The sequence below is a fragment of the Actinomadura harenae genome (assembly GCF_003696215.1).
GTDB classification, from domain to species: Bacteria; Actinomycetota; Actinomycetes; order Streptosporangiales; family Streptosporangiaceae; genus Spirillospora; species Spirillospora harenae.
Genome location: NZ_RFFG01000030.1, coordinates 1 through 93894, shown reverse-complemented (window position 1 = coordinate 93894; position 93894 = coordinate 1). Strand labels below are relative to the sequence as shown.

Annotated in this window: 59 protein-coding genes and 1 pseudogene; 35 read left to right on the top strand and 25 right to left on the bottom strand. The window is 73.2% G+C overall.

Going from position 1 to position 93894, the window contains the following annotated elements; genetic code table 11:
- The coding region (locus EBO15_RS18525; protein WP_122195656.1) for an FtsX-like permease family protein at positions 1-938 on the top strand (938 nt) is incomplete at its 5' end.
- A gap of 137 nt (positions 939-1075) precedes the next feature.
- On the opposite strand, the gene EBO15_RS18520 is transcribed toward EBO15_RS18525, so the two are convergent.
- Positions 1076-4351, bottom strand: a complete 3276-nt coding sequence (locus EBO15_RS18520; protein ID WP_122195655.1) for an AfsR/SARP family transcriptional regulator — start codon at positions 4349-4351, stop codon at positions 1076-1078.
- 831 nt (positions 4352-5182) lie between these two features.
- Here EBO15_RS18520 and EBO15_RS18515 point away from each other — a divergent pair.
- The 9 genes from EBO15_RS18515 to EBO15_RS18475 all read left to right on the top strand — a co-directional run bounded on the left by EBO15_RS18515 (position 5183) and on the right by EBO15_RS18475 (position 44379).
- Positions 5183-6076, top strand: a complete 894-nt coding sequence (locus EBO15_RS18515) for an SAM-dependent methyltransferase (protein ID WP_122195654.1) — start codon at positions 5183-5185, stop codon at positions 6074-6076.
- A 381-nt stretch (positions 6077-6457) separates the two neighbouring features.
- On the top strand, positions 6458-18895 hold the full coding sequence (locus tag EBO15_RS18510) for a type I polyketide synthase (protein ID WP_122195653.1): 12438 nt from the start codon (positions 6458-6460) through the stop codon (positions 18893-18895).
- Between the two features lie 54 nt (positions 18896-18949).
- The gene (locus EBO15_RS18505; protein ID WP_122195652.1) at positions 18950-23722 is read left to right on the top strand and encodes a type I polyketide synthase; all 4773 of its coding nucleotides are present in this window, start codon (positions 18950-18952) and stop codon (positions 23720-23722) included.
- A gap of 31 nt (positions 23723-23753) precedes the next feature.
- Positions 23754-33863, top strand: a complete 10110-nt coding sequence (locus tag EBO15_RS18500; protein ID WP_122195651.1) for an SDR family NAD(P)-dependent oxidoreductase — start codon at positions 23754-23756, stop codon at positions 33861-33863.
- A gap of 34 nt (positions 33864-33897) precedes the next feature.
- Positions 33898-40140 (top strand): type I polyketide synthase, encoded by a 6243-nt coding sequence (locus tag EBO15_RS18495; RefSeq protein ID WP_122195650.1) that lies wholly within the window; start codon positions 33898-33900, stop codon positions 40138-40140.
- A gap of 28 nt (positions 40141-40168) precedes the next feature.
- On the top strand, positions 40169-40903 hold the full coding sequence (locus EBO15_RS18490; RefSeq protein ID WP_122195649.1) for a sugar phosphate nucleotidyltransferase: 735 nt from the start codon (positions 40169-40171) through the stop codon (positions 40901-40903).
- Positions 40890-42299 (top strand): protoporphyrinogen/coproporphyrinogen oxidase, encoded by a 1410-nt coding sequence (locus tag EBO15_RS18485; RefSeq protein ID WP_122195648.1) that lies wholly within the window; start codon positions 40890-40892, stop codon positions 42297-42299. Before EBO15_RS18490 ends, EBO15_RS18485 begins: the two co-directional genes overlap by 14 nt.
- Positions 42300-42327: 28 nt before the next feature.
- Positions 42328-43587 carry an activator-dependent family glycosyltransferase gene (locus tag EBO15_RS18480; protein WP_122195647.1) on the top strand — a complete coding sequence of 420 codons (1260 nt, stop codon included), beginning with the start codon at positions 42328-42330 and terminating at the stop codon, positions 43585-43587.
- A 36-nt stretch (positions 43588-43623) separates the two neighbouring features.
- Entirely contained in the window at positions 43624-44379 is a 756-nt protein-coding gene (locus tag EBO15_RS18475; protein WP_122195646.1) for a TylF/MycF family methyltransferase, read from the top strand.
- Positions 44380-44469: 90 nt separating this feature from the next.
- On the opposite strand, the gene EBO15_RS18470 is transcribed toward EBO15_RS18475, so the two are convergent.
- From EBO15_RS18470 to EBO15_RS44250, 7 genes are all read right to left on the bottom strand, one after another.
- Positions 44470-47277: an ATP-binding protein gene (locus EBO15_RS18470; protein WP_122195645.1), complete on the bottom strand. Its 2808-nt coding sequence runs from the start codon at positions 47275-47277 to the stop codon at positions 44470-44472.
- A 142-nt stretch (positions 47278-47419) separates the two neighbouring features.
- On the bottom strand, positions 47420-48025 hold the full coding sequence (rfbC, locus tag EBO15_RS18465) for a dTDP-4-dehydrorhamnose 3,5-epimerase (RefSeq protein WP_199744639.1): 606 nt from the start codon (positions 48023-48025) through the stop codon (positions 47420-47422).
- Positions 48026-48200: 175 nt separating this feature from the next.
- Entirely contained in the window at positions 48201-48965 is a 765-nt protein-coding gene (locus tag EBO15_RS18460; RefSeq protein ID WP_122195643.1) for an ABC transporter permease, read from the bottom strand.
- The gene (locus EBO15_RS18455) at positions 48962-49891 is read right to left on the bottom strand and encodes an ABC transporter ATP-binding protein (protein ID WP_122195642.1); all 930 of its coding nucleotides are present in this window, start codon (positions 49889-49891) and stop codon (positions 48962-48964) included. Before EBO15_RS18455 ends, EBO15_RS18460 begins: the two co-directional genes overlap by 4 nt.
- Positions 49875-50942, bottom strand: a complete 1068-nt coding sequence (gene rfbB, locus EBO15_RS18450) for a dTDP-glucose 4,6-dehydratase (RefSeq protein ID WP_122195641.1) — start codon at positions 50940-50942, stop codon at positions 49875-49877. The genes EBO15_RS18455 and rfbB overlap by 17 nt, the downstream gene beginning before the upstream one ends.
- Positions 50939-51811, bottom strand: coding sequence for a glucose-1-phosphate thymidylyltransferase RfbA (gene rfbA, locus EBO15_RS18445; RefSeq protein ID WP_122195640.1), 873 nt, complete (start codon positions 51809-51811; stop codon positions 50939-50941). The genes rfbB and rfbA overlap by 4 nt, the downstream gene beginning before the upstream one ends.
- A 162-nt stretch (positions 51812-51973) precedes the next feature.
- The gene (locus EBO15_RS44250; RefSeq protein ID WP_158628270.1) at positions 51974-53056 is read right to left on the bottom strand and encodes a hypothetical protein; all 1083 of its coding nucleotides are present in this window, start codon (positions 53054-53056) and stop codon (positions 51974-51976) included.
- 179 nt (positions 53057-53235) lie between these two features.
- On the opposite strand from EBO15_RS44250, the gene EBO15_RS18435 reads away from it, so the two are divergent.
- Positions 53236-53874, top strand: a complete 639-nt coding sequence (locus EBO15_RS18435; protein ID WP_122195639.1) for a TetR/AcrR family transcriptional regulator — start codon at positions 53236-53238, stop codon at positions 53872-53874.
- A gap of 243 nt (positions 53875-54117) precedes the next feature.
- Entirely contained in the window at positions 54118-54555 is a 438-nt protein-coding gene (locus tag EBO15_RS18430; protein WP_122195638.1) for an Lrp/AsnC family transcriptional regulator, read from the top strand.
- An 18-nt stretch (positions 54556-54573) separates the two neighbouring features.
- Here the strand turns inward: EBO15_RS18430 and EBO15_RS18425 are convergent, their stop codons facing one another.
- The 3 genes from EBO15_RS18425 to EBO15_RS18415 form a co-directional block, all read right to left on the bottom strand.
- A complete protein-coding gene (locus tag EBO15_RS18425; RefSeq protein WP_233616280.1) occupies positions 54574-55512 on the bottom strand; it encodes an MBL fold metallo-hydrolase in 939 nt (312 codons plus the stop codon).
- Positions 55513-55593: 81 nt separating this feature from the next.
- Positions 55594-56253: an ABC transporter ATP-binding protein gene (locus EBO15_RS18420; protein ID WP_122195637.1), complete on the bottom strand. Its 660-nt coding sequence runs from the start codon at positions 56251-56253 to the stop codon at positions 55594-55596.
- Between the two features lie 19 nt (positions 56254-56272).
- The gene (locus tag EBO15_RS18415) at positions 56273-57400 is read right to left on the bottom strand and encodes an ABC transporter permease (protein WP_233616279.1); all 1128 of its coding nucleotides are present in this window, start codon (positions 57398-57400) and stop codon (positions 56273-56275) included.
- 72 nt (positions 57401-57472) lie between these two features.
- Here EBO15_RS18415 and EBO15_RS18410 point away from each other — a divergent pair, with 72 nt between their 5' ends.
- The 3 genes from EBO15_RS18410 (at position 57473) to EBO15_RS44245 (ending at position 59070) form a co-directional block, all read left to right on the top strand.
- Entirely contained in the window at positions 57473-58063 is a 591-nt protein-coding gene (locus EBO15_RS18410) for a TetR/AcrR family transcriptional regulator (protein WP_122195664.1), read from the top strand.
- 162 nt (positions 58064-58225) lie between these two features.
- Complete coding sequence (locus tag EBO15_RS18405) at positions 58226-58576, top strand: hypothetical protein (RefSeq protein WP_122195635.1); 351 nt, start codon at positions 58226-58228, stop codon at positions 58574-58576.
- Positions 58492-59070, top strand: coding sequence for an MmyB family transcriptional regulator (locus EBO15_RS44245; protein ID WP_158628269.1), 579 nt, complete (start codon positions 58492-58494; stop codon positions 59068-59070). The genes EBO15_RS18405 and EBO15_RS44245 overlap by 85 nt, the downstream gene beginning before the upstream one ends.
- Positions 59071-59437: 367 nt before the next feature.
- On the opposite strand, the gene EBO15_RS18395 is transcribed toward EBO15_RS44245, so the two are convergent.
- Together EBO15_RS18395 and EBO15_RS18390 are read right to left on the bottom strand one after the other, a co-directional pair.
- Entirely contained in the window at positions 59438-59839 is a 402-nt protein-coding gene (locus EBO15_RS18395) for a hypothetical protein (protein WP_122195634.1), read from the bottom strand.
- 296 nt (positions 59840-60135) lie between these two features.
- Positions 60136-61299 (bottom strand): low temperature requirement protein A, encoded by a 1164-nt coding sequence (locus EBO15_RS18390; RefSeq protein ID WP_122195633.1) that lies wholly within the window; start codon positions 61297-61299, stop codon positions 60136-60138.
- Between the two features lie 251 nt (positions 61300-61550).
- On the opposite strand from EBO15_RS18390, the gene EBO15_RS18385 reads away from it, so the two are divergent.
- The 3 genes from EBO15_RS18385 to EBO15_RS18375 all read left to right on the top strand — a co-directional run bounded on the left by EBO15_RS18385 (position 61551) and on the right by EBO15_RS18375 (position 64152).
- On the top strand, positions 61551-62042 hold the full coding sequence (locus EBO15_RS18385; protein ID WP_122195632.1) for a VOC family protein: 492 nt from the start codon (positions 61551-61553) through the stop codon (positions 62040-62042).
- Between the two features lie 69 nt (positions 62043-62111).
- The gene (locus EBO15_RS18380) at positions 62112-63182 is read left to right on the top strand and encodes an Acg family FMN-binding oxidoreductase (protein ID WP_122195631.1); all 1071 of its coding nucleotides are present in this window, start codon (positions 62112-62114) and stop codon (positions 63180-63182) included.
- A 106-nt stretch (positions 63183-63288) separates the two neighbouring features.
- Positions 63289-64152 (top strand): universal stress protein, encoded by an 864-nt coding sequence (locus tag EBO15_RS18375; RefSeq protein ID WP_122195663.1) that lies wholly within the window; start codon positions 63289-63291, stop codon positions 64150-64152.
- Positions 64153-64176: 24 nt separating this feature from the next.
- On the opposite strand, the gene EBO15_RS18370 is transcribed toward EBO15_RS18375, so the two are convergent.
- On the bottom strand, positions 64177-66522 hold the full coding sequence (locus EBO15_RS18370) for a heavy metal translocating P-type ATPase (protein ID WP_122195630.1): 2346 nt from the start codon (positions 66520-66522) through the stop codon (positions 64177-64179).
- A 254-nt stretch (positions 66523-66776) separates the two neighbouring features.
- Between EBO15_RS18370 and EBO15_RS18365 the strand changes: the two genes are divergently transcribed.
- Positions 66777-68366, top strand: coding sequence for a S53 family peptidase (locus EBO15_RS18365; protein ID WP_122195629.1), 1590 nt, complete (start codon positions 66777-66779; stop codon positions 68364-68366).
- 66 nt (positions 68367-68432) lie between these two features.
- Here the strand turns inward: EBO15_RS18365 and EBO15_RS18360 are convergent, their stop codons facing one another.
- Complete coding sequence (locus EBO15_RS18360; protein ID WP_122195662.1) at positions 68433-69443, bottom strand: aldo/keto reductase family protein; 1011 nt, start codon at positions 69441-69443, stop codon at positions 68433-68435.
- Positions 69444-69492: 49 nt separating this feature from the next.
- A complete protein-coding gene (locus EBO15_RS18355; protein ID WP_122195628.1) occupies positions 69493-69972 on the bottom strand; it encodes an SAM-dependent methyltransferase in 480 nt (159 codons plus the stop codon).
- A gap of 171 nt (positions 69973-70143) precedes the next feature.
- On the opposite strand from EBO15_RS18355, the gene EBO15_RS18350 reads away from it, so the two are divergent.
- The 5 genes from EBO15_RS18350 (at position 70144) to EBO15_RS18330 (ending at position 73729) form a co-directional block, all read left to right on the top strand.
- A complete protein-coding gene (locus EBO15_RS18350; RefSeq protein WP_158628268.1) occupies positions 70144-70656 on the top strand; it encodes an RICIN domain-containing protein in 513 nt (170 codons plus the stop codon).
- Between the two features lie 448 nt (positions 70657-71104).
- Complete coding sequence (locus EBO15_RS18345; protein ID WP_122195626.1) at positions 71105-71209, top strand: lasso RiPP family leader peptide-containing protein; 105 nt, start codon at positions 71105-71107, stop codon at positions 71207-71209.
- A gap of 48 nt (positions 71210-71257) precedes the next feature.
- Positions 71258-73072, top strand: a complete 1815-nt coding sequence (locus EBO15_RS18340; protein ID WP_158628267.1) for an asparagine synthase-related protein — start codon at positions 71258-71260, stop codon at positions 73070-73072.
- Complete coding sequence (locus EBO15_RS18335; RefSeq protein WP_199744638.1) at positions 73059-73310, top strand: lasso peptide biosynthesis PqqD family chaperone; 252 nt, start codon at positions 73059-73061, stop codon at positions 73308-73310. Before EBO15_RS18340 ends, EBO15_RS18335 begins: the two co-directional genes overlap by 14 nt.
- Entirely contained in the window at positions 73307-73729 is a 423-nt protein-coding gene (locus EBO15_RS18330; protein WP_122195624.1) for a lasso peptide biosynthesis B2 protein, read from the top strand. The genes EBO15_RS18335 and EBO15_RS18330 overlap by 4 nt, the downstream gene beginning before the upstream one ends.
- Here the strand turns inward: EBO15_RS18330 and EBO15_RS44240 are convergent.
- Positions 73701-73859: a hypothetical protein gene (locus EBO15_RS44240; RefSeq protein WP_158628266.1), complete on the bottom strand. Its 159-nt coding sequence runs from the start codon at positions 73857-73859 to the stop codon at positions 73701-73703. The genes EBO15_RS18330 and EBO15_RS44240 overlap by 29 nt on opposite strands.
- 117 nt (positions 73860-73976) lie before the next feature.
- Between EBO15_RS44240 and EBO15_RS18325 the strand changes: the two genes are divergently transcribed.
- The gene (locus tag EBO15_RS18325) at positions 73977-76058 is read left to right on the top strand and encodes an ABC transporter ATP-binding protein (RefSeq protein ID WP_233616278.1); all 2082 of its coding nucleotides are present in this window, start codon (positions 73977-73979) and stop codon (positions 76056-76058) included.
- 99 nt (positions 76059-76157) lie between these two features.
- Here EBO15_RS18325 and EBO15_RS18320 read toward each other — a convergent pair whose 3' ends face one another.
- Complete coding sequence (locus tag EBO15_RS18320; RefSeq protein WP_122195623.1) at positions 76158-76793, bottom strand: hypothetical protein; 636 nt, start codon at positions 76791-76793, stop codon at positions 76158-76160.
- Positions 76794-76899: 106 nt separating this feature from the next.
- On the opposite strand from EBO15_RS18320, the gene EBO15_RS18315 reads away from it, so the two are divergent.
- Positions 76900-77931 (top strand): alcohol dehydrogenase catalytic domain-containing protein, encoded by a 1032-nt coding sequence (locus EBO15_RS18315; RefSeq protein ID WP_233616277.1) that lies wholly within the window; start codon positions 76900-76902, stop codon positions 77929-77931.
- Between the two features lie 38 nt (positions 77932-77969).
- Here the strand turns inward: EBO15_RS18315 and EBO15_RS18310 are convergent, their stop codons facing one another.
- Positions 77970-78986 carry a phosphotransferase gene (locus EBO15_RS18310; RefSeq protein ID WP_122195622.1) on the bottom strand — a complete coding sequence of 339 codons (1017 nt, stop codon included), beginning with the start codon at positions 78984-78986 and terminating at the stop codon, positions 77970-77972.
- A 126-nt stretch (positions 78987-79112) separates the two neighbouring features.
- On the opposite strand from EBO15_RS18310, the gene EBO15_RS18305 reads away from it, so the two are divergent.
- The 5 genes from EBO15_RS18305 to EBO15_RS18285 all read left to right on the top strand — a co-directional run bounded on the left by EBO15_RS18305 (position 79113) and on the right by EBO15_RS18285 (position 87374).
- Positions 79113-80816 carry an NB-ARC domain-containing protein gene (locus EBO15_RS18305; protein ID WP_147481541.1) on the top strand — a complete coding sequence of 568 codons (1704 nt, stop codon included), beginning with the start codon at positions 79113-79115 and terminating at the stop codon, positions 80814-80816.
- Between the two features lie 60 nt (positions 80817-80876).
- Positions 80877-82094 (top strand): tyrosine-type recombinase/integrase, encoded by a 1218-nt coding sequence (locus EBO15_RS18300; protein WP_199744637.1) that lies wholly within the window; start codon positions 80877-80879, stop codon positions 82092-82094.
- Between the two features lie 148 nt (positions 82095-82242).
- The gene (locus EBO15_RS18295; protein ID WP_199744636.1) at positions 82243-84150 is read left to right on the top strand and encodes a site-specific integrase; all 1908 of its coding nucleotides are present in this window, start codon (positions 82243-82245) and stop codon (positions 84148-84150) included.
- A gap of 669 nt (positions 84151-84819) precedes the next feature.
- Positions 84820-85032: a hypothetical protein gene (locus tag EBO15_RS43645; protein WP_147481540.1), complete on the top strand. Its 213-nt coding sequence runs from the start codon at positions 84820-84822 to the stop codon at positions 85030-85032.
- A gap of 260 nt (positions 85033-85292) precedes the next feature.
- Positions 85293-87374 (top strand): helix-turn-helix domain-containing protein, encoded by a 2082-nt coding sequence (locus EBO15_RS18285; protein WP_147481539.1) that lies wholly within the window; start codon positions 85293-85295, stop codon positions 87372-87374.
- A 61-nt stretch (positions 87375-87435) separates the two neighbouring features.
- Here the strand turns inward: EBO15_RS18285 and EBO15_RS18280 are convergent, their stop codons facing one another.
- Genes EBO15_RS18280 through EBO15_RS18270 form a run of 3 tightly spaced genes read right to left on the bottom strand, consistent with a single transcriptional unit; the run spans position 87436 to position 89348 of the window.
- Positions 87436-87924, bottom strand: coding sequence for a hypothetical protein (locus EBO15_RS18280; RefSeq protein ID WP_147481538.1), 489 nt, complete (start codon positions 87922-87924; stop codon positions 87436-87438).
- Positions 87921-88223 (bottom strand): hypothetical protein, encoded by a 303-nt coding sequence (locus EBO15_RS18275; RefSeq protein ID WP_199744635.1) that lies wholly within the window; start codon positions 88221-88223, stop codon positions 87921-87923. The genes EBO15_RS18280 and EBO15_RS18275 overlap by 4 nt, the downstream gene beginning before the upstream one ends.
- A gap of 27 nt (positions 88224-88250) precedes the next feature.
- Positions 88251-89348: an epoxide hydrolase family protein gene (locus EBO15_RS18270; protein ID WP_122195617.1), complete on the bottom strand. Its 1098-nt coding sequence runs from the start codon at positions 89346-89348 to the stop codon at positions 88251-88253.
- Between the two features lie 128 nt (positions 89349-89476).
- Here EBO15_RS18270 and EBO15_RS18265 point away from each other — a divergent pair, with 128 nt between their 5' ends.
- The 4 genes from EBO15_RS18265 (at position 89477) to EBO15_RS18250 (ending at position 91791) form a co-directional block, all read left to right on the top strand.
- The gene (locus EBO15_RS18265; RefSeq protein ID WP_122195616.1) at positions 89477-89944 is read left to right on the top strand and encodes a cupin domain-containing protein; all 468 of its coding nucleotides are present in this window, start codon (positions 89477-89479) and stop codon (positions 89942-89944) included.
- Positions 89945-90045: 101 nt separating this feature from the next.
- Entirely contained in the window at positions 90046-90282 is a 237-nt protein-coding gene (locus tag EBO15_RS18260) for a hypothetical protein (protein WP_147481537.1), read from the top strand.
- A 56-nt stretch (positions 90283-90338) separates the two neighbouring features.
- Entirely contained in the window at positions 90339-91268 is a 930-nt protein-coding gene (locus EBO15_RS18255; protein WP_122195614.1) for a UTP--glucose-1-phosphate uridylyltransferase, read from the top strand.
- 133 nt (positions 91269-91401) lie between these two features.
- Complete coding sequence (locus tag EBO15_RS18250) at positions 91402-91791, top strand: DUF3592 domain-containing protein (RefSeq protein WP_122195613.1); 390 nt, start codon at positions 91402-91404, stop codon at positions 91789-91791.
- 99 nt (positions 91792-91890) lie between these two features.
- Here the strand turns inward: EBO15_RS18250 and EBO15_RS18245 are convergent, their stop codons facing one another.
- The 3 genes and pseudogenes from EBO15_RS18245 to EBO15_RS18235 all read right to left on the bottom strand — a co-directional run.
- Positions 91891-93201, bottom strand: a complete 1311-nt coding sequence (locus tag EBO15_RS18245) for an FAD-binding oxidoreductase (protein ID WP_122195612.1) — start codon at positions 93199-93201, stop codon at positions 91891-91893.
- Between the two features lie 40 nt (positions 93202-93241).
- Positions 93242-93667: a DUF4267 domain-containing protein gene (locus tag EBO15_RS18240; RefSeq protein ID WP_122195611.1), complete on the bottom strand. Its 426-nt coding sequence runs from the start codon at positions 93665-93667 to the stop codon at positions 93242-93244.
- Between the two features lie 38 nt (positions 93668-93705).
- A pseudogene (locus EBO15_RS18235) lies at positions 93706-93894 on the bottom strand (hemerythrin domain-containing protein); the annotation flags it as partial.

The following is a 93894-nucleotide window of genomic DNA, read 5'->3' as shown; positions in this document are numbered from 1 at the left end:
ACCAGGCGCGCAGCGGCACCGTCGGCGGCCTCGTGGTGACCGGGCCGCTCGGCGTGCCCGCCGACGCGACCGCCGCGCTCCGCGGCGCGCCGGGCGTCCAGGTCGCCACCGAGGTCGTCCACAGCACCGTCTACCTGGGCCGGGACCGGTACCGCGCGGCGGGCGTCACGCCCGAGCAGCTCACCCGGACGCTCGACCCGGGCGTGCGCGGCGGCTCGCTGTCCGCGCTCGCGCCCGGCACCGCGGGCGTCAGCCGCAACTCGGCCGGGGCGCTGCACGCCAGGCTCGGCGGCACCCTCGACCTGCGGCTCGGCGACGGCACCCCGGCGAAGGTCCGCGTCGTCGCCCTCTACGACCGGGGCCTCGGCTTCGGGGACGTCCTGCTCCCGCACGACCAGGTCGCCGCGCACATCGACGACCCGCGCGCGTCCGAGGTCGTCGTCAGCGGCGGTTCACGCGCCGCCGTCGACGCCGCGCTGCGCGCCTTCCCCGGACTGAAGGCGGGGCCGCCGAGCGCCCCGCCCGCGGCCGGCCCGGACGGCGGAAGCTCGACCGTCAACCTGGTCATCATGGCCCTGGTCGTCGCGTTCACCGGCATCGCCGTCGTGAACACCCTCGCCATGGCGACCAGCGGCCGCCGCCGCGAGCTGGCGCTGCTCCGCCTCGTCGGCACCGAGCGGAGCCAGGTGCGGGCCATGCTCCGCTGGGAGACCCTCGCGGTGACCGTCATCGCGGTCGCCGTCGGCTCCCTGATCGCCCTGGCCACCCTGGCCGCGTTCAGCGTCGGCATCGCCGGGACGCCGCTCCCGCACGTCCAGCCGCTCGGCTACGTCCTGATCGTCCTCGCCGCCGCCGGCCTGGCCTGGGGCGCCACCGCCGTCCCGGGACGCAACGTCCTCCGCACCCCGCCCGTGGAAGGCATAGCCCTCCGCGAGTGACCCCGGGCCCTCCACGAGTGCCCCCGCCACGGCCCTGAAGGACGGCCGTGCGCCCCACCACACAGGCGGTGCCCCCGCCAGGGCCCTGACGGCGGGCGGGGGGCCCGACCCCACTGGGGGGCGCACGGCCGTCGCGTTCAGTCGGCGTGCCCGCTCACCATCGGGAAGCACGAGCACACCGCACCGCCTGATGCGCCGGTGGACGGAGCGTTCCAAGGGGCCGCCTGGTCCGGCGCTAATCCGGAGACGGGATCCAGGCGGGAGCGGGCCTCGCTCTCCTCGGGATAGCCGTGGTCGGCGCAGCGGGCCAGGGCCTCCCGCCACGAACCCTCCGCGTTCCCGCGCGCACCCGAGGCGTCCTGGGCGTCGCCGAGCGCGAGCAGGGTGCGGGCCTCCCAGAGGGGCATGGCCAGGGCGCGCCAGATCTGCACGGCGTGCTCCAGCAGCACCACGGCGGCGGCCGGGTCGCCCTGGGAAAGGAGCACCTCGCCCAGGCCGCGCAGCGCGACCGCGTGACCGAAACCGCCCGCCAGGCCCAGCTCCGTGAACTGCCCGATCGCCTGCCGGTACAGCGAGCGGGCGCGTTCGGGCTGGTCCCAGAGCCGGTAGAGGTCACCGAGGCTGTTCAGCGCGTACGCCACGCCGATCCGGTCGCCCAGCACGGTCAGCCGCGACCGGCACTCCTCCAGGTGCGCGGCGGCCTCGGCGAACCGGCCGGTGTCGCGCTCGATGATGCCGATGTTGCGCAGCATGAGCGTCGCGTACCGGGGACGTCCGAGGGCCGTCCAGATGACCTCGCCGCCACGGAACAGCTCGGCCGCCGACTCCGGCTCGCCCAGCTCGAGCCGGATCTCGCCCAGCCCGGCGAGGCACTGCGCCTCGCCGACGCGGTGGCCGATCCGGCGGGCCGTGTCCAGCGCCGCGGTCAGCGCCGCGACGGCGCGCTCGTGCTCCCCGGCCTGCCGGTACCCGTCCGCGCAGTGCACCAGCGCGTCCACCTCGCCCACCCGCTCGCCGAGCCCGGCGAACAGGGCGCGCGCCGCCTCCGCGTGGCCGTGGTGGGCGTCCGCGTCCTTGAAGAACGCGGCGAGCTCGGTGAGGCCCCGGTGCGCGACGGCCTCGGCGAGCCGGTCGCCGTGCTCGCGGCCGGCGGCGAGCAGCGCCTCGTGCGTGGACGTCCACTCGTCGAACCGGTGCCGCATGTCGAAGTAGTTGGTGAGCGCCTGCGCCAGCTGCCAGGCCGCGGTCGTGCGGCCCGTCCGGCACGCCTGGTGGATCAGCGCCACCAGCGTGGACAGCTCCGCGTCGAACCAGGAGAACGGCTCGGCGACCAGCGTGTCCCTCAGGTCCGGGCAGGCCACGGGGAACGGCACCTCGGCGCGGAGCACCCCGAAGCACTGGCTGGGCAGCCGCCGGTCGCCCGCCACGGCCAGCGACAGCCACGCGGCGAACGCCCGGTCCAGGACGGTGTCCCGCTCGGCGGGCGGGTCCTCCTCGGCGGCGACCTCGCGGGCGAACAACCGGACCAGGTCGTGGAACCGGTACCGGTCGAACAGGGGTTCCGGCCCGGCCGCGACGGTGTCCAGCAGCCGGGCGTCGACGAGCCGCTCGGCGATCCGCGCGGCGCGGGCCTGCGGCAGGCCGAGCACCGCGCCGACCGCCCACCCGGGGAAGGACGGGACGCCCAGCGAGCCCAGCGCGCGGAACGCGCGGCGGTCGACGTCGCGCAGCCCCTCGTAGCTGAACCGCAGGCTCGCCCGCACGTCCAGGTCGCCGAGCTGGAGCTCGTCGAGCCGGTCCTGCTCGTCCTCCAGGGACGCCACCAGCCGCGCCAGCCTCCAGTGCGGACGGCTCGCGCCCCGCGCGCAGGCGACGCGCAGCGCGATCGGCAGCCCCCCGCACAGCTCCACCAGGCGGCGCGCGGCCTCCGGCTCGTCCGCCGCGCAGCCGGGACGGCCCGCGACCGTCGCGACGAACGCGAGCCCGTCGGCCAGGTCCAGCGGGGCGAGCGGCAGGTGCGCCGAGCCCTCGATCGCGCCGAGCGGCTGCCCGCTGGTGACGATCACGCCGCACCGGCCGCCGCCGGGCAGCAGCGGCCGCACCTGCCGCACGTCGGCGGCGTTGTCGAGGACGACCAGCACCCGCCGGTCGGTGAGCCGGCTCCGGTAGAGCTGCCGCCGCTCCTCCAGCGTGGACGGCAGCACGATGTCGCCGCCGAGCGCGCGCAGGAACCAGGCCAGCACCTCGGCCGGATCGAGCCGCCGCCCCTCCGCGCCGCGCAGGTCCACGTAGAGCTGCCCGTCCGGGAAGTCGCCCGCGAGCAGGTGCGCGGCGCGCACCGCCAGGGCCGTCTTGCCGACCCCCGGCATCCCGGAGATCACGGTCACGACCCCCGCCGCGCCGCCGCCCGGCGCCCCGGCGGGCTCCACGTCCCACCGGGCCGAAGGAACACCGTCCGTGTCGGGCCGCGTGTCGGGCTGGGGCAGGGGAGCGGAGCCGCGGACGAGGGACAGGAGGCGGTCGAGGTCGCCGGCGCGGCCCGTGAAGTCGGCGATGTCGTGCGGCAGCATCGCGGGACGGACGCCGTGCCAGGCGCTCACCGGGCGCCGGGGCTCCGGCTCGTCCGGGAACGGGGAGCCGGGCCGGTCGAGGTCCGCGCGGACGCGCGCCGGAACCGACAGCGGCTCCTGGTTCAGGATGGACAGGTGCGCGGCGCGCAGCTCCTCGCTCGGGTCGACGCCGAGCTCGTCCCGGAGCGTCCGCCGCGCCGTGTCGTACACGGCGAGCGCGTCGGCCTGCCGCCCGCTGCGGTAGAGCGCGGTCATGAGCTGCTCGTGCAGCTTCTCCCGGTAGGGGTGGTCGGTGACGAGGCGGGTCAGCTCGGCGATGACCTCCTGGTGGCGGCCGAGCGCCAGGTCGAGGGACATCCCGGTCTCGACCGCCGCCATGTACTCCTCCTCCAGGCGGGGGAGCTCGGCCGCGACGAACGGGTCGGCGACGTCCGCGAGCGGCGCGGGGCCGCGCCAGAGCGCCAGCGCCCGCGTGATCTCCGCCGCCGCGTCCGCGTGGTGCCCGGCGGCCGTCAGCTCGCGGCCGCGCTGGACCAGGTCGTGGAACTCGTCGTAGTCCAGCCACGCCGAGCCGAGCCGCAGCAGGTAGCCGGGCTGCTGCCGGACGATGACGACGTCCGGCCCGAGGAGCTTCCGGAGCCGGGAGACGTAGGTGTAGAGCTGCGCCGTCGAGGTGGACGGCGGCGCGTCGCCCCAGAGCATCTCGCTGAGGGTCTGGTAGGGCACCGCCTGGTCGTGCCGGAGCAGCAGCGCCTTGAGAACGGTCCGGGGTTTGCTTCCCTTAACTGCGAGAGGGCGATCGGGTGAACGGATGTCCAGCGGGCCGAGGATGCGGAATTCCATGGGCGTCTTTGGACCTCGCGGCGCGCGCCGGCCGACCGCCGTGTGGGTGGCGCGCGTTCCGTCTGGTGTGGTGGGGAGACTAGTGGGAGGGCGGGATGTCGGCGGTGAACAATCATCGAGTCAGTGTCACTGTCCGGTGATTATCATCGTTGTTCTAGCATGCGGCGGCCAGGCTCCTCGAAAGGTGACCGGAAATGGTCACCCAAAGTGACTGCGGGGCGTGGTGAGGGGATTACGAAGAGGTTCTCGTGTGACACCGTGATGCCGCGCGGAAGAGCGGAAACGCCTCCGTGTGACCTCCGGGGATGGGGTGCTCCCTCCCTCTGTGGACCATGCTGAGAATCTCACGGTGTCGGCCCTCGGTGGCGCCGCATCGCGCCGTGGCGGCCGTGCGGATCCGCAATGTCATCGCCTCGCAGAGTGACGACGGCATCCGTCGCGCCAAAACCTGGAATCCGGCCTCCGGACGTCCCTGGTATCGGATGTTTGCACGACGTCTTATATGTGGAACTCATGGGATTTGGCTGTGCATCTTTTCAGGGTGAGTCGATTTCGGATAGGCACCGGGTAATCATTGGGCATCGCCTCTCGTTGGTTCGGGGAAGTCGTGAGGTCCCGGGCCTGGACGGGGAGGTTCGCGCGCGGCCGTCGCCGCCGCGTCCGGGGCGGAGAGCCGGTGGTTTCGGTGGTGTTCCGGTGGACACCGGCGGGTGGCTCCGGGATGATCTGCAGTGCTTTGCACCCCACATGACGACCCTTTTCGTTCGAGTCAAGGAGTGCGATGCGGACCCTCAGCCTCCTTGCCGACATCCGGACCCCATGGGAGGGCTGATGGAGCACGACGGACGGTCTCCGGACGGGAGCGACGGCGAGCGGCGGACGGATGACGCCGAGCGGCGGGTGGGTGACGCCGAGAGGCGGCCGGGCGCCGCCCGCTCCGCTCATCCGTCCATTGATCCGGAGGTGCCGCACTCGGCGCGGATCTGGAACCACTGGCTCGGCGGCAAGGACAACTACGCCGCCGACCGGGCGGCCGGGGACAAGGTGCGCGCGGTGTACCCGGCGATCGTGGACGTCGCCCGGCAGTCGCGGCTGTTCCTCGGCCGCGCCGTGCGCCACCTGGTCGCCGAGGAGGGCGTCACCCAGTTCCTGGACGTCGGGACCGGCCTGCCGACCGCCGACAACACCCACGAGGTCGCCCAGCGGCTCGCGCCGCGGTCGCGGATCGTGTACGTCGACAACGACCCGCTCGTCCTCGTCCACGCCCGCGCCCTGCTCACCTCCACGCCCGAGGGGGCGTGCGCCTACATCGACGCCGACGCCCGCGACCCGGAGCGGATCCTCGCGCGGGCCGCCGACACCCTCGATTTCACCCGCCCCGTCGCGCTGATGATGCTGGGGATCCTCGGCAGCATCTGGGACGACGGGGAGGCGATGGCCGTCCGCGACCACCTGGTGGACGCCCTTCCCCCGGGCAGCCACCTGGTGCTGGAGGACGGCACCGGCGCGGTGGACCCCGACGCCGCCGCCGACGCGGAGCACGTCCGCGCCGAGGCCGGAGACCCTTACAAGCTGCGTTCGCCCGAGGGGCTCGCCGAGTTCTTCCACGGCCTGAAGCTGCTGGACCCCGGGGTGGTCGCGGTGTCGCGGTGGCGTCCCGACCCGAACCCGTGGGGGACGCCGCCGGAGGTCACCGCCTACGGAGGCGTCGCCGCCAAGCCGTGACCGCCGCGCCCGCCTTCGGGTGGGCGACGCCTCCCGGGGGACCCCGAGCCGGTCCGCGACCCACGTGGCGAGGCCGTGCCGCCCGAACCCGCAGGCGCTGGTGTTTTCGCAGCTCAAACGCATGAAGGCCCGAGCGTTCCGGTGAGCGGACGCCGGGACGTCGCGGTGATCCGGGACGTCCCGGCGTGGTCGGGCGGTGACCGTCCGTCGTAGGGGGTTAGGGGGGGCTGGGGCGCGTTAGGGGCTGGTCTGGCCGAGTCGGCTCGTGTGAGCGTGGGGCGTGGCTTTGGGCGGAGATGTCTTTTTGGGGCGGGATGTCCTCCGTTGGGACCGGAACTCGGTGCCCATTCGCGTCGTCGGCGAGCGAAGGAGAACAACAGCATGCGCGGGGACGGCCTCGTTCGTGAACCGGTCGCGGTGGTCGGCGCCGCGTGCCGGCTGCCCATGGCGCCGACCCCCGAGCGGTTCTGGGAGAACCTCCGGGACGGCGTGGACGCCGTCCGCGCCCTTCCCGAGGGCCGCGCCGAGGCGGCCGAACTCGCGGGCGGCGACGGCGACGACGCCCTCCGCGCGCGCCTGACGGCGCGGACCGGCGGCTTCCTGGACGACGTCGCGGGATTCGACGCCGCGTTCTTCGGCGTCTCCCCGCGCGAGGCCGCGGCCATGGACCCGCAGCAGCGCCTCGTCCTCGAACTGAGCTGGGAGGCGCTGGAGAACGCCCGGCTGGTCCCCGCGTCCCTCGCGGGCACCCGGACCGGCGTGTTCGTCGGCGCCGTCTGGGACGACTACGCCGCGCTGCTCGGCCACCGCGGCGCCGCCGCCGTCACGCCGCACTCGCTCACCGGGACGAGCCGGGGCCTCATCGCGAACCGGACGTCCTACGCGCTGCGGCTCGCGGGACCGAGCCTCACCGTGGACTCCGCGCAGTCGTCCTCGCTGGTCGCCGTCCACCTCGCATGCCAGAGCCTGCTGTCGGGCGAGAGCGACGTGGCGCTCGCCGGAGGCGTGAACCTCCACCTCGCCGGGGAGAGCACGGTCCGCTCCGCCGAGTTCGGCGGCCTGTCCCCGGACGGCCGGTGCTTCACCTTCGACGCCCGCGCGAACGGCTACGTCCGGGGCGAGGGCGGAGTGGTCGTCGTCCTCAAGCCGCTCTCACGGGCCCTCGCCGACGGCGATCCCGTGCTGGGCGTGATCCGCGGCAGCGCCCTCAACAACGACGGGGGAGGGGACGGCCTGACCGTGCCCGACGCGCAGGCGCAGCGCGACGTCCTGCTCGCCGCCTGCCGGAACGCGGGCGTCGACCCGGCCGAGATCCGGTACGTCGAACTGCACGGGACCGGGACCAAGGCGGGCGACCCGGTCGAGGCGCGCGCGCTGGGCGAGGCCATCGGGACGGCGCGTCCCGGCCGTCCGCCGCTCCGCGTGGGATCGGTCAAGACCAACATCGGGCACCTGGAGGGCGCGGCGGGCGTCGCCGGGCTGCTGAAGGTGCTGCTGGCCGTCCGGAACCGGGAGATCCCGCCGAGCCTGAACCACCTCACGCCGTCGCCGCGCATCCCGATGGACGAACTGAACCTGCGGATGCCGACAGAGCCCGAACCCTGGCCGGACGGACCGGGCCCGATCGTGGCCGGCGTCAGCTCGTTCGGCATGGGCGGCACCAACTGCCACGTCGTCGTGACCGAAGCCCCGCCCCGCCCCGACACGGACACGGACGCGGAGGCTGAGGCGGAGGCGGAGAAGCGCGCGGTCGTCTCGGACGCCGCGACGCCGCCCTGGGTGCTGTCCGCCCGAAGCGGCCCCGCGCTGCGCGCCCAGGCGGACCGGCTCCGGACCCACGTCGCGGACCACCCCGCGTTCACCCCCGACGACATCGGGCTGTCCCTCGCGACCACCCGCACCGCCTTCGACCACCGCGCCGTCGTCCTCGCGGGCGACCGGCCGTCCGCGCTCACCCGGCTGCGCGACGGCGCGCCCCACCCGGACGTCGTGACCGGAGCCGCCGGGGAACCCGGCCGGGTCGTGTTCGTCTTCCCGGGGCAGGGCGGTCAGTGGCCGGGAATGGGCGCGGCCCTCTGGGACGCCTCGCCCGTCTTCCGGGACCGGCTCCAAGAGTGCGCGGACGCCCTCGCCCCGCACCTCGACTGGTCCGTCCTCGACGTCGTCCGCGGCGCCGGGACGGCCGAACTCCTCGAACGCGCCGACGTGGTCCAGCCCGCGCTCTTCGCGACGATGGTCGCGCTCGCCGGACTGTGGCGGGCGGCCGGAGTGCGTCCGGACGCCGTCGTCGGCCACTCCCAGGGCGAGATCGCCGCAGCCTGCGTGGCGGGCGCCCTGTCCCTGGACGACGCGGCGCGGATCGCCGCCCTCCGCAGCCGGGTCATCGCGGCGCGCGCCCGCCGCGGCGGCATGGCGTCCCTCGCCCTGTCCGAACGGGACGCCGCGGCGCGCCTCGCCCGCTGGGAAGGACGGCTCACCATCGCGGCCGTCAACGGCCCCACCGCCACGGTCGTGTCCGGCGACGCCAAGGCCGTCGCGGAGATCGTCGCCGCCTGCGAGCGTGACGGCGTGCGGGCCCGGCGCGTCCCGGTCGACTACGCCTCCCACTCCCCGCACGTCGAGGATCTGCGCGCCGACCTCGAAGCCGCCCTCACCGGCATCGAGGGCGGGGACGGCGAGGTCGCGTTCTACTCGACGGTGACCGGCGGACGCCTCGCCGGAACCGAGCTGAACGCCGCCTACTGGTACCGCAACCTCCGCGAACCCGTCCGCTTCGAGCACACGGTCCGGACCCTGCTGCGCGACGGGCACGGCGCGTTCGTCGAGTGCAGCCCCCACCCCGTCCTCACCCCCGGCGTCGAGGCGACCGCCGAGGACGCCGGAACCGCCGCCCTGGACGTCGCCGTCACCGGCTCCCTCCGCAAGGACGACGGAGGCTGGGACCGCTTCCAGCGCTCCGCCGCCGAACTCCACGTCCGAGGCGTCGACGTCGACTGGGGCGCGCTGTACGCGGGCCGCCGCGCCCGGCTCGTGGACCTGCCCGCCTACGCGTTCCAGCGACGCCGCCACTGGCTGGACGCCCCCGTCCTCCAACACGCGGTGGGAACACCCGCCGACGCGAGCACCCCCGAACCGTCCGGCGACGAGACCGACTCGGTGCTTCAGACGCGGCTGGCGGCGCTGCCCGAAGCGGAACGGGCCGACGCCATCCTGGAACTGGTGCGCGCCGAGACGGCGACCGTCCTCGGGCACTCCGACCCGCGAGCCGTCGGGGTTCGGCAGGTCTTCAGGGACATGGGCTTCGACTCGTCCCTCCTCATGGAACTGCGTGCGCGGCTCGCCGCCATGAGCGGCCTGCACCTGCCCAGCGGAACGCTGTTCAGCCACCCGTCCCCGGCCGCCGTCGCCGAATACCTGCGAGCCGAACTCTTCGGCACGCCCACCGAAACGACCCCACGGGCCACCCCGGCCAGGACGGACGAGCCGATCGCGATCGTCGGCATGGCCTGCCGGTATCCCGGCGGCGTCCGATCGCCGGAGGACCTGTGGCGGCTGGTCTCCGACGGCGTGGACGCGATCTCGGAGTTCCCCTCCGATCGCGGCTGGGACATCGCGCGACTGTTCGACCCCGACACGGAGCGCCCCGGCACCACCTACGCGCGTTCCGGCGGTTTCCTGCACGACGCGGCGGAGTTCGACGCGGGGTTCTTCGGGATCTCGCCTCGTGAGGCCCTCGCGATGGACCCGCAGCAGCGGCTGCTGCTCGAAGTGTCCTGGGAGACGCTCGAACGCGCGGGCATCGACCCGTCCACAGTGCGCGGCAGCCGGACCGGCGTCTACGTCGGCGCGATGCAACAGGACTACGGGCCGCGACTCCACGAAGGATCCGACGAGACCGCCGGATTCCTCCTGACCGGCGCCACCGGCAGCGTCGCGTCCGGCCGGATCGCCTACACGCTCGGCCTGGAAGGCCCCGCCGTCACCCTGGACACGGCCTGCTCGTCGTCCCTCGTCGCGGTGCACACGGCGGTCGAGGCGCTCCGGCGCGACGAGTGCTCCCTGGCCCTCGCAGGCGGCGCGACCGTCCTGGCGAACCCCGGGCTCTTCGTCGAGTTCAGCCGCCAGCGCGGCCTGTCGCCGGACGGTCGCTGCCGCGCGTTCTCGGCGGACGCCGACGGCACCGGCTGGGCCGAAGGCGTGGGCGTCCTGCTCCTGGAACGCCTGTCGGACGCGCGGCGCAACGGCCACCAGATCCTCGCGGTGGTGCGGGGGAGTGCGATCAACCAGGACGGTGCGAGCAACGGCCTGACCGCTCCGAATGGTTTGGCGCAGGAGCGTGTGATCGGCCGGGCGCTGGCGAATGCCGGTGTGGCGGCGTCCGAGGTGGACGCGGTGGAGGCGCATGGCACCGGGACGACGTTGGGCGACCCGATCGAGGCGCAGGCGCTGATCGCGACCTACGGCCAGGACCGTTCTGCCGACCGTCCACTGTGGCTGGGATCGGTGAAGTCGAACTTCGGGCACGCGCAGGCGGCGTCGGGCGTCGCCGGTGTCATCAAGATGATCATGTCCCTGCGGAAGGACACCCTGCCGCGCACCCTGCACGCGGACGAACCGACCCCCCACGTGGACTGGTCGGCGGGACACGTCCGGCTCCTGACCGAGCCCGTGCCCTGGCCACGCGGCGAACGCCCCCGGCGAGCGTCCGTCTCGTCCTTCGGCATCAGCGGGACGAACGCACACGTCGTCCTGGAAGAAGCGCCCCAGGACGAGCCGTCACCGGTGGAACAGGTCGCTGCGCCTCCGGTGATCCCGCTGGTGGTGTCGGCCCGCTCGGAGGACGCCCTGCGCGCCCAGGCCGCCCGCCTCCGCACGTTCCTGACGGACACTCCGGACGCTGACGCGGGTGCTGTCGCGCGGTCGCTGCTCGCCTCGCGCACGCTGTTCGACCACCGCGCGGTGATCCTCGGCGCGACGCGCGAGGAACTGTCCGGGGGCCTGTCCGCGCTCGCCACCGGGGGGACGGCGCCCGGCACGGTCTCCGGATCGGCCCTGCCCGACGTGGGACGCCGCGTGCTGGTGTTCCCCGGACAAGGGTCCCAATGGACCGGAATGGCCTTCGCCCTCTGGGCACAGTCCCCGCCCTTCCGCACCCGCCTCCAGGACTGCGCTGAGGCCCTGCGGCCCCACATCGACTGGTCGCTGATCGACGTGGTGACCGGCGCGGGCGATGCGACGCTGCTGGAGCGCGTGGACGTGGTTCAGCCTGCGTTGTTCGCGGTGATGGTGTCGTTGGCCGAGGTGTGGCGTTCGCTGGGCGTGGTCCCGGACGCTGTCGTCGGCCACTCGCAAGGCGAGATCGCTGCGGCATGTGTTGCCGGTGCTCTGTCACTGGGGGACGCGGCGAAGGTCGTCGCGCTGCGCAGCCAGGCGATCGCGCGGTTCGCCGGCGAAGGTGGCATGGCTTCGGTCGGATTGTCGGCTGACGCGACCGCTGAACTGGTCGAACGCTGGGACGGGCGGTTGTCGGTCGCCGCGATGAACGGCCCGTCGGCGACGGTCGTCTCCGGTGACGCCGAGGCGATCGACGAGCTGGTGGCGCACTGCGAGGCCGAGGGCAAGCGGGCACGGAAGGTGCCGGTGGACTACGCCTCGCACTCGCCGCACATGGACGTCCTCAAGGACGACCTGGCCGCGGTTCTTGCGGGCGTGACAATGAAGGCGTCGGAGGTGCCGTTCTACTCGGCACTGACGGGCGGTCGTATGGAGACCGCCGGTATCGGGCCCGGGTACTGGTTCGAGAACTTGCGTAACCCCGTTCGCTTCGACACCGCGATCCGGGCTCTGCTGGACGACGGTCACCGCGTCTTCGTGGAGTCCAGCGCTCATCCGGTCCTGACGATGGCGATCGAGGAGACCCTCGAAGTCGCTGAGATCCCCGATGCCGTCGTGGCCGGGACGTTGCGGCGCGGTGAGGGGGACACCCGGCGCCTGCTGACGTCCGCCGCCGAGCTGCACGTTCGTGGAGTCCGTGTCGACTGGGCGGGGCTGCTGGGCGGCCTGCCTGCCCGGCCGGTCGATCTGCCGACCTACGCGTTCGACCGGCAGCGCTACTGGTTGGAGGCACCGCGGCCCGAGGCCGTGGAGAACCCGGCGTCGGACGATCGGATCTGGGGGGCGGTCGAGCGAGGGGACGTGGACGGCCTGGCCGCCGAGCTGGGCGTGGACGCCGACACGCTGACGCCGGTCGTCTCCGCGATGTCCGACTGGCGGCGGCGCAACGACGAGCGGTCGGTCATCGACGGCTGGCGCTACCGCGTCGTCTGGCGGCCCGCCGGGATCGCGTCGGTGGCCGTGCTCACCGGCCGCTGGGTGGTGCTGACGCCGTCCGGCGCCGCGGCGGACGGGCTGGACGCGGCGCTGGTGTCCGCCGGTGCGCAGGTCGTCGTCATCGACGCCAAGGCCGGGTCGGACCGGGCCGCGCTGGTGGAACGGCTGCGGGCGGTGTCCGCCGACGGGCCGGTCGCGGGAGTGCTGTCGCTGCTGGCGTCCGGCGGAACGCGGACGTCCGGCAGCCTGGAGCCCGGCCGGGAGCTGTCCGCGACGCTCGCGCTCGCTCAAGCGTTGGGAGATCTCGACTTTACCGGCCGGTTGTGGATGGTTACCCGTGGCGCGGTCGCGGTCTCCGAGTCGGACGGGTCTCCCGATCCCGAGCGGGCGTCGGTCTGGGGGCTGGGCCGGGTCGTCGCTCTGGAGCATCCCGAGTTCTGGGGCGGCCTGGTCGATCTGCCCGCCGACGGACCCGGCGCGGACGAGCGGCTGGTGGCGGTGCTGGCGGGCGGCGCGGGCGCCGAGGACCAGATCGCCCTGCGCGCGTCCGGCGCGTACGCGAACCGGCTGGTGAGCGCGTCCGTCGCCGGAACCGCGCCCGTCCGCCGCTGGCGTCCCCGGGGCACCGCGCTGATCACCGGCGGTACCGGAGGGCTCGGCGCGCACGTGGCGCGGTGGCTGGCGCGCGAAGGCTGCACGCACCTGGTCCTGGTGTCCCGGCGCGGCGGCGACGCGCCCGGCGCGGACGACCTGGCCGGCGAGCTGACCGCTCTCGGCGCGCGGGTCACGTTCGCCGCGTGCGACGTCTCCGACCGCGAGGCCCTGGCCGCTCTCCTGGACGACGTCACCACCGACCAGACCGCCCCCCTCACCGTCGTTCACGCGGCGGGCCTGAACCGGCTGCGTCCCCTCGCCGAGACGTCCGACGAGGAACTCACCGAGGTCGTCCGGGCCAAGGCGGACGGCGCGCGGCACCTCGTCGGCCTCCTCGACCCCGCCAAGGTGGACGCCGTCGTGCTGTTCTCGTCCATCGCGGGCGTGTGGGGGGTCGGGGACCACGGCGCGTACGCGGCGGCCAACGCCTACCTCGACGCCCTCGCGGTGCTGGCGCGCGCGGAGGGGCTGCCCGTGCTGTCGGTGGCGTGGGGGCCGTGGGCCGGGGACGGGATGATCGCCGCCGAGCTGCACGACGTCCTGCGTCGGCGCGGTGTCCCGGTGATCGACCCCGGGCCCGCGATCGCGGCGCTCGGCCAGGCGCTCGACCACGACGAGACGTTCGTCGCCGTCGCCGACGTGGACTGGGAGCGGTTCGTCCCGGTTTTCGCCGGAGCGCGCGAGCGGCCGCTGCTCCGGGACCTGCCGGAGGCCCGGCGCGTCCTGGCCGCGAGCACGCCCGCCGACGACGCGGCGGACCTGCGGGACCGGCTGGCGGCCCTGGACGAACGGGACCGCCCGCGTTACCTCCTCGACGTCGTCCGGACGGAGGCGGCGGCCGTGCTCGGGTTCGACGACACCCGGGGCCTCGCCCCCGACCGGGCGTTCCGCGACATGGGCTTCGACTCGCTGACGGCCGTCGAACTGCGCAACCGTCTCGTCGCGGCCACCGGACTCCGGCTCGCGAGCACCCTCGTCTTCGAACACCCCTCTCCCTCGGAGATGGCCGCCCACCTGCTGGACGAGTTGCTCGGCGCGTCCGACGAGTCGGCGGCGGAGGAGGGGGCCGTGCCCGCGCCGCGCGCCCAAGCGGACGAGCCGATCGCGATCGTCGGCATGGCGTGCCGGTTCCCGGGCGGCGCGGCGTCCCCGGAGGACCTGTGGCGGCTGGTCGCGGACGGCGTGGACGCGATCTCGGAGTTCCCCGCCGACCGCGGCTGGGACGTCGAGCGGATCTTCGACCCCGATCCCGACCGTCCCGGTACGACCTACACCCGATCCGGCGGCTTCCTCCATGACGCGGCGGAGTTCGACGCGGGGTTCTTCGGGATCTCGCCTCGTGAGGCCCTCGCGATGGACCCGCAGCAGCGGCTGCTGCTCGAAGTGTCCTGGGAGACGCTCGAACGTGCGGGCATCGCACCCGCGGCCCTCAGGGGCAGCGCCACCGGCGTCTACGTCGGCCTCGCCGACCAGTCGTACGAGTCCCGCCTGGCCCGGGTCTCCCGGGAGGCCGAGGGGTACCTCATGACCGGTGGCGCGGCCAGCGTCGCGTCCGGCCGGATCGCCTACACGTTCGGCCTGGAGGGGCCCGCCGTCACCGTGGACACGGCCTGCTCGTCGTCCCTGGTGGCGCTGCACCTGGCGATCGAGGCGCTGCGGCGCGGCGAGTGCGAACTCGCGCTCGCCGGAGGCGTCATGGTGATGTCCTCACCGCGCCCGTTCGTCGGGTTCAGCCGCCAGCGCGGCCTCGCCCCCGACGGCCGGTGCAAGCCCTTCGCCGCTGCGGCGGACGGCTTCTCCCTCTCCGAAGGCGCCGGGGTCCTCCTGGTCGAACGGCTGTCGGACGCGCGGCGCAACGGCCACCAGATCCTCGCGGTGGTGCGGGGGAGTGCGATCAACCAGGACGGTGCGAGCAACGGCCTGACCGCTCCGAACGGTCCGTCGCAGCAGCGGGTGATTCGGCAGGCGCTGGCGAACTCCGGTGTGGCGGCGTCCGAGGTGGACGTGGTGGAGGCGCATGGCACGGGCACGACGTTGGGCGACCCGATCGAGGCGCAGGCACTGATCGCGACCTACGGCCAGGAGCGGCCCGCTGATCGTCCGCTGTGGCTCGGGTCGGTGAAGTCGAACATCGGCCACACCCAGGTCGCCGCCGGAATGGCCGGCGTCATCAAGATGGTGATGGCGCTGCGCGAGGGGATACTGCCGCGCACGCTCCACGTCGACGAGCCGACCCCGCATGTCGATTGGTCCGCCGGAGCCGTCCGGCTGCTGGACGAGCTGGTTTTGTGGCCGAGGGGTGAGCGCCCGCGTCTGGCAGGAGTATCCGGGTTCGGCATCAGCGGGACGAACGCGCACGTCATCCTGGAAGAGGCCCCCTCCGAGGACCCGTCGCCGACGGAACCGAAGACCCCGTTCCCCGTCGTCCCGCTGGTGGTGTCCGCGCGTTCGGAGGATGCGATTTGGGCCCAGGCGGCGCGCCTGCGCGGCTTCCTCGCAGACCGCCCGGACCTGGAGTTGGGCGAGGTCGCGCGGTCCCTGATGGCCTCGCGATCGCTGTTCGCCCACCGCGCCGTGATCCTCGGCGCGACGCCCGACGACGCCTCCGACCGGCTGCGAGCCCTCGCCGACGGCGAAGAGTCCCAGGGAGTGGTCACCGGATACGTCGCCCCTGACGCCGACCGCCGGGTGCTGGTCTTCCCGGGCCAGGGCTCGCAGTGGCTCGGGATGGGCGCGGGCCTGTGGCGCGAGTCGGAGGCGTTCCGCCGCCGCCTGAGCGAATGCGCGGAGGCCCTGGCCCCCCACACCGACTGGTCCCTGATCGACGTCGTGACCGAGGAGGACGCGGGCGGGCTCCTGGAGCGCGTGGACGTGGTGCAGCCCGCGTTGTTCGCGGTGATGGTGTCGTTGGCCGAGGTGTGGCGTTCGCTGGGCGTCGTCCCGGACGCTGTCGTCGGCCACTCACAAGGCGAGATCGCTGCGGCATGTGTTGCCGGTGCTCTGTCACTGGGGGACGCGGCGAAGGTCGTCGCACTGCGAAGCCAGGCGATCGCGCGGTTCGCCGGGCATGGCGGGATGGCTTCGGTCGGATTGTCGGCTGACGCGACCGCTGAACTGGTCGAACGCTGGGATGGCCGGTTGTCGGTCGCCGCGATGAACGGCCCGTCGGCGACGGTCGTCTCCGGTGATGCCGAGGCGATCGACGAGCTGGTCGGAGTCTGCGAGGAGGGGGGAGTCCGGGCGCGGAAGGTGCCGGTGGACTACGCCTCGCATTCGCCGCACATGGACGTCCTGAAGGACGATCTGGCCGCGGTTCTTGCGGGCGTGACGATGACGGCGTCCGAGGTGCCGTTCTACTCCGCGATGACGGGTGGTCGTCTGGAGACCGCCGGTGTCGGGGCCGAGTACTGGTTCGAGAACCTGCGGCGGCCCGTGCGGTTCGAGGACGCCGTGCGTGCGCTGCTGGACGACGGTCATCGGGTGTTCGTGGAGTCCAGCGCTCATCCGGTGCTGACGATGGCGATCGAGGAGACCCTCGAAGCCGCCGAGATCCCCGATGCCGTCGTGGCCGGGACGCTGCGCCGGGAGCAGGGCGATGCCCGCCGCCTGCTGACCTCGGCGGCCGAACTTCATGTGCGTGGCGTCCAGGTCGACTGGGAAGCGGTGGCCGGTGGCCGTCCCGCGCGGCCGGTCGACCTGCCGACCTACGCCTTCGACCGCAGGCGCTACTGGCTGGAGGCGCCCGAGGAGACCGAGGCCAAGACGTCCGCCGAGGACGGCCGGTTCTGGGACGCCGTCGAGCACGACGACGGCGAGCGGCTGGCCGCCGAACTCGGCGTGGACGCCGACGCGCTGACGCCGGTGCTTCCCGCCCTGGCCGCCTGGCGGCGCGGAAGCCAGGAGCGGTCGGTCATCGACGGCTGGCGCTACCGCGTCGCCTGGCGGCCGGTCGAGATCGCGCGGGCCGCCGCGCCGTCCGGCCGCTGGCTGATCGTGACCGGCGACCGGGACGACGTCCTCGCCGCCGGCGTGGCCGAGGCACTGGACCGCGCGGGAGCCGAACCGGTGATCGTCGAACCCGGTCAGGTCGAACCGGAAGCGGCCACGCCAGCGACGGGCGTGGTGTCCCTGCTGGGGGTTCCGGGGACGATGCGGCTGGTCCGGGCGTTGGCCGATGTCGACTTCTCCGGCCGGTTGTGGCTGGTCACCCGCGGCGCCATCGCCGTGTCGGACTCGGACGGGGCTCCGGATCCGTGGGCTGCGGCCGTGTGGGGGCTGGGCCGGGTCGTGTCCCTCGAACTGCCCGACCTCTGGGGCGGGCTGATCGACCTCCCCGCAGGTGAGGCCGGGGCGTTCGACCAGTTGACGGCACTGCTGGCCGAAGGCGGCGGAACCGAGGATCAACTGGCGGTGCGTCCGTCCGGGGTGTTCGCGAGCCGCCTGGTGCCCGCCCCGCTGGCCGGTCGCGAGCCCACGCGCACGTGGACGCCGAGTCACGGGACGGCGCTCATCACCGGTGGTACCGGTGGGCTGGGCGCGCATGTGGCGCGGTGGCTGGCGCGCGAAGGCTGCCCGCACCTCGTCCTGGTCTCGCGGCGTGGTCCGGACGCGCCCGGTGCGTCCGACCTGCGAGAAGAGTTGGTCGGGCTTGGCGCGCGCGTCACGATCGCCGCCTGCGACGTCGCCGACCGCGACGACCTCGAACGCCTCCTCGACGGCCTGGACGGCGGGGCCACGGCGCTCACGACGGTGATCCACGCGGCGGGCGTCGTCGGGGCGGAGGTCCCCGTGGCCGAGAGCGACCCGGCGGACGCCGAGGAGATCATGACGGCGAAGGTCGCCGGGGCCGCGAACCTCGACGCGCTGCTCGGCGCCGGGACCGTGGACGCCTTCGTCCTGTTCTCCTCCGGCGCCGGGGTCTGGGGCAACGGCGGTCAGGGACCGTACGCCGCCGCCAACGCCCACCTCGACGCGCTCGCCCGCGCCCGCCGGGCGCGCGGCCTGCCCGCGACGTCCGTCGCCTGGGGCGCCTGGGCGGGCGGCGGCATGGTGGACGAGGCCGTCGGCGACCGGCTCCGGCGCAGGGGAGTGCCTGCGATGGCCCCCGAACGGGCCGTCGCCGCGCTGCGGCAGGTGCTCGACCACGACGAGACCTGCGTCGTCGTCGCGGACATCGACCACGAGCGGTTCGTCGAGAGCTACACGATCGCCCGGCCCCGCCCGCTCCTCGCCGAACTGCCGCGCCCGCACGCGTCCGCCCCGTCCGGTGCGGATGCGGAAGCGGCGGAAGGCCCGGCATCGGAGTCCTCGGCGTTCCGGGCCCGGATGGCGGCGCTTCCGCCGGACGAACGCGACGAGCTCCTGCTGGACCTGGTGCGGACCCGGGCCGCCGCGGTCCTCGGCCACGCGGGGGCCGGAGGGCTCCCGGCGTCCTCGGCGTTCCGCGAGGCCGGGTTCGACTCGCTCACCGCCGTCGAGCTGCGGGACCGGTTGAACGCCGCCACCGGCCTCCGGCTCCCGGCGACGATGGTCTTCGACCATCCCACCCCGCGCGCGCTCGCGGCGTTCCTCGGAACGCTCGCGCCGTCCGCCGGGAACGACCGCGAACCGTCCGCCCTCGCCGGACTGAACCGGCTCGAGGAGGCGATCGTCGCCGGCCCGGTCGAACCGATCGCGCGGCGCGAGATCGCCACCCGCCTCCGGGGCCTGCTGCGCCGCCTGGACGACGCCGCCGACACCGCCCCGGGCCCGGACGACGCCGGGCCCGCCGACCTCGACACGGTCACCGACCAGGAGATGTTCGACCTGATCGACCGTGAGCTCGGACTGTCCTGATCCCCGCCCACCCCGCCCTCCCCACGTCTACTGCTCCCCGAGGGGTTGAACTCGATGGACAACGAAGCCCGCCTGCGGGATTACCTCAAGCGCGTCATGTCCGATCTCCGGCAGACCCGGAACCGGCTGGAGGAGGCCGAGGGCAGGAACCGGGAACCGGTCGCGATCGTGGGCATGGCCTGCCGGTATCCCGGTGGTGTCCGGTCGCCGGAGGACCTGTGGCGGCTCGTGGACGGCGGCGTGGACGCGGTCGCCGGACTCCCGGGCGACCGCGGCTGGGACGTCGAGGGCCTCTTCGACCCCGACCCGGAGACCCAGGGCGCCTACTACGCGCGCGGCGGCGGCTTCCTGTACGACGCGGCGGAGTTCGACGCGGGCTTCTTCGGGATCTCACCGCGTGAGGCCCTCGCCATGGACCCGCAGCAGCGGCTCCTGCTGGAGGTGTCCTGGGAGGCCCTCGAACGCGCGGGCATCGACCCGTCCTCACTCCACGGAACCCGGTCGGGCGTCTACGTCGGGTCGAGCAACCAGGGCTACGGGACCGAGCTGACGTCGGCCCCCGCCGGGCTCGAAGGACACATGCTGACCGGCGGGTCCAGCGCCGTCCTGTCCGGCCGTATCGCCTACACGCTCGGCCTCGAGGGCCCCGCCCTGACGACCGACACGATGTGCTCGTCCTCCCTGGTGGCGCTGCACCTGGCGGTCGAGGGCCTCCGGCGCGACGAGTGCACGATGGCACTGGTCGGCGGCGCGACCGTCATGGCGACGCTCCGCTCCTTCGTCGAGTTCAGCCGTCAGCGCGGGCTGTCGCCGGACGGTCGCTGCCGGGCGTTCTCGGCGGACGCCGATGGCACCGGCTGGGCCGAAGGCGTGGGTGTTCTGCTCCTGGAACGCCTGTCGGACGCGCAGCGCAACGGCCACCAGATCCTCGCCGTGATCCGGGGCAGCGCGATCAACCAGGACGGCGCGAGCAACGGCCTGACCGCCCCGAACGGCCCCTCCCAACAGCGGGTCATTCGGCAGGCGTTGCTGAACTCCGGTGTGGCGGCGTCCGAGGTCGACGCGGTCGAGGCGCACGGCACCGGGACGACGCTGGGCGACCCGATCGAGGCGCAGGCGCTGATCGCGACCTACGGTCAGGAGCGACCCGCAGATCGTCCGCTGTGGCTCGGATCGGTGAAGTCGAACTTCGGGCACGCGCAGGCGGGCTCGGGCGTCGCCGGTGTCATCAAGATGGTGATGGCCCTGCGCGAGGGGACCCTGCCGCGCACTCTCCACGTGGACGACCCGACCCCGCACGTCGACTGGTCCGCCGGAACCGTCCGGCTCCTGGACGAGCCGGTGCCCTGGCCACGCGGCGAACGCCTGCGGCGAGCGGGCGTCTCCTCGTTCGGCGGAAGCGGCACCAACGCCCACGTGATCCTCGAAGAAGCCCCCGAGACCGAAGCCGCCCCGGCAGGACGAGGCGGCGCGCTCCCGGTGGTCCCGCTGGTGGTGTCCGCGCGTTCGGAGGACGCGCTGCGCGCGCAGGCCGCCCGCCTCCGCGCCTTCCTGACCGGAACCCCGGACACGAACACGGACACGGTCGACGCGGCACGCACCCTGGTCACCGCCCGCTCGTCGTTCGACCGCCGGGCCGTGATCCTCGGAGCCGACCGGACCGAACTCGCCACCGGCCTCGCCGCCGTCGCCCGAGGCGACACGGCCCCCGGCGCGGTCCTCGGCTCGGAGATCCCCGACCTCGGCCGCCGGGTGCTGGTGTTCCCAGGTCAGGGCTCGCAGTGGCCGGAGATGGGCGCGGCGCTGTGGCGCGAGTCGGACGTGTTCCGCCGCCGCCTGACCGAGTGCGAGGACGCCCTGCGCCCCTGGGTGGACTGGTCCCTGTCGGAGGTCGTCTGCTCCCCGGAAGCGAGCGACCTCCTGGACCGCGTGGACGTGGTCCAGCCCGCGCTGTTCGCGGTGATGGTGTCGCTTGCCGAGGTGTGGCGTTCGCTGGGCGTCGTCCCGGACGCTGTCGTCGGCCACTCGCAAGGCGAGATCGCCGCTGCCTGCGTTGCCGGTGCTCTGTCGTTGGAGGACGCGGCGAGGGTTGTCGCGCTGCGAAGCCAGGCGATCGCGCGGTTCGCCGGTGAAGGCGGCATGGCCTCGGTCGCCGTGTCGGCTGACGAGACCGCTGACCTGGTCGAACGCTGGGACGGGCGGTTGTCGGTCGCTGCGATGAACGGCCCGTCGTCGACCGTGGTGTCGGGTGACGCCGAGGCGATCGACGAGCTGGTGGCGCACTGCGAGGGCGACGGAGTCCGCGCACGGAAGGTGCCGGTGGACTACGCCTCCCACTCGCCGCACATGGACGTCCTGGAAGACGACCTGGCCAATGCACTGTCGGGCATCACGATGGGCTCGGCGACCGTGCCGTTCTACTCGGCGATGACAGGCGGTCGCATGGAGACCGCCGGTGTCGGGCCCGGGTACTGGTTCGAGAACCTGCGCAACCCTGTCCGCTTCGACACCGCGATCCGGGCCCTGCTGGACGACGGTCATCGGGTGTTCGTGGAGTCGAGCGCTCATCCGGTGCTGACGATGGCGATCGAGGAGACCCTCGAAGACGTCCGGGTCTCGGACGCCGTGGTGGCGGGGACGTTGCGGCGCGGCGAGGGGGACACCCGGCGCCTGCTGACGTCCGGCGCCGAGCTGCACGTGCGCGGAGTCCGTGTCGACTGGGCCGGGTTGCTGGGCGGTCCGCCCGCTCGGCCGGTCGATCTGCCGACCTACGCGTTCGACCGGCAGCGGTACTGGCTGGAGATTCCGCGCGCCCAGGCGGACACGCCCGCGCTGGACGGGCGGTTCTGGGAGACGGTCGAGCGCGCGGACGCGGACGGTCTGGCCGCCGAACTCGGGCTGGACGCCGAGTCCGCCGCCCGGGTCCTTCCAGCGCTGGCCGACTGGAGGCGGCGCAACGACGAGCGGTCGGTCATCGACGGCTGGCGGTACCGGGTGACGTGGCGTCCGGCCGCCGCCCCGTCCACCGGCGTCGTCGCGGGCCGGTGGCTGCTCGTCACGTCCGCCGACGGCGGCGGGGAGCCCCTCGCCACGGCCCTGAAGTCGGCCGGGGCCGAGCCGCTCGTCCTCGAAGTCGGGGAGTCCGAGACCCGGGACGTGCTGGCCGGACGGCTGCGCGGCCTGGCCGGCGACGAGCCGCTCACCGGGGTCGTGTCCCTGTTGGGGCTGACGGAGTCGGTGGTGCTGGTCCAGGCGCTGACCGATGTCGACTTCTCCGGCCGGTTGTGGCTGCTTACCCGTGGCGCCGTCGCGGTCTCGGAGTCGGACGGGGCTCCGGATCCGTGGGCTGCGGCCGTGTGGGGGCTGGGCCGGGTCGTGTCCCTCGAACTGCCCGACCTCTGGGGCGGGCTGATCGATCGTCCCGATGACGCGCCCCGGACGCTCGACAGGATCGTGGCGCTGTTGGCCGGAGGCGGCGGAACCGAGGACCAACTGGCGGTGCGTCCGTCGGGGGTGTTCGCGAGCCGTCTGCTGCCCGCCCCGCTCGCGGGCCGTGAGCCGAAGCGGCGCTGGACGCCGAGTCACGGGACGGCGCTGATCACCGGTGGTACCGGTGGGCTTGGCGCGCATGTGGCGCGGTGGCTGGCGCGCGAAGGCTGTCCGCACCTCGTCCTGGTCTCACGGCGTGGCCCGGACGCGCCCGGTGCGTCCGACCTGCGAGATGAGCTGGTCGGGCTTGGCGCGCGCGTCACGATCGCCGCCTGCGACGTCGCCGACCGCGACGACCTCCAACGCCTCCTCGGCGACCTCGAAGCGGCCGGGGACGCGCCGACGAGCGTCATGCACACCGCCGGAGTGGGCCTGCTGGTGCCGCTCGCCGACGTCACCGGCGACCAGTTCCACGAGGGCCTGGCCGCCAAGGCGCTCGGCGCCGCCAACCTGGACGCACTGCTGCCGGAAGAGGGACTCGACGCGTTCGTCGTCTTCTCGTCCGTGGCCGGGGTGTGGGGGAGCGGCGACCACGGGGCCTACGCCGCCGGGAACGCCTTCGCCGACGCGCTCGCCCTCAACCGCCGGGCGCGCGGCCTGCCCGCGACGTCCATCGCCTGGGGCATCTGGGACTCCGCCGACGACGCGGGCGGCATGGCCGTGGACGTCGTCCAGGAGCAGCTGCGCTGGCGGGGGATCGCGTTCATGGACCCCGCGACCGCCATCACCGCGCTCGGCCAGGCGCTCGACCACGACGAGACGTTCGTCGCCATCGCCGACCTGGACTGGGAACGGTTCGTCCCGGTGTTCACGGCGGCCCGGGAACGGCCCCTGCTACAGGACCTGCCCGCCGTCCGGCGGATCCTCCAAGCCGCGGACGGCGCGCGAGGCGAGACCGGCGCCGACGGCGGCGCGTCCCTCCGCGAACGCCTGCTGGAGCTGCCCGCCGAGGACCGGGAGCGGACCCTCCTGGACCTGGTGTGCGACCACGTCGCGTCCGTCCTCGGATACGGGCCGGCGCAGGACGTCGCCGCCGACCGCGCCTTCCGCGACCTGGGCTTCGACTCGCTCACCGCCGTGGAACTGCGCAACCGGCTCGGCGCCGCGACCGGCCTGCGCCTGCCGACGACGCTCGTCTTCAACCACCCCACCGCCCTGGCGCTGGCCCGGTACCTGGGCGCCGAACTCCTCCCCGGCGCGTCCGGCGGGACCGGGCCGGAACCCCGGAGGACGGCCTCGCCCGATCCCGACCCCGGCCCCGAGCCCGCCGCGGACACCGGCGCCATCGACGCGATGGGCGTCGCCGACCTGGTCCGCATCGCCCTCAACGACAACTGAGCCTCGACGCGGCACCGAGCGGAGTCCCCCCATGACCATTTCGCATGACCAGCTCGTCGAGGCGCTGCGCGCGTCCGTGAAGGAGACCGAACGGCTGCGGCGGGCGAACCGGCGCCTGGCCGACGCCACGACCGAACCGATCGCGATCATCGGCATGGGCTGCCGGTTCCCCGGCGGCTCCACGTCGCCCGAGGAGCTGTGGCGGCTCGTCCGGGACGGCGCCGACGCCGTCGCGGAGTTCCCCGGCGACCGCGGCTGGGACGTCGACCGCCTCTACGACCCGGACCCCGACCACGAGGGCACCAGCTACGTCCGCGAGGGCGGGTTCGTCTACGACGCGGCGGAGTTCGACGCGGGGTTCTTCGGGATCTCTCCGCGTGAGGCGCTCGTGATGGACCCGCAGCAGCGGCTGCTGCTGGAGGTGTCCTGGGAGGCGCTGGAACGCGCGGGCATCGACCCGTCCTCCCTCCGCGGCAGCGCGACCGGCGTGTACGTCGGCGCGGCCCACCAGGGATACGGCCTGGCCTTCGACGACCTCCCCGAAGGAGCGGAAGGACACGCGCTCACGGGCAGCGTCACCAGCATCGCGTCCGGACGCGTCGCCTACACGCTCGGCCTCGAAGGCCCCGCCATCACCCTTGACACCGGCTGCTCGTCCTCCCTGGTGACCCTGCACCTGGCCATCGAGGCCCTGCGGCGCGGCGAGTGCTCGCTGGCGCTCGCGGGCGGCGCGGCCGTGATGTTCAGCCCCGTCGGATTCGTCGGCTTCAGCCGACAGCGCGGCCTCGCCCGGGACGGCCGCTGCAAGGCGTTCTCGGCCGACGCCGACGGCATGGGCATGGCCGAAGGCGTCGGCCTCCTCGTCGTCGAACGCCTGTCGGACGCGCAACGCAACGGCCACCAGATCCTCGCGGTGGTGCGAGGGAGTGCGATCAACCAGGACGGCGCGAGCAACGGCCTGACCGCTCCGAATGGTTTGGCGCAGGAGCGTGTGATCGGCCAGGCGCTGGCGAATGCCGGTGTGGCGGCGTCCGAGGTCGACGCGGTGGAGGCGCATGGTACCGGGACGACGTTGGGCGATCCGATCGAGGCGCAGGCGCTGATCGCGACCTACGGCCAGGAACGCGCGACGGACCGTCCACTGTGGCTCGGGTCGGTGAAGTCGAACATCGGCCACGCGCAGGCGGCGTCCGGTGTCGCCGGTGTCATCAAGATGGTGATGGCGCTGCGCGAGGGGACGCTGCCGCGCACGCTGCACGCCGCCGACCCGACTCCGCATGTCGACTGGTCCGCCGGAGCCGTCCGGCTGCTGAACGAGTCCCTGCCCTGGGAACGGAACGGGCACCCCCGCCGGGCCGCCGTGTCGTCCTTCGGGATCAGCGGCACGAACGCCCACGTCATCCTCGAAGAAGCCCCGGCCGCCGACGCCGCCCCAGAGGAGCAGGACGCCGCCCTCCCGGTGATTCCCCTGGTGGTGTCGGCGCGTTCGGAAGGTTCACTGCGGGCGCAGGCCGCTCGTCTGCGCACCTTTCTGACGGACACTCCGGACGCTGACGCGGGTGCTGTCGCGCGGTCGCTGCTCGCCTCGCGCACGCTGTTCGACCACCGCGCGGTGATCCTCGGCGCGACGCGCGAGGAACTCACTGATGGACTGACCGCCCTGGCCCGAGGCGAGACCGCTGACGACGCCGTGACCGGAAGCGTCGTCCGGAACGCCGACCGCCGGGTGCTGGTGTTCCCCGGCCAGGGCTCGCAGTGGCTCGGGATGGGCGCGGGCCTGTGGCGAGAGTCGGAGGCGTTCCGAACCCGCTTGACCGAGTGCTCGGAAGCGTTGGCGCCTCACACCGACTGGTCGCTGATCGACGTGGTGACCGGCGCGGGCGATGCGACGCTGCTGGAGCGCGTGGACGTGGTTCAGCCCGCGTTGTTCGCGGTGATGGTGTCGTTGGCCGAGGTGTGGCGCTCGTTGGGCGTCGTCCCGGACGCTGTCGTCGGCCACTCGCAAGGCGAGATCGCCGCCGCGTGTGTGGCCGGTGCCCTGTCGTTGGAGGACGCGGCGAGGGTTGTCGCGCTGCGAAGCCAGGCGATCGCCCGGTTCGCCGGCGAAGGGGGCATGGCTTCGGTCGCCGTGTCGGCTGACAAGGCCGCTGACCTGGTCGAACGCTGGGATGGCCGGTTGTCGGTCGCGGCGATGAACGGCCCGTCGGCGACGGTCGTCTCCGGTGACGCCGAGGCGATCGACGAGCTGGTCATGGCTTGCGAGGAGCGTGGAGTCCGGGCGCGGAAGGTGCCGGTGGACTATGCCTCGCATTCCTCGCACATGGACGTCCTGAAGGACGATCTCGCCGCCGCTTTGTCGGGCGTCACGATGGGCGCGGCCCGCGTCCCGTTCTACTCGGCGATGACGGGCGGTCGTATGGAGACCGCCGGTGTCGGCGCGGAGTACTGGTTCGAGAACCTGCGTAACCCCGTTCGCTTCGACACCGCGATTCGGGCCCTGCTGGACGACGGTCACCGCGTCTTCGTGGAGTCCAGTGCTCATCCGGTGCTGACGATGGCGATCGAGGAGACCCTCGAAGTCGCCGAGCTCCCCGAACTCGTCGTGGCCGGGACGTTGCGCCGGGAGCACGGCGACACTCGGCGCCTCCTGACGTCCGCCGCCGAGCTGCACGTTCGCGGAGTCCGTGTCGACTGGGCCGGGTTGCTGGGCGGTCCGCCCGCTCGGTCGGTCGATCTGCCGACCTACGCGTTCGACCGGCGTCGCTACTGGTCGGGGCCTGCACCGGCAGGAGCGAAGGCTTCCCGGACCGACCCCGTCGACGATCTGCTCTACCGCATCGTCTGGCGTCCCTTCGGCAGGACGGCCGAGCCCGTGCCGGGTGGGCGGTGGCTGGTGGTCGCCGCCCTGGACGGTGAGGCGGACGACCTGGCGGCCGCGCTGGACGCCACGGGCGCGGGAACGGCCCTCCTCGCGGTCGGCGATGTGGCGCACGACCGGGCGGCGTTGGCCGGTCGTCTCCGCGAGGCGGCGGGCCGTGCGGACGCGGCGTTCACCGGGGTGGTGTCGCTGCTCGGCCAGGCGGACGCCCTGGACGCGCACGCGACGGCGACGCTGATCCAGGCGCTCGGGGACGCGGGGGTCGGCGCGCCGCTCTGGACGCTCACGTCGCGCGCGGTCGCCGTCTCCGAAGCCGACGAGCCGGCGGATCCGGAGCGTGCCGCGCTCTGGGCACTGGGACGGATCGCCGCGCAGGAGCACCCCGAGCGCTGGGGCGGCCTGATCGACGTCCTCTCGGGGGTGTCCGCGGCTGAGCGGGTGGCCGCGCTCCTGACCGGCGGGGCGGGCGACGAGGACCAGCTCGCGATCCGCGCCACCGGCGTCCATGCGCGCCGTCTCGTCCGCATGGCGCCCAGCGGGCAGCGAACGGGGGCCCCGGACGCCCGGACGCGCGGGACCGCGCTGATCACCGGTGGCACCGGCGGGCTCGGCGCGCTCGTGGCGCGCCGGCTCGCCAGCGAAGGCCATCCCCATCTCGTCCTCCTCTCGCGGCGGGGCCCGGACGCGCCCGGCGCGTCCGACCTTCAAGACGAGCTGACCGCGCTCGGCACCCGTGTCACCATCGCCGCCTGCGACGTCACCGACCGGGACGCTCTGGAACGGCTCCTCGCCGGGCTCGCCGCCGACGGGGACGCGCCGGACACGGTCGTCCACACCGCGGGTGTCCTCGACGACTGCGTCATCGACGCGCTGACCCCGGACCGGGCGTCCCGCGTGAACGCGCCGAAGGACGTGGCGGCGCGGCACCTGGACGAGCTGACCCGCGGCTTCGACGTGGCGGAGTTCGTGCTGTTCTCCTCGCTCGCGGGCACGCTCGGCGGCCCCGGGCAGGCCGCGTACGCGCAGGCCAACACGCGTCTCGACGCCCTCGCGCGACGCCGCCGGGCGGAAGGGCTGCCCGCCACGTCCGTGGCGTGGGGGGCGTGGCGGGACGGCGGGATGCTCGACGGCGCCGCCGCCGAACGCGTCCGGGGCCAAGGCATGCCGCCGATGGAGGCCGGCCCCGCGCTGGACGCGCTGCGCCGGGCGCTCGACGCCGGCGAACCCTGCCCGGTCATCGCCGGCATCGACTGGCCGCGGTACGCGCGGACGTTCGGCGCGGCGGGCGGCCGGACGGCCGTGCTGCGCGAACTCCCCGAGGCCCAGCGGGCCTCCGACACCACGACCGGCCCCCGAGAGGACGAGGCGGGAAGGTCCCTGCGCGGCCGGTTGTCCGCGCTGTCCGCGAAGGAGCGGGAGGCGGCGCTCGTCGACCTCGTCCGCGCCCAGGCCGCCGAGGCGCTGGGACACGAGGACGCGTCCGCCGTCGACCCCGACCGCGCGCTCCGCGACCTGGGCTTCGACTCGCTGACGGCGGTGGCGCTGCGCAACCGCCTCGGCGCGGACACCGGGCTGCGGCTGCCGGTCACGCTCGTGTTCGACCATCCGACCGCCCGCGAGCTGGCCCGGCACCTGACCGCCGAGCTGTTCGGCGAGAGCGGCGACGCCCCGGCGGCCGCGCCGGCCCGTCCCTCCATGGTCCCGGTGGACGAGCCGATCGCGATCGTCGGCATGGCGTGCCGGTTCCCGGGCGGCGCGGCGTCCCCGGAGGACCTGTGGCGGCTGGTCGCGGACGGCGTGGACGCCGTCTCGGAGTTCCCCGCCGACCGCGGCTGGGACGTCGAGGGCCGGTTCGACCCGGACCCGGAGCGTCCCGGCGCCTTCTACGCCCGCGAGGGCGGCTTCCTGCACGACGCGGCGCGTTTCGACCCGGGCTTCTTCGGGATCTCGCCGCGTGAGGCGATGGCGATCGACCCGCAGCACCGGCTCCTCCTGGAGACCTCGTGGGAGGCGTGCGAGCGCGCCGGGATCGACCCGGCCGTCCTGCGCGGGACCCCGGTCGGCGTCTACGTCGGCTCGAACTACCACGACTACGGCTCCCGGTTCGACCGGGCGCCGGACGGCTTCGAGGGGCATCTGGCCACGGGCAGCGCGGCGAGCGTCGCGTCCGGCCGGATCGCCTACACGCTCGGCCTGGAGGGGCCCGCCGTCACCGTGGACACGGCGTGCTCGTCGTCGCTGGTGGCGCTGCACATGGCCGGGCAGGCGCTGCGCCGGGGCGAGTGCTCGCTCGCGCTGGCGGGCGGCGTCACCGTGATGTCCTCCCTCGACACGTTCGTCGAGTTCAGCCGCCAGCGGGCGCTCGCCCCGGACGGCCGGTGCAAGGCGTTCTCCGCGGACGCCGACGGCGCCGGCTGGGCCGAGGGCGTGGGAATGCTCCTGGTCGAGCGGCTCTCGGACGCCCGCGCCCACGGGCATCCCGTGCTGGCCGTCCTCCGGGGCGGCGCGGTCAACCAGGACGGCGCGAGCAACGGCCTGACCGCGCCGAGCGGACCGGCCCAGCGGAAGGTGATCCGCGCCGCGCTCGACGCCGCCGGACTGGACCCGGCCGAGGTCGACGCCGTGGAGGCGCACGGCACGGGCACCCGGCTCGGCGACCCGATCGAGGCGGAGGCGCTGCTGGACGCCTACGGCCGCGACCGCGATCCGGGCCGTCCGCTGTGGCTGGGGTCGGTGAAGTCGAACATCGGGCACGCGCAGGCGGCGTCCGGCGTCGCCGGTGTGATCAAGATGGTGATGGCGCTCCGCGAGGGCGTCCTCCCGCGCACGCTGCACGCCGAAGAACCGACGTCGCACGTCGACTGGTCGGCGGGCGGCGTCCGGCTGCTGAACGAGCCGGTGGAGTGGCGCGGCGGCGACCGGCCCCGGCGGGCCGGGGTGTCCTCGTTCGGCGTCAGCGGCACGAACGTGCACCTGATCCTGGAGGAACCGCCCGCCCCCGCACCGGACGACTCCGGCGCGGAGGAGCCCCGGCGGCTGCCCGTCGTCCCTTGGGCGCTCTCGGCCAGGTCCGAGCCCGCCCTCCGCGCCCAGGCCGCCCGGCTGCGGGCCCGCCTCGCCGAGGCCCCGGAACCGGACGCCGCCGACGTGGGCCTCTCGCTCGCGGTGACCCGCGCCGGCTTCCAGGAACGCGCCGTCGTGCTCGGCGCGGACCGCGCGGAGCTGGAGACCGGCCTCGCCGCCCTCGCCGAGGGCCGGTCCGCCGCGAACCTCGTGCGCGGCACGGCGGCCCCGGCCGGGGACGGCGCGACGGCGTTCCTGTTCACCGGTCAGGGCTCGCAGCGCGCCGGGATGGGCCGCGAACTGTACGAGGCGTTCCCCGTCTTCGCCGACGCCTTCGACGAGGTGTGCGGGCACCTCGACGCCGAGCTCGGCCGTCCGCTGCGCGAGGTGATGTCCGGCGACCCGGACGTCCTCGACCGGACGGCCTTCACCCAGCCCGCGCTGTTCGCGCTCGAAGTGGCGCTGTTCCGGCTCGTCCGGTCGTGGGGGGTCCAGCCGGACGTCCTGCTCGGCCACTCGGTCGGCGAGCTCGCGGCGGCGCACGTCGCGGGCGTGTTCCCGCTGGCGGACGCCTGCCGTCTCGTCGCCGCGCGCGGACGCCTGATGCAGGAGCTCCCGGCGGGCGGCGCGATGGTCGCGATCCAGGCGGACGAGGACGAGGCCGTCCCGCTGCTGACCGGCGCGGTGGACCTCGCGGCCGTCAACGGCCCGGCGGCCGTCGTCGTCGCGGGCGAGGAACGGGCGGCCCTGGACGTCGCGGCGCACTTCGCGGGACTCGGCCGCCGGACCCGGCGGCTCCGCGTGAGCCACGCCTTCCACTCCCCGCTGATGGACCCGATGCTGGACGGCTTCCGCGCGGTCGCCGAGACGCTGTCCTACCGCGAGCCCGACCTCGAGATCGTGTCCGACCTGACCGGGCGCACCGTCCCCGGCGCGGAGATCGCCACGCCGGACTACTGGGTGCGGCACGTGCGCGGGGCCGTCCGGTTCCACGACGGCGTGCGGACCCTCGCCGACCGCGGCGTGACCCGGTTCCTGGAGCTCGGCCCGGACGGCGCGCTGACGGCGCTCGCCCGCGACGGCCTCGGCGACGCCGCCGAACGCGCCGTCCTCGTCCCGGCCCTGCGCCGAGACCGCCCGGAAACACAGGCGATCATGGCCGCGCTCGCCGGACTGCACGCCCACGGCGCGTCCCCGGACTGGGACGAGGTGTTCGCGGGCACCGGCGCGCGGCGCGTGGACCTGCCCACCTACGCCTTCCAGCGGCAGCGCTACTGGCTGGACGCGCCGCCCGCCGAAGCGGCGGACACGGCGGTGAGCATGGCGGCGGCCGGTGTGTGGTCGCCCGATCATCCGCTGCTGGGCGCGGCGGTCCCGCTGGCCGACACCGACGGCCTGGTGTTCACCGCCCGGCTGTCCCCGCGCACGCACCCGCTGATCGCCGAGCACGTGGTCATGGGCACCGCGCTGCTGCCCGGGACGGCGCTCGTCGAGCTGGCCGTCCGCGCCGGTGACGCGGTGGGCTGCGCCCACGTCGGGGAGCTGACGCTCGGCGCCCCGCTCGCGCTCCCCGACGACGGCGCGCGACGGCTCCAGGTGGTGGTCGGCGCCCCGGACGACCGGGGCGCACGTCCGGTCGGCGTGTTCTCCCGGGACGAGGACGCCCCCGACGACGAGCCCTGGACCCGGCACGCGGGCGGCACCCTCCTGCCCGCCGGACCGCCCGCCCCGGACGACGTCCCCGGAACCTGGCCGCCGCCGGGCGCCGAGCCCGTCCCGACCGGCGACCTGTACGAGCGTCTCGCCGCCGCCGGGTTCGACTACGGCCCGATGTTCCGGGGCCTGAGCGCCGCGTGGCGGCTCGGCGACGAGGTGTACGCCGAGGTCGCCCTGCCCGAGGAGCACCGCGCCGAGGCCGCCGGGTTCGGCCTGCACCCCGCGCTGCTGGACGCCGCCCTCCACACCGTCGCCCTCGGCCCCGCCGCCGACCGGGGCCGGGCCCTGCTGCCCTTCGACTGGAACGGCGTGACGCTGCACGCCACCGGCGCGTCCTCGCTGCGCGTCCGCCTCACCCCGGACGGCGCGGACACGGACACGGTCGCGCTGGCGGTCGCCGACGACGCGGGACGGCCCGTCGCGACGGTCGGCTCGCTCGTCCTGCGGCCGGTGTCCCCCGAGCAGATCCGCGCGCCCCGGACCGCGTTCCACGAGTCGCTGTTCAAGGTGGACTGGGTGCGGCTGCCGCTGGAAGCGGCGTCCACCGGCGGGACCGGGCGCTGGGCCGTCGCCGGGACCGCCGACGTCGCGCTCGCCAAGGCCCTCGGCCGCGCGGGCGTCCCGGTGGAGTCCTACCCGGACCTGCCCGCCCTCGCCGACGCCGTCGCCGCCGGCACGGCCGTCCCGGACGTCGTGGTCGTCACCTGCGCCGAAGACGACCCGGACGGAACCGCCGCCGGGGTGCGGCGGGCCGTCCACCGGATGCTGCGGCTGACGCAGCAGTGGCTGCACGAGGACGCGTTCGCCGCGTCCCGCCTGGTCGTCGTCACCGGCGGCGCGGTCGCGTGCCGGGACGGCGAGGACCTGCGCGACCCCGCGGGCGCCGCCGCCACCGGCCTGGTCCGCTCCGCGCAGTCCGAGCACCCCGACCGGTTCGTCCTCATCGACCTCGACGGACGCGACGTCTCCTACGCGGCGCTGCCCGCCGTGCTGACCGCCGCCGAACCGCACGCGGCGATCCGCGCGGGCGCGGTGCTCGTCCCCAGGCTCGCGCGGGTGAGCCCGCCCGCCGACGAGGCCGACCCCTGGGAGGCCGGCGGCACCGGCGGCACCGGCGGCACCGTCCTGATCACCGGCGCGACCGGGACGCTCGGCGGGCTCGTCGCCCGGCACCTGGCGTCCGCGCACGGCGTGACCGACCTGCTGCTGGTCAGCCGGAGCGGACGCGACGCGGCGGGCGCGGACGCGCTGCTCGCCGAGCTGGACGGCCTCGGCGCGCGGGCCCGGCTGGTGTCCTGCGACGCCGCCGACCGGGACGCCCTCGCCCGCCTCCTGGACACGATCCCGGCGGAGCGCCCGCTCACGGCCGTCGTCCACACGGCCGGGGTGCTGGACGACGCGGTGGTGTCCGCGCTGACCCCCGGGCAACTCGACACCGTCCTGCGGCCCAAGGTGGACGCCGCGCTGAACCTGGACGAGCTCACCCGGCACCTGGACCTGTCGGCGTTCGTGATGTTCTCCTCCCTCGCCGGGACGTTCGGCGGCACCGGGCAGGGCAACTACGCGGCGGCCAACGCGTTCCTCGACGCGCTGGCCTACCGCCGCCGGGCCCGCGGCCTGCCCGCGCGCTCCCTGGCGTGGGGCCTGTGGGCCGAACGCAGCGGGATGACCGGGAAGCTGGACGACGCCGACCTACGGCGGCTGGAACGGGGCGGCGTCACACCGCTGTCCTCCGAGGAGGGCCTGGCGCTGCTGGACGCCTGCCGCGCCCTGGACGAGCCGGTGCTCGTCCCCGCGCGGCTGGTCACCGAGGCGATCCGGGCGCGGGTCGGCGACGACGCCGTCCCGGCGATCATGCGCGGGCTCATCCGGGCCCCCGCCCGCCGCGCCGCCGCGTCACCGTCCTCCGCCGAGGCGGGTCCGCTGCTCGAACGGGCCGCCGCGATGACCCCGCAGGAGCGCCGCCGGGCCGTGTTCGACCTGGTCAGGGACGAGACCGCGACGGTACTCGGGTACGCGGGCGAGGAGACCGTCGACGCGGAGCGGGGCTTCCTGGAGCTCGGCTTCGACTCGCTGACCGCGGTCGAGCTGCGCAACCGCCTGGGCCGGGCGGCCGGCGTCCCGCTGCCCGCGACGCTCGTGTTCGACCATCCGAGCCCGGCCGCGCTCGCCGTGTTCCTCGACGGGCTGCTGCGCCCCGAGCGCACCGCGGTCCCCGCGCTCCTCGCCGGGCTCGACGCCCTCGAACCCCTGCTGGACGACGCCGACCCGCTGGACCCGGACGCGCTCGACGGCCTGCGGGACACGCTGACCGCCCGCCTCCGCCGCCTGCTCGCCCGCCTCGGCGAGCCCCCCGCGCCGCCCGCGTCCGCCGCGTCCGCCGCGTCCGCCGACGAGGCGGACCCCGACATCGGATCCCGTCTCGACTCGGCCACCGACGACGAGGTCTTCGACTTCATCGACCGCGACCTCGGGCTGTCGTGAACCCCGCGATCGACGACACGAACGGAGAGCGCCGGTGAACGAGGCGAAGCTGCGCGAGTACCTGAAGCGCGTCACCACCGACCTGCACCGCAGCCGCCTGCGGGTGCGCGAGCTGGAGGAACGGGACCGCGAGCCCATCGCCGTCGTCGCGATGAGCTGCCGCTACCCCGGCGGCGTCCGGACCCCCGAGGACCTCTGGGACCTGGTCGCCGACGGCGTCGACGCCGTCGGCCCCTTCCCGGACGACCGGGGCTGGAACGTCGACGAGCTGTACGACCCGGACCCCGGAAAGCCGGGGACGTCCTACGCGCGGGAGGGCGGCTTCCTCTACGACGCGGGCCGCTTCGACGCCGAGCTGTTCGGGATGTCCCCGCGCGAGGCCCTCGCGGTCGACCCCCAGCAGCGGCTCCTGCTGGAACTGGCCTGGGAGGCGTTCGAACGCGCCGGGATCCCGCCCGTCTCGCTGCGCGGCAGCCGCACGGGCGTCTTCACCGGGATCATGTACAACGACTACGGGTCCCGCGTCCGGCAGGCCCCGCCGGAGCTCGAAGGGTACGTCGGCAACGGCAGCGCCCCGAGCATCGCGTCCGGACGCGTCGCCTACACCTTCGGCCTCGAAGGGCCCGCGGTCACGCTGGACACCGCGTGCTCGTCGTCGCTGGTCGCGCTGCACTGGGCCTGCCGGGCGCTGCGCGCGGGGGAGTGCACGCTCGCGCTGGCCGGGGGCGTCACCGTCATGTCGACGCCCGTGACGTTCATCGGGTTCAGCCGCCAGGGCGGCCTGGCCCCGGACGGCCGCTGCAAGCCGTTCTCCGCCGGCGCCGACGGGACGGGATGGGGCGAGGGCGCCGGGCTCCTCCTCCTGGAACGCCTCTCGGACGCGCGCCGGAACGGCCACCCCGTCCTGGCGCTGGTGCGCGGATCGGCGGTCAACCAGGACGGCGCGAGCAGCGGCCTGACCGCGCCGAACGGGCCGTCCCAGCAGCGCGTCATCCGGCAGGCCCTGGCAGAGGCCAGCCTCGCCGCGGACGAGGTGGACGCCGTCGAGGCGCACGGGACCGGGACCGCGCTGGGCGACCCCATCGAGGCGCAGGCGCTCCTCGCCACCTACGGCAGGGGACGCCCCGAAGACCGTCCGCTCTGGCTCGGGGCGCTGAAGTCCAACATCGCCCACACGCAGGCGGCGGCGGGCGTCGGCGGCGTCATCAAGATGGTCCTGGCCATGCGGAACGGCACGCTTCCCCGCACCCTGCACGTCTCCGCCCCATCGACGCACGTCGACTGGACGGCCGGTGCGGTGCGGCTGCTCACCGAGCCGGTCGCCTGGCCCGAACCGGAGCCCGACCCCGACCCCGAGTCGGGCACGGGCCGTCCGCGCCGCGCGGGCGTCTCGGCGTTCGGCGTGAGCGGCACCAACGCGCACGTCATCCTCGAACAGGCACCGGAACCCGCGGAAACCGAGACGGACCCCTCCCCGAGGACACCGGAGACCGACCTGCCGGCCCCGGCGCCACGGCCGTGGACGCTGTCGGCGCGCGGCGAGGACGCGCTCCGGGGCCAAGCGCTCCGGCTCCTCGACCACGTCACCGGCGACCCCGGCCTCGACCCGGACGACGTGGCCCACTCCCTGGCGACCACGCGGTCGGCGCTCGGCCACCGCGCCGTCGTCCTCGGCCCCGGCCACGCCGAGCAGCTCAAGGCCCTCGCCGTGGGGGAGAGCACCGAGGGGCTCGTCCAGGGCACGGTCCGTCCAGGGGAGACCGCGTTCCTGTTCAGCGGCCAGGGCGCGCAGCGCGCGCGGATGGGCCGCGAGCTCGCCGTCGCCTTCCCCGCCTTCGCGGCCGCCTGGGACGAGGCCGCCGCCCACCTGGACCCGCTGCTCGACCGGCCCCTCCGGGACGCCGTCGACGACCCCTCCGGCCCGCTCGACCAGACCGCGTACACGCAGCCCGCGCTGTTCGCCTTCGAGGTCGCGCTGTACCGGCTCGTCGAGTCCTGGGGGCTCCGGCCGGATCACCTCGTCGGCCACTCGGTCGGCGAACTCACCGCCGCGCACGTCTCCGGCGTCCTGACGCTTCCGGACGCGTGCCGCCTCGTCGCGGCGCGCGCGGCGCTCATGCAGGCGCTGCCCCCGGGCGGCGCGATGGTCGCGGTCGAGGCGTCCGAGGACGAGGTCGCGGCGCTGCTCACCGACGGCGTCGGCATCGCCGCCGTGAACGGGCCCGCCGCGACGGTGCTGTCCGGCGACGAGGACGCCGTCACCGCCATCGCCGAACGGCTTGAGGCGACGGGTCGGCGCGTCCGGCGGCTGCGGGTCAGCCACGCCTTCCACTCGCCGCGCATGGACCCGATGCTGGACGCGTTCCGGCGCGCCGCCGAGACCGTCTCCTACAGCGCCCCCGACCTGCCGGTGATCTCCAACGTGACCGGTGCGCCCGCGACCGGCGACGACCTGCGCACCCCGGACTACTGGGTCCGGCACGTCCGCGCCGCCGTGCGGTTCGGCGACGGCATCGCCAACCTGGCCCGCGACGGCGTGACCCGCTACCTGGAGATCGGCCCGTCCGCCGCGCTGTCGCCCCTGGTCGAGGGCTGCGTGCCGGACCGTCCGGGCGGTGTCGTGGCCGTGCCCGCGCTCCGCCGCGACCGCCCCGAGGTCCGCTCCCTCCTCACCGCCCTGGCGACCCTGCACGTGACCGGCGCGGACGTCGACTGGGACGCGCCGTTCGCGGGCCGGCCCGCGCGGCGGGTGCCGCTCCCGACCTACGCCTTCCAGCGCCGCCGCTACTGGCTGGACGCCGGAACGGACACCCGCGCCGTCGAGCGGGCCGGCGTGCGCCCGCTCGACCATCCGCTGCTCGGCGCCGAACTCGCGACCGCCGAGGACGACGGCCTGCTCCTGACGGGCCGGATGTCCACGGCGACCCACCCCTGGCTGGCCGGGCACGCCGTCGGCGACGCGGTGCTGCTGCCCGGGACCGCGTTCGTGGAACTGGCCGTCCACGCCGGGGACCGCGTGGGCGGCGGCGAGATCGAAGAACTGACCGTCGAGTCGCCGCTCGTCCTGCCCGCGCGCGGCGCGGTCCGGATCCAGGTCGCGCTGGCCGCCCCCGACGCATCCGGACGCCGCGCCCTCACGATCCACTCCCACGACGAGGACGCCCCGGACGACGTCCCCTGGACCCGCCACGCCACCGGCTCCCTGCTCCCCGGCGACGACCTCCCCGAGGCGGACCCGGCGGCCGCCGTCCCGGCCGCGTGGCCGCCCGCCGACGCCGAGCCGGTCGACCTCGACGGCTTCTACGAGCGCCTCGCCGACCACGGGTTCGGCTACGGCGAGGCGTTCCAGGGACTGCACGCCGCGTGGCGCAACGGCGCCGAGGTGTTCGCCGAGGCGCGGCTGCCCGAGGGACACGACACCGAGGCCGGACGGTTCGGGCTGCACCCCGCGCTCCTCGACGCCGTCCTGCACGCCGCCGGGCTGGGCGAGGGCGGCCCCGGCGGACGGGTCCTGCCGTTCTCCTGGTCCGGCGTCCGGCTCCGCGCGGGCGGCGCGTCCGCCGTGCGGGCCCGGCTCCGACCGGCGGGGGACGACACCGTGGCCATCACGCTGGCCGACCCGTCCGGGCGTCCGGTCGCCGAGATCGACGCGCTCGTCCTGCGCCCGGCGGACGCGGCGACGGCCGGGCCCGCCCGGCACGACGCCCTGTACCGCCCGGAATGGACACCGCTGACCGTCGACGCGGCCCGCCCCGCTCCCCGGCGCTGGGCCGTCGTCGACGCCGCGCCCCGCGCCGTCACCACCGCGCTCGACGCCGCCGGGATCCACCTCGAGAACTACGTGGACCTCCCCGCCCTCCGCGCGGCCGTCGCATCCGGCACCGCCGCGCCCGACATCGTGTGCGTCGTCTTCGATCAGGACGAGGCGGACGCCGAACGCGCCTGCGCGGCGGCCCGCCGGGCCCTGCTGAGCGCGCGGGAATGGCTGGCCGACGACCGCCTCGCGTCCTCCCGCCTGCTCTTCCTGACCCACGGCGCGACGGCCGTCCACCCCACCGACGCGCCCGACGTGGCGCAGGCGGCGGTCTGGGGCCTCATCCGCTCCGCCCAGTCCGAGAACCCAGGCCGCTTCGCCCTGGCCGACATCGACACGGCGGACGCGTCGTACCGGACGCTGGTGGCGGCCCTGGATCTGGACGAGCCGCAGCTCGCCGTGCGCGAAGGCGTCGCCCACGCGTTCCGGCTCCGCCGCGCCGCGCCCTCGTCCTCGCCCGCCGACCGTCCCGAGCGCGCGTTCGGCGACGGGACGGTCCTGATCTCCGGAGCCACCGGCGCGCTCGGCGCGCTGACCGCGCGCCACCTGGTCACCGCGCACGGCGTGCGCGACCTGCTCCTCGTGAGCCGTCGCGGCCCGGCCGCGGACGGCATGCGCGAACTGGTCGCGGAGCTGGCCGGGCTCGGCGCGAAGGCGACCGTCGTGGCCTGCGACGTCGCCGACCCCGACGCCCTGGCCGAGGTCCTCGCCGCCGTCCCGGCCGACCGGCCGCTCACCGGCGTCGTCCACGCGGCGGCGGCGCTCGACGACGGCGTCCTCGGCTCGCTCACCCCCGAACGGCTCGACCGGGTGCTGCGGCCCAAGCTCGTCGGCGCGCTCAACCTCCACGACCAGACCCAGGACGCCGACCTGACCGCCTTCGTCCTCTACTCCTCGCTCGCCGGGACGCTCGGCGCGCCCGGACAGGCGAACTACGCGGCCGCCAACGCCGCCCTCGACGCGCTCGCCCGGCACCGCGCCGCGCGGTCGCTGCCCGCCGCCTCCCTCGCCTGGGGCCTGTGGGCCGAACCGGGCGGGCTCACCGCCGGGCTCGACGGCGCCGACCTGGACCGCATGGCCCGGAACGGCGTCGAGCCGCTGTCCGCCGAACAGGGCCTCGGCCTGCTCGACACCGCGCTCGCGTCCGGCGAACCCGTGCTGGTCCCCGCCCGGCTCGTGCCGTCCGCGATGCGGGCCTCGGACGGGACGGTCCCGGCGGCGCTGCGCAGCCTCGTCCGGACACCGCCCCGGCGCCGCGCCGCCACCGGCGACGCCCCGGCGGACCCCTCGGCCGGGTTCAGGGCCAAACTCGCGGACGCTCCGGCCGAGGAACGCGAACGCCTGCTGCTCGACCTCGTGCGCACGCGCGTCGCCGCCGTCCTCGGGCACGCCGCGCCCGACCGGGTCGAGGACGAGCGGGAGTTCCCCGAGATGGGCTTCGACTCGCTCACCGCCGTCGAACTGCGCAACGCGCTCGGCGAGGACCTCGGCGTCCGGCTGCCCGCCACCCTCGTCTTCGACCACCCGACCGCGCTCGCCCTCGCCCGGCACCTGGCCGCCCTCACGGACGCACCCGCCCCGGCCGGCGGGACGACCCCGGCCGCGAACGCCCCGGACGCGTCCGACACCCTCGCCGGGATCTTCCGGCGGGCCTGCGAGACCGGCCGGCCGCAGGAGGGCTTCGAACTGCTGATCGCGGCGGCGCGCGTCCGCCCCATGTTCGACGACCCCGACGCCGCCGACCGGCCCGCCGCGCTCGTCCGCCTCTCCAACGCCCCGGACGGCGGTGGAGGCGCCCGCCTCTACTGCTTCGCCTCGTGCATGGCCCTGGCGGGCGTCCACCAGTACGCGCGCTTCGCGGCGGGATTCCGCGACGCCCGCGCCGTGTCCGCACTGGCCGTCCCCGGGTTCGCCGCGGGCGAGAGCCTCGCGGGCACCGTGGACGCGCTCGTCGACGCCCAGGTCCGGCAGGTCCTGGACGACGCGGACGGCGCGCCGTTCGCCGTGCTCGGCTCCTCGGCGGGCGGCTGGCTCGCGCACGCCGCCGCGCAGCACCTGGAGGCGGCGGGCCGCCCGGCCGCCGCCGTGGTCCTGCTGGACACCTACCTGCCCGGCAGCGGGTTCGTGGCGAACTTCGGGTTCTCCCTGATCCACGGGATGCTCGAACGCGACGGGATGTTCGTCGACATGAACAGCGACCGGATGTCGGCCATGGGCTGGTACCTCGGACTGTTCGGCGAATGGCGGCCCGAACGCGTCGCCGCGCCCACCCTTCTCGTCCAGGCCTCCGAAGCGCTCTCCAGCACCGCGTCCGGCACGGCCGGGAAACCGGACGACTGGGCGGCGACCTGGGAATTCGAGCACAGCGCGGTGCGCGTCCCGGGAAACCATTTCTCGATGATGGAGGACCACGCGGCGACGACCGCCGCGGCAGTACAGGAATGGCTGCAAGAGCAGATCTGATCGTACCCGCGTCGGAAAAAGGTGACCTATGTCGGTAACGGGTGTCGTACTGGCCGGAGGCCGGGGAACACGCCTGGCCCCGCTCACCGACCGGACCAGCAAACAGCTGCTCCCGGTCGGCGGGAGAGCGCTCATCGAAAGGGTGATCGGCAAACTCGTCCAGGCGGGCGTCGAGGACGTCCTGCTGGTGATCGACGAACGGCACGCCTCGCAGTTCATGGGCCTGCTGGAGGACGGAGGCGGCACCGACCTGCGGAGTCTCGCCTACGTGTGGCAGCCCGCACGGGGCAGCGGGCTGCCGTCGGCGATCCGCCAGGTCCGCCACCACCTGACCGGCGACAAGTTCCTGGTCGCCTGCGGCGACGTCCTTTTCGAAGACGGAATCAAGGAGGCGGTCGACGCCTTCCGCGTCCAGGAGTCCGGGGCGCGGATCATCACCGTGAGAACCCCCGACACCGCGGGATACAGCCCGCTTCGCATCGCGGGCGACCGCGTCCTCGGAATCGGGGACAAGGATCGCGAGCTCCATACCGAAGGCCATATCGACCTCGGTTACTACCTGTACCACTCGGAGGTCTTCGACCTGATCGACGGGCTCGGCCCGTCCGATCGCGGAGAGACCGAGATCTGGGACCTCAACCGCATCTATGTGAGTCGTCGTGACATGCGCTGCTCGATCATTTCGGGCTGGTGGGCGGACGTGGGAGAGAGCATTGAGACGTACAGAAGCGTCGACGGCAGGTACGCCGATGCCGGCGTCTAGGCGGAACGGCCGGGACACCAGCGGCGATGACACGGGCGGCGGGGACGCCGTCGAGTTCCTGATCCTGGGCTCCGGGATGGCGGGCCTCGGAGCGGGTGTGGCCGCGCGCCGGCACGGCCGCGACAGCCTGATCCTGGAGGCCGGCGACGAGCCCGGCGGACTGTGCCGCAGCGTGGAGGTGCTCGGCTGCGAGTTCGACTACGGACCCAAGATCGTCATCGAGCAGGACGCCGAGAACTGCAAGGACCTGCTGGGCTTCCTGGAGGACAACCACGAGGCCTACCCGATGGCCGAGTCGGCCTACCTGTCCGAGTACGGCCTCGTCGGGTTCCCGCTGCAACGCCACCTGGTGGACCTGCCGGAGGCCGAACGCGACCGGATCATCGCCGACCTCGAGGCGCAGCGCGCCACGCCCCGCCGCGTGGAGAGCTACGCGGACTGGCTGGTCAACGGCTACGGCCGGTACTTCTGCGAGAAGGTCCTCTTCCCCTACGAGGAGAAGAAGTGGCAGATCCCGCTCGCCGACATGGACTACCAGTGGGCCCTGTCCCGCCCGGTCCGCGTCGACATGGACGAGGTGTACGCGGGCGCCCGCACGAAGCTGCCCCCCAACCGGACCTACTACTACCCGCGTGAGGGCTCGATCTCGACGCTCACCCGGCGGCTCGTCGAGCACAGCGGGCCGATCGAGGTCGGCCGCGAGGTCACCGAGGTCGACCCCGTCGGCAAGTACGTCGTCGCGGGCGGACGCCGCTACCACTACGAGCACCTGATCTCCTCCATCCCGCTGGACCGGATGGTCCGGATCACCGCCGGCATGGAGGACGCCGCCGACCCCCGGGGCCTGCTCGACTGGCTCGGCATCCGCGTGTTCAACCTGGTGTTCGACGGCGACCGGGACCTCGACGGCACCGCGATCTACTTCCCCGAGCGCGAGTTCGTCTTCCGGCGCGTCTCGGTCGTCGGCAACCTGTGCCCGGCCCTCGACCGCCCCGGCCGCACCCCGATCTCCGTCGAGATCTCCCTCGACCCGTCCGGGGGAGCCCCGCCCGCGGACGAGCAGCTCGACCGCGTCCTGCGCGACCTGCGGAAGGTCCCGCAGTTCGCCGCGCTCGGCGACCTCCTCGGCCACCGCGTCCTGGAGATCGAGCACGCCTACCCGATGCAGCGCAACCACATGCGCGCGCACGTCGACGACCTGCACGCCCGGTTCGCGCGCTTCGGCATCCGCGCCTGCGGGAGGGGAGGGCGGTTCGACTACTGCAACAGCGACGTCGCGTTCGAGCAGGGCAAACGCGCCGTCCACGACGCCCTCGCCCAAGCACGGGCCCACGCCCAAGCCCCCGACCCTGCCCCCGCCTTCGACCCCGCCACACCCTCTGCCCGGAACCAGTGACCCGGCCGGCACCAGCGAAAGGAAGACCGTGCGAGTACTTTTCGCGACCATCTCCGAGAAATCCCATGTGTACGCGCTGACACCCGTCGCGTGGGCGCTGTCCACGGCGGGCCACGAGGTCGCCGTCGCCAGCAACCCGTCCATGGTGGACACCATCCAGGGCACCGGGCTGACGGCCGTGTCGGTCGGCACCGACCACCAGATGCACGAGATGCTCACCCAGAGCCGCGCCTCGGTGCAGAACGACGTCGCCGACTGGACCGTCACCGACCCCGAGAAGCTCACCTGGGAACAGGTGCTGTTCAAGTACCGGGCGGCCGTGCCGTTCGCGTTCGCCGTCTACAACGAGTCGATGCTGGACGACCTGGTCGCCTTCGCCCGCTCGTGGCGTCCCGACCTGATCATCTGGGACCCGCTCACCTACGCGGGCGCGATCGCGGCCCGCGCGTCCGGCGCCGCGCACGCCCGGATCCTGTCGTCGGTGGACCAGTACTCCCTGATGCGCGACGCGTTCTTCGTCCTCCAGGAGCGCCAGCCGCCCGAGCGCCGCGAGGACCCGCTCGGCGAGTGGCTGACCAAGCTCCTCGGCCGGTACGGCTGCGCGTTCGACGAGGAGATCACCACCGGCCAGTGGAGCATCGACTACCTGCCCGACAGCCTCCAGGCCCCGCTGAACGTGCGGCGCGTCCCGGTGCGCTACACCCCGTACAACGGGCCGTCGCGGTTCCCGGACTGGGTGCTCGAGCCGCCGGCCCGCCCGCGCGTCTGCCTCACCCTCGGCCTGTCCTACTCCGAGGTGTTCGGCGGCGACTTCCTCTCCGTCCCCGACCTGCTGGACGCCGTCGCCGGGCTGGACGTCGAGGTGGTGACCACGCTGACCGCCGCGCAGGCCGACGAGCTGACCACGGTGCCGGACAACGTGCGGGTGGTGCGGTTCGTCCCGCTGCACGCGCTGCTGCCGACCTGCTCGGCGGTCGTCCACCACGGCGGCTTCGGCACGTACGCCACCGCCTACGTCAACGCCGTCCCGCAGCTGGTGGTGCACGCCCGGCAGGGCGACGCGCCGCTGAAGGCCCAGGCCATCGCGGACGCCGGCGCCGGCCTGCACATCCCCGCCGCCGAACTCACCGCGGACCGGCTGCGCGGCGACCTGTCCCGGCTGCTGGACGACCCGTCCTTCCGCGAGGGCGCCGAGCGGCTGCGCAAGGAGGTGCAGGCCACCGCGTCCCCGAACGGCCTGGTCACGACCCTGGAGTCGCTCACCGTCGACCACCGCCGTCCGGCCTGACCGTCCCGCGCTTCCCTGACCGTCCCTGGAGGACCCATGCCCGACCGGCAGAGCGAGCTGTACCTGAACCTGCTCAAGAAGACCCTGACCAACATCGTCTACGAGGACGCGCCCAACCGGACCCGCTTCGTCAAGAAGCCCTACTTCGACCTCGAACAGCGGATGAACGGCGAGGACTGGCCGGTCACCGCGCACACCATGATCGGGATGCGGCGCCTGGACAACATCCAGGAGTGCGTGGAGACCGTGCTCGCCGACGGCGTCCCCGGCGACCTCATCGAGACCGGCGTGTGGCGCGGCGGCGCGTGCATCTTCATGCGCGGCGTCCTGGCCGCCCACGGGGTGACCGACCGCCTGGTGTGGGTCGCCGACTCGTTCGAGGGGATGCCGCACACCGACGACGACGGCAACGTCACGGACAAGTGGCTCAAGCTGGACGACGACAACGACATCCTCGCGGTGTCGCAGGAGACCGTCCAGGAGAACTTCGCCCGCTACGACCTGCTGGACGACCAGGTCCGCTTCATCAAGGGCTGGTTCTGCGACTCGCTGCCGAACGCGCCGGTCGAGCGCCTCGCGGTGCTCCGGCTCGACGGCGACCTGTACGACTCGACGATGGACTCGCTGGTGAACCTGTACCCGAAGGTCGCGCCCGGCGGGTTCGTCATCATCGACGACTTCGTCATCCCCTCCTGCCGCCAGGCGGTGGAGGAGTTCCGGGCCAAGAACGACGTCACCGAGCCGATCCGCGAGATCGACAACGAGAGCGTGTACTGGCGGCTCGACTCCTGACCCCCGGCCCGCCGCCCCGGCCCCCGGGACCGGGGCGGCTGGGACCGGGGCGGCGGGCCATCGCGGGGACGCGCGTGCGAGAGACGCCGGTCAGACGGTGGAGGGGATCTCCGTGCGGTGCCGGACGGCCAGCTTCCGGTAGACGCGGGTCAGGTGCTGCTCGACGGTGCTGACCGAGATGTACAGCCGCTCGCCGATCTGACGGTTCGTGTAGCCCTGCGAGGCCAGCCGGGCCACCCGGCGCTCGGCCTCGGACAGCTCGCCCGTCCGGTCACCCGCGCCCGCCCCGCCCGCTCCGCCCGCCATGACGCCGCGCCTGCGCTCCTTCGCGGTCCCGACGGACTCGTGCGGACGCTGGTACACGGCGTGGTCGAACCGCGCCGACAGGGCCCCCGCCCCGCACGCGTTCGCCAGCTCCCACGCCCGCTGGAGGATCACCCGCGACCGGGACGGGTCGCCGAGCTTGTAGTAGGTCTCGCCCAGCCCGGCCATGGCCTTGACCAGCTCGATCCGCTCGCCGGCCGACTCCAGGACGTCCACCGCCTCGCGCAGCTCGCCGAGCCGGACGCCCGGCTTGCTCATCGCCGCGCTCAGCCGCAGCACCGCCCCCCGCGCCAGGCCGGGACCGGGCGCGAGCCGCGCCCGCTGCTCCTCGACCAGCTCACGCGCCCGCTTCTCGGCCCCGGCGGCCAGGCACGCCTCCGCCGCGCTGGTCCGCCAGGGCAGCACCCGCGGCGTGTCCATGCCCCACCGGGCGAGCAGCTCCCCGCAGCGCAGGAAGTCCTCGACGGCCGCGTTGGGACGTCCGGTCAGCAGGTAGTGGTGGCCGCGCGCATGCAGGTACTCCAGGCCGAACGGGGTCTGGAACACCAGGTCGTCCAGCTCCCGGCCCAGCCACTCGGCGGCCTCCTCGGGCCGTCCCATCAGGCTGGACGCCATCACCACGACCGCGATCTGCCCGCCGACGCCGACCCCGAGGGCCCCGGGGACGGACGTCGTGAGCGCCGACAGCGCCAGCTGCCGCGCGCGCGGCAGGTCGCCCTGCCGCAGCGAGATGCGGGCGCGCGCGCCGACCAGGTAGCAGTACCACGCGGGCTGCTCGGCCGCCGTCACCTGCTCGAACAGCTCGTCGCACCACCGGGCCGCCTCGGCGAGCCGGCCGGAGTAGGTGAGCGCGAGCAGCGCCTGCGTGATCGGCTCGAACGTCGACTGGTCGATCCGCTGGTCCCGGAGCCGCTCGGTCGCGCCCATCACCGCGGCCGGATCGCCCCCGCGCACCGCCTCCTCCAGCGCCCGCGCCGCGCGCGGCCGGGACCCGCCGGGGTCCGCGTGCCCGTCCCCGCCCCCGTCGCCGCCCCGGAGCTCGGCGAACCGCTCGGCGAACGTGGGGAACGCGACCGACAGCCACGCGCGGCAGTGCAGCAGCTCGTCCGCGTCGTCCGAGGCGAGCAGCGTGGTGGCGGCGGCGACGGCCGCGTCCAGGCGGCCGAACCACAGCGCCGCCTTGACGATCTCGGCCGCCCGGCGGCCGCCGAGCGTCCCGTCCGCCACGGCCTCGGTGAGCCGGTCGATGTGGCGCCGCAGCACGGTGATCCGGGCCGGCCCGCTCATCCGGATCATGGTGAGCGTCAGCTCGACCTCGCGGCGGGCGTCGCCGCACAGGTCGAGCGCCGCGTCCATGTGCGCCAGGGCCGCGTCCCGCCGTCCCTCGCGGAACGCCTGCGCGGCGGCGGCCTCGAACATCGACACGGTCCAGCTGTCCCGCCCGGCGAACTCCACCGGCAGGTGCCGGACGACCGTCCCCGCGTCCGCGCCCGACTCGTCCAGCAGCCGGGCGGCCCGCCGGTGCAGGCTCGCGCGCTCCTCCGCCGCCAGGTTCGACAGCACCGCCGCGTGCGCCTCCGGATGCCGGAACTCGTGCCCCTCGACCAGCCCGGCGGAGGTCAGCGCCTCGAGGGCGCGGCCCGCCGACCCGGCCGGGACCGTCTCCAGCATCCGGTCGAGCAGTTCGGGCGTGGTCGAGGGTCCGAGCGTCGCCAGCACCCGCGCGGCGGTCCGGATGGCCGCGCCCGAGCGGTCCAGGCAGCGCAGCACGGCGAGCCGGAACATCGGACCCGCGGTGACGCTCTCCAGGCTCTCCCGCTCCGGCCGCCAGGTCAGCCGCACCCCCGAGTCCGCCAGGATCGTCCGGACGAGCAGCGGGTTGCCGCCGCTCACCTGGTGCACCTCGGAGGCCACCCGGCGCACCGACCGCTCGTCGAGGTAGCGGCCGATCATCTTCGTGACCCCGCCCTCCGACAGCGGGCCGATCCGCACCCGGTGGTAGCGGGATTCGCGCAGCAGCTCGACGGGCGGGATCGGCCGGTCCCCGCTGGGCGGGAACCGCTCGGTGAGCACGAGCATGACGCGCGGCACGCGGGGCTCCCACATGAGGCGGCGCAGCCACTCGAACGACAGGGCGTCGCTGTGCTGGACGTCGTCCACGCCGATGATCAGCGGCGCGTCCCGGGTGATCTCCGCCAGTTCGCGGCCGAGCCGCCGCTGGATCCGGGCGGCGGCGTAGCCGGTGGGGTCCTCGGCCACGTCGTCGAGGGCGGCCAGGAAGTCCGGGCTCTCCAGCAGCCCGGCGATCCGGTCGCCGTGGCCCGGCACCGACACCGCGGTGGCGAACAGCTGGTCGACGATGCCGAACGGCACCGCGCTCTGCTCCGGCGCCGCGGTCGCGCGCAGGAAATGCGCGCCCGATCCGACCGCGGATTCGGTGAACGCGTGCAGCAGTTCGGTGCGCCCACTTCCCACCGCCCCGCTAATCAATACCGCGCTGCCCCGGCCTCGCGCGCAGTCGTCGAGAAGGCCCGCGAGGAGGGCCATCTCCTGCTCGCGCTCGATCAAAGTCATGGGGTTCGGTCACCTCCGCCACGCACTCGCGCGGACTGATCATCGCATGTTGACGTTACGTGGTGCGATCATCACTTTCAAGGTCGGCAACAAGGATTTCACAAACGGTTTCCGAAGCTGTCGAAATGGCGGGCGGGGCCCATTAACCCGCCGGGCGGCGCGGCCCGGCGGCGGCCGCCGGATGCGCCGGGAGCAGTCCCGACCGGCGGGCCTCGGTCAGGGTCGGCGCGCTCAGGTCCCTGGACGACAGGCAAGGGTCCAGGTCCGCCGGCCACTCGATCGACAGCTGCGGGTCGTACGGGTAGACGGTGTGCTCGCGGTCCGGGTCGTACTCGCTGGAACACAGGTAGGTGACCGCCGAGTCGTCCTGGAGCGCCATGAAGCCGTGCCCGAGCCCCTCGGCCAGGTACACGCACCGGCGGGACGAGTCGTCCAGCACGACCGACCGCCACTGCCCGAACGTGGGCGATCCGCAGCGCAGATCCACCACCACGTCGAACACCGCGCCGGTCAGGCAGGTCACGAATTTCGCCTGCCCGGGCGGGACGTCCGCGAAATGAATTCCGCGCAGCGCGCCGGCCTTCGACACCGAGCAGTTGACCTGCGCGGTGCGAAACGCGGAGCCGACCACGTCGCGGACCGTCGTCGACTTGAACAGCTCGAAGAATATCCCGCGCTCGTCGCCGTGCTTGCGCGGCGTGAAGACGAAGGCGCCGTCGATGCCTATTTCCTCTACGTACACATCCATGCGTGCCCCTGAAGGTGCGGCTGCGGAGAAATTAGCTGCGGAAAGGACCGGTGACCTGCGCCGCGGGAGTCGAAAGGGCGGGCCCGCCGCCCCGCGCCCGGCGGAACCGGCGGAACCGGCGGTACGGCGCGACCGGCACCGCGACCGGCACCGTGAGCGCGGCCCGCGCGGCCGGTCACGCGTCCCGCCGGCGCAGTGTCAGGTACCCGGCCAGCACCAGCGCCGCCGTCCAGCCGCACAGGATCGCCAGGCCCGCCCACGGGCCGAACGGCCAGCCGCTCGTCCGGACGTGCGTGACCAGCCCGCCCGCCTGGTCGGGCAGGAACCGCGCGGCGGTCCTGATCCGGGGGACGGTGGTCAGGATCGGCGACACCAGGAAGAAGAACGGCATCAGCACGCCCAGCGAGAGCATCGGGCTGCGCAGCACCGCCGACAGCCCCATCGCGAGCAGCGTGATCAGCGTCATGTACAGCCCGGCGCCGACGACCGCGCGTGCCACGCCGGGATCGCCGAGCGACGCGCCCCGGGCGCCGAAGATCGACTGCGCGATGCCGAAGGTGGTGAACGCGGTCGCCATCGACGTCACCAGCACCAGCGCCGTCGCGACCGTCAGCTTGGCGGCGAGGAACGCGCCCCGGCGCGGCACGGCCATCAGCGAGTACCGGACGGTCCTGGTCGTGTACTCCGAGCACACCACCAGGACGGCGAAGACGACCAGCACCAGCTGGCCGAGCTGCACCCCGATGAACCCCAGGTTGGTCGGGTCGAAGTCGGCCTTCTGCTTCGCCGACAGCGAGTCGAACTGGTTGTTGTAGACGGCCGCGATGACGGTGCTGGTCAGGACGGTGACCACGAACGCCGTGATGAGCGTCCACACCGTGGAGCGCACCGAGCGGATCTTCGTCCACTCGGCGAGCAGCAGGGCCCGCGCCGACCTCACTTCGCCGCCCCCTCGTGCGCGGTCCCCTCGGCGGAGTACTCCACCGAGTCCTCGGTCATCCGGATGAACGCCTCCTCGAGCGAGGCGTGCCGCGGGCTGAGCTCGTGCAGCGTCACCCCGCCCTCCGCGAGGACGTCGCCGACCCGCTCGGTGTCGCCGCCCTCGACCTCGAACGTCCCGTCGTCGTCGCGGCGCGCGGTGATCCCGGCCCCGGCCAGCGCGTCGAGCAGCTGCTCGGGCTGCGGGCTGCGGATCCGGATCCAGCTGCGGGCGTTGGCGTCGATGAACTCCGCCATCGAGGTGTCGGCGAGGAGCCTGCCGCGCCCGATCACGACCAGGTGGTCGGCGGTGATGGCCATCTCGCTCATCAGGTGGCTCGACACGAAGATCGTCCGGCCCTCCTCGGCGAGGTTCCGCATCAGCGTCCGGATCCAGCGCACGCCCTCGGGGTCCAGGCCGTTGACGGGTTCGTCCAGCAGGAGGATGGGCGGGTCGCCGAGCAGCGCGGCGGCGATCCCGAGCCGCTGGCTCATGCCGAGCGAGAACCCGCGGGTGCGGCGGCCGGCGACCTCGGCGATGCCGACCTTCTCCAGGACCTCCTCGACCCGCTTGGCCGGGATCCGGTTGCTCTGCGCGAGCCATCGCAGGTGGTCGCGGGCGGACCGTCCGCCGTGCGTGCCCTGCGCGTCGAGCATCGCGCCGACCCGGCGCAGCGGCTCGCCGATCCGGTCGTAGCGGGACCCGTCGATGACGACCTGGCCGCCCGTCGGCCGGTCCAGCCCGACGATCATGCGCATGGTCGTCGACTTCCCGGCCCCGTTCGGGCCGAGGAACCCGGTCACCAGGCCGGGCCGGATCCGGAACGACAGCCGGTCGACCGCCAGCGTCGAGCCGTACCGCTTGGTCAGGTCAGTCAGCGTGATCACGGTCACCTCCGGCGGACGCGTTGACGGGGACGGGCGCCTCGGTGGGGAGCGCCGGGTCGCGGAGGGGCTCCCACCAGTCGCGGCGGCCCGCGTACCAGGCGACGGTCGCGGCGAGCCCCTCGCCGAACGGCACCCGGGGCGTGAAGCCGAGCTCGCCCGCGATCTTCGTCGCGTCCACGGCGTAGCGCCGGTCGTGCCCCTTGCGGTCGGCGACCGGCATGACCATGGACGCGTCCGCGCCGACGGCCTCCAGCAGCAGCCGGGTCAGCTCCAGGTTCGACAGCGGCGTGCCGGGGCCGACGTTGTAGACCTCCCCGGGACGCCCGCGCTCGGCGACCAGCGCGACGGCGCGGCAGTGGTCGTCCACGTGCAGCCACTCCCGGACGTTCAGGCCGTCGCCGTAGAGCGGCACCGGACGGCCGTCCAGCAGGTTGCTGACGAACAGCGGGATGATCTTCTCCGGGAACTGGTGCGGCCCGTAGTTGTTGGGGCAGCGGGTGACGCACACGGGCAGACCGTGGGTGCGGTGGTAGGCCCGCACCAGCAGGTCCGACGACGCCTTGGACGCCGCGTACGGGGAGTTCGGCTCGAGCGGGGCGTCCTCGGCCCAGGAGCCCTCGTTGATCGACCCGTACACCTCGTCCGTCGAGACGTGCGTGAAGCGGCGGACGCCCGCGCGCAGCGCCGCGCTGAGCAGCACCTGCGTGCCGAGGACGTTGGTGCGGGTGAACGCGTCCGACCCGGCGATGGACCGGTCGACGTGCGACTCGGCGGCGAAGTGGACCACCAGGTCGACGCCGGTCATGACGTCCTCGACCAGCCGCGCGTCGCAGATGTCGCCGTGCACGAACCGCATGCGGTCGTCGCCCGCGACCGGGGCGAGGTTCTCCAGCCGCCCGGCGTAGGTCAGCTTGTCCAGGACGACGAGCTCGGCGGGGGTGATCCCGGGGTACTCGCCGCGCAGCGCGGACCGGACGAAGTGCGAGCCGATGAACCCGGCGCCGCCGGTGACCAGCACCCGGGGGCGGACGGGCAGGACGTCCCGGTTCATGAGGCCCCCACCGCGACGTCCATGACGTACCGCCCGTAGTTGCTCTTCGCGAGGGACAGGCCCAGCTCGTAGCAGGCCGCGGAGTCGATGAAGCCCATCCGCAGCGCGATCTCCTCGACGCAGGCGATCCGCACGCCCTGGCGGTGCTCGAGGATCTGCACGTACTGCCCGGCCTCGACGAGCGAGTCGTGCGTGCCCATGTCGAGCCAGGCGAAGCCGCGGCCGAGGTCGACCAGCCGGGCGGTGCCGCGCCGCACGTACTCCTGGTTGACGTCGGTGATCTCCAGCTCGCCGCGCGCGGACGGCTCCAGCCCGCGGGCGATCTCGACGACGTCGTTGTCGTACAGGTAGAGGCCGGTGATGGCGAGGTTCGAGCGTGGTTTCTCCGGTTTCTCGACGACGGAGAGCAGCCGTCCGGCCTCGTCGGTCTCGCCGATCCCGTACCGTTCCGGATCCCGCACTGGGTAGCCGAACAGGACGCATCCGGTGAGGTCGCGGGCGTGGCGTTGCAGCTCCGTGGAGAGCCCGGGGCCGTGGAAGATGTTGTCGCCGAGGACGAGCGCCACCGAGTCGTCGCCGATGTGCCGGGCCCCGATGCGGAACGCCTCGGCGAGCCCGTTCGGGACGGGCTGCTCGGCGTAGTCGAGGCTCAGGCCGAGCCGCGCGCCGTCCCCGAGGAGCCGCCGGAACAGCGGCAGGTCGGCGGGAGTGGAGATGACCAGGATGTCGCGGATGCCCGCGAGCATCAGCACCGACAGCGGGTAGTACACCATCGGCTTGTCGTAGACGGGGAGCAGCTGTTTCGACACGGCGACCGTCGCCGGGTGCAGCCGGGTGCCACTGCCCCCGGCCAGGATGATCCCTTTCATGAACTCACCACCTGGATTCGCTCGAACGCGGAGGGAAGGACGCGGGTGGACGGATCGAGGGAACGGGGAACCGCCGCCCGCACCCAGGGCGCGGACGTCGGCACGGTCATGGATCGATGTGGGCGGTCGGAAGGGGGAGGAACGGCCTGACGCGGGCGGCGCCTAGGACGTGCGGGAACCGGACGTGTGGTCACCGGACAGGGCGGGGCCCTCACGCTCACGCGAGCCGGGATCGGCGGGAGGCGCCCCGTCGCGCGCGCGGATGGTCACCGCGAACCGGACGAGCAGCGCGAACAGCGCGGCCTCCAGGACGGCCAGGCCGATCCGGTCGCCCGCCGAGCCGACGCGCTGCAGGATCGGGATGACCGGGACGACCAGCAGAGCGCCGCCGACGAGCGCGAGCCGGTGCCCGTCGCCCCAGCCGTCGGCGGACTCCCACCGGCGGACCAGCCAACCGAGGAGCAGCACGATGGCCGCGCCGCCGACCATCGGGACGAGGGCGTTCGTCCCCTTGGTCAGGGGCTTGGCGTAGCGGACGGGCAGGTCCATGAGTGCCAGGAAAGCGAGCCCGCCCACGGCGCCGGTGAGCAGGGGCATCCAGACCGGGGGAGCGGTCGCGCCCGGCCGGGTCCGCGCCGTCCCGGAGCCGCGCGGCACCAGGGCGGCGAAGCCGAGCGCCACGACCAGGAACGCGGTGAACGCGCGCGTCCCGGAGGGGGCCCAGTAGTTCTCCCGGCTCTCCGCGAGCATCACGCCGTGCGCGATCATTCCCACCAGGACGACCCCGACCGCGTAGGCGACCGCGGTGATCGCCAGGCCCTTCCGGCTGAGGAACGGGCGGTCCGCCCGCGCCGGGAAGAGCAGCTCGGTGAGGACGATGGGGATCGTGATGCTCCATACCGCGTGGTACACGAGCACCGCCTCGGTGAACACGCCGTAGAACCCGGCGACGTGCCCGCCCGCCCGCGCGCCCCAGGCCGCGGACGAGATGACGTCCGGGTTGAACAGCGCTTGGACGGCCAGCCCCTCCTCGACGATGCCGAAGGCGATGCCGAGGATCAGCACGCTGCCCCAGCCGCGTCCCCGCCGCCGCACGCACTCGCGGACGAGCAGGGCGCCCGCCCCGTACAGCGGGACGAAGAACACCAGGCCGGGGATGTCGGTGACCAGCGTCGACCCGGAGAGCACCTCCGCTATGAGGGGAGCGATGACGACCAGTGTCGCGGCGGGTGACCACCTGTGCATGTGACCGCTTTCCTGGAGCTGGCGGGGGTGACCCGCTGGCCGGCGGGGGGCTGGGCGGCGTGCGGTGTCGGCCGCCCCCTTCTTGGCGATACGATCGGATTGTAAACAGCTTGCGCGGCGGTTCGCAATCCGGGCGTACCGTAACGGCGGGCGACCGGCGATCAACGGACGGGTGATAGATGCCGAGGCGGGTCGATCACGAGGAACGGCGGCGGCAGCTCGCCGAGGCGCTGTGGCGGCTGGTGCGGCGGGGCGGGGTCGAGGCGGTCAGCCTGAGCCTGGTCGCCGCCGAGGCGCAGGTGTCGAAGGGTCTGGTCCAGCACTACTTCAAGAGCCGCGACCAGATGCTCGTCTTCGCCATCGAGTACGCCAACGAGCGGATGCGCGAGCGCATGGAGCGGCGGCTCGCCGAGGTGGCCGAGCCCGCGAGCCCGCGCCACGTCCTGCGCGTCATGCTCACCGAGCTGCTCCCCGAGGACGAGGACCGGCGCACCGAGTCGATGGTCGGCATCGCGTTCTTCGTGACGGCGCTGAACGACGCGGGCCTCGCCGCCTACTTCCGCGCCGGGTACGACGAGCTCATCCAGGCCACGATCGCCCAGTTGCGCGCCGCCCAGGAGGCGGGCGAGGTGCGGGCCGACCTCGACCCGCACCACGAGGCCGACATCCTGCTGAGCCTGGTCTACGGCCTGAACTCCCACATCCTGCTCGGCCAGCAGAAGCCCGCCACCGCCCTGGCCGTCCTCGACTACCACCTCGACCGCCTCGCCGCCGAGACCGACGCCCGCGCCGTGCTCACGACCAACGAGCGGAGCTAGCCCCGGCGGGGTCGGTGACCGGGAAAACGGTCGGGTCGTCCGTCCACAGGGTCGAGAACATGCCACCGCCCGCCATGGCGTCCCTTCCCTCGGGTTCACTCGCCGTACTTGGCCGAGCGTGGCCGCGGGCCGGCCGCTCGGCGCGCTGACCAGCGCCGATTCCGGCAACGTTGGCGGCGGATGGCGCCCGCCCGCGCATCCGGCCGTGGTGCCACGGGGGTTTCGGGCAATAAAGTTGCGCGCGTGGACGACGTGGACCGGGCCATCCTGGCCGTGCTCGAGAAGGACGGCCGGATCAGCAACGCCGACCTCGCCGCCCGGGTCGGGCTCTCGCCCTCGCCCTGCCTCCGGCGCGTCCGCCGGCTCGAGGAGTCCGGGGTGATCCGCGGATACCGGGCGCTGGTCGACGGCGCCGCGGTCGGCCGCGCCCTGCGGGTGTTCGTCGGCGTCCGGCTGGTACGCCACTCCCGCGAGCACGTGGCCGAGTTCGAACGCGAGGTCGCCCGGCTCTGCGAGGTGGTCCACAGCCACCACGTCACCGGCGACTACGACTACCTCCTCCAGGTCGAGGTCGCCGACCTGCCCGCCTTCGAGGACTTCCACGCCAACCGCCTGGCCGGCCTGCCCGGCGTGGCCGCTGTGAACAGCTACGTCACGATGAAGTCCATCCCGGGCCTCTGACCTGCGCGAATCCAGGCGTCACCGGTCGCCCTGGGAACCGGCGAGGCCGTCCAGAGGCGCGGCGGGTTGCCAGGCCACGGGGAGCTGGACGTCGACGCCGTCACGGCGGGCGAGGGGGAGGAGCGCCTCGATGGCGGTGTCGATCCGGTCGGCGAAGCGGGGCATCGGACGGAGCGGCCTGTCGAGGCCGGTGAAGAAGTCGTCCCAGTGGGTGAGGACGACGCGGCGCGCCCTGGTCGTGTGGACGACCTCGTCCCAGTAGCGGTGCGCGAACTCGGCGGACTGTCCGCCCAGCGCGCCGATGCTCAGGTACACGACGTCGGCGTGGTGCCCGGCCAGCATCCCGGGACGGTGGTTCGCGCTGGAGTGCAGCAGGATCCGTCCGGCGGGGTGGGCGACGAGGACGGAGTAGGCGTTGCCGGTCTGCCAGGCCCTCGCGCGCGCCGGCGGGACGAGGGGTTCGTCGACGGTCCCGGGAAAGTGGTCGCCGGGGCTGTGCACCGAGTCGAGGAAGGTGAGCTCGAAGCGGCCGTAGGCGAGGGTGTCGCCGTCCGCGACCACACGCAGGGACGAGGCCGGGACGGCGAGACCGCGCCCGATGTTGGCGGTGGACTCCGAGCCGATCAGGTCGGCGCCGGTCTCCAGGCTCCACAGCGGCGCGTCGAGCGCGTGGTCGTAATGGGAGTGCGCGCAGAACACGGCGCTCAGGTCGCGCGCTTCGAGCCGGTCGATCGCCGCGCGGACCAGGGCCCGGCTCGGCGCGATCTTGCCGAGGCCCACCCGCAGCAGGCCGGGCCGGGAGACGAAACCGTCGCAGAGCAGCGTGGTCTCGCCGTCGGACAGCAGGACGGAGCTGGTGCCCAGGAAGTGGGCGGTCACCCCGTCCGACGGGGCCGCGGGCGGTTGTTTGTGGGCGAGGTAGGGGCGCAGGCTCGGGCGTCCGAACGGGTTCCTCATGGCGGCATGCTCCCTTGCCGGCGGGTGCCGGTGCCATGCGGGGCCGGAGGTCCGGGCCCGCGCCCTGCTCGCGGGGTGCTTCTACGGTTCGGGGTTCAGGTCGATGCGGGTGTCGGCGGTCGCGATGACGGCCGGGTCGTGGGTGGCGACGAGGGTGACGCAGTCGTGGGCGCGGGTGCGGTCGATGATGAGCTTGGCGATCGCGTCGGCCTGGGTGCGGTCCACGGCGGCGGTCGGCTCGTCCACCAGCAGCAGGCCGGGGCCGAGGAACAGGGCGCGGGCCAGGGCGACGCGCTGGCGCTCGCCTCCGGACAGCTGGTCGGGCCGGTGCTTCAGCCGGTCCGCCAGGCCGACCTCCTCCAGCGCCGCGACGGCGCGGGCCCGGTGCCGCCGGGTGCCCCCGCCCGCGACGTACGACGCGGCGAGCAGCTGCTCGGTCGCGGTCAGGGCGCCGAGCAGGTTCCCGGACTGGAACATGTAGCCGATCCGCTCGCGGCGCAGCCGGGTGCGCTCGGCCTCGCGCAGCCCGGTGATGTCGGTGTCGTCCAGGACGACGGCGCCGGAGTCGGGGAGCAGGAGCGCGCCCGCGACCGCGAGCAGGGTGGACTTGCCGGAGCCGGACGGCCCGACCAGCGCGGTGACCCGGCCCGGCTCGAACCGCGCGGTGAACTCGTGGAAGACGGGCGTACGGGTCCGGCCGTGCCCGCGGGTGACGGTGACATCGGACAGGGAGAGCGTCATTGGGAGGCTCCGAACTGTGTCATCGGGCTGCACCGAGCATGGTGAGCGGATCGGGCGTGGTGACGCGCCGCAGGGTCAGGCAGGTGCCCGCGAGTCCGACGAGCGCGACGGCGGCGAGGGTGGCGGTGAGCGTCCCTGCCGGGAGGCTGAACGGGACGGCGGCGCCGAGCAGCAGCCCGGTCCCGAGGGCGAGCGCGCCCCCGGCGACCGTCCCGGCGACGACCACCAGCGCCGCTTGGAGCACCGTGTACGACAGCAGGCGGCGGCGCGAGGCGCCGATGGCGCGCAGCAGCGCCAGCTCAGGAGCGCGCTGGACGGTCCAGACCGCGAAGAACGCGCCGACGAGCAGCGGGGCGATCAGGTACAGGAACACCTGGATGGACGTCATGGTCACGCGTTCGCCCTTGTAGCCGGGGGCGGCCTCCAGCACCTTGGACATGGGGAGGGTCAGCGTGCCGAGGGCGTGGTCGGCGGCGGCCAGGTCCGCGCCCGACCTGGCTCGGAGCGCGACGCCCGACGCGTCCCGGGGGAGTCGCTCGGGCGTGGTCCGCGCGCCGGGGACGCCGAACCGGATCTCCCGCCAGGTGTCCAGCGGCAGGTATGCCGCCGGGACGTGGCCGTACGAGACGTCGCCGGTCACGCCGGTGACCGGGAGCCTCAGGCCCAGCCGGTCGACGGTGACGGTGTCGCCGACGCGGACGCCGTCGTCGGCGAGCTTCCCGGAGATCACCAGGCCCGGACGGGCGGCGTCGAGGCCGGTGCCGCGCCGCACGGCGGGGGCCGGGAACGTGCCGGGCTCGACGCCGAACGCGGCCATGTCGATCTCGAGGCCGCGGCCGGTCGTCCCGCGCGTGATGGTGACGCCGAGCGGCGCGGCCTCGACGCCGGGACGCTGCCGCCAGCCGGCGACCGTCGCCTCGTCCACCAGGCTCCGGTTGAACTGGTCGGACTTGGCGCCGGTCGCGAAGGCGACGTGGGTCGCGGGCAGGGCGCGCAGGGCGGACACGGTGTCGTTCCCGAGCCCGGTGGTGAATCCGGACACGATCCCGACGAGCGCGGCGACCAGCATGACCACCAGGCCCATCAGGAGGAAACGGCCGCGTGCCGCGCGGATTTCGCGCAGGGCGAGGAACAACGGAACCCCCAACTTAGAGACGCTGTGTCGCTAACTTAGCGGATAGCGACAGGGTGTCCGCAAATCGGGGACTACCATGTGGACGTGCCGAAGATCTCCGCCGCCACGGTCGCCGACCACCGGGAACAGCAGCGCCGGGCCCTGGTCCAGGCGGCCCGGGAACTGCTGGGGGAGGGCGGCGACGCCGACCGGGTGACCTTCGGCGCGGTCGCCGAGCGCGCCGGGCTGGCCCGCAACAGCGTCTACCGGTACTTCCCCGACAGCGCCGCCCTGTTCGCCGCCGTCGTCGCCGACGCCACCCCCCGCTGGACGGCGCACATCACGGCCCTCATGGACGCCGCCGAGACCCCCGCCGACAAGATCGCCGCGCACGCGCTCGCCCAGCTCGAACTGGTCCGCGACGGCGAGCACCGCATCGCCCGCGCCCTCGCCGCCGGACGCGACCGCGCGGCCCTCCGCCACGACGCCGCCCAGGCCCACCGGGGGATCCTCGAGCCGCTCGTCCGGGCCCTGACCGAGCTCGGCGACGACGACCCCGAGCAGACCGCCGTCCTCCTGCAGGGCCTGGTCAACGCGGCGACCCTCGCCCTGGAGAGCGGCGCCGACTACACCGCCCTGAGCACCCGGACCCAGAGCCTGGTCCGCGCGTCCCTGGCCGCGGTCACCGCCGCCTGAACCGAAGCGCAGAGCGCCTGACCCCGCCGCCCACGCGTAACCACCGCCGCCCACGCGTAGGTGGTTCCGCGATTACCACCCCTCGCAGGGCACTGGCTGACCCGCCGCCCGCCGCCGATGGTGAGGCCCGAAGGACTTCGGGTTCGCGGCAGAGAGGTCGGCATGAACGCACCCACAGAGACCGTCGGCGCGGGACGGGCTGGCTTCTCCGGACGCCGGCTCTGGTCGCTGGTGGTCGTCTCGTCCGCGATCGTGCTGGACCAGAGCGGCCTGGCGGTGGTGAACGCGGCGCTGCCCGACATGGGCCGGGACCTGGCGATCCCGGCGGCGACCCTCCAGTGGGCGGTGACCGGCTACGCGGTGACCTTCGGCGGCTTCCTGCTGCTCGCCGGTTCAGCAGGTGCGCGGTCTTCGCCTTCGGCATCGCCGTGTTCACGGCCGGGGCGCTGGCCTCGGCGCTTGTGCGGGCGCTGCGGCTCGGCGCCGACGAACGCGGCCACCTGTTCCGGCTGACAGGCTCCGACCAGGGCCCGCCGCGTCCGGCCGGGACGGCCGAGCGGGTGCGGCCGAGCGTCCACCGGATCCTGGAGACGCTCGGCGCGACGCCCGCGTATGTCATCGGACGCGGCATGGACGTCCTCGCCTGGAACCCGATCGCGGCGTCCCCGTTCATGGACTTCGGCGCGGTGCCCGCCGCGCGGCGCAACCTGCTGTGGCACGCGTTCTGCGACCCCGCCGCCCGGCGGCCGTACGTCGACTGGGGACGCGTCGCCCGGAAGGGCATCGCGGACCTGCGCCTGGCCGCGGTCCGCAACCCCGGTGACCCCGTGATCGCCGCGCTGGTGGGCGACCTGTCGGCGCGGAGCGAGGAGTTCCGCGCCTGGTGGGCCCGGCACGACGTCCAGGACCGGCGGAGCGGTCGTAAGGAGTTCGACCACCCGGTCGTCGGGAGGCTCAGCCTGGACTACGACGCCCTGCACCTCCCCGACGGCCCGACCAGCACCTGATCGCCTACACCGCCCCCACCGCCAGCACGTCCCACGCCGCCCCGATTGGTGATCGCCGACAAGGCGACAGTTCGGCCGCGATCTGCCGAACACTGCGGGCGCGGGGAATCGTCGCGACCGTCCCCGAACGCGCCGACCAGAATTCCGGTCGTGTTCTCCGCGGTTCGCACGGCGGACGCCCATCGACCTTCGACCCGGCTGTCTGCAAACGCCGCAACTTGGCCGAACGCTGCATTGGCCGCCTCAAGCAATGGGGGCATCGCCATCCGATACGACAAATTCGCCGGCAACTATCGGGCGGTGATCGTCTTGGTCGGCGACTTGATCCGAATGGTTGCTGCTCAAGCCCGTGTCCTCGTCAGGTCGCTCAATATCCGGGAGTGCATCTCACGGCGGTGTCCAGGTTCATCCCGACACAGGCGGAGGAGACGACACCGCTGTCGTTAACGGCTTGGTCGGCCGTGCTGGCAATCCCGTATATGGGGAGGTCGTTCACGAACTGCGTGCGGGTGACCTGGCCGTTGACCGGGTTCCAGACGGACAGGTACCCAAAGCACGTCGCGGAGGGCGCCGTGTTCCCGTTGACCATCACGTAGAAGGCGTAGTCGTGCCCTCCCGACAGGGAGGTGTAGAGGCTGATGTGACAGTTGTCAACGTCCGCGCTGCCTCGCAGAGTTCCTGCCGCCTGGGCGGGAGCGCTGACTGTCACCACTCCGGCGATCGCCGCCGCCGCGATCGCCGCCGTCTGGATGGCCAACTTCCGCTTCATTGACGTCCTCCTGTCAGTTGCCGGGAAGGGCTCTGCCCGGCAAGGGGGTCGAGCTCTAAATAGACATGGCGGTTGCTGCCAGGGCAAGTACTGCTGCCACATTTGTCCGAACCCGGCCGAACGTATTAAGGCCTCAGTGCTGGTGAGCTCGCATAATCGCCTGGGCGTATTCTGAGGTTCTCAGGAAGATGTGGCCAATGCGGCTGATCTGGGGCCAGCCCACTTCTCGGTGGGAGTGGTCACGCGTTGCGCGACTGCCGCCGCTCCCTTGCGACAAGGTCCTCAACGTCCGCGAGCTAGGGGGCGGTCGCGGTGGACAGCGTCCGGATCAGCCGGCGGTGCACGTGCAGGAGGGCGACGGACAGGACGATGAGGATGGCGTCCAGGATCAGGATCGAGACCAGCGGCGGCAGCCACCGGGCCGCGACCCCGGCGACGGCGCAGGCGGCGCAGGCGAGCACACGGGGCTTCCAAGCGTGCTTGGTGCTGACGTAGTACCACCACGCCTGAGTGAGCAGGTACAGGATGGGGCCGCCGAACAGGAGCAGTCCCAGCCGGGCGCTGCCGGGGCCGGTGGGGTGGGCGATCAGCAGCTCGGCCCCGACGGCCAGGAGCACCAGCCCGGACAGCGTGCCGTACTTGCCGTTCACCGCGCGCCGGACCGACAGCAGCGGGTCGGCCGTGGCCGCGACCTGCCGTGTCACGACCTCCTCGCCGCCGCCGAAGTAGGTCGCCCACAGGCAGACCAGGGCGGCGAACGCGCCGAGCGCGGCGGCCACCGTCGGCGGGTCGACCGGGGCGGCGGAGATCGCGGCCCCGATGGTCAGGACCGTCTCGCCGAGCTGCATGATGAGGAACAGCCGCACCCGCTCCACCATGTGCTCGGAGTCGAAGACGAAGTTCCGCGACAGCAGGGCCTGGCCCGGCAGCGGGTGCGCGAGCCACGTCCCGGCGAGGTCGACGGCGGCGGCCGCCCCCCACCACGCCAGCCGCGGCCCGTGGCCCACCGCGGCCCCGACCACCCACAGCGGGACCGAGACCGCCTCCCACACCAGGACCCGCCGATAGTGGTCCCGCAGGACCGACGTCCCCGTGGACGCCGCGGCCGTCAGGCCGGTCAGCAGCAGGATCGCCACGAGCGGCGTCGCGAACGCCCACGGACGGTCCGCGAACGCGTGCGGGATCTGGGCGTTCATGAACAGGCCGAGGCCCATCACCGTCACCAGCAGCGTCTGCGTCCGGGAGCGCCGGACGTCCAGGAAGGTGGCGTCGAAGCTGGTGAAGTGCCACATGCCGAGGACCGCGACGAGCATCACGGCGGTCTGGGCCAACCCGCGCCAGGACACGTCGCCGTGCAGGTGCTCCGCGAGCCCGCCGATGGCGAAGACGAACACCAGGTCGAAGAACAGCTCCAGCGGGGAGACCTCGCGGCGCGGTCCGGCCGACGACGCGGTGCTCATTTCGGGACGCCCGTGCGAGGCGAGGCGTGGCGTGGCTCGGCATGGGGATCACGGTAGGCCGGTGACCTGCGGACGAGCCGGAGGCGCGCGTGCCGCAAAGCGGAAAGCCGATTGCCTGGCGGGCGCATTGGCAATGGTTGGTGCGGCTTTGGGGAAAGCGACGGAAGAATCGGTGGCGAGACGGTTCTTTTCGGACCTGCCTTACGTGATCGCTGAACGCGGAGGGCGCGAACGAAGGGGAAAGGAAGGTCATGTCTGTCTCCAGTGCCCCGATCGGCCTCACACGGGCCGCCCACGTCGGCATCTCGGTCTCTGACCTGGACGTGTCGATCACGTTCTACAGGGCCCTCACCGGGACCGAACCCGTCGTCACGGACGAGACCATGCACAGCGTCCCGTTCGGCGGGTCCCAGGGCCTGCCCACCGCGAAACTGCGCTACGCCACGTTCAACCTGGACAACGTCGGCATCGACCTCATCCAGTTCCAGGAACCGGTCGGGCAGCGCACGAACGGCGCAGCGAACCGTCCGGGCTCCATGCACCTGTGCTTCAAGGTCGACGACTTCGACGCGGTGTACCGGCGCATGAAGGACGCCGGGTACGACTTCCTCGGCGACGACTACACCTTCCTCGCGGGCGAGGTCACGCCCGACGCGGCGCTCGGCACCAAGGTCGCCTACTTCAACGACCCGGACGGCACCAACCTGGAGATCATCCAGCCCGAGGGAGGCTTCGCCAACTGACGGCGGCCAGGACGTCCCGGCGGCGAGACGCACGACGACGACACCGAACCCGGAGGAAGGGAGCCCATCATGGTGGCCACGGACGGGACCGCGGGGGCCTCGGACGGGAACGTCGCCGAGCGGGCGATCGAGGCCGCGGTCTGGGCGCCGTCGGTGTACAACACCCAGCCGTGGCGGTTCGCCGTCGAGGACGACCTGATCACGGTGCGCGCCGACCCCGACCGGCAGATCGCGGTCGCCGACCCCGAGGGCCGGGAGATGCTCGTGAGCTGCGGCGCCGCGCTGTTCACGCTCCGCCTGGCGCTCCGCCACCTCGGACGCGAGCCGCACATCCGCCTGCTGCCCGACCCGGACCGGCCCCACCTGCTGGCGTTCGCCCGCCTCGCCCCCGGCACCGGGACGGCCGCCGACCCCGACCAGGCCCGGATGTACGAGGAGGTCTTCCGGCGCCGGACGCATCGCGGGGCGTTCCGCGCCGATCCCGTCGACGCCGGCGTGCTGGAGACGCTGGAGCGGGAGGCCGAGACCGAGGGCGCCCGGCTCCTCCCGGCGGCCGGGGAGCACGTCAGGGGCGCGCTCGCCGGACTGACCCAGGCCGCCGACCACCTGGAACGCGCCACCGGCGACTACCGGCGGGAGATCACGCGGTGGGCGCCCCGGCCGGGCAGCAGCCGCAAGGAGGGCATGCTCACCGACGCCTACCGGAGCGAGGACGTGTCCACCGAGCCGCACTTCCCCGCCCGGGACTTCTCCCGAGGGCAGGGCTGGGGCATCGGCGAACACCACGAACCGGAGTCCGAATCCGAACCCGGCGCACAGAAGCATCCGGGCGGTGGCCTGTTCACCGGCGAGGTGGCGCTGCTGGTGACCGCGGACGACACGCCCCTCGACTGGCTGCGCGCGGGCCAGGCCCTCCAGCGGATCCTGCTGCGCGCCGGGGTGGACGACGGCCTGTCGGCGGCCTTCCACACCCAGGCCCTGGAGATCCCGGAGCTGCGCGCGTTCATCGGTGAGCGGTTCTGCGCCGGAGGACACCCGCAGATGCTGATGCGGCTCGGCGTCCCCACGGGGGAGCGGATGAGGTCCGTCCGGCGCCCGGCGGAGGAGGTCACGCGGCGGGAGCCCCCGGCCGGGGGCTGATCAGCCGGGACCCGCGAGGGGTCCCTGGGGGACGGGCCCTCCGCGTGTCCATGCGACTCTGGGGTGAGGCGCGCGACGGGAGGGGACGAACCGGAAGGACGGCATGATGAGCTGGGGTTCCTCGATTCTCGTCGGCTACGACGCCACGCCCGACGGCGAACGCGCGCTGCGCTGGGCCGCGACCGAGGCGAAGCTGCGGAGACTGCCGTTGAGCGTCTGCCACGCCTGGCGCTGGCCCTACCCGGTCAGCTACATCGACAACGACGGCGCGGCGATCGTCCGGCGCATGGGCCAGAACCTGCTCGACCAGGGCGTCCTGCGCGTCCGGGACTTCGCCCCGACGGTCACCGTCCAGGCCCACCTGGCGGACGGCCCGGCGGACGCGGCGCTCCTGCACCTGGCGGGGGAGGCCGAGATGATCGTGGTCGGGGCGCACGACCGGGAGGACATGGCGCTCGGTTCGACCGCCCTGCGGCTGCCCGCGCGCGCCGAGCGTCCCGTCGTGGTGGTGCGTCCCGGGGGCGGCGACGGCGAGCACCGGCGCGTCGTTGCCGGTTTCGACGGCTCGTCCGGGTCGGACGCGGCGCTGGCGTTCGCGTTCGAGGAGGCGGCGGTGCGCGGCTGGACGCTGCGCGTCGTCTACGGCTGCTGGGAGCCGAGCGCCGCCTCGGAGGACGAGCTGAACCTGTTCGCCGACCGGGAGCGGCTGCGCCAGGTGCGCGGCGCCGAGCTGGAGCAGGCGGTGGCGTCCTGGAGCACCAAGTACCCGCAGGTGGACGTGCAGACCGCGCTGACGGTCACGCCGCCGCGCGAGGCGATGTTCGAGGCCGCGGAGACCGCCGACCTGGTCGTGGTCGGACGGCGCGGCGCGGGCAGCATCGGCAGGTTGCGCGTGGGCGCGACCACGACCGCGATGCTCATGCAGGCGCCGTGCGCGGTCGTCGTCGTCCCGCCCGCCGCCGAGATCTGACGCGCAGGGCCCGCACATCCCGGATCAGGCGGTGTGGCCCTCGGAGTGGGACGGGATGTCGGCGAGGACGAAGTAGTGCTCCTCCTCCTGCGTGAAGTGCAGCCGCAGGACGGCCGCCAGATCGCCGATCACCCGGCGCAGCTCGGCCGGGGTGTCGGCGCGGCCGGGATCCTCCCTGAGCTCCTTCCGCAGCAGGTCGATGCGGCGGGACAGGTCGGCGATCTCGGCGTGCGCGCGGCTCATCGCGCCCGTCGGGTCGGACCCGCCGAGCGCGGACGCGACGGCCGGGTACAGCAGCCGCTCGTCCCGGCCCTCATGCTCGGCGAGATCGTGGAGGAACGAGGTCAGCTCGGCGTCCGCGGCCTCGCGGGCGGCGGCGTCGGGCCCGGTCAGGGCGTCGGCCAGGGCGGGCAGGGCGTCGATGCGCGGCCACAGCCCGCGGTGCTCCTGGTCCAGGTCGCGGACGAGGTCGGCGTCGTCGCCGTGCAGCCGGGGCCAGCGGTCGCGTCCGGGGCCGAGGGCGCGCAGCGCGCCGAGGATGGCCGCCAGGTCGATGACCTCCTGGGTGACCGCGCCGATCGCGGGCGTCAGCAGCCCGAACGCGGCGACGACCATCGCCGCCAGCGACAGCCCCATCCCGCCGAGGACGCTCTGCCGGGCGATCCGCTGGGTGCGCCGGGCGATGGCGAGGCTCTCGGCGAGCCGCTCCAGCCGGTCCACGGTGATCACCACGTCCGCCGCCTCGGACGACGCGGTCGCGCCCCGCGCGCCGAGCGCGACACCGACCCCCGCGGACGCGAGCGCTGGGGCGTCGTTGACACCGTCCCCGGCCATCACGGTCGCGGCGTGCTCGCTCTCGGCCCGGACGACCGCGACCTTCTCGGCCGGGGTCTGGTCGGCGTGGACCTCGTCCGCTCCGACCAGGTCGGCGATCGGGCGCGCCACGGCCTCGCGGTCGCCGGTCACCATCACCGTCCGGTCGATCCCGGTGTGCCGGAGCATCTGGAACGTGCGCGCCGCGTCGGGACGGATCCGGTCGCGCAGCAGCAGCGTTCCCGCGAGGCGGCCGTCGATCCCGACGAACACGGTGATCGCTCCGCGCGCCGCCGCCCGTGACCGGACGCGGTCGAGCCAGGCGGCGTCGGCGTCCCCGGCGTCGGCCCAGCCGGCTTTGCCGACCGCGACGGGCCGTCCGCCGACCAGGCCGCGCACGCCCTGCCCGGCCTTCTCGGCGACCTCGGTGGGCAGGACGAGCGGCAGCTCCCGGTCGCGGGCGCCCCGCACGATCGCGGTGGCCAGCACGTGCGGCGACACCTGGTCCAGGGACGCCGCGGCGGCCAGCACCTCCCCGGCGTCGACCCCGTCGCGGGTCACGACGTCGAACAGCTCGGGCCGTCCGGTGGTGACGGTGCCGGTCTTGTCGAACAGCAGGACGCGGGCGCGGGCCAGCCGTTCCAGCGCCCCGCCGCCCTTCACCACGACGCCGCGCCGGGCGCAGCGCGACAGCCCCGACACGTAGGCGATCGGCGCGGCGAGGATCAGCGGGCACGGCGTGGCGACGACCAGCACCGCGACCGCCCGGACCGGGTCGCGGGACACCGCCCACGCCACCCCGGCCAGGACCAGCGTCAGCGGCAGGAACAGCCCGGCGTACCGGTCGGCGAGCCGGACGAACGGCGAGGTCTCGGCCGCCGCCTCCCGCGCCAGTTTGACGACCCCGGCGTACGCGCTGGACGACGCGTCCGTGGTGGCCCGCAACGGGAACGGCCCGCCGGCGTTGACGGTGCCGCCCCGGGCCTCCTCACCGGTGTGCCGCTCGACCGGCAGCGGCTCCCCGGTGAGCGTCGACTCGTCCAGGACGGCCGGGCCCGCCTCGATCCGCCCGTCCACCGGGACGACCTCGCCCGCGCGGACCTGCAGCCGGTCACCCGGACGCACCTCGGCGACGTCGACGGTCGTGACGCCCCCGGCGTCCTCACGGTGCGCGACGCGCGGCGCCAGCGAGAGCAGCGCGCCGAGGTCCCGCTGCGCCCGCCGCCCGGCCCGGCTCTCCAGCGCCTGGCCGCCGGTCAGCATCACCCCGATCACCGCGCCCGCCAGGTACTCGGCGGTCGCGAGCGTCCCGGCCAGGGCGAGGACGGCAATGACGTCGCTGCCGATGCTCCGGCGCCGCAGCCCCTCGACGACCGCCCACACGGCCGGGATCAGCGCCACCGCCGTCACGACCGTCCAGACGACGTCGGCGGCGCCGCGCGCCCCGGCGAACCAGGCCACGCCGCCCGCGATGAGCCCGCCCAACGTGAGGACGGGCAGCGCGTCGTGCCGCAGGTCCCACAGCACGCGGGACACGGTCCGCCGCGGTGCCTCCATGACCAGCCCCCTCCGGCCGCCCTGTCACAACATCATCGCCTACGGTGACCAGGTGCAGGTCAGTGGCCAGGGGTGAAGCCGGGAAGGGCGCAGCTCCCGGGGCGAGCGGGTCGCTATGTCGCGAGTGTCCGGAACCGGACGGACCCCGGCGACGGCGCCGGACGCGCCTTGTGCGCGCCGGAGGCCCCGAGGAGGCTGGGGCGGTCGGGTGATCCGTTCGCCCGGCCGACCCATCCGGGCTCCAAAGGAGGAGCATGAACAGAGCACGTCTCCCGGTCGCCGCGTCCGCGGCGGCCTTCCTGTGCGCGTCGCTGATCAGCGCCGCGCCCGCGCACGCCGCCGCCCCGGCGACCCCGGAGCGGACCAAGGTGCTGCTCGCGGCCCTGGCGAACATGCGGACGAACTACGCCAAGTTCGCCGACGACGCGCCCGGCCCGCAGGACGTCTTCGACTACCGCGTCGACCAGCTCTGGAAGCGCGGCATCGACGGCACCGGCACCACCGTCGCCGTCCTCGAGGGATGGGAGGACCCGAACATCGCGCAGGTCGTCCACACCTTCGACCAGCGCTACGGCCTTCCCGACCCGCAGATCAAGACCATCTACCCCGCCGGGAAGCTGCCCGCCCAGTGCCCGCCCGGCATGGTCAAGCTCGGCAGCTACGGCTCCTGCGACGCCTGGGCGGGCGAGCTCGAACTGGACGTCGTCTCCGCCCACCTCATGGCGCCCTACGCCAAGATCGTCATCTCGGCGACCCCCGCCGACACCGAGGCGAACGACGACGACGCCAGCCAGGTCGCGATGCCCGAGATCATGCGGGCCGCCGGGTACATCGGCTCCCACCACCTCGCGGACGTCATGTCCGTCAGCGACGGCAACGGCGAGAGCAGCTACAGCCACGGCGTCCCCGAGGTCCGGGCGCAGGACCCGGGCGCGCTCACCGCGGCCATGTCCGGCGTCCCGCTGCTCGGCTCCACCGGGGACTGCGGCGTCGTCCAGAACCTCCCGGTCGCAGCCGCCCAGTGCGGCAACACCTCGTCCACGCCCGACTCGGCGACCTGGGACGACTCGCCATGGGTCACCGCCGTCGGCGGCTCGGTCCCCAACCTCGACAAGACCGGGAAGAAGGCCGGACCCGACCCGGTCTGGAACGTGAAGGGCTACACCGAGGGCGCGGGCTTCTCCAAGATCTACAAGCGGCCCGCCTACCAGGACCCCGTCGCGTCCGCCACGGGAAGCCCGATGCGCTGGGTGCCCGACCTGACCATGGACGGCCAGAACGGCACCTCCCAGTCCGCGCCGACCCTCGCGGGCGTGCTCGCCCTCGCCTCGCAGCTCAACCACGGCCCGCTCGGACCGATCAACCCGGCGCTCTACGCGCTGGGACGCAGCGGCGCCAAGGCCGGGATCGAGGACGTCGTCTCGGGCGACAACACCCTGCACGCGTCGAACGGCACCGTCATCCCCGGGTTCAGCGCGGCCCCGGGCTTCGACCGCGCCAGCGGCTGGGGGACGCTCGACGCGGCGACCTTCGTGCCCAGCCTCGTCCGGCAGGTCCAGCAGGGCGGCGAGACCCGCGCGGCACGCGACCAGGCGCGGCGCGAACTGACCGGCCTCCAGCGGGCGATCACCTTCACCCGGAACGGGACCAAGGTCACGCTGACCGCGTCCGGGTTCCTGCCCGGCCACCCGGTCACCCTGCGGATCGACGGCCGCTCCGCCGGCACCCTCACCGCCGGTGACACCGGCACCGTCACGACGACCGTCGACGCCGGAGCACCCGGCGCCGCACGGCACGTCGTCGATCTCAGCAGCATGCTGATCACCGTCACCGGACGGTTCTGACGGGCTCCTGAGCGATCAGGACGGGGCGTCCGCCGCACCGCACGCCCCTCCCGCCCGCCGGACCGGTCAGCGACGCCAGGCGGGCATGACGTTGAACAGGTCGGCGGTCTTGGCCGGGTCACGTTCGACGAGGTCACCGAGCGTGTCGTCGATGCGCTTCAGGAGATCGTCCGACAGCTCGACGCCCGCGGCCGCGGCGTTCTCCGCGACCTGCGCGGGCCGCGACGCGCCGATGACGGCGCCCGCCACGTTGGGGTTCTGCAGCGTCCACGCGACGGCGAGCTGCGCCATGCTCAGCCCCGCCTCGTCGGCCAGCGGACGCAGAGCCTGAACCTTCTCCAGCACCGCGTCCGCCATGTACCGGCCGACGAACCGCGAACCGCGCTCGTCGGTGGCCCGCGACCCCTCGGGAGCCCGCCCGCCGGGCGCGTACTTGCCGGTCAGGACGCCCTGCGCGACGGGGGAGAAGACGAGCTGCCCCAGCCCGAGCCGCTCGGACGCCGGGACCACCTCGGCCTTGATGACCCGCCAGAGCATCGAGTACTGCGGCTGGTTCGAGATGAGCGGAACACCCAGCTCCGCCGCGAGGGCATGGCCCCGGACGATCTGCTCCGCCGTCCACTCCGACACGCCCACGTAGAGGACCTTGCCCTGCCGCACCAGGTCGGCGAACGCCCGCATCGTCTCCTCGAGCGGAGTGTCCTCGTCGAACCGGTGCGCCTGGTAGAGGTCGACGTAGTCGGTGCCGAGCCGCCGCAGCGACGTGTGGCAGCTCTCCATGACGTGCTTGCGGGACAGGCCCCGGTCGTTCGGGCCGTCCCCGACCGGCAGACAGAGCTTCGTGGCGATCTCCACCGACGACCTCCGCACGCCGCGCAGCGCCCGCCCGAGGACCTCCTCGGCGAGACCGCCCGAGTAGACGTCGGCCGTGTCGAACGTGGTGATCCCCGCGTCCAGGGCGGCCTGGATGCAGGCGACCTGCGCGTCCTGGTCGATCTGCCCGTCCATGGTCAGCCAGTTTCCGAACACGATCTCGCTGACGCGCAGCCCGCTGGTCCCCACCCGTCGAAATTCCATGATCGTCACCATAACCCCGCGCGAACGGGCCCCACGCCGGGCTTCCCGGTCAGTAGTAGTCGCGCATGAGGTCGGTGGCCCAGTCCGGCTGCGCGGTCTCGCCCTGCGGACCGAACTCGGCCATATAGGGCTTGATGTCGAGGACGGGAGTGCCGTCGACGGCGTCCAGACCCTGGACGTGCAGGTCGAGACCGTCCACCTTGACCAGGCGGCAGCGGGACACGCCGAGCCGGTTCGGACGGTTCTTACCCCGCTGGGCGAAGATCCCGACGAGCGGCCAGTCGGTGTTCCCGCGCGGATGCCGCGCCCCGGTCTGGATCTTGTCGGCGGGGACGCGGTCGAAGTGGTAGACGACCTCCAGGTGCGAGAAGGCGTCCAGGCCCGCGACCGCGTCGGGGGTGTACGCCGCGTCCAGGCGGACGATCGCGGTCTCGCCGCCCCAGTCGTCGTCCCGGACCTCCGCCCGGCCGCCGACCACCCGTCCGACCGGCACCGAGACCACGGCGTCCGGAGTGATGTCCTCAGGCATGACGGAACCTTTCGCTCGGCGATGATCGCCAAGCAACATACTGCCCCGCCTCCCACCACCCGCACGGCCACCGGCCCGACCCGCAGAGATGGCTGTCCGTATCTGACAAGTTACAAAGAGTGTCCATTTGGGGAGGAACGCTGCGAAGGTCACCATCACAGGGGAGTGGGTATGAAACGTCCGATCGCCCGGCTCGCGACCGGCCTGCCGGCCGCCACCGTCCTTGCGGCCGCCGCCGTCACGCTCGGCTCTCCGGCCGCGCACGCCGCCTCCGGGGTCGAGATCCGCACCTTCGCCAACAAGTGCCTGGACGTCGAGTGGAAGTCCGCCGACAACGGCGCCCGCATCGTCCAGCACCGCTGCCACCGCGAGTACAACCAGCGGTTCCGCTTCGTCCCGGCCGGTCACGGCCGCGTGGAGATCCGCACCTTCGCGAACAAGTGCCTGGACGTCCACCGGGCGTCCCCCGACAACGGCGCCCGCATCATCCAGTACACCTGCACAGGCGACGCCAACCAGCGCTTCCGCGTACTACCCGCACCCGGAGGCCGCCACTCGATCCGCACGTTCGTCTTCGACAAGTGCCTGGACGTGAACGAGAAGTCCGCCCGCGACGGCGCCCGCATCATCCAGTACTCCTGCACGGGCGACTACAACCAGCGCTTCGAGTTCCGCAACCGCTGACATCACCCACCGCCCCACCCAGGCCCCCGCCCACCCGGACGGGGGCCTCGCCCTACCCACCTCACTCACTGGCGGCGGCGGCCCCGTCCCCTGTGGTCAGGCGCCGCCCCAGACAGCTTGCCGCCCCTCACCCGTGCCTGAAGACCTGGGAAAGCACCGCCTGGTCCGAAGCCGTGATGGGCCGGTTCGTCACGGACCGGTTGGAGCGCCTGGTGGATCGACCGCGCTCGCGGGGTGCGGAAGATCACCAGCGAGCGGGTCGAAGCCCCAACTCGGGACGCAAGGGGCGCGACAAGCGCATGCCTGAGCCGCCGTGTTGACTTGATCACCAAAATGTCACTCAACGTTGTCAATTGACTACCCTGTGCTTTGGTGTGTGGTGGGGCTGGGCAGGTAGCGGGCGACGCCTGCTGGCAGGCGAACTCATGCAGGGGAGGTGACTTTCACGATGATCGCCTATGAGGTGCCCGAGGTGGTCGAGCTCGGTGACTTTGCTGAGCTGACCCGCGGGGGCATCGGAGATTGGAACGACTTCATCGCAGACCGCGGCTAGTGGTGAGGGTGACGTGTGATGGGTCCGGGTCGCGGTGATAGTTGGTTCGTGGTGGTGCCGGACACCGCCGCGGGTGCTGCGGTGTGTGAGCGGTTGCCGGGTCGTTCGGTGCTGGCTTACGCGTCGGGGCGTCCGTGTGTGGTGGCCGGTGCATCGGTGGAACTGGTGGTCGCCGAGGCGGGCCGGACTCGGTTGGCGGTGATCGGCTGTGCGTCGGTCACCGCTGATCGGTTGCGGGGGCTGGCCGAGCGGATCCGATGCCTGGAGGACGCTGACGCGGTGACCACCCTGCCTGGGAGATTCCACCTCGTCGCCGCGGTGGACGGGCAAGTCCGGGTGCATGGACCCGCCTCAGGGGGACAGCGGGTGTTTCACACCCGTGTCGGTGAAGTGGTGGTGGTCTCCGACCGGGCGAGTGTGCTGGCCGACTTGACCAGTGCGAGCTTGAACGTCGACGCTGTCGCCCTGCGGCTGGTGGGCCACGTGCCGCCCCTGTTGGCGCTTCCGCTATGGCAGGGAATCGAACAGATCCAACCGGGCGACGCCCTGCACCTCGACACCGACCGGACGTCCGTCCGGACGTGGTGGGTCCCACCCGAACCCGAACTGTCTCTCGAAGCGGGGGCGCCGGGCTTCGCAGCCGCGTTGAGCGAGGCGGTGCAGGCCCGGATCGACGCGGGCGAGGTGGTGGCGTCGGACCTGTCCGGCGGTTTGGACTCCACACCGATCAGCTTCCTCGCCGATGCCGCCGTCCGGCGCCGCGGTGGCCACCTTGTCACCTTCAGCCAGGGTCTGGACGACGCCGCACATGACGACCACATCTGGGCCGACCGTGCCCGCCGCCACCTGAACAGTCAGCACATCCATGTCCACGCCGGCGATCTGCCGGGCTGGTTCGCCGAGGTCGCCTCGCCTGTATCCGGGTTGGACGAGCCCATCCCGTGGCTGCACGGCCTGGCCTTGTTCACCGCGATCGCGGCCCTGCTGGGCGAGCACGGTGCCACGGTTCACCTGACCGGTCATGGCGGCGACGAGATCACCCTGCTGCCATCGTCCTACCTGCACGATCTGGCCCGCACCCACCCGGGGCAGCTGCGATCCCATCTGAGTGCCGTCCGCGCGCGAACCCGCTGGCCACTGATCGCGACCTTGCGTGCCCTCGCCGACAGGACCGGCTACCCGGCCTGGCTCGCCCAACAAGCCCCGCGGCTGACCACATCGGTCCCGCTGACGGGCGCCCCGGATCTCGGCTGGCAATGGCGGCTACGGCTTCCCGCCTGGGCCACCCCCACGGCCATCGACGCAGTCACCCGCCGCATTCGCCAAATGGCACCCGCCATCCGCCCGTACGCTCCCCTCCGCGCCCAGCATCAGGTGTTGAACAACGTGCGCACCACGACATGCATCGTCAACGCCGTCCACGAACTGACGAGGCGGGCAGGTGCCGCGCTGCACGCCCCCTACCTGGACGACCACGTCATCACCGCCGCACTGGCGATCCGCCTGGACCAGCGCGCCGCACCTGGCAGGTTCAAGCCCCTCACCACCGCCGCCATGCGCCCCCACATGCCCGCCGAGTGCCTGACCCGCACCACCAAAGGCGAGTTCTCCAGCCTTTTCTACGAAGGGCTGCGCACCCACCGCGACCAACTCCAAGCCCTCGCTGAGGACTCCCTGCTGGCCGGGCTCGGTCTCGCCGACCCGACGGCGCTGCGCCGAGCCTGTGCCCGGACCCCCGCTGACTTCGGGCAGAGCAGCAGCGACCTCAAGATCTTTGTCAGCACCGAGAACTGGCTACGTGCCCAAAGCACCCGATCTCCTGAACTCCCTGCGACTGAAGGCGGTGACCATGCGCTTGCCTGACCACATCACGATGACCACCGGCGAGGGCGGGGCGGTCCTGCTCAACGGGCAGACCGGCCGCTACTTCCAGATCAACGCCACCGCCCACCTCATCCTCACCGCCCTCCTCGACGGCGCGACACCAGACCAAGCCGCCGAGCGTCTGGCCACCACCTACCCGGACGCCGCCGACCGCGCCCAGACCGACACCACCGACCTGATCACTCACCTCACCGGCATCGGGCTCCTCATCCCATGAGCGTCTCCTACACCCACCAGCAACGTCCCCACCTGCCATGGCGACACCGACCCGCAGCCCTCACCGCCGTCGCCCTCGCCCACCTCATCGCCCGCCAACCACCCGCGCGCATCCACACCCTCCTCACCCACGCCCGCCGGGGCGCCAAGCCCGCCACAGCCGCACAGGCCAAGGCCGCACGCGACGCCGTCATCGCCGTCAGCCTGTCGTGCGCCGGAGAAGGGTGCCTGCCCCGCTCCATCGCCGCAGCGCTGCTCTGCCGCGCTCGCGGAGTCTGGCCCACCTGGCGCAGCGGGATCCACATGTACCCCTTCACCGCCCACGCCTGGATCGAAGCCGAAGGCCACCCCATCGACGAACCCCACCCACCCGGCTACTACATCCCCAACATCACCATCCCCCCGCATCCCCATCCATGACCACGACGCCGAGCCCGGCCTCAAGCACCTCAATGCCGTCGCGACCGATCGGCCACAGGTCTTCGACATCGCCTTCGGCGAGCAACACCTCCAGCAGGATCCAGGCAGCGCACCCCGAGCTCTCGCGCATGCTCCGCCGCATGTCAGCGGTATCGGCCCCCTTGATGCGCGCCCCTTCAGCGGGGCACCCCGCCCGCCCACCAGCCGTCGCCTCAGGCTCAGTCGGCTCCGTTCCCAAGGCCTGCCGATGAGCCGTCCGGGGACGCGGATCACTCGCCTTGCCCAGGTCATGCGCCGCGGCCGCGATCGGGCCGACACACCGTCCGCACCCCGATGCGAGCCCATCTCGACCGCCACCCTGCAGAGCTACTCCACCGCGTACGGGGAGATGACGCAGGCCAGCACTCTCACCATGGCGCGGCGGCTGCCGCGGCTCATCGGCCGGTTGATACGCCTCGGCTGGCGTGCCAACCCCCGTGATCTGCTGATCACCATCGTGTTCAACCTGGTCAGCGGCGTGTTCACGGCGTTCGGGCTGCTCGCCACCACCAAGGTCCTGACCGCGCTGTTCGCCGCGGGACCCACACCCGAGCGTGTCCGCGGCGCGGCACCCGCGCTGTTCATGGTGGGCGCGGCGATCGCGCTGAGGGCGTCGTGCACGCTGATCGCGCAGTGGGCGCAGATGCGGCTCCGCCCGCAGATCCAACGGCTCGTGGAGCTGCGCCTGTACGAGGCGACGACCGCGATCGATCTGGCCGCCCTGGACGACTCCGACCACCAGGACGCCCTGCAGCGGGCCAGGATCCGCGGCGTGGAATCCGCGTCCGAAATGACCGATGACGCCGTGGACATCGGTACCGCCGGCATCAGTGTGGCCGCTGCCGCCGGAACGCTCGGCGTGCTGCATCCCGCCTTGCTGCCGCTTCTGCTGCTGACCGCGGTCCCCGAAGCCTGGGCGGCGATCCGATCGGCTCGCATCTGCTACATCGCTCAGATGTCCCTGGTGGAAGTGCGCCGACGAAGCTGGATCATGGCCGAGCTGATGACCGAACGCCGGCAGGCCGCGGAGATCAGGTCGTTCACCATGCGCCCGTTCCTGCTCCGCCGGTATGGGCAACTCGCCGACCACATCCGTGAGGTGATGCTCGACGTCGCACGCCGCCGCACCGGAACACAACTGCTCGGCGACGTACTCCGCGGTGTCGCGACGGTGACCCTCTACGTCGTGCTCGGGCTGATGCTCTGGGGGGCGGTCATGCCGCTGGCGGTCGCCGGAACCGCGGTCCTGGCGATCCGCACCAGCCAAGCCTCCCTGCTGACACTCGTGCACGCCCTCAACCGCTGCTACGAACACGGCCTGTACTTCCAGGACTACATCGACTACTGCGCGATGGCCGAGCAGTCCGTCGCAGTCGACCCGGCCAGCCTGAAACCTGCCACCACGGCGAACGCCACGCCCCGCACACCGCTCGCCGCAGACGAGCCCGCGCCCGCAACCGGCGACCCCCTCGGCAACGCGGGCAGCCACAACGAACTCCACCTGAACGCGCTCCTGCGGTTCCGGCAGATCACCGCCACAGGCATCACCTTCACCTACCCCGGCGCCGACGCCCCCGCCCTACGGGACGTATCGGTGCGGCTCGGACGCGGCGAAGTCGTCGCCCTGGTCGGGGAGAACGGATCAGGGAAGACCACACTCGCGAAAGTCCTCGCCGCCCTCTACCGGCCGGACAAGGGCGACATCCACTGGGACGATCAGAACGCCTGGGACCTCGATCTCCACCTGCTCCGACAAGCGGTCGCCGTGATCGCCCAAGACCACACACGCTGGCCCATGAGCGCGGGAGACAACATCGCCATGGGCGACGATCTCACCGACGCCCGCATCCAGGCCCGCACCGACGCCGCCGCAGCGGCTGCCGGTGCCGACGAAGTCCTCGCCGGCCTCCCGCACGGCACCCAGACCCTGCTGGACCGCAGATTCGCGGACGGAGTGGACCTGTCCGGCGGACAATGGCAGCGCCTGGCCGCCGCACGCGGCTTCTACCGGAACGCGCCACTGCTCATCTGCGACGAACCGACAGCCGCCCTCGACGCCAAGGCCGAGCACCGCATGTTCGAGCAGATCCGCACCCACGCCCGCGAACACCGCAGAACCGTCCTGCTCATCACCCACAGACTCTCCAACGCCCGCCTCGCCGACCAGATCTACGTCCTCGCCAACGGCAGCCTCATCGACCACGGCACCCACCAAGACCTCATGAACCGCCACGGCCTCTACGCCGACCTGTACACCCTCCAAGCATCCGCCTTCGGCCAACCCACATGAACAGCGCGGCGTGGGGTGTGGTCGGGCGATCGCCTTCCCGAAGGCGGAAGCCGCCGCGGACGCGTGCGCGAGGCCGCCGACGACCACAGGGCGCCTGGGTCAGTGGGCCGGATGTGCGGAGGGCGGTCGTGAGGAAAGGATCGCGAGCCGGAACACCGTCCGCTCCTGGACGAGGCGGACGAACGCTCTGACGGCGTAGGCCCAGATCGCCGCGCATACCACCGCCGCCGCCCACACGGTCAATCCAGGAGGGCTGCCGTGGTGGGCGTTCGCCCCGACGTACAAGGAGAGCAGGACCGGCGGGGCCCCGCCGAAGAGAATGGTGGCGTACCAATCCGCCGATTGCGCTGGTCGAATGCGCCCCGTCCGGTTCGCCTGGGAGTTCTTGAACAACACCAGGTCGGCGCGATCGCCGCCGACGCAGACGTTGCGGAAGAACATCTCCCAGCTCAGGGCGTCGGCATCCCGGGTGCCCAGGGACGGGGCCAGCACCACGGCGATGTAGGCCGCGATCCGGTGGATCGACAGGGAATTGTCGATCCAGTACAGCCACAGCAGCGCCGAGATCCCGGAGAGCGCGGCCAACACGTGCGACGACCGGTTCGCCACCGAGAATCCCGTGCCGAACGCCGCCAGCCCGAGCGCCAGGATCGTGTACGAGATCGTGAGCCGGTTGGTGATCTCCTGGCGCAGTGCCTGGAACTCGCCCAGCTTGATCGCCTCGTCGTCGCACATCGACCGACCGCCTGTCTGCACCCTGAGGCTTGAGAAAAGCGTGACAGCATGTTCTCGCCTGCATTTGTTCGTACCGGATAACCACGACCGGGGCAAGGGAGGGCATGTGCGCGCGCTGAGGGTGTACACCGCCGGGGCGGGCCGCGGCCCCGAGCTCGCCGACGTGCCCGAACCCTCGGCCGACGGCGGCGACCTCCTGGTGGAGAGTCTCGTCCTGGGCGTCTGCGGAACCGACCGCGAGATCGCCGAGCACGGACTGCCGGCCGCGCCACCCGGCCGAGACTGGGCCGTGCTGGGGCACGAGTCGCTGGGACGCGTGCTGGAGGCGCCGGCGGGATCAGGGTTCACGCCCGGCGACCTGGTCGTCGGCATCGTGCGGCGGCCCGACCCGGTGCCCTGCCGCTTCTGCGCCACCCAGCGGCCCGACCTGTGCGAGAACGGGCGGTACACCGAGCGCGGCATCAAGGGCCTGGACGGCTTCGGAGCCGAGCGCTTCACCCTCGCACCCGAGTACGCGGTGCGCGTGGCCGCCGACCTGGGGCGGGCCGCGGTCCTGGTCGAGCCCGCCAGCGTCGCCGTCAAGGCGTGGGAACAGGCCGACCACGCGGCCGGGCGGCCCGCCGAGCGGGTGCTGGTGCTGGGCGCGGGACCGATCGGCCTGCTGTGCGCACTGCTGGGAGTCCAGCGCGGCCTGGAGGTGCATGTGGTGGATCGAGTCGAATCCGGCCCCAAACCGCGACAGACCAAGGCCCTCGGTGCCGCCTACCGCACCCGGACGCAGGACCTGACGGGCGGTTTCGACCGCGTCCTGGAGTGCACCGGCACCCTGCTCGAGGAGGCCATCGGCCTCACCGCCCCCGCCGGCGCCGCCTGCCTGGTCGGCGGCGGCGACCCGCGCTCATCCGCCGCCCTGAACGCGGGCGCGTTGAGTCAGGAACTCCTGGCCTGGAACAAGGCCCTGATCGGCACCGTCAACGCCAGCCGCGGCCACTTCCGGACCGCCCACACCCTCCTGCGCGCAGCCGACCACACCTGGCTGGAAGGCCTGCTCACCCAGTCCGTACCTGTCGAGGCCTGGCCCACCGCCCTCAGCCCCTCCCCGGAAGCCATCAAGTCGATCATCCACTTCCACGGCTGATGGTGATGATGCAGATGAGCATCTCCCCCCAGGGTGAGTCAGGAGTCGGCCAGATAGTGGCGAGCGCGGTCGAGGAACGTGCAGGTGAGGAGGTCCCGGTCGGATCCGTGTTGCCCGCGCTGGCGTTTTACCGCTTCGCGAACCCCTCCTTGTAGCAGCAGCTCCAACCCGAGTAGTGCCCGCGTGTGCGAGGTGTTGACGGCCGGCTCGGCCTCGAGCCAGGCCGCCAGCGCCGTCTCGACGCGGTCCGGACCGGCGACCCGCGCGCACCACCGGGCCGCGTCGAACCCGGCGTACCCGACGTAGGCGCTGGGGTCCAGGAGCCGCAGGACGCCGTCCCGGTCACGGATGACGTTGCCCAATCCCAGATCACCGTGCAGCAACGTCGCCGGCCCGGCCTCGTACAAGGAGGCGGCTTCCCGCCATCGGCCCGGCGGCTCGTAACCGCGTGCGGTAAGCGCGGCGACCGCCGCCTCCAGATACCCCGTCATGGTCGGGCCGAGCGGACGGCCGCCGGGCAATCCGTTCCCGGCGGCACCGATGCCGGTCCTGCCTGCGCCGGTCACGATCTGCGCCTCGGCCACGGCGTGGCCGGCGGCCATGATGGCTGCGAGTCCTCGGGTCAGCGCGGCCAGCGCGGCATCGTCGGCCAGATCGTCGCGACTGGGGAGGGTGCCCTCGACCCTGGCCATGAGCAACCAGGTCTGCGGCTCGTCACCGCCGTCCAGCACCGGCACCACGGGCACGCCGTGCCGCGCCCACAGCCGTAGCGCCTGCGCTTCGCCCGCGCGCTGCTTCCCGTAGACCTTCAGGACCACCTCGCCCCGCTCAGCGCACGAGAAGCCCAGCACCAGTTGCGGACGCGCCGCATTGCCCGTCAGGACACCTCCGAAGCGCCCGAGCCCCAGAGAGCGGCGGAGGGATCCGGCCAGCGCGGCGGCGAGCCGGATCTGGTCGCGGTCGTGCGCGTCCAGGCCGCCGCTGAGGACGATCCGCCGGTCCACCTGCGCGATCTGGGCGCGAAGCGCCGCGTCCAGCCCATCGGGGCTCGTCACATCCGCCTCCGGCCCGCCCGCCGATTGTTCGGACCGCCACGATAGTCGCGACCGCGGGTGGACCACGCGCGGATCGCGTCCCATCATCGGAACATCGGTTCCTGTCCGCCCCCGGTGGAGACGACGTTGCGCGGAGACATCATCGAGCCACCCGACCCCGCTCCGCCGCTCCCGCCCCCTGCCCTTGGCACCGGGCTCAGCAACCGGCTCCGCCGAATAGGCGAAGCCCATCGGATCCCCTGGATCGGGGGAGGAACCGTCGGCGTCGGCGCCTTCGCCGGAATCGTGGCAGGGGGAGTGGACGGGCCGCCCGGATGGGCGCTTGCCGTGTTCAGCGCGACCCTCACCGCCGGCACCACTTACCTGGGGCTCAGGTTGCGCGGGCTCCGCCGGTCCCAGCAGGAGCCCGCGGCCCCGGTGCGTTCGCTGTCGGTGTTCTGCCAACCGGCCGACGCGACTTACGGCGAATGGATCGCCGCCTGCCTGGCGATGGCGGCCCGCACGCGGGTGGAGTCCTACCGCGCCCTTGACCCGCCCGCGCCCGCCCCGAACGGCTCGCCGACATGGTCGGTGTGCGTGTTGTCGACGACGTGGGAGACGCTGGGTTCGCCCATGCTCGACCACTACGGACCGGATGCTGAGCTGCTCATCGTCGTGCGCATCGAGGATTGCGCCACACCACCGGAGCTGGGCGGCGCCGACATCGTCGACATCGGCCACCTCGACGAGGTCAGCGCGAGAACGTTGCTGTTCCACGAACTCGTCGCCCGTGGCGTCCTCGCCGAGAAGGACCTGCCGGAAACATCCGCCTTGCCGTCCGCCGGTGGCACGCCGTTCCCGTATGGCGGCCCGGCGATCACCAACCTCGGGCCGCCCGCCCCGACCTTCGTCGGCCGTGATGCGCTGGTGCGCGCCCTGCGCGCCCAGTTCCTGCACCCCGGGGACGAGGACCACGACGTGAGCGCCGTCGCCGTCGTCGGGATGGGCGGTGTCGGCAAGTCGAGCCTCGCCGTCAACCACGCCCACCGTTACCGGCGGCACTACGACATCATCTGGTGGATCACCGCCGACCGGCCCACCTCCCTGCGTGCCGGGCTGGCGCGGCTCGCCCTCAAGCTCGGCGTGCCCGAACTGGCGGACGCCGACCTGCTCATCGCCGAACTCCGGCGCGCCCTGCGCGAGCGGGGCCCGTGGCTGCTGATCTTCGACAACGCCGACTCGGTCGAGGACCTCCGCCGGCATTGGCCGAGCGGGGACGGCGGCCACGTGTTGATCACCTCCCGGCTGGCGGACTGGTCCGGACTGGTGCCCGGGCGTGCGGTGCTGCGCGTCCCGCCGCTGAGCGGCGACCACGCCGTTCGGCTCCTGTGCGACGGCACCGGTGACGACGATCCGGAGGCGGCCCGGACGGTCGCCCGCCTGCTCGGTCGGCTCCCGCTCGCGCTGACCCACGCGGTCGCCTACGTTCGGCAGGCCGCGACCAGCCTCGCCGTCTACGGGCGGCTCCTGGAGGACTCGTTGGAGGACGTTCTCACCCGCTTCCAGCCGTCCGACAGCGTCCAGCCGGTCGCGATGACCTGGAACCTGACGCTGCGCCGCGCTGCCGAACGCGACCCTCTCACCCTCGACCTCATGCGGTTGTGGGCGATGCTCGCGCCCGAAGGGCTGTCGCGCGACCTGGCGGGCGAGGGCGTCCCGGACCTGCCCGGCCATCTCACACCGGTGGCCCAGGACGCTGTTGCCTACGACCTTGCCGTCCAGCACCTGCACCGCTACTCGCTGATCCGGATCGAGGCGGGCGCCGCCGAGGTGCATCGCCTGGTCCGTTGACTGCACCAACTTGATGACTCGGTGGTGCATGGTGCGGAGGTAGGTGGACCATCGGGTCTTGTGCTTGAGGACGATCGGGTTGGTGGCGCGCACCGGGACCTCATGGGCGGCAGGAGTGATCTGCCTCGGGTTGGTGCGGTGGTGGTTGGGCAGGGGCCGGTTCCTTTCGTCGTGGTGGATGCTGCGGGGCGTGAGGTCGAGCCGGTCAGCCGGTACTTGCGGGATCTGCTGATCGGGGACGCGAGTCCGTTGACGTGCCGGAGTTACGGGCACGATCTGCTGCGCTGGTTCCGGCTGTTGTGGGCGTTGGACGTCGGCTGGGAGCAGGCGACCGAGGCGGAGACGGTGGCGTTGGTCGGCTGGCTGCGGACGGCACGCAACCCCCAGCGGCGCCGGTCCCGGGCTGACGCGCTGCCTGCCGGGACGGTCAACCCGACGACGGGCAAGCCGCTGCTGGCGGCGGGCTATGCGCCGCGCACGATCGCGCACAACCTGTCGGTGGTCCACGGCTTCTATGCCTTCCACCAGCACGGTGGGGCCGGGCCCCTGGTCAACCCGGTGCCCGAGAGCAAGGCCCGCCGGAACGCTCTTGCGCATCGCTCGCCGATCGAGGCTTACCGGCCGCACCGGCGGGCGCGGCTGCGGCCGAAGATCCCGGCTCGGCAACCCCGGGCGATCCCCGACGCGCAGTGGGCCGAGTTGTTCGGCCAGATGCGCTGCACCCGCGACCGCGCCCTGCTGGCCTGCTACGTCTCGTCCGCCGCCCGCGCTTCGGAGCTGCTGGGCCTGGGCCTGGAGGACATCGACTGGCGCAAGGGCCAGGGGTGGGTGATCTCCAAGGGGAGCCGGGCCCGGCAGCCGGTTCCGTTCTCGCCCGAGGCGCTGGCCTACCTGGCCGCCTACCTGGATGAGGTGGGACTTCCTCCGGCAGGCACCCCGGTCTGGCGCACCCGCCGGGGCGATCCCCGGCCGCTGACCTACTGGGCGGCCCGCCGGATCCTGCAACGCGCGACCGAGCTGCTGGGTGCGAACTGGACTCTGCACGATCTGCGGCATACCGCTGCGACCAGGCTTGCCCGGGATCCGGGGCTGACGCTGGTGGAGGTTCAGTCGATCCTGCGGCATGCGCATCTCAGCACCACCGCCCTCTACACGACGGTCGGGTTGGACGATCTGATCGACAAACTCGCCGAGCACTACCAGCGGCCGGCGCCCACGGCGTCCTGGCCGCAGGAGTATGCGGCCGACGACGTTCAGGCGGTGTTCGGTGCCTGGTAACAAGATCGGCAACAGCTACCGAGTGCAGGGCCCGACCACTAACCGAGTTCGGCGACACGACGCCGGCAGACAGGGCAACTTCGAACCCACGAGCGTGCTGCCCGCGCTGCCGGGGCCGCCGAGGAATCCCTTGCGTTCTGCTGGTGACTTGGCCAAGGCCACGCCCCTGGAGGTCAGCGCGGTCGCTCTGGAGCGCTTCGCGCCCGCTCGGACCAACGTCCAGCCGACACGCGCGGCGATCCTCGATCTCCTCCACGCGCTTGCCGAGCACCCCGGCGGAACCTGGCAGGAACGCTGGCAAGCCTCGGGCCACGACGACGGAATCCCGGTCACGACCCTGGCCGCGGGCGACCAGCGGCTTCATTACAGCCTGAACGGGGGCATCGGCCGCGCGTTCGCGATGCGGCTGATCCAGCCCAGCCTGATCGGGTTCCGCTGCCACAAGTTCTCCACCTACGCCTCGTGGTTCCGGCAGATCGCCCAGGACCCGCGGCTGGAGGAGTTCTGCGAGCGCGCCGACCGGCTCCCGGTCAGCCTCGCCCGCACGGCGAGGGCGGTCTTCGACGCGTGCTGCGCGTTGACGGTTCTTGGGATCAACTTCGAGGACCTGACCCCCGAAGCGTTCATGCACTACGCGGCCGAATGCCGCGACCGGGGCCTGGCCGGGGAGGGGAAGAGCTCGGGGACCTTTGCCGGCACGCTGGCCTGGACCGTCCTGCACGATATGGGCCAGTTCCCGGCCTCCGCACCCCGGACCCTGCGCGCTGCGGTGACCCGAGGCCAGCGCCCGGTCGAGGAACTCCTCGACCGCTACCACCTGCAGAACCAACAGGTCCGGAACCTCCTGGCCGACTACATCACCAGGCGGGCCGCCGAACTCGACTACGCCACCACCCAGCAACTGGTCAGGCTGTTGGGCCGGGTGTTCTGGAAGACGATCGAGGAGATCAACCCTGATCAGGCCGATCTGAGGCTCAGCGACGATGTCGTCGCCCGCTGGAAGGAACAGGTCTCGGTCCTGCCGAACGGCAAACCGCGGCTGGACCTGGACGGGCCGCTGATGGCGGTCCGGGCGCTCTACCTGGACCTGCACACCTGGGCGGTGGCCGAGCCGGAGCGGTGGGCGCACTGGGTCGCGCCCTGCCCGGTCCGCAACGCCGACCTGCGCTGGGCGCAGAAGCGACGCCGCCAGATCAACGAGCGGATGGCCCGGCGAACCAGGGACCGGCAGCCCCTGCTGCCGATCCTGGCTCAGCACGTCACCGACAAGTGGCAGCGGCTGCGCGGGCTTCTGGACGCGGCCAAGGATGTCGAGCTCGGCCAGGAGTTCACCGTTGACGGAGTCCGCTGGAGACGCGCTTCCACCAAGGACCAGCGGCACAACCGGCCCCCGATCCACGCGATCAACCTGGATACCGGGGACCTGGTGAGGGTCACCTTCGAGGAGAACCTGGCGTTCTGGGAATGGGCCGTCATCGAGACGCTCCGCCTGGCCGGGCTGCGCGCCGAGGAACTCACCGAGCTGAGCCACCTCAGCATCCGCCAATACCGGCGGGTAGGCGGCGAGGTCGTCGCGTTGCTGGTGGTCAGTCCCTCCAAGAGCGACCGCGAGCGGGTCATCCCGATGAGCGCCGAGCTGTTCCACGTCATCGCCCAGGTCATCCGCCGGCACCGGGACGAACACGGAACCGTCCCGGTCTGCTCCCGCTACGACCTGCACGAGAAGGTCTGGAGCGAGGACCTGCCCTACCTGTTCCAGACCGTTCACAGCGGAGCGCCACGCGCCATCTCCGCCACCACCGTCTGGCGCGTGATCCGCCGCCCCTGCCAGGAGCTCGCCGCGACGCGCCCCGAGTTCCAGGGCATCCGGTTCGCCCCGCACGACTTCCGTCGGCTGTTCGCGACCGAGCTGGTCAACAACGGACTCCCGATCCACATCGGCGCCGCGCTGCTTCCTGTGCAGCCTGCGTTCCGCCCAACCGACGAACAGTGCGGTCTCGGGGGTGATGAAGAAGTCGTCGTCAGACCATCCGTCGATGGTCGACGCCGCCTGTGAGAGCAGGTCGTAGGTGTCGGCGGTCACCTTCCCCGCCGCGCGGTCGGCCAGCACCCGGAGCGCGCGCAGCGTCGTGAGGTAGGTGTTGCCGGACAGGGACGCGGCCTCCAGCGAACGCGCCAGCCGCTCCCGCTGGTCCGTCCACCGATCGGCGATCAGCGCGCAGCACACGGCGGCCACGGTCAGCACGAGTGCGGGCCCGCCGTCGGTCACCGGCTCCCTCGGCCCGGCGCCGGACGTCGCCGTGAGGCCGACGGTGAGTTCAGGGGCGGGTTCGGCGTCGGCCGAGGCGGACGTCACGGCGGCCAGTTCGCCGCGGGCCAGTGCCTGACCTTCCAGGCAGCGTCCGATCAGGCAGTCCATCTGGCTGGCCAGCGCCGCGACCTGGATCCGTCGCGGGGTCCCGGCGGGAACCTCCGTGAGCAGGCCCTGCAACAGCGCCCGCGCCTCGGGCGCCCGGCCGACCAGGCCCAGCGCCCAGGCGTGACGGATCCTGAGATCCCAGGCGAACGCCTCGCCGACGTCCGCGTGGGGGAGTAGCCGCACGGCCGCGGCGAGCCAGTGGGCGATCACGTCCATCCGGTCGCGCCCGGTCTCGTCGGCCGCCGCCGTGAACACCCGGACCGCGGCCGCCGGGTCCGCTCCGGCCGAACGCTCGACATGGTGCGCTTGCCACGTCGCGGGTGCGCCGCGCCGCGCCAGCTCCGCCGCCACCCGAGCGTGGGCGGACGCCTTCCAGCCGGGCGCGGCGTCCTCATAGGCGGCTTCCAGCAAGGCGACGTCGGTGTGCCGCCAGTTTCCCTCGCCGTCCTCCTGGAGCAGCCCGGCCGCGACGAGGCCCGCCGGGTCGGGGCGGCCCGCACCGTAGGCGGCGCTCAGTAGCTCCCTGTCGAACGTGTGTCCTGCCACCGCTGCGGCGCGCAGTGTCGGCAGGAGCGCCGGATCGATTCCGTCAGGCATGGCAACCCCCGCATGGCCTCCGCCCGTTCTCATGAGTCCATCGATGTGACCGATGCGCCGGTCTGTCAACCGTTCCTGCATTTCCGTACAATCCGGGAGATCACGGAAGTCCCCGCGTGAGCCGCCGACGGCAGGCGATGAGGCTCGTCCTCAGCGCCGACCGGACGCCGAAGGGGAACTCCATGACCGCTGCCGAACCCGAGACCGCGGACGCGTTCAGCCCGGCGGCGACCCGGGTGGCGTGGGCCGTCCAGATCGCCGGGAACCCGTCCTCCGCAGAGCTCATCGCGGCCGCCGCCGGCCTCTCGCTCGGTGAGGCGCTGGACGGACTCGACGAGCTCGCAGGCCGGACGCCCCCCGACGACCAGCCGCGGCGCGACCTCGGTGAAGGCTCCGTGCGGCCCGCTCACCTCGTCCTCGCCCGGGCCGACGGCCCTTCGCCGGAGCCGGCCTGGATCCGCGCGGCTCACGTTCGCGCCGCCGCTCACCTCAACGCGGTCGGCGCGCCGTTCCAGGAGCAGGCCCCGCACCTGATGGAGTCGGCCGTCCCCGGCGACAACGCGGCGGCGCGCGTCCTCATCGAGGCCGCCGACGCCGAGCTCGCCGCCAGCCCGAACCGGGCGGAGGCGTGGGCCGCCCGAGCGGCGGCCCTCCTGCCGCACGGCGACCCCGCCGCCCTGCGGGCGACCAGCGTTCGGGCCGCCGCGCTGGCCGCTCTCGGCCGGGCCGCCGAGGCGCGTGAACTGCTCGCCACCACGCTGACGCCCCGGTCGGACGAAACGGACCGGGTCGCGGCGGCGGTCGAATGCGCCCGCCACGACCGGCTGCAGGGTCGTCGTCTGGACGCGTCGCACCTGCTCACCACCGAACTCGGCAGGACGGACCGCACCGAGAACCGCGCCGTCCTGGAACTGGAACTGGCCAAGACCCGCCTCGGCGAACGCGACTTCGCCGAGGCGGGCCGCTGGGCGTTCCGCGCGCTCGCCGACAGCGCCGACCGAGTGGTCAAAGCGGGGGCGCTCGGCCTGCTCGCGCTCACCGGACTGTTCACCGGAGACACGGCCCACCTCGGCGACCACGCCGCCCACGCGGCCGAGCTGATGGACGGAGCGCTCGACACCGAGGTGGACGGCCGCTCGGACACGGTGGCCTGGGTCGGCTGGGCGGAGCTCTTCCTCGGCCTGCCCGAGGACGCCGTCCGGCACTTCACCAGAGCCCGCCGAACCCCGCACGCGACCGCGCGCCCGGGCCGGGCACACCAACTCGCCGAGGCCGCCCTCGGACTGGCCTGCGCCCACGCCTGGTCCGGACGCCTCGACGAGGCATGGCGGACGGCGCTCGACGCCCACCGGCTCGCCCAGCTGACCGGCAGCGCCGAACTCTCGGCGCTGAGCGCCGCCCGGCTCAGCCAGATCGCCGGCATCCGCGGCGACGCGACCGAGGCGAACCGAGCCGCCAAGGAAAGCCGCGCCCTCCTGGACAACTCCGACGGCTGGTGGCCTTCGATCACACGAGTCGTTCTCGCCCAAGCATCCCCGGAACACCACGACCCGGCGGCCGCCCACGCCGAACTCCTCACGGCCGCAGGTGGCCCAGGACTGCCCGCCCTCCCATGCTCGATGCACCCCTACTGGTACGAGCGCCTGACAGACGCGAACCTCGCCATGAAGAACATGGACACCGCCCGCCGGTACGCCGGCCTCGCCGAACGCTCGACCGTCCACCTCACCCTCCCCGCCTGGTCCGCCTACGCCCACCTCGCCCGCGCCCGACTCCGCCTGGCCGAATCCACCCACCCCGAGGCGCCCGCCTCGGCGGAGGCCGCAGACGACGCGCTGCGGGCAGCGCGGACGTTCGCCGCCGTCCGGCTGAGACTTCCGGAAGCGCGGTCCAGGCTGGTGGCCGGTGTCGCGCTGAGCGAGGCCGGACGCCTGAGCGAGGCCCGCGCCGAACTGGCCACCGCACGCGACCTCTTCCGGCGATGCGGCGCGAAACCCCTGCACGAGCGGGCCGTGGCCGAGCTGCGACGGCTCGGGGCCCGGCTGCCCCGGCCCAGGTCCGGAGGGCTCCCCGAGCCGACCCCGCGCGAGGCCGAGGTGGCCGCGCTGGTCGCGCAGGGACTCACCAACCTGGAGATCGCCGCGCGGCTCCGGCTGTCCGTCAAGACGGTCGAGACCCACCTGAGCCGCGTCTTCGCCAAACTCGGAGTCCGTGGACGAGTCCAACTCGTCGAAGTGCTCGCCGACCGGACCGCCGCCGGATGACGCGGGCGGGAGGCCACGAGACCCCCGCCCGCCATGTGACATCACCCGTCCGGCGTCGTCGTCAGCAGGAGGCGGCGATCTCCACCTGGGTGGCGTTGCCGACGCTCGTCGGGTCGTAGTCCAGCCCGTTGTTCCGGATCTGGTCGGTGAGGTAGACCCACGCTCCGTACATCTTGTCGCTGTTGAAGCTCGCGCCGAACAGGTACTTCCCGTTGCCGTCCAGGAAGCTGGCGCTCTGGAACCACTGGTCGCCGTCGTTGTTGGTCTTGGTGCTGCCGACCCAGTGGAGGCGTGCGTGCGGCAGGTGCGCGCCCTTCGGGGTGTCCTGGTAGTAGTCGGTCCCCTCCCACGTGACGGTCGATCCGCTGAGCTGGGTGCAGTGCCCGATCCCCCAGTTCGCGGGGAGCGAGACGAACGGCCTGCCCTGGCCGTCATGCTGGACCGCGAGCACCAGGTTCGACGTACTGGAGGCCTCGGCGGCCTGCGGGAGCAGGGCCCCGCCCACGGCCACCGCCCCGCACAGGGCGACGGTGATCTTCATTTTCCTCATGCCGGCTTCCTCTCTGAAAGCTGTCCGGAAGGCACACGAGGATGGTCGGTCCGAGGCCACGGCCACAGCATCGGGGAAACCCGGAAGGACGACGCCGCCGAGCCCTCCCCGAAGGTCCGCGCGCCGACCCTTGCCGCGGACTCCCAGTCGCAGATCGTGTTGATCCGCTCGGGCCGCACGCCCAGCTCCACCGCCAGGTCCACGTAGCCGTCGCCGAAGGTGTCGACGAACGCGTCGACCCTCCCGCCCCCGGCCCGCCGGATCCGCTCGGCGACGCTCAACACCAACCCCGTCGTCATCCACCGAACGGCCTCGTCGAAGGACCCTCAAGCGGCAAGCGTGGTGGCGAACTCGTGGAGGTCGCGGGCGAGCGACTCAGGCTCCTCGTGCGGCGCGAAGTGACCACCACGGTCGAAGCGGGTGTAGCGGACGACACGGTAAGTCCGCTCGGCGTACTCGCGCGGCGGCACGGCGATGTCGTAAGGGAACGCGGCGACGGCCGTCGGCACGTCGCCCATCACCGGCCGGGGCAGCGGGTGCGCGAGGTGGTCGAAGTAGGGACGGAACGACGTGCCGATCGTGTTGGTGAACCAGTAGAGCGAGGCCTGCACCAGGATCTCGTCGTCGCTCCAGCGGCTGGAGACGTCCCCGCCGCAGTCGCTCCAGGCGCGGTACTTCTCGAGGATCCAGGCCAGCAGGCCGACCGGCGAGTCACTCAGGCCGTAAGCGAGCGTCAGCGGCCTGGTCTGCTGTTGGTGCTGGTAGGCGCCACCGTCCCTCTTCCAAGCCTCGATCCCCGACAGATAGGCCTCCTCGGCCGCCGAGAGGTCGCCGTGGTCGGCGGCCGCCATGACGGCCATCAGGTGAATCCCCGCGACTGCTTCGGGGTGGGATGCTCCAAGACGCGAGGTGACCCCGGCGCCGAGGTCCCCGCCGTGCGCGACATAGCGTCGGTGTCCGAGCCCCGTCATCAGACGGTGCCAGAGTTCGTGTGTCGGCACCTCAGTCGGCTGATCGGAGAACGTGAACCCCGGCAACGACGGCACCACGACGTCGTGTCCGAGCGCCGCCAGCCGGTGGGCCAGGGGGATCATCTCCGCGAACGTGCTCGGCCACCCGTTGGTGAGAATCAGCGGAAGACCCGTCGGGTCGTCCGCGCGCACATCGAGGAAGTGCACCTTCTGCGAGCCGACGGTCGCGATGCGCTGCGGCTCGGCGTTCAGGCGCCGCTCGTGGCCGCGCCAGTCGAACCCGTCGGCCCAGTAGTCCACCAGGCGGGCGAGGACGCCGACGTCGGTGCCCGCCGTCCAGGCCGGATCCGGCCAGGCCCGGGGCCAGCGCGTCGACGACAGCCGGTTCCGCAGGTCTGTGATCTCGCCGTCCGGTACCGCGATGATGAACTCGACAGGTTGGAGTGTGGTCATTCCGTCCTCCCCAGGACACCCCAGCGCCGGAGCCGCACTGAAGCGGACGAGGCCAACCGAGAATCTGACGAACCCGTCCCGATACCAGCCAAGCCCCTGCTCCCGATCACCGGAGGGCTGATCTCGTCATGAGCATTCCGTATCTGGCCCAGTCCGACCAGCACCAGCAACTGGAGTGGCTCGACGGCGGCACACTGTCGGTGCTCCTCGACGGCGCCGCGACCAGCGGCAACCTCACCGTAGGACGGTTCGCCGTGTCCAAGGGCGAGGCGCCGCCCTTCCACATGCACACGCGAGAGGACGAGGTGTTCCTCCTCCTGGAGGGCACCGCCCTGGTGTGGGTGGGCGAGCAACAGATGGAGCTGAGCGAGGGCGGCATCGTCTACCTGCCCCGCAACATCCCCCACGGCTACCGCATCACCTCGGCCACCGCCGACCTCCTGATGATCTGTACCCCGGCCGGTATCGAAGGCATGTTCCGCCACGCAGGCCGCGACCGCGCCACACCCCGCCCCGACAACTTCCAAATCGACCCGGCCACACTGGCCGAGGCCGCCGACACACACGGCCAAATCATCATCGGCCCACCCCGCTGACCCACCCCACCGGCATCAGGCCGCCATGCGGACCGCGCTGACCGAGCACTACGACCTGGAAGGCGCAGTCGCGACCACCGAAGCTCGCGCGGGACATGGGCATGCTCACTGCCCACCTGCACGAACACGCCGCAACCGTAGACCTGAGTGATTTCGACCGCCCGGTATGGGACGCGAACACGATCCTCCTCGGCGGACCGGCCCTCACCCGTCCCGCCGCCGACGGCGCCACCACTCTGCGCAAGGTCGCCGAGCTGATCACGCCTGCCCTCCAGGAAGGCGCCCCCACCACACAACACGCACCAGGCATCACCTGGGAAGACGCGGCGCGTTGGTAGCGTCGTCGACATCGCGCCGACCCGGCGCGGCGTGCTGTTCGAGCGAGAGGGACCAGATGTCCACGATCCGCAGGGCGGTGATCCCCGCCGCCGGACTCGGTTCCCGCCTGCTGCCCCTGACCAAGGCCATTCCCAAGGAGATGCTGCCGGTCGGCGACAAGCCGGTGATCGAACACACCGTGCGCGAACTGGTGGACTCCGGCATCACCGATATCGCCATCGTCGTGTCCGGCGGCAAGGCCATCATCCAGGACCACTTCCGTCCCAACCCCGCCCTGGTGGCGCAGTTGCGCGCCGACGGCAAGACGGCTTACGCGGACGCGGTGGAGGAGGTCGCCGAACTCGCGCGTCAGGGCCACATCACCTATCTCGACCAGCACGGCCCGTACGGCAACGGCACCCCGGTGCTCAACGCGGCCCGATCGTTCGGCGACGAACCGGTGCTGGTGTTGTGGCCCGACGACGTGTTCGTCGCCGAGGTGCCCCGCGCCCAGCAGCTGATCGCCGCCTACGAGCGGACGGGCTGCCCGGTACTGGCCCTCATGCCCATGGACCCCGGCGACTCGCAGCGCTACGGCGTGCCGGTCGTCAAGGACGACCTTGGAGAGGGCCTGCTGCGCATCACCGGCCTGGTCGAGAAGCCCGCCCCGGCCGACGCGCCCTCGCCGTACGCGGCGATCGGCGGCTACGTCGTCACCCCCGGCGTCATCGACGAACTGCGCGAGCAGACACGACGCTGGTACGAGGACGAAAGGAACGGCCAGCCGGTCGGCGAGGTCTACCTGACCGACGCCATCAACGCCTACGCCTCCACCAGGGAGGTGTACGGCCAGGTCATCCAGGGGCGTTGGTACGACACCGGCAACCCGTCCGGCTACATCGTCGCCCAGATGGCGTCTGCTCTCGCCCACCCCGAGTACGGGCCCGTCCTGCGCGGCCTGGTGGACGAACTCGACGGCCGTCGCCCGACGCCCCCGCGCTCCTAGCCGCGTACCGCGGCCAATGCCTGGTCGTACAGTCGAGGGCCATGGCCCTGCTGGGCGGTGAGGCTGGTGGGCATGGGGAAGCCGTGCAAAGGTCGACGCTCGACGATTCGTGTAGCGGAGAGGGGAGTCGACGGTGGCGCTGCTGTCGCTGCTGGCGGGCCTGGTCATCATCGGGTTCGGTACATATGAGGCGGCGCATGGTCGCCGCCTGCGACGCGATGGTGTCCACGCTGAGGGGCGGGTGATCCGCCACCGCCAGGAGCGCGGCACCGACGGGGTCGTCACCTACGCGGTGGTCGGCTTCGTTGACGCACAGGGCACCACGCACGAGTTCGAGCCCACCTCGTCCGGGGCCAGGGGCCTGCCGGTGGGCGGCCGGGTCCCGGTGCTCTTCCTCCCGGGTGCCCCGAACAGCGCACGAGTCGACCGCACCGGACGGCGGCTTGCCGGCATCGTCGGGCCGCTCGCGGGCGGGAGCGTGTTCACCGCCATCGGGATCTGGCTGCTGGCCACCGGCCGCTGAACCCGACCCGATCGCTTCCGCGGCGGCATCGGTCACGCGGATTCGGTGCGGCCCCGCCGCCCACGTGGGCGGCGGGGCCGTGACCTGCCGGGAGCCGGTCTATCCGAGCACCGGGTAGTTCGCGCGGAACACGTTGTGCGGGTCACGGGCGCGCTTGATCTCCCGCAGCCGCGCGAGCGTGCTGCCGGAGAAGGACTGCGCCGCCGTGTCACCGGGGGACAGCATGGTGTACGGCTTGCGGCCGCTGATGGAGGCTCCCAGGTCGGCCACGACCTCGGCCTGCTTGGCGCGCGTCGCGTCGGCCGTGTGCGGCAGGCCGAGACCCAGCAGGCCGAGCAGGTACGGCTCAGCCACCGCGCCGCTCGCACCGGCCCCTTCGCCCGGCTCGGCGAGGGCCCCGCCCAGGTGCCTGATCTGCACGTTGATGAGCGGCTCGACCGGCTTGGCCAGCAGGAGATCCACCGCGTCCGCGTCCAGGCCGGTGAGCAGCTCCGCGCGGGTGATGGACGGGACCGGATCGACGGGCTCGGCGGTGATGGTGCCGAGGTCGGCGACCGAGACGACGCCGCGGCTGTCGGAGATCGCGTCTTCGATCTTGTCGATGCGCCGCAGCAGATCCTCCCCATCGGCCGCCTCGCCCAGGTAGACCAGATCCAGCGTCACCACCGGCGGCGCACCGGGTGGCTGGAACCGGTTGATCCAGACGCTGAGTTCACGAGGCGCCTCGGCGGTGAGCTCCAGGAACGCGTCGTACACCGCCCTGGTCCGGTGCTCCGGCCAGACCACGCGCCCGCCGTACAGGACCGGCGCGGGATACAGGTCGAGTTCGAGGGCGGTCACGATCGCGAAGTCCCCGCCACCGCCGCGCAGCGCCCAGAACAGGTCGGGGTCGGACTCGGCGGTCACCCGGCGCGGCTCGCCGTCGGCGTCCACGATGTCGATGGCCCGGACGCTGTCGGAGGCGAAGCCGTGCTTGCGGCTGAACCAGCCGACCCCGCCGCCCAGGGTGTAGCCGGTCACGCCGACGCCCGGCGCGCTGCCGGACAGGCCGGTCAGCCCCAGCGGGCCGGCCGCCGCCAGCACCTGCCCCCACTTCGCGCCCGCGCCCACCCGGACCACACGCTCCTCCGCGTGTACTTCCACCTTGTTCAGCAGGCCGGTGCGCAGCAGGATCAGGCCGTCCACATCACCCGAGGCGCCGTGCCCGGTCGGCTGGGCGGCCACCGTCATGCCCGCCCGCCGTGCGTGGCGCACGAGCGCCGCCACGTCATCGGCGTCCGCGGCCTCCGCCACGGCCGCCACCGGCTGCCTGACGGTGAGGTTCCACGCCGTGGTCGCCGCTTCGAAGCCGTCGTCACCAGGGAGCAGCACGCGGCCTTCGAGGACACCGCGCAGGTCGTTGATGGTCATCGTCGAATCTCCTTCTTCACGTTCTCGACAGGGGAAGGCGTCAGGCGGACTGCGGGGCGGGCTGCGCCGGAGCGGCCGCGATCTTGCGGGTCTCGCGCAGCATCAGCAGGCCGTTGCCCACCATCAACGTCGCGGTCAGGCAGTGGACGCCGAACGCGACGGCCACGGAACCGTGGTGGGCCAGGACGTTGGCCATGTCGCCGTACGCGGCGAGGGCCTCCACCAGCAGCGCCCAGGCCAGCGCCCGGCGCTGGCCCGTCACCAGCAGGACGCCCAGGACCAGGGCCAGGACGATGTCGCGGTCTCCCTTGACGACCAGGAATCCGCCGCCGTCGCCGGACGGCCAGGTCGGCAGGCCGAAGGTCGGCGCCGTCGTCCCCGGGGTCAGGACGAACTCCGACCCGAACCAGAGGATGAACAGGACGAAGCCGGTGACCAGGACGGTGTTGACGTTCTTCAGCGACATGGTTCTTCTCCTCGGAGGTGCGAAGTAAGGGGGCGGGGTCAGCCGCGGACGCGGCGGATGTGGCGGGCGTAGCGAGGACGGCCGATGACGTGCCAGACGGCGCGGACCGGGGCGGGGAGGCCGCCGAGGACGAGGGCGCGTTCGGCGGGGTTCGCGTCCTCCAGAACGGCGCCGAAGAGGGTGAGCAGGGTGGGTTTGGGGGTGTTGTGCACCAGGTGGTCGCCCAG

What these genes read in the sequence shown, in the direction of transcription:
- EBO15_RS18520 (WP_122195655.1), bottom strand. Translation starts at nt 4,351, where the DNA reads ATGGAATTCCGCATCCTCGGCCCGCTGGACATCCGTTCACCCGATCGC.
- EBO15_RS18515 (WP_122195654.1), top strand. Translation starts at nt 5,183, where the DNA reads ATGGAGCACGACGGACGGTCTCCGGACGGGAGCGACGGCGAGCGGCGG.
- EBO15_RS18510 (WP_122195653.1), top strand. Translation starts at nt 6,458, where the DNA reads ATGCGCGGGGACGGCCTCGTTCGTGAACCGGTCGCGGTGGTCGGCGCC.
- EBO15_RS18505 (WP_122195652.1), top strand. Translation starts at nt 18,950, where the DNA reads ATGGACAACGAAGCCCGCCTGCGGGATTACCTCAAGCGCGTCATGTCC.
- EBO15_RS18500 (WP_122195651.1), top strand. Translation starts at nt 23,754, where the DNA reads ATGACCATTTCGCATGACCAGCTCGTCGAGGCGCTGCGCGCGTCCGTG.
- EBO15_RS18490 (WP_122195649.1), top strand. Translation starts at nt 40,169, where the DNA reads ATGTCGGTAACGGGTGTCGTACTGGCCGGAGGCCGGGGAACACGCCTG.
- EBO15_RS18485 (WP_122195648.1), top strand. Translation starts at nt 40,890, where the DNA reads ATGCCGGCGTCTAGGCGGAACGGCCGGGACACCAGCGGCGATGACACG.
- EBO15_RS18475 (WP_122195646.1), top strand. Translation starts at nt 43,624, where the DNA reads ATGCCCGACCGGCAGAGCGAGCTGTACCTGAACCTGCTCAAGAAGACC.
- EBO15_RS18470 (WP_122195645.1), bottom strand. Translation starts at nt 47,277, where the DNA reads ATGACTTTGATCGAGCGCGAGCAGGAGATGGCCCTCCTCGCGGGCCTT.
- rfbC (WP_199744639.1), bottom strand. Translation starts at nt 48,025, where the DNA reads ATGGATGTGTACGTAGAGGAAATAGGCATCGACGGCGCCTTCGTCTTC.
- rfbB (WP_122195641.1), bottom strand. Translation starts at nt 50,942, where the DNA reads ATGAACCGGGACGTCCTGCCCGTCCGCCCCCGGGTGCTGGTCACCGGC.
- rfbA (WP_122195640.1), bottom strand. Translation starts at nt 51,811, where the DNA reads ATGAAAGGGATCATCCTGGCCGGGGGCAGTGGCACCCGGCTGCACCCG.
- EBO15_RS44250 (WP_158628270.1), bottom strand. Translation starts at nt 53,056, where the DNA reads ATGCACAGGTGGTCACCCGCCGCGACACTGGTCGTCATCGCTCCCCTC.
- EBO15_RS18435 (WP_122195639.1), top strand. Translation starts at nt 53,236, where the DNA reads ATGCCGAGGCGGGTCGATCACGAGGAACGGCGGCGGCAGCTCGCCGAG.
- EBO15_RS18425 (WP_233616280.1), bottom strand. Translation starts at nt 55,512, where the DNA reads ATGAGGAACCCGTTCGGACGCCCGAGCCTGCGCCCCTACCTCGCCCAC.
- EBO15_RS18420 (WP_122195637.1), bottom strand. Translation starts at nt 56,253, where the DNA reads ATGACGCTCTCCCTGTCCGATGTCACCGTCACCCGCGGGCACGGCCGG.
- EBO15_RS18405 (WP_122195635.1), top strand. Translation starts at nt 58,226, where the DNA reads ATGAACGCACCCACAGAGACCGTCGGCGCGGGACGGGCTGGCTTCTCC.
- EBO15_RS18395 (WP_122195634.1), bottom strand. Translation starts at nt 59,839, where the DNA reads ATGAAGCGGAAGTTGGCCATCCAGACGGCGGCGATCGCGGCGGCGGCG.
- EBO15_RS18390 (WP_122195633.1), bottom strand. Translation starts at nt 61,299, where the DNA reads ATGAGCACCGCGTCGTCGGCCGGACCGCGCCGCGAGGTCTCCCCGCTG.
- EBO15_RS18385 (WP_122195632.1), top strand. Translation starts at nt 61,551, where the DNA reads ATGTCTGTCTCCAGTGCCCCGATCGGCCTCACACGGGCCGCCCACGTC.
- EBO15_RS18380 (WP_122195631.1), top strand. Translation starts at nt 62,112, where the DNA reads ATGGTGGCCACGGACGGGACCGCGGGGGCCTCGGACGGGAACGTCGCC.
- EBO15_RS18375 (WP_122195663.1), top strand. Translation starts at nt 63,289, where the DNA reads ATGAGCTGGGGTTCCTCGATTCTCGTCGGCTACGACGCCACGCCCGAC.
- EBO15_RS18370 (WP_122195630.1), bottom strand. Translation starts at nt 66,522, where the DNA reads ATGGAGGCACCGCGGCGGACCGTGTCCCGCGTGCTGTGGGACCTGCGG.
- EBO15_RS18365 (WP_122195629.1), top strand. Translation starts at nt 66,777, where the DNA reads ATGAACAGAGCACGTCTCCCGGTCGCCGCGTCCGCGGCGGCCTTCCTG.
- EBO15_RS18360 (WP_122195662.1), bottom strand. Translation starts at nt 69,443, where the DNA reads ATGGAATTTCGACGGGTGGGGACCAGCGGGCTGCGCGTCAGCGAGATC.
- EBO15_RS18355 (WP_122195628.1), bottom strand. Translation starts at nt 69,972, where the DNA reads ATGCCTGAGGACATCACTCCGGACGCCGTGGTCTCGGTGCCGGTCGGA.
- EBO15_RS18350 (WP_158628268.1), top strand. Translation starts at nt 70,144, where the DNA reads ATGAAACGTCCGATCGCCCGGCTCGCGACCGGCCTGCCGGCCGCCACC.
- EBO15_RS18345 (WP_122195626.1), top strand. Translation starts at nt 71,105, where the DNA reads ATGATCGCCTATGAGGTGCCCGAGGTGGTCGAGCTCGGTGACTTTGCT.
- EBO15_RS18335 (WP_199744638.1), top strand. Translation starts at nt 73,059, where the DNA reads ATGCGCTTGCCTGACCACATCACGATGACCACCGGCGAGGGCGGGGCG.
- EBO15_RS18330 (WP_122195624.1), top strand. Translation starts at nt 73,307, where the DNA reads ATGAGCGTCTCCTACACCCACCAGCAACGTCCCCACCTGCCATGGCGA.
- EBO15_RS44240 (WP_158628266.1), bottom strand. Translation starts at nt 73,859, where the DNA reads ATGCGCGAGAGCTCGGGGTGCGCTGCCTGGATCCTGCTGGAGGTGTTG.
- EBO15_RS18325 (WP_233616278.1), top strand. Translation starts at nt 73,977, where the DNA reads ATGAGCCGTCCGGGGACGCGGATCACTCGCCTTGCCCAGGTCATGCGC.
- EBO15_RS18320 (WP_122195623.1), bottom strand. Translation starts at nt 76,793, where the DNA reads ATGTGCGACGACGAGGCGATCAAGCTGGGCGAGTTCCAGGCACTGCGC.
- EBO15_RS18285 (WP_147481539.1), top strand. Translation starts at nt 85,293, where the DNA reads ATGACCGCTGCCGAACCCGAGACCGCGGACGCGTTCAGCCCGGCGGCG.
- EBO15_RS18280 (WP_147481538.1), bottom strand. Translation starts at nt 87,924, where the DNA reads ATGAGGAAAATGAAGATCACCGTCGCCCTGTGCGGGGCGGTGGCCGTG.
- EBO15_RS18275 (WP_199744635.1), bottom strand. Translation starts at nt 88,223, where the DNA reads ATGACGACGGGGTTGGTGTTGAGCGTCGCCGAGCGGATCCGGCGGGCC.
- EBO15_RS18270 (WP_122195617.1), bottom strand. Translation starts at nt 89,348, where the DNA reads ATGACCACACTCCAACCTGTCGAGTTCATCATCGCGGTACCGGACGGC.
- EBO15_RS18265 (WP_122195616.1), top strand. Translation starts at nt 89,477, where the DNA reads ATGAGCATTCCGTATCTGGCCCAGTCCGACCAGCACCAGCAACTGGAG.
- EBO15_RS18260 (WP_147481537.1), top strand. Translation starts at nt 90,046, where the DNA reads ATGCTCACTGCCCACCTGCACGAACACGCCGCAACCGTAGACCTGAGT.
- EBO15_RS18255 (WP_122195614.1), top strand. Translation starts at nt 90,339, where the DNA reads ATGTCCACGATCCGCAGGGCGGTGATCCCCGCCGCCGGACTCGGTTCC.
- EBO15_RS18245 (WP_122195612.1), bottom strand. Translation starts at nt 93,201, where the DNA reads ATGACCATCAACGACCTGCGCGGTGTCCTCGAAGGCCGCGTGCTGCTC.
- EBO15_RS18240 (WP_122195611.1), bottom strand. Translation starts at nt 93,667, where the DNA reads ATGTCGCTGAAGAACGTCAACACCGTCCTGGTCACCGGCTTCGTCCTG.